The sequence below is a fragment of the Centipeda infelix ATCC 43532 genome, assembly GCF_000234095.1.
Classification (GTDB): domain Bacteria; phylum Bacillota; class Negativicutes; order Selenomonadales; family Selenomonadaceae; genus Centipeda; species Centipeda infelix.
This window is the reverse complement of the sequence record NZ_JH376798.1, coordinates 263,566-378,908: the sequence shown is the minus strand read 5'-3', so window position 1 is coordinate 378,908 and position 115,343 is coordinate 263,566. Positions and strand designations below refer to the sequence as shown.

Genomic DNA, 115,343 nt, shown 5'->3' with positions numbered 1-115,343 from the left:
AGACCTCGGGGCACGGCGCACTCAGCGAGAACTACTACCTCGACGACGGCGCATACCTCGCGGTCAAACTCATCATCGCGGCGGCAAAGGCACGCGCAGAGAGCAGGACGCTCGCCGACCTCATCGCAAAGCTCCGCTATCCCGCCGAGGCACGCGAGATCCGCATCAAGATCATCGACACGGACAGCGTCCGCACCTATGGGCAGGAGGTACTCACCGCGTTCGAAGAACGTGCGCGTGCGAAGGGGCTCATGATCGCCAGCCCCTCCTACGAGGGCGTACGCATCGTCTTTGATGGAGGCTGGGCGCTGCTGCGGATGTCACTGCATGATCCGAACATGCCGCTCAACATCGAGGCAGACGCAGAGGGCGGTGCGGACGAGATCGAGCGCACCGTAAAGGAGCTCCTCGCTGGATTTGATGCGCTGGATCTGTCGGGATTCCACGTCTGATACCGGAAACTGCTGCACGAAGCAAACAACTTCGTGCAGCAGTTTTTCTTTGCAAAATACAGGAATCGAAAATTTATATTCCCCCTTTATATTTGACAATAGGCAGTGTGTATCTTTTATGCTATAATACGGATATTGCATAAGCCAATTGTTTGAAGAAATTATACCCCCTCGGGACAACCAACCAAGGAGCAGTCAACCCATGAAAAAGATCTCGCGCGTACTGCAGGAAAACGGCATATTGCTGGTGTGCATGGCAGTGCTTGCGTATGTATCCCTACTCGCGTGGCAGTCCCTGTCCAATACAACATACATTCAGCAGCGGCCGGTGTACGCCGTCCGCGAAGGAGCCCTTGAGTACAAGGACATCATCGGCTTTCGACCCGAGAACTTTGACTGGAAAGAGTATGACTACCCTACTCCGCCGCCCATCCCGCCCGGCGCACATACGGTCTACCTCTCCTGGCAGATCGCGGAGAACACGCCCCTCTTCGTCGACCACCTCCTCTTTACCACGACAAATCAGGATGCCTATGTCTATCTCGACGACGAGCTCATCTACATCCACGGCAACTGGGGTGAGCTTCTGGACTCACGTGGGCGCGCCATGCACTTCATCCATACCGATGAGGGCCTCGCAGGAAAGCGCATCACCATCATGCTGCACTCGGGCTATGCAAACTGGCTCGGCAGCATCGACTATATCTTCATCGGCAGCGAAAACGCCCTCATCCACAAGGTCGGACTTGCGGACGCGATCTACATCGCCAGCCTCTCCATCGCGCTCTCGCTCATCGTCTTCCTCATCATGGATCTCGTCTGGCGCGGCATCCAAAAGCGGCGGCAGATCCAGATCTACCTCGTCGCCTTCCTCATAAGCTTCATCCTGTGGACGACGGGCACCTCCTCCTTCTTCTCGCGCATCTTCGGATTCCCCGCGCTCTGGTGGGAGATCCACCTCATCATGCTCTACGTCATGCCCATCACCTGCGGCAAGATCACACAGGAAATTGTTGCTCCTAAATATAAAAAAGCAGCACGCGCCGTAGTCGTTGTCTATGTACTACTCTTCATTGTTGCGACCATCACAGAGATCTGCGGATTCAACGGCTATATGAACCTGCTCTATCTCTTCTACCCGATTCTCTTCATCAGCTGGCTCGTCCTCATCTATACACTCGTACGCTCGGACTGGCAGTCGTATCCCTCCTGCCGCTACGGCACAGTTGCCGTGACGGCACTGACCTTCTTTGTCGGCGTGGATGCCCTCCACTGGGAGTACCACCTCCTCACCGCCGCACTCTCAACCACCGTCTTCTCCATCTATGCCGCGATCCCGTTCGTCTTCTTCCTCATTCGCGAGCAAATGCTGCGGGACGCACACCTCGCTCGGAAAAACGAGACCCTTGCACGCGAGCTGCAGGAATCACAGAACGAGGCCGTACGCGACTTTCTTACGGGTGCGTTCAACCGTCACCAACTTGCCGACGGCATTGCAAAGTTCTCGATGCTCGCAAATACGCGCGGCTTCACCTTCTCCTTCGCCATCTTTGACGTGGATCACTTCAAGCAAGTCAATGACACACGCGGCCATCTCGGCGGCGACCACATCCTCAAGCAGATCGCTGACACCGTGCACGCAAAGATCGACCGCCGCCACATCTTCATCCGCTACGGCGGCGACGAGTTCGTCCTGCTCGGTCTGCATCATGATCTGCGCCAGATGGTCACACTCTGTGAGGATCTCCGCAAGACACTGGAGCAGACCCTCGGCGGTGTCACCATGAGCTTTGGCGTCTCGACGTGGCACGGCACAGACGACCACATGACATCGCTGATGGAACGTGCCGACCGCGCGCTCTATATCTCGAAGGAAAAGGGGCGCAACAGCGTCTCCGGCGAGGACGAAGTGCCCGCCGACACCGACACTCCCACCGTGCCCACTACACCACCAGACCCGCCGACTGCAGAGAACTGATACACACAAAGGGACGTTGTACGAAGTTTTCACTTTGTGCAACGTCCCTTCTTTGCATTTCTTCCATCAAATACGTTCTTGTATACGCGCCTTTTATCTACAAATAATCGTATTCTTTTTCATTTTCCTATTGTTCTATATCCAATGGATATGATATAATAAACATAAAATACCGGCAGAATATCATATTCACTCCTCGCTCCAAGGGGGTGCTGACTATGCGTAAGCTTTTCACATTTCTGCGGGAGAACATACTCACCCTGCTCTGCGTATCGCTCCTCATCGGCGCATCGATGCTTGCATGGCGACTGCTCGCAACGCCGCTCGACCCCCACATTCATGCGGAGTACGCCATCATGCAGGGAAATCCCACATACAATGACATCATCGGGTTTCGTGCGGGCAATCTCGACTGGCAGGAGTATGACTACCCCGCACCGCCGCCCATACCGCACGGCACAACAACCGTCTGTCTCTCGTTCCGCATTCCGATCGCGGCACGCTTTACAAACGAACACATCCTGTTCGCCACGACAAATCAGAACGCCTACGTCTATCTGGACGACGAGCTTGTCTATGTGCACGGCGACTGGAGCGACCTGACGGGCTCACGCGGGCGCGCGTTCCACTACCTCCATCTCGATCAGAGCCTCGCGGGCAAGCGTCTCACCATCATGCTGAACACGGGCTATTCAAACTGGCTTGGCAGCATCGACTACTTCCTGATCGGCAGCTCCAAGGTCTTCCTGCAAAACCTCAGTCTCGCGGATGCGATCTACATCTCGAGCCTGTCGGTCGGCATCGCTCTGCTCGTCTTCCTCGTTATGGATCTCGCGTGGCGCGGCGCATACGCACGCCGTCGCCGTGTCCAGTTCTACCTCATCGGATACCTCGCGACCTTCATCCTGTGGACGACGGGCAGCTCGTCCTTCTTCCCGCGCATGTACGGCATGTCGAACTTCTGGTGGGAACTCCATCTCGTCATGTTCTACCTCATGCCCATCTTCTGTGCGCGGATCACACAGGAGATTGTCTCCCCGCGCTATATCGGGCGAGTCAAGAGCACTGCGATCATCTTCGCCATCCTCTTTGCCGTCGCAACCATCACCGAGGTTGCAGGCTTTGACGGCTACATGAATATGCTCTATCTCTACCACCCGATTCTCTTCGCCGGCTGCCTTATGCTCATCTACGCCCTCGCACGCTCGAGCTGGAAATATCATCCCAGCTGCCGCTATGGCACATTCGCCATGACCGCAATCGTCATCTTTGGCAGCATCGACGCCCTGCACTGGGAATACCACCAAATCTCCGTCATGCTCGCGATCACCGTATACTCCATCTACGCTGCCATCCCCTTCATCTTCCACACCATCCGTGAACAGATGCTGAAGGACGCGGCACTCGCCGAGCAGAACGAGGAGCTCGTACGCGAACTTGAGATCTCGCAGAACGAGGCGCAGCGGGACTTCCTCACCGGCTGCTACAACCGCCATCAGCTTGGCGACGGATTCGCAAAATTCACCGCCCTCTCATCTCAGCGCGGGTTCAAATTCTCGTTCGCCATCTTTGACGTAGATCACTTCAAGACCGTCAACGATACGAAGGGACACCTCGCAGGCGACCGTATCCTCAAACAGATCGCCGACACCATCCACGAGGAGATCGACCGCCGCCATCTCTTCATCCGCTACGGCGGCGACGAGTTCGTCCTGCTCGCTCTGCACTACGACCTCGAGGCGATGGTCGCATTCTGTGAGCACCTGCGCGAGATCCTTGAGCACACCCTTGACGGGGTCACCCTCAGTTTTGGTGTCTCGACCTGGCACGGCAAAAAGGATCGCCTCCGCACCCTCATGGAGCGTGCCGACCGTGCCCTCTACCTCTCCAAAGAAAAGGGCCGCAACGTTGTCTCCGCCGAGAACGAGGAGGGAGCGGCTTAGCCGTATCCCACATTGGCCGCAGATGTTTCGTCCAATCAGGGAGACCGGTCCGCGCAGAGTGAGCGGAAAAGATGCGGCTGAATTTATCAGTGCTTTCCTAGCCCCCATACCACACTTTATTTATAGACATGGACAGAGCACCGTTTCCGCAAACGGTGCTCTGTCCATTTTATAATGTCGCTTTTTTGCCAATCTCCGATTCCTGTGCTACAATAAGGGCGTTTTTATAGTAGAATCAAAGGAGAATCAAATGCACCAAATCGACAGCGGTATCAAGGAGAACTTCTTCCGATGGAACGGTCGGCTGAACCGTAAACGCTTCATCATGCGTCTGCTCGCGCTCACAGGTGTCGGCATCGTCCTCTACATCCTCATGGGCGTCCTCCTCGTCGTCTACGCAGACGGAACGATGCGGCCGAGTGAGGAGACGATTATGGGGATCTACGGTCTCTGCACCCTGCTCAGCATTCCCATCACCGTCGCAAGCTATATGCTTATGATCCGCCGCCTGCATGACGTTGGGCTCTCGGGCTACTTCATCCTACTCGCCTTCATCCCGTTCGTCAGCCTCGGACTGCTCCTCTACCTCCTCTGCAAGCATGGCACGGAGGGCGACAACGCCTATGGCGCAGACCCACTCGGTACTGTCTGCGCCGCACCGGAACCCGCGAATCCGTATGCACGCGGGGCGTACACAGACACGCCGACGGATATTCAGCCGCCCGCTGAACCCCGCGACTAAGGTGCACCGTCATGAATCATGCAATATTTACAATGCATGGCAGATTGACGCGTCGTGACTATGCGTTGACGATTGGAGCACTATGCGGTGGCACATCGCTCCTGACCTTTGCCGCCGTCTCCACCCTCCTGCCGCTGACCTATTTTACAGCGACAGCATTCTTTCGTGAGGAAAGTGCCGCGTTCTGGATTCTCCTGATCGCAGGGCTTGCCCTCATCTTCCTCCTTGCCGCCCTTCTCCTGCCGCCCCTCGCTATCCCCGCCACCGTGCGGCGGCTGCACGACATCGGCCACGGCGGCTGGCTCGCGTTCCCACTGATCCTCGTGAGCCTTGTCGCCCTCGGTCTGCCCATTCTCTTCCTTGCATTTCTTGGCGCACTGATTGAAGGGATGAAGCGCGTCCCCGATCTCACTGTGTTTGACAGCCCTGACGAGATGGGCTTCATCTTTGGCACACTCATATTTCTCTATGCCGCCCTTTGCCTCGTCTCCTTTGTGATCCTGTCCGTCTACGGCGGATGGATCTTTCTGAAAAAGGGAATGCCCATCGCGAACCGCTACGGAGAGCCGCCCGTCGAGGAGGCGATTCCCTCCGTCCGTGCGGCTTTTCTCAGCAGTACGGGGACGATTGCACGCAGACCGTTTGTCCTGCGCAGCCTGATCGTCCTCGCCGCTGCAGGGATCATCGTCCCCGCCGCCGGTCAGACCGTCCTCTACCCGCTCGTCACCATCCTCGACGCACTTCATCTCGTCCCCGCCGGCGCGGACTTCTTCACACTCTTCATCGGCGGTACAGTCTACCCGCTTGCCACCCTGCCGCTCGTCCTGCGGCGGCTGCATACCCTCGGGCTGGCGAAATGGGAGGCGGTCATCGTCTACGCCGCACTCCTGCCGAATGTCATCGCCACCGCGCATACCGCCCACATTTTCGGCAGGCTCGCCCTGCTCGGCGGAGACGAGCTCGGCGACATCATCATCGACGAGATCCTCACCATCAGTACGGCGGGCGATACTGCCTTTATCGCACTCTGGGTGCTCTGCGCCGTGCTGTCACTCGTGGGTGTGGTACGACTTCTCAGAGCGGATGCTGCTGTATGAGCCTCCCCTGCCGCAGCGGGGGAGGTGGCACGCGCAAGCGTGACGGTGGGGGCGCCTGCACCGACATACCATAGTCTTATTGGGGAATCATGCAAATCATACGTCTTTAGAAAGCGAGGTTTCTCCTATGTTCTGTCCGAAATGCAGCAAATTCGTCCCCTCCTCCGCCAATGCCTGCCCGAACTGCGGCATCCCCATCATCACGGGATTCTCTCCAAACTACGGCGCGGGCTTCGACCTCGGTGACGATGACAGCGAGAGCAGGAATGACGCACCTCCACGCAAGGTGATGGACTCCGACCTCTATGACGATGTCCCCGATGATGACAACGTCATCCCCGCAGATAAGTCCTCCGGTATCACCGGCAGGCTCAAGTCCCTATTCGGATTCGGAAAGGGATGAACACACAAAAAGGGACTTCTGCACGAATGAAAAATCCGTGCAGAAGTCCCTTTTATGATCGCGTCACATTACTCCACATCATCCATCCAAAATACCTCGGGATAGACATCACGACGCACGATCACCTCAAAGCTGCCCTCGGCATAGGAGGCAATGTCGTAAGGATTGTAGAAGACATGGAGATCATGGTTTGCATCCAGCATCCATATGATATGCTCCTGCCAGTCACTGCCATCATGATAATCCTCCAACGTCTTGTCAATGTCATGTGAAAAGAGATCCTCCTCGCGCTGTGGGTACTGCGTGCGGAAGGCCTCCGCAAGTGCAAGCATCAGGATGTCGCGCCCTGTGACAATCTCGTCAATGGAGACCTGCTCCCCCGTCTCCACGTCGATGTTCTCCGTCACAATCCTGTGGAGTGGATGCGCGCCTCCGCTGTATTCCTCATTGCGCAGGGCAAAGCTGACCATTCGCTCGTCGGTTCGCCCCCAGCGCTCGACGACCGTGTACGAATAGTAGGGACTGGATGGCATCCATTCGCGTGCTGCCGCGCCCAGATACGCAGCCTCCTCGTTGCTCTGCTGCCGCTGGGCATTGCTCCAATTCCGAAGCACACGCGCAAGGACAGGATAGTCGTCCCCCACGACGCTAATCTCAGGATGACTGACCCACGCGATCACACGTCCATCCGCACGCAGTGCGCCGGGATAATCCTCCACGCGCAGAAGGGGGAAAAGGCGCGGCACTGCATCCTCAGACACATCCTCCACAGGCGGCTCTGCACTCTTCGTATACGTCTCGGAAAGACCGCGCATCTCCACCGTCGTCATCGCCGCACCGTCCGCCGCCTGTCCCTGCGGCAATGCAGCGCAGAACACGGCTGCGGCTGCAAGCCCCGCCATCATCATCCGTCTCATCGCTCCGCTCCTTTCAAAAAAAGACTTCTCATAACGAGAAGTCCTTTCATCCGATCCATGGTGCGATTGGCGCGAGTCGAACGCGCGACCCTCTGCTTAGGAGGCAGATGCTCTATCCTACTGAGCTACAACCGCATCGCATCAAGTGTATCAAATTTGGACGGGATATGCAACCCCGCCCGCAGAGGAACAAAAAACTGCCGTACACACATTTCGTACGGCAGCCCTGCTGTGCTTACGTATTCTTCGCAATGATTGCGCCGATCACAGCACCTGCGATGATCGCGGTGTTGACGCTGCCCTGCGAGTACTTCTTGCCGCCCTTGCGGTTCTTGCGGCCACCCCATGCGAGCTGCTGTACCTCCGCACGCCCGTCCATGCCCGCGTATGCTGAGCGCTCCTGCTGCGGCACGCGCAGCGGATGTGCGGAGACCTCCGCCGCGCCGAGCCCGCCATAGCCGAGTACACCGACGAGTGCGAGGACTGCGGTTTTCTTCATCGTCTTCATTGTCATCATGTGAATCCCGTCCTTTCAGAGGGTTGTGATGGAGTCCCTGATACATGATCAGCGATTCCTTAAAATCTCTTCCCGTTGTAAAGAGATCATACCGCCGATGGATGGGAATTCCATTCGAGGGGAATGCGAGTTTTGTTAGGAGTTGGTTCTAATTTTGAGTAGTTGCATGAAAATTCATTGAGTTATGCTGAGATGGGTGCGATAGTAGTTCGCCTTGCCGCGCAGCACATCGCCGCCGCGCGTGCCATCTGTCGCCCACGGACGGAATGCAGGGCTCTCCTCTGTACCGAGGTACTCCAGATCCCAACGCTCGCAGGTGGAGCGCGGGCCGTAGGGCGCGTGGGCATGTACGCCGTCCTCGTTGTCCGCCGCCTCACCGTGGGTGAGGATGCGTTCCTTGTCGATGGTGAGCCACAGGCCGTCCGCGAGTACTGTCACCGCCTGTGCCAGAGCCTCGATCTGTGCGGCGGTCGGCGGCTCGCGCCCGAGGTCGTCCGTCGTCGCACCGATACAGCCGAGGAGGGCGATGCTGACGCTCCCGCTGTTGCGCAGGTAGGTCGCGGCAAGCACATCGTCGAGTACACCATCCCCGATGACGTAGATGCCGCCGTCCGTATCGATCTGCACATGGTAGTCCGCGAAGAACTGCCCGTAGTGCCCCGCCGTCCAGTGCAAGTAGAGCCTCGTCTCACGCGCACAGCGGGCGGCAGCATAGCAGAGCGCAGGACGGTATGCCGCTGCGAGCTCCCTGAGCTCTGCGCAGGTCACGCGCCGCATCGCGGAGGCGGGCAGTACCGAACTCATCGTACGCCCTCCTTTTCATTTCGCATCATGACCGTCCGCCCGAGAAATCCGATCAGCCCCGAGGCAATGTTGCTCGTCAGCTCTGCGCTCCCGTAGAAGACGGACAGGATCGCGACCACGACCAGCCCCGTCCCGACCATCCAGTCCACACGCGGCAGATAGTTTCGCATAAAAATTCTCCTTTCCTGTGTTTGCAAGTTTCTTTCCTAAGAAATACTTGCTGCAACAGCAGAAAAGGAGAGTTTTTTGTTTCGGCCCCTTACAGGGATGTGGTTTTGAAATTGGTATAGCACGGAACTGCCCGCCGTACAAGGCGTTCCCTGCGCATGGGGCGCAACTCTACCGCCGCATCCGTGTCCCGCGCTTCACTTTCTCAAGGTAGTGCCGCGTCTCATGTACGACGATACCCGACAGTGCGATGAGGGCGATGAGATTCGGGATCGCCATGAGTCCGTTGACGATGTCGGCAAGCACCCAGATCGCCTCGAGTTTCAGGAATGCGCCGCATGCGATGAGCGCGATGAAGACAAGGCGGTACGGCAGGATGGCACGCACGCCCGCAAGATAGAGCACGGCACGCTCGCCGTAGTAGTTCCAGCCGAGGATGGTGGTGAATGCAAAGAGGGCGAGCGAGACGGTGAGGAGCATGCCGCCGATCGAGCCATAGAGGCTGGTGAATGCCGCGCCCGTCATTGCCGCACCGGCAGCATCACCGTGCCATGCGCCCGTGAGGACGAGCACGAGCCCCGTCATGGAGCAGATAATGATGGTATCAATAAACGTGCCCGTCATAGAGATGAGACCCTGCTCGGCGGGTTCCTTTGTCTTTGCCGCCGCCGCAGCAATCGGCGCGGAGCCGAGACCCGACTCGTTCGAGAACACGCCGCGTGCGATGCCGTTCTGCATCGCCATCATGATCGTCGAGCCGGCGAATCCGCCCGCCGCCGCCGTGCCCGTGAACGCGCTGTCAAGGATGAGGGCGAGTGCCGCGGGGATCTCGCCGATGTGCATGAGGATGATCCCCACACAGATGACAATGTAGAGCACCGCCATAAAGGGGATGATACGCGCGGCAACCTCGGCGATGCTGCGCAGACCGCCGATGGTGATTGCGGCAATGAGCACGGTGAGCGCGATGTCGGTCACAACGCGCGAGACGCCGAAGGAGAGCTCCACGGAGTCAACAATGGCGTTGACCTGCGGGAACGTGCCGATGCCGAAGAAGGCGACGAGGACGGTCGCCACGGCAAAGAAGCCCGCGAGCGGGCGATACTTCTCCCCCATACCGCGCCGAATGTAGTACATCGGGCCGCCTGCGATCTCGCCGTGTTCATCGGTCGTACGGTACTTGACGGCGAGCAGCCCCTCCGCATACTTCGTCGCCATACCGAAGAACGCCGCCATCCACATCCAGAAGATCGCACCGGGGCCGCCGACCTTGACCGCTGTCGCGACACCGACGATGTTGCCCGTGCCAATGGTCGCGGCGAGCGCGACGCACAGCGCCTTGAAGCTTGAGATGTCGCCCGCGCCCCTGTTCTTCGCACGGAGGATCAGTCCGAGCGCACGCGGCAGGTGCACGACCTGGATCAGCGAGAGGCGGATGGTGAGCAGGATGCCCGTGCCGACGAGCAGAGTGATGAGCGGAACGCCCCAGAGAAATGAGTCAATGGCGTTCAGTATGGGCAGAAATGAGTCCATGGCGATACCCCCTCAATAGTGTATTTTCATTTTCTTTCATAAATGAAAATATGCGGGTATTTTACCATGATAAAGCACGAAATGTCCATGTATACATGAAAAATGACGTTGCACGAGTTTTTCGTACAGCAGCCCCCATTGATCCACGTCTCCGGCCCCTCACTCCGAGCCAACAATCCCGATGTAGGTGATTTTCCCCTGCTCGGTGCGGAACACAATCGCGATATCGTACGGGTCGCGGTAGACGAGATTCTCCCTGCCATCCTCATATTTCGTGTCGCGCCACGGCTTGCCGTACGTCTGCATGACCCTCTCTGCGGGGTCGCCGACGGTCACGCCGGCCGGCGTTGCAATCCCGTTGTGCGCATTCGTGTTGAGGTACATGACCGTGTCCTTGATGAAAATGACCTTGAATGACGTTCCATAGGTGTACTCGTCCATCATCTCATCCAGTGCCGGGCTCATCCGCGGCTCGGTCCGAGCAGTCGGTGCGCCGTAGATTGCCTCGACCTGTGCACGCGTCGTTCCGACCATGAGCCCACCGAGCGCGATGTCGCTGCGCTGCAGCACATGTCCATCCCGATTGATCTGATCCTTGTACGCCGCCGTTGCTATGCCGGACATCACAAGCATAAGGACAGCGAGCAGTACAGCGATTTTCTTGTTCATAATCCTCAACCTCCAAAAATTATAGTCGAGAAAACGGAAACATAAAAAATGGTATTTTTTATGTTTCCTATATAGTATACTGTCTGCTCCCAGCAGAATCAATTAAAAGTTGCAGGGCTTTCGCGCAGAACGGCGAATCAATACAAAGAGAAAGCGAGAGGAGGAGTTCCCATGTCCATACTTGCCGCATACGTTCTGCCCCACCCGCCGCTGATCCTCCCCGAGGTCGGGCGGGGCGAGGAGAAGAAGATCCAGCTCACGGTAAATGCCTACGAACGCGCCATGAAGGAGGCGGCGGAGCAGAAGCCCGATACGGTCATCATCGCGAGCCCGCACACGGTCATGTACGCCGACTACTTCCACATCGCGCCGGGCGAGGAGGCAGAGGGCAGCTTTGCCCAGTTCGGCGCGGAGGAGGTCACGGTTGCAGCGCGGTATGACACGGTGCTCGCAAAGGAGATCGAAATGGAGGCGGGGGAGATCGGCATCGAGGCGGGCCCTGTCGGCGGCCGGAATGCCGCGCTCGATCACGCCGTCATGATCCCGCTCCACTTCCTGCACGCGCACACGCGAGACTTCCGCGTGGTGCGGCTCGGCATCTCGGGGCTGTCCCCGCTCGCACACTACAATTTTGGCAAATGCGTCGCACGCGCCGTCGATACGCTCGGACGGCGGGCGGTCTTCATCGCGAGCGGCGACCTCTCGCACAAGCTCACCCCCGAAGGCCCGTACGGATTCGCCCCCGAGGGGCCGCGCTTTGACAAGGCGTGCATGAAGTACCTTGAGGAGGGCGACTTCCTAAAGCTCCTGCGGATGGATCGCGCCCTCTACGAGCCGGCGGCGGAGTGCGGACTGCGCACGTTCTGGATGATGGCAGGTGCACTCGATGGGCAGGCGCTCAAGATCAAGAAGCTCTCCTATCAAGGGCCGTTCGGTGTCGGCTACGGTGTTGTGTCGCTCCGCGTGACGCGTGAGGATGTGCGCCGCAGCTTTGCCGAACGCTACGAGATGCTCGAACGGCGGGCGCAGGAGGAGCGGCGCGCCGCCGAGGACGATTATGTGCGGCTCGCACGCCACGCGATTGAGACGATTGTCCATACGGGGAAAAATGCAGAACTCCCACAGGGACTTCCGTCCGAGATGTCGGAGCGTGCGGGTGTCTTCGTCTCGCTCAAAAAGGACGGCGAACTGCGCGGCTGCATCGGCACGTTTGAGCCCACGACAAAGAATATCGCGGAGGAGATTCTCCAAAACGCCGCCTCTGCCGCTCTGCGCGACCCGCGTTTTCCACCCGTCAAGAAGGAGGAACTGGACGCGCTCGTCTACTCCGTGGATGTGCTCACAGAGCCGGAGCTGGTCGCGGGTGCGGATGCGCTCGATGTGAAAAAGTACGGTGTGATTGTCGAGTACCGCGCACGCAAGGGGCTGCTGCTGCCCGATCTCGCGGGCGTGGATACGGTGGAGGAGCAGCTGCGCATCGCCCGCCAGAAGGGCGGCATCCCCGCCGATGCACCGATCCGCATCTGGCGGTTTACCGTCGAGCGGCACCACTGAGATGGATACACGGCTCATCTGCGCGGATGGAGCGGTGGACACGTCTATAGATACACAGACTATACGTGCGAGCGGATCTGTGGACGCTGCTGCGTCTCCCACGGGCGCGGACACACCGATCACCTGTACGCTCTGCCCCCATGCCTGCCGTCTGCGTGCGGGCGCGACGGGATTCTGCCGTGCACGCAGGAACGAGGACGGCACGATCCGCGCCATCAACTACGGGCGACTCACCGCGCTCGCACTCGACCCGATTGAGAAAAAGCCGCTCTACCATTTTTATCCCAACCGTCAAATTCTCTCGGTCGGCAGCTTCGGCTGCAGCCTCGCGTGTCCGTTCTGCCAGAATGTGGGAATCGCAATGGCAGACGAGCACATCGAGACGGAGAACGTCACCCCCGCGCAGCTTGCCGCATTCGCCGAGGAGCTGCATCATCAGCCGCGCGGCAACATCGGCGTCGCCTTTACCTACAACGAGCCGCTCGTCGGCTATGAGTACATCATGGACACGGCCCCGCTCCTGCACGCGGCAGGGCTGAAGGTCGTACTCGTCACGAACGGCATGATCTGCACGGAGCCGCTCACGCGTCTCCTGCCGCACGTCGATGCGATGAACATAGATCTGAAGGCATGGCACACAGACACCTATCGGCGGCTTGGCGGCGACCTAGAGGCGGTGAAGTCGACCATCGCAACCGCCGTCGCACACGGCGTGCACGTCGAGGTGACAACCCTCGTCGTCCCAGGCATCAGCGACCGTGCCGAGGATATGGACGAGGAGGCGCATTGGCTTGCCACCCTCTCTCCCGACCTCCCGCTCCACATCAGCCGCTATTTCCCGCGTCACCGCATGAGCTCACCGCCGACACCGATCGCAACCGTCGATCGACTCACAGAAGTCGCACGGCGGCATCTGCGGCACGTCCATCGCGGGAACTGCTGAGCGAAGGATAAGTATTGTATAATGATATCTTTTCAAAGGAGATGACCCCATGACAAAGCACAAGAAACTTCGTACAATGATCGCCGCAATGACGGCGACGGCCGTGCTCTACGCAATGCCGGCGGGTTTTGCGGCAGAGGCACAGATGCAGAACGTGCCCGCCACGGAGACATCGGCACAGACAAGCTCCGCCGCAGCGCAGACAGCACCTGCACACAAAGAGATCCAGACCGCCAGACCGTTTGCCGTTGTCCGCGTGGACAAGAAGTGGGGTGCAGTCGCCCCCTCGGGCAACCTCACCATCCCTGCTGAGTACGATCAGATCACATCCTACTCGGCGGACGCGGTCGCCGTCCGTCAGGGCAAGAAATGGGGCGTCGTACGCCTCGACGGCACAGTCATCGTACCCGCCATCTACAAGACCATACAGCCGCTGTCTTCGGATATCATCATTGTCGGTGACGCAAAGGACAAGGTCGGTGCATACAACATGGCGGGCAAACAGATCCTGCCCGTTGAATACCTCGCGGTCGGTCCGTTCAGCGATGGGATTTCCTGTGTGCAGCGGAATGATAAAAAATACGTATTCTATCGGCAGGACGGCAGTCTGCTGACAAACGATGTGTACGATGCGGCGTATTCCTTCTCCGAGGGGCTTGCTCCCGTCAAAACACCAAGCGGAAAGTACGGGTTCATCGATACCACGGGGACGTTAGTCATTCCTGCCGCCTATGATTGGGCAGGCGGTTTTCAGGAAGGACTGAGCCGCGTCGAAATCAAGAAAAAGATCGGCTTTATCGACAAGTCCGGCACAATGGTCATCCCGCCGCAGTACCGCCCCGGAGACGTCTGGGACTTCCAGGACGGGCTTGCAATGGTGAAGGAAAAGAAGTACCGTGCATTCATCGACAAGACGGGCGCAAAGGTGATCCAGACGCGCTACAGCGACGTGATGCCGTTTGAGAACGGGCTCGCCGAGGTGCGCCGTGAAGTCAAGGTCGGACTGCTCGGCGGCTTCCTCACCAGTGCCGTCTCCTTTGCCACGGGAGTGCCGACGTTCGGGGTCGGTACCGATCTCATCGGCGAGAAGGTCAAACGCGGCTACATCGACAAGACCGGCACGGAGATCATCTCGACGAAGAACGACTACAACTCCCCCTTCATGGACGGTGTTGCACTCGTCCGCGTCAAGAGCAAATGGGGCATCGTCGATCGGAAAGGCGCGTACGTCGTCGAGCCGAAGTACAAGGGCATCCACTTCTTCTACGACGATCTCGCGGCGGTACAGGACGGCGACAAGTGGGGCTTTGTCGGACGTGACGGCAAAATCGTGATCGAACCGAGATACGACGAAGTGCACGACTTCACCGACGGACTTGCCGCCGTGCGGCAGGGCACAAGGTCCTTCTTCATCGACAAGACCGGACGCGTGCCCTTCCTCCTCCCCAATATGATTACGGAGATCGGAATGTTCAACGAGGGATTTGCACCTGTGAAGATCGATCTCGCATGGGGCTTTATCGACCGCACGGGCACGGTCGTCATCGCCCCTGCATACGACGAAGTGCTCACGCATCAGTACACGACGGACCGTCTGTAACGGATACGGATCGTGCCTTTCAGGAAAAAATCATCTTTCTTCAATAACATTTAATGCGTCAAAATAGGACTGTATTGCGCATATCGCACTACAGTCCTATTCGTTTGCGCGAAACTCTAAGAAATGCGAAACACATTGTCAAATATGCGTCTGCAGAACGGTTTGCACAAATGATCCGATTTGATATTTAATACTGCGCCCACACTATCCGAAGAAGGCCAAGGATGTCCCGATCCACCTCCCTCTTTCGTCTCATTTACCCCCTCTATGGATTATGTTATGAAATAGATAGATAGGTTTTCGTTCATTTGTTCCAGATTAGTGTATAGGTGAGTGGGATTAGCGAAAGGAGTCAATTTTATGAGGAGCCACGGAAAACACACGCGCAGAGGCCTCGGTGCACTGATCGCAGCAGGACTGGCGCTCGGGAGTACGGCGGCATATGCGGCACCGATTACCGATGACAATCATCAACTGACGATCACAGATGACATACAGACATGGCGGATGAACGGCGGTTACCTCAATCTGACCCATGCGAACGGGGACAGCGAGGCGTCGACGAGCGGCAATACCATTGAGGTGAACAGCAGAGACTTTAACATGACCGACATTCGCGGCAGCAGTATGATCTATACGCGCGCGACGAATGCGACGACAGCGGGCATAACGACGCTCGCAGCAGACCGCAACCGCATCACGCTGACCAAGGGCACGCTCACGCATGTCTTTGGCGGACGCATCCATGTGACGAGTACGCACGGCGGTGCCGTCTCCTACACGGCGAACGAGAACGCCGTCGTGATCGGAACGCACGGCACGCAAAACGGCGATCTGAACGGCGCGTCCATTGAACAGGTCGGCGCACTAGATGCTGTGTCCTTTGCCGCTGAGGTGAACAGGAATACGGTGACCATCAACAATGGCGGCACGGCAAATAACGTGACTGCCGCACGCGCCTCGCTCACGACGAACGGGGCGGGAAATGTTCGCATCAACGCCGCGGACAATCAGATCACGGCATCGGGCGGCACGCTCATGTATGGAGCGCTTGCGGGAAGGGCCTATGCCGATGCCCTGTACGGCACGGCAGAGACCCTCGTCGAGGGCAATCAAATTACGCTGACAGGCACTCGCGTAACGGCGGGCATGGCAGCGGGCAACGGCACGGCGTATGCACGCTCGAATGCGGCGACCGCCCTCACGAAGCGCAACAGCATCACGATCGAGAATGGGTCGGGTGCAATCATCGGCAATCTCACCGGCGGTGCTGCCTACGCACAGCGTACGACGAGAGGCGCGGCCGCAACGGCACAGGAGAACACGGTCACCGTCACGGCGGGCACCTACAGCGACGGACGCGATGTCACGGGCGGAAATGCAGGTGCATCGGGTGAGCTGCGCACGGTCGCAGCGACGGCACACGCGAACCGCATCACACTCAGCCCCGTGCGTGCCCCATGGGAGGAGATCCGCGGCGGCAATGCAAATGCAAATGCGCTCGACACCGAGGCACAGGCTGTCGCGAGCGGGAATATCGTCACGCTGAACGGCGGAACCTTCGAAAAGGATATCTTCGGCGGTGACAGCTACGCACAGGCGACGCGCGGCACAGCAGTTGCCACAGCAGAGAGCAATGAGGTGTATCTGCGCGGCGGCACCTACATGGGTTCCATCTACGGCGGGCGTGCGTGGACGAATGCCGCTGCGCATACGACGGCAATCGTGCGCGGCAACATCGTTGAGATCGCGGGCGCCCCCGATCTCACGCGGGCGCAGCTGTACGGCGGCGATGCCAGAGCGGCAAGTGTAGTGCGCGCGGACAACACACTCATCGTGCGTGAGACGAAAAACATCACAGCGCAGAGCATTGGGGATTTTCAAAAACTCGCATTCTACGTGCCTGCAGGCATGACTGTAAATGATACGATGCTGCGTGTGACCTCGAATGCCAATACCAACCTCAGCGGCACAACGCTCGCGGCATATCTGCCGGGCAGTTCGACGGCAAATCGTCTGCGCCTCCTGCGCACGGAGAACGCGCAGATCGAGACCGACAGCGCGACGACCATGACTGTCTACGAAGGCGTCTCGGGGCATCGCACGGCAAAGATGGGGGTCACGAACGATAAGAAGGAGCTGGTCGTCAAGGTCGACGGCAGTGCGATCGACGGGAATACCCCCCCGAATCCCAACCCGAACCCAAACCCGAACCCGAATCCAAATCCCAACCCAAACCCAAACCCGAATCCAAATCCCAACCCAAACCCAAACCCGAATCCAAATCCCAACCCGAACCCAAATCCAAATCCAAACCCGAATCCGAACCCGAATCCAAATCCCAACCCCAACCCGAATCCGAATCCGAACCCAAATCCCAACCCGAACCCGAATCCGAACCCAAATCCCAATCCGGGCAATAACGGCTTCGTCCTGCATGAGAACACGAAGTCCCTTGCTGAGACCATGACCGGTACTGCCGCGTTCCTCGGTGCGAGCGGCGACCTCATCGCAGGCGGCGGCATGACGAGCGCCTCAGCAGAAGCAGCGGGAGCGAGTGGATTCGCCCCCTTTGCTGCCGTCGGCGGATCGAGTCTGCGCCATGAAACCGGCTCTCATGTGAATGTCCGAGGCATGAATCTTGCCGTTGGCTTCTCACGTGAGGTCATGCGCGGCGATGACCGCATCCTCTTCGGTCCCATCGTCGAGTACGGACGCGGCAGCTACGACTCCTATCTCGATGACGGCACGCACGGCGAAGGGAATACCCACTACGTCGGCGGCGGCGTCTTCCTCAAGCAGGAGAAAAAGGACGGCATATTCTACGAAGGCAGTCTGCGCCTTGGCCGCATGAGCACAGACTACGAGGCAGACCTTCCTGTCGGCGGGATCACACGCCGTGCGTCCTATGATACGGACGCGAACTATGTCGGTGCACATCTCGGTCTCGGACATACGGCAAAGGCGGCAAACGGAACGGAGCGCGAGCTCTATCTGCGCTACTTCTATACGCATCAGAACGGTGCGAGCGCAACCCTCTCGACCGGCGACCGCTATGACTTCCACGCCGTCGACAGCCACCGCCTGCGCACGGGCGCACGCTGGACGATCCCGAAGGGGAGCGGCGCACTCATCCTCGGCACTTCCCTTCAGTATGAATTCAAGGGGGACGCAGGTGCAACTTACCACACGGGCGGCTTCTCCTACGATACCCCGAGCCCCTCGCTCAAGGGTCTCTCCGCGAGCCTCGAGCTCGGCTGGAAAGCCCCGCTCAGCAAAAACGCCACTGCCGACCTCAGCGTCGAGGGCTGGGCAGGCAAGCAGCGCGGTGTTACCTTCAAGGCAGGTTTTGACTGGAGATTCTAACACATCAAATAAGGATCTACGGCATCGTGCCGAACGGTCAATCATCATATACAAAATGCCCCTTTCACGGGGGCATTTTTATTGGCGATACATCAGCGGATCCACCTCGGAGCGAATCCCGTGGAGCGCGAGCTCCTCTGCAATCTGCTCGGTCGTGCGCAGCAGCAGAGGACGAGACGTGCGCCAGACCATCTTTTTAAGGTATGAGCTTCCATCATAAACATAGCGGCGGCTCTTCTGCCCATCCTTTTTCACAATCTGCATCTCCCCCATAAATGTGAGGTTCCCTTTGGTCGAGCGGCAGAAAAAACGCACGACGCGAATCTCATCAAACGCATAGCTCTCCTCTGCCGTGCCGCACAGTCCGTGGTAAAATGCAATTAGGTGACCGTCCTCGATGCGCAGCATATCATAAAACGCATCCTCCTCTCGAGAACGCGCGAGAAACCGTACCGTCAATACACCCACAGCGATGCCGGCTGACAGGAGCACCGTGATCCAAATAATTTCTTCCATTCGCATACCTCTCCTGCCTGCACCATAAAAGAGCCTACAGCAAAGACCTCCCACACCATCCACAGTGTGAGAGGTCTTTGTGTGTGATGTCGTTACAGCATCGCCGAGACAGCCGCCGCCGTCGCGATGGAGCTTTGCGCCGCCTTCGACATGAGCAGCGGATCCGTGCTCTGCTCAAGTGCCTGATGCTTCATCTTCTCGATCGTTTCGGAGACGAGATCCTTGCCCGCCTCGGGGTGCGAGCCGCGCGTCACGATCTGGGAGACGAGCTTCGTCCCCTCGTAGATCTGCGTGATGACCGTACCGTCCGCAAGCACGCGCGTGATGACCGTATCGCCGACCTTATCCGCCCAGTCACATGCCTCCGCTGCCTTCATCTCCTTGAAATTCTGCAGCATCTTCGCGAAAGTATCGGACGTATCCTCCTTGACGGGATTTGTACGCCGCTCAGTAGATGCCGGCACAACTCCACGACTGCCATAGAGCTTCTCGAGTTCCATCGATTTCCCTCCCTTCGCGCTTCCTGCTTGGTATCGACTTCCTTACCATTTCTATCGGAGAAATTCCATCGTTCTTAACATTTTTCCTTGAATTCCCATCGGTTTTCCGATAATATAGAATCGTACGAAAAAGGAGATGACGAGAATGAGCGAACTGCTGTCCTTTGGCTCGGACTATCTGGAGGGCGCACACACGGAGATCCTGCAGCGGCTTGCTGCGACAAATCTGGAGCAGACGGCGGGCTATGGACTGGACACTTACTCCGATGCGGCACGGGAGAAGATCCGAAAGGCATGCCGCAGTCCGCGGGCAGAGATTCATTTTCTCGCGGGCGGAACGCAGACGAACCGCATTGTGATCTCATCTCTGCTGCATCCCTACGAAGGCGTGATTGCCGCAGACACAGGGCACATCACCGTACACGAGGCGGGCGCGATCGAGTGCGGCGGTCACAAGGTGCTCGCGCTCCCGCACACGGACGGCAAACTCACGGCACGCGCCATTGAAGCCTGTCTGCGTGCCTATTACGAGGACGCGAACCGCGACCACATGGTGCGTCCCGGCATGGTCTATCTCTCGCATCCGACGGAGTACGGCACGCTCTACACGATGGACGAGCTGGAGGTCATCAGCGCGATCTGCCGTGCGAACAAGATCCCGCTCTTCCTCGACGGTGCGCGGCTCGCGTACGCGCTCGGCTGCCCCGCGAATGAGCTGCCCCTGCCCGCCATCGCACGCCTGACGGATGTGTTCTACATCGGCGGGACAAAGTGCGGTGCACTCTGCGGCGAGGCGGTTGTGTTCCCGAAGCCCGCTGCCATCCCGCACTTCTTCACCATCGTCAAGCAAAGCGGCGCACTGCTCGCAAAGGGGCGCGTGCTCGGCATCCAGTTCGACACACTCTTTACCGATGGACTGTACGAGCGTGGCGGAGCGCACGCGGTAGCGGCAGCCGACCGCATCCGCGCGGCACTCACGGAAAAGGGCTACCGTATCGCCATCGACAGCCCGACAAACCAGATCTTTCTCGCGCTCGATGACGCGCAACTCATGCACCTCTCCGCGCACGTCAGCATGGGATTCTGGGAGAAACAGGGCGACGTGACCATCATGCGCATCGCGACCAGCTGGGCGACACGGGATGCGGACGTGGAGCGATTGATCGCGGTGCTGTAAGAGAAAATTTGCTTGTATCGCCGCAGGATTCCTCCTGCCCAGGATGTTTCAATCACATGATACGACAATGATAGATAAAGTTCAAACACACTTTCCAACAGAGACTGCTGCACGAAGATTCGCCCCTCACGCAGCAGTCTCTCTTTGTTTCGTCTGCAGCAATTACACCAGATCTACGCGCAGTACACCGTCGATCTGACGGAGGGTATCGACGATGAAGGTGGGCTTCAGGTGTTCGCCGTTATACACCTCGAAGTTGAGGTAGACGCGCCGCTCGCCGTCAGTCTCCGCCTCGTCCTCGTCGGTCTTGACCTTCACACCGCGCGAACGCAGGTGCAGATCCTCGATGCACGCACTGATGCGCATGATCTGTCCCGGGCGGTCGACGGTATGGATGGAGAGCGAGAGCATGTGATCGTGGTCGACCCATGCGTCAAGGCGCGAGAGGTTGCCGAGGATCAGAAAGACAATCGCCGTTGTCACGCCCGCACCGAGGTAGAAGCCCGCACCGACGGCGAGCCCCACGCCCGCAACAACCCAGAGCGTCGCTGCCGTCGTAAGCCCCGTAACGGTCAGCCCCTCCTTCATGATCGCCCCCGCACCAAGGAAACCGATACCGGAGACAACCTGTGCCGCCAGACGTGCGGGATCGGCGTTCGTCTTTCCCTCCACATTGTCGTAGAGTGCCTGTGACAGGATCATGATCAGGCACGCGCCGAGCGCGACCAGCATATTCGTCCTGAGCCCCGCCGACTTGTGCCGCATCTGCCGCTCGTAGCCGATGATCCCGCCCATCGCGCACGCAAGCACGAGGCGCAGGCAGATTTCCCATTCCTGCATGAGTTACTTCCCTTCTATAATATACCTTTGATAAATCTGTACTCGGCAGCGTAACGATGCGTTCGCAAGGAGTACATATGAGCACTGTTCCACATTATCCACAGCTGTGCAGAACTCTGTGGACAAAATTGTTCAAAATCCCGAAAACGCCTTTATCCACATAGTTTTACACAGTGTGCATAATTTTTACGAACGAATTTACAATTTCTGTGGATAATGTGGATAAAATGGTGGATAACCCCATATATGGAGTGAAAAATATCTGAAAATCTATATTTTGTACGATAAGGCACATAACTTATCCACACTCCTGTGGGATAAAACAGTGGATTTTATTTTGCTGTACGCCCACGGTTTTGTGCAATCCCGTCAGCGTTCCTCCGCCCTCCACAAACGGTAGGGATGTGCAATCAGAGCCGCGTTGTAGTAGCGTTTCAGTCCCGTTACCTCCGCCCCTGCCCACGCGGGCAGAGCGAACACCTCCGTCTCGGAGGTGAGCTCGATTTCGGCGACAATGAGCCCTTCGTTTGCCCCGTGGAACACATCCACCTCCCAGACGTGCCCGGCATAGTTTTCCACATAGCGTGTCTTTTCCACAAGAGGCTCGTCGCAGAGTGTGAACAGTTCCTGCGCCTCGGCATGGGGAATCTCGTACTCGTATTCGAGCCGCCGCGCCCCTTCTGTTTTGCCCTTGATCGTCAGGAAGCCCTGCCTCCCTGCCGTTCGGATTCGTACGGTTCGGCTCGGGTCACGCGAGAGATAGCCCTGTGCCATTTCGATACCGACGGTTGTCGGACGAAAGCTATCGTTTACCTTGAATTTTCGTTCGATTTCAACACCCATGAAGCCGCGTCCTTTCTGGATTCTATTGAAGAAGCCCTTGCATATTCCGCGCATTTGCTATATATTATGTGATACTGAACGGATGAGGTTATTCTATCAGTGCACGCGCCTGAACGCAAGGCGGCAGTACTGAATACACATCCGCCACAGGTAGGGAATCTTTCGATCATACGGTGCGCTGCCCTGCATGGACGTTCGTGCAGAGCAACACATCACGGGAATATAGGGGAGGAAAGGATCGATCCTGCTTTGACAACATTACCACCCAAGAGACGTACAACGAAGAAGAGGGTCTGGCCGTACGTTCTGCTCGGCACCATCTTCATCTTTGTCCTCGCGGCAGTTGCGGGTGCATTCTTCGCCCAGAGCAGTCTGCTCGACCGCGCAAAGACCGACCACAAGGAAGAGCTCCTCGTCGCAAAGGACAAGGCGACGATCATGATTATGGGGGTTGACGAGCGCGAGGACGATGTGGGGCGCAGCGATACGCTCATGGTCGCGACAATCGACCCCGTGCGGAACGAGACCTCGCTTCTTTCGATCCCGCGCGATACGCGCGTGGCGATTCCCCGCAACGGCTACGACAAGATCAACGCCGCATACGCATACGGCGGAGAGAAACTGACGCAGCGCACGGTCGAAGATTTCCTCGGCGTACGCATCGACCACTACATCATCATCAACACCCACGCATTCCAAAAGATCATCGATGCCATCGGCGGCATCGACATCAACGTGGAAAAGCGGATGTACTACGAAGATCCGTGGGATGACGACGGGGGGCTCATCATCGACCTGCGCCCGGGACTGCAGCACATGGACGGCAAGACCGCCGTCACCTACGTCCGCTATCGCGACGAGGAGGGCGACATCGGACGCGTCAAGCGCCAGCAGAAGTTCATGCGCGCCTGTGTCGATGCCGTCACCACGCCTGCGATCCTGCCACGCCTGCCGGGCATCATCAGCAGCGTCATCGACAGCGTCAAGACCGACCTCAGCGTCCGCCAGATGCTTGAGTTCATCGGCACCCTCAAGGAGTCGCAAGCAAAGGGGCTGCGCACCGACATGGTCCCCGGACGCCCGCTTTACATCGACGGCGTGAGCTACTGGATCCCCGACATGGCACAGCTGCGGCGCGGCATGGCGAGCGCACTCGGCGTTACACTCACGAACAACGATCGCAGCCGCATGGAGCGCGCCGTACAGGAGTACGAGGACTCCATCCCCGCAGGAGCGACCGAGATCCCTGAGGGAGATACCTCCGTCGGACGTGCCGTCAGTGCCGACGAGGCACTGGGCAACAGTCGGAAAAAATCCGACAAGGATGCCAAAGAAAGCCGCGATACGCGCAAGGACAGCTCCTCCGATCGTACGCGGACCAATGCGCGTGATTCGGCGGACGAGAGCGCGTCGCGTCCCGGACGCAGCAGCGATACCACAGCCACCTCCGATACAGGCCGCCACGCAAGCACGCGACAGAGCGCAGATGCTCCCGCGGAGCAGTCCTCCGCGCGGACAAGCCGCAGTGCGGACACCGATGCACCCACGCGCGGGAGTGCAGGTTCCGGCAAGGAGGAATAGCACGATTGTGCTGATGCAAGGTTCTGATGTCCAAAAGCAACCCCTAGGAAGTACGTGATCCCTTGCGCAACAAAGCGTTTGCATCGGACATCATATCGGTACAGATACATACAATAATATAATTTATTTCATTAGGAGAGCAGCGGGAGATTTCCCACAGAAAGGAAGATTCATCATGGCAAGCAAATTTGACGCAGAGGCACTCGAACTTCACAAGCGTTATCACGGCAAACTCGCCGTCACCCCGACCGTCCCCCTCGGCACGCGTGACGACCTCAGCCGCGCCTATACACCGGGCGTTGCCGCACCGTGCCTGGCGATCAAGGAGAACCCCGAGACCATCTACGACTACACCACCAAGGGCAACATGGTCGCCGTCGTCACGAACGGCACCGCCGTCCTCGGCCTCGGCAACATCGGCGCAGGCGCAGGACTGCCCGTCATGGAGGGCAAATCCATCCTCTTCAAGGGCTTCGCGGGCGTGGACTCCGTCCCGGTCTGCGTGAACAGCCAGAAAGTCGAGGATGTGATCAAGGTCTGCCAGCTGATCGCCCCCACCTACGGCGGCATCAACCTTGAAGACATCAAGGCCCCCCAGTGCTTTGACATCGAGAACGAGCTCAAGAAGACCCTCGACATCCCCGTATTCCATGATGACCAGCACGGCACGGCGATCGTCGTCGTCTCCGCGCTCCTCAACGCATACAAGTACCTCGACCGCGATCTGCGTGCGGCGAAGATCGTCATCAACGGCGCGGGCGCGGCAGGACAGGCGATCGCGCGCCTCCTCTTTGCCTACGGCATCCAGACCGTCGTTCTCTGCGACACCACGGGCGCGGTCTACGAGGGGCGTACCGAGAACATGAACCCGTACAAGGACGCCCTTGCAAAGGTCTCCAACCGCCAGAAGGAAAAGGGCACACTCGCGCAGATCATCAAGGACAAGGACATCTTTATCGGTGTCTCCGCGCCCGGCAGCCTCACGCCCGAGATGATCAAGAGCATGAATGCGGATCCCGTCATCATGGCGATGGCAAACCCCGTCCCCGAGATTTTGCCCAACGAGGCAAAGGCGGCGGGTGCACGCATCGTCTGCACGGGCCGCTCCGACTTCCCGAACCAGGTCAATAACCTCCTCGCATTCCCCGGCATCTTCCGTGGGGCGCTCGACGTGCGTGCGAAGGAGATCAACGATGAGATGAAGATCGCCGCAGCCAATGCGATTGCCTCCCTCATCCCCGAGTGCGAGCTCAACGAGACCAACATCATCGCAAGCCCGCTCGACCCGCGCGTCGCTCCGACCGTCGCTGCCGCCGTCGCAAAGGCGGCACTCGACACCGGTGTTGCCCGCCTGACGGACATCACCCCCGAGGCCGTCGCCGCCCATACGCGCGAACTGCTCGGACATACGGTTGCCTAAATCGCATAGAACATCACTGGGGCTGCTGCACAAAGACGTTTCTGTCTTTGTGCAGCAGCCCTTTTTTGCATAGATACACCTATAAACGAATCACAGGAATAATAGTTCGCTATATAAATAAAATATATTTTCTTAATCTCGTTTCAAATGATATGCTTCGATTTAATGTGCTTATTTGCTTGCAATCACGACAAATAAGCGAGTGCTTCAATTTTATAAGGGGGTATGGATTGGCGCGAAACGCGTCGCTGTGTCGGATCGTCCTGCCGATCAGGGCTCCAAGAAATCCTACCTTTACACAGGCAGCAAGGTCCGCAATCTCGTTGGCGGCGCAACGCGCAATACCGCCGGAACGATCTTCCAGCAGGAGTCCAAGCCAATCACCGTTGAGAACTACAGCGGCTGGCAGCGCGTCATCTACGAGCGCAATGCAAAAGGCGTCTTCGAGTCCGGGGACTTCGTCGTGAAACACGCCGCGCCAAACTCCGGCATCATCCTGCGGACGGATAACACGGGGCTGAACACGGGCTCGGCGGATCCGATGGATCGCTTGAAGGTCAACGACACACTCAACAGCCTCGCGCAAAAGCTGCACTACGTCGCCTACCAGAGCGGCGAACGCAACCTCACGGGACAGGTGGAGATCGCCGAGGGTCTAACCGCCCCGGCAGCCGTGCTCAAGGTCGGGGAGATCAGCTATACCCCCGATGGCAAAGGCGCTTACACGAGCACGGACACTCTTCCGCTGCCGACCACCGAGCGCAAGATCGAAAAGCATTCGACAGGCGCTAGCATCGGCTATCGGCTGATTGACAACAAAAAGGTTTTCTGGAATGACAACGTCACCGTCGATGTCTCCGGCTCCGGCGGCGGTAATGCGCACAAGAATGTGACAGGGCTCTACCTCCTCGACGGCGGACAGCTGACGATCAACGGCAATCTGAAGCTCCGCCTTGCCAATGCTGCGCCGGCAACGCGCGGCGATGCGCCCGGCGCGGATGTCGCCCACTACTACATGAGCGGCGTCTATGCGGGCTATGGCGGAGTCAGCGGCGATGGGGACAACAACAACACGAGGTTCACCCTCCACGGCGACCTTGATATGGATGTCGTAGGCGTCGGTCTGCAGGCGAACAAGGACGGATACATCACTGTGGGTGGCGGCACGATCAAGACGCACGCACTCACGACATCGGATACCTATGCCCTTCTCGCCGAAGAAGGCTCTGTCTTTATGAACACGGGCAAACTCGGGCAGGAGCGCGGTATGCGTCGCGTGAACATCACCGGCAATCTCGGTGTCATCCACAAGAACTACGGCATGGATCCGAATCCGGACAAGCACGGCTCCTTTATCTCCCTCTCGCTGCCCACGGCAGACTCCGTGCTCACGGGCGGCATTCTGAACGAGTACGAGGAAAGCGGTGCGAACAAATACGACTCCGGTGTCGATCTCTATCTTTCGGGCGGCGCACAGTGGAACAACCAGTGGCTCGGCGCACATCGGGCAAAGGCCGTACAGGCACGTGAGAACGCAGAGACCTACCTCTACAAGGGCAGCAAGGTACGCACCCTCTTCGGCGGTGCAACCTATCGGCAGCAGGGCAATATCTTCCAGCAGGAGGATACGCCGATCACCGTCAACAGCTACCGCGGCTATGAGCGCGTCATCTATGGGCGCAAGGCGGACGGCAGCATCGCAGGCGGCGACTTCATTGTCAAACAGGCTGCTCCCGGCTCGCTCATCACACTGCGCACAGACAACACAGGCCTCAACACCTCCTCGGAGGATGCCGCAGAGAAGGCAAAGGTCAACGAAACACTGAATGCGCTCGCGGGCAAGCTGCGCTATCAGGGCTATGCACAGGGGGAGCGCAACCTCCGGGGTCTCGTTGAGATCGCCGAGGGGCTGACCGCGGCATCGGCATCCCTCCGCTATGGAGAGATCGGCTACAAGGCGGACGGACAGGGTGAATTTACAGGTGCGTCCAAGCGTTCGCCGCAGTCGAATGACCTCATCGACACCGATATGGAGACGAAGGTCACGCGTGGTGATTCGGAGACACAGATCATGCGCGGTGCAAAGAGTGCAGCGACGGGGTCTGCCATTTTCTGGCGCGGCAACAACAACGATCTGCAGCGCCGCATGGGCGAGCTGCGTCTGAACAGTGCGGAGCGCGGCGTTTGGGCGCGGTACCTCGGCGGTAAGATGAGCCTGAATGAACAGCGCACGAACATGAGCCAGCGGTACAACATCATGCAGGTCGGCTACGATCAGAAGGTGCGTGACTGGACATTCGGCGTCGCTGGAGAGTATGGAAAATCCAGCGTTTCCTATGGGAGCGGCAGCGGCACGGGACACCTCGGCGGACTGGCCGTCTATGCGCTTCATCAGGGCAAGCGCGGTGACTATCTCGATGTCATCGGCAAGTTCAGCAACATTCAGAACGAATACAAGGTGTTCAATGATATGGGACACCGTGTCGAGGCAGACTACCGTACAAACGGCGTATCGCTCAGCATGGAATACGGCAAGCGTATCGCACAGCCGCACGGCTTCTACATCGACCCAAGCGTCGAGCTGACGATGGGGCATCTCGCGGGCAAGAACTACGATGCTGCGAGCGACATCCCCGGCAAAGTGCTGCACGTTCAGCAGGATGCCATCAACTCGACCATTGGACGCATCGGTATCGGCATCGGTCAGGAAACCGAGAAGAGCAACATCTTCTTGAAACTCGCGCTTGCGCATGAGTTTAGTGCCAAGGTCAGGAACACCTACAGCGCACCCAGTGAGCCGACGAGCAGCACCGAGGTGGATCTGAAAGACACCTGGCTGGATGTCGAGTTTGGCGGCAGCTACAAACTCAGTAACGCAGCCTATGTCTACGGAACCCTCACAAAGGATTTCGGTGCAGCGCTCAAGAATGACTGGCGTGCAGATGTGGGCGTGCGATTCAGCTTCTAAAAAATCACTGACAACAAATTAAGGGCTTTTCTGCGGAACATCCTCGCAGAGAAGCCCTTATTTTATTGCTTATGATCTCTGAGATACGCCTTTGCTGACCTTTGACATACCTCAAAATAGTGCGCCAGACGCTCCTCCAAGACCGCCGTGTCCTTCTCACCGGACGAATGCCCTGGATTCTCGTACAGCGTCGCCGTCCAGTCTCCCTCCGCGCGCAGATAGAACGTCATCACCCGAACGGCACGCGTCCGATCCTCCGTGTGCGTCGGCAAATAGTAAAACGTAATCCTGCGCCCATGTGCCTCAGCGAGCAGCGTGTCGTCGCCCTGTGGACGGTAGAGCGCATGCAGCTCCCGACACACACGTACCACATCCGCTCCGTGTGCCTCATGGAGGAAGATGATATCCCCCTTTCCAAAGAGCGTATCCCCCTGTATGGGATCTGTCAGCGAACACTCCCGCAGTGCCTCTGCCTCCTCCGGAGAAGCCGCCGTGAGATGATATCCCGACGTGATGGCACACACCTTGGGATAGAGATGAGCGAAATACGCCTCCGCATACGTCGCAGCGGCATCCGTATCGCGATAGAGGAATGGATAGGGGAAATGAGCGCGCCGAATCTCCGCCGTGCAGGTGAAGTGAATCCCGTTTCCTTCGTCATAGAGCGCATAGACATTCTTCTGAAACGGCTTCTCCCGCTCGACCTGCACCGACTCCGGCACAACATGTGTCCCATAGGCATGAAACGTGTCATTGACACGCACGGCAACCTCATCTGCCGCAGCAGGATCGCTGTTTTCCGTCACCCAAAAATCACAACCCAAAAGCATGGAACACAGCAGGACAAGCACCGAAAGACAGACCCATCGCTTCATATCAGCACATCTCACATTCTGTCCGCAGCGCGTACGAACCGCTCCCAGATCTCTGCATATGCCGCCTCCACGTCACAGACATACGTGCGTGCGTCGGTCAGCGGGGCGTGCGCGAGGATCGTGCGCAGATTCGTCCGCAGGGAGGCGAGGGTCTCGGGCGCGGATGCCAGTGTCGCCGCGATCTGCACATAGTCCGCAGGGGTATCGGCGATCAGTTCCGCGAGGTTTGCATTTGTAAGGAGGCTCTCCCCGAACCGCGCACCGTGGCTCGCCCCGCGCAGAGTCACAACGGGCACGCCCATCGCCAAAGCCTCGCAGGTGGTGATGCCGCCCGTATAGGGGAATGTGTCGAGCGCGATGTCCATATCCCCGTACTCTGCGAGATGGTCTCGGCTGAACGCACGCATCTCCACGCGTTCCGGGGGAATCCCGCAGCGCGAGAAACGCTCTGCCGCGAGCTCTCTGCCCTCCGCACTCGCAAAGAGTTTGCTCTTCAGGAGAAGACGGGAGCGCGGTACGACATCGAGCACCTCTTTCCAGAGACGCAGTACCTCGTCCGTCACCTTGCTGAAATTGTTGAACGAGCCGAACGTCACAGAACCGCTCTGCTCCATCGGCGGCGGGGCAACGGGGGGAAGCCCCTCGGGCAGCACATAGCAGAAATGGCTGTGCGGCAAACGGATCATCTCCTCCGTGAAGGAGGGATCTGCCGTCCCTATGGGATCGACGTGCACATCCGAGAGCATATAGTCAATGGCGGGCAGCCCCGTCGTATTGAAGTAGCCGATGCCCGTCACCTGCACGGGCGCGGGCTTGTGCGCGAGCACGGGAAGGCAGTTGTGCTGTGTGTGTCCCGCGAGGTCAACGAGAATGTCGATCTCGTCCGCGCGTACCAGTGCCGCGACCTCCTCTGCGGGCATCCCCTGTATGTTGCGCCACGCATCCGCCGCCGCACGCAGCCCGTGCGAGAGTGCGTCCTCCATGCAGTTCGCATAGCAGCAGACGGTAAAACGCGTGCGGTCATGGAGTGCGAGGAGTGGGCGGATCAGCGTACCCACAGGGTGCGTGCGCAGGTCAGGCGAGATGTAGCCGACGCGGATGCGGTCGTGCCCGCGCGCAGCGTCCGCACGAGACGCGAGCGGCGTGACATCCGCATAGAGCGCACCGTAGCCGCGTGCAAGATCTGTGTACGAGGAGCGCAGACCCTCGGGCAGATAGTTCGCAGCAAAGAGGGCGTTGCTGTACTCTGCCGCCCTCTGCGCGGGGCGTGTCTCGTGACGGCCGGATGCGCGGAAGGCATCGACCGCCGCCGCGCTCTCACCCGTCAGCGTCAGAGCCTCGCCGAGGAGGCTGTAGGCACTCGCGAGAAAGACCGTATGATAGGCGATGTTATCCCCTGCGGCGATGCGCCGTTCCAGTGCGGCGATCAAGGTGCGCAGATGCACGATCTCAGTGCAGAACTTCCCCTCCGCACGGTCGATGTAGACCTCCTGCCGCGCCGCCCCCACGTGATCGGGACGAATCGTGCGGATGCGTGCGATCTCCGCGCGTGCCTCCTCGTATCGCTCCAGCCCCGTCAATGCCGCCGCACGGATGTAGCGCATCTCCACATCCTCGGGCAGAGCCGCGAGCAGCTCCGCCGCCGCCTCTGCCGCGCGTGCGTACTCCTTCGCCTCGTACAGCGCATTCGCCCGCATCAGCATCTCCTGCCGTCGCGCTGCTATGTTCTTCATGCGTCCACCTCCATCCGCTTTATTCGACGATGAGATACAAAATCCCTTTTAGCGTGCTATGCGTGCAGCTAATGTATGGGGAATGGCAATGCAGCCATGCGAACTCCTCGCGTAAGCCTAAATGATGCGGACGGATGGATATGCCGCTATGCGTGCTCCGTAGCAAACCCTAGTGGAGCAAGCGGAGGAAAGGGCTCGTTCTGCCCCCTGCGGATTTTAACCGTTCAAGCGAAGCGCGTTTGGAATCCGCAGGTATTTAGGCAGATAAGAGCCCGACCACTTGCGTAACGAGGGTTCTGCGAGGAGTACGCAAGCAGAAACGCCCCCACATTCCCCGCAAACATAGACTTTTCCCCGCGAAAATGCTATAATCAACGTGGCATTTTATGGAACGAACACAAAGAGGTGACATTTTGGATCTGGATTTTGGACAGGGGCGCATCGTCCCGGTCAACCTCGAACACGAGATGAAGAACTCCTACATCGACTACGCGATGAGCGTCATCGTTGCGCGCGCCCTGCCGGATGTGCGCGACGGTCTGAAGCCCGTACACCGCCGCATCCTCTACGCGATGCAGGGCTCGGGCATGACAAGCTCCAAGCCGTACAAAAAATCGGCGCGTATCGTCGGTGAAGTGCTCGGTAAATATCACCCGCACGGCGACACCTCCGTCTACGACGCGATCGTCCGCATGGCGCAGGACTTCTCCATGCGCTACATGCTCGCGGACGGGCACGGCAACTTCGGCTCGGTCGACGGTGACTCGGCGGCAGCAATGCGCTACACCGAGGTACGCATGTCGAAAATCGCGGAGCTGATGCTGCGCGACATCGACAAGGAAACCGTCGACTTCACCGACAACTACGACGGCTCGGAGAAGGAACCGACCGTCCTCCCTGCGAAATTCCCGCAGCTCCTCGTCAACGGCACGGCGGGCATCGCCGTCGGCATGGCGACCAACATCCCGCCGCACAACATGGTCGAGGTCATCAACGGCACGCTGATGCTCATCGACAACCCCGAGACCACCATCGAGGAACTCATGGGCGTTATCAAGGGTCCCGACTTCCCGACAGCAGGGCTCATCCTCGGCACGGAGGAGATCCGCAAGGCATATACGACGGGACGCGGCGTGGTGAAAATGCGTGCACGCGCCCACATCGAGACCATGTCGAACGGCAAGCCGCGCATCATCGTCACCGAGCTCCCGTACCAGGTCAACAAGGCACGTCTCATCGAGAAGATTGCCGAGCTTGTCCGCGACAAGCAGATCGACGGTGTGACAGATCTGCGCGACGAGTCCGACCGCAGCGGTATGCGCATCGTCATTGAGCTGCGCCGCGACAGTGCCCCCAACGTCATACTGAACCAACTCTATAAGCACACGCAGCTGCAGGACAGCTTCGGCATCATCATGCTCGCCCTCGTCGACGGGCAGCCCGTCATCATGAACATCAAGCAGATGCTCGGGCACTACATCAGCCATCAGGAAACAGTCATCACGCGGCGCACGCAGTACGAGCTCGCAAAGGCGGAGGCACGCGCTCATATTCTCGAAGGACTGACCATTGCCCTCGATCATCTGGACGCTGTCATTACAACGATTCGCGAGAGCCGTACAGCGGACATCGCACGCACGGCACTCATGGATGGGTTCAACCTCACGGAGAAGCAGGCACAGGCGATCCTTGATCTCAGACTGCAGCGGCTCACGGGCCTCGAGCGCGAGAAGATCGAGGAGGAGTACCAAGAGGTACTGCGGATGATCGAGGAGCTCAAGGGCATCCTCGCCGACCGCATGAAGGTACTCGCCATCATCAAAAACGAGCTCATCGAGGTACGCGACAAATACGGTGACGAACGCCGCACGGAGATCACATTTGACGCGAGCGAAATGGACATCAAGGATCTCATCGCTGAGGAAGACGTGGTCGTCACGCTCACGCTCAACAACTACATCAAGCGCATTCCTCTGGACACCTATCGCCGTCAGCGGCGCGGGGGCGTCGGGGTCAAGGGCATGGGGACGAAGGAGACCGACATCGTCAGCGACCTCCTCATCACGACGACGCACCACGACATCCTCTTCTTTACCAACCGCGGGCGTGCGTTTGTGCTGAAGGCATACGAGATCCCCGAGAGCGGGCGGCAGGCGAAGGGCACCGCCATCGTCAACCTCCTCGCCGTTGAGAGCGACGAGCGCATCACCGCCGTCATCCAGATCAAAGAGTTCCGCGCCGACCGCTTCCTCTTCCTCGCGACGAAGCGCGGCGTGGTGAAGAAAACTCCACTCGCCGAGTTTGCAAACATCCGCAAGAGCGGGCTGCGGGCGGTCAACCTCGATGAGGACGACGAACTCATCGGTGTGAAATTCACCGACGGCGAGAACCGCATCATGCTCGGCACACGCCACGGCAAGGCAATCGCCTTCCCCGAGGACGGTGTGCGCTCCATGGGGCGCGTCACGCGCGGCGTGCGCGGCATCAACCTCAGCGACGGCGATGAGGTCGTCGCGATGGACATCCTGAAGCAGGGCTCCGAAGTGCTCACCGTCACCGAGGGCGGCTACGGCAAGCGCACCACCGCCGAGGAGTACCGCACGCAGACGCGCGGCGGCAAGGGGCTCATCAACATGAAGGTCACCGACAAGACCGGTCCCGTCGTCGGCATCCGCGTTGTCCGTGAGAACCAGGAGCTCATGCTCATCACCACCGATGGGCTTGTCATCCGCACCATGGTCGACGAGATCTCCCTCATCAGCCGCAACACACAGGGCGTGAAACTCATGACCCTCGGCGAAAGCGACCGCGTTGCCTCCATGGCAACCATGAACCGCATCGTCGACAGCACGGGGGAATAAGTCGCATACAAGATCCCCCGCCTCCATGGGAAGCGGGGGATTTTTGATCGTAAGCAGGAAATTGATCTGTATGCCGCGAATCTAAGGAATCGCTGATAAAACAGCCCCTCCGATTGGCGTAGATTTTTTGTCCGAACAAGGAGGAAAATCGGACGCATAGCCAAAGCTATGTGGAGGATTTGCTAACGAAAAGCGGGCAAAAAAGATGCGCTAAGATGGCGCGGCTGAATTGATCAGTACTTCCCTAAACCATCACACATCCACACAGCCTGAAAGAGAGGGAACGGATTTGATTCAGACCATTGATATGCTCGAGTTCTCGCCACGGGTGCGCAAGATCCCCATCAAGGATCATGCGGACATGGCGCTCCTGACGCTCGATGCGCGCAGCTATCTGGTGGGCGGGACGGCGTATCTCCCCTCAACCGATGCGCACATCCTCGTCGGCAGATACAGCTCGCTCGCGCACAATCTTTCCTTCTATCTTGGGCTGAACCACGATCATCATGCGATCACGACCTATCCGCTCGCCTCTGCATTTGACGGATGTAATGAAGATGAGTTCACCAACATCAACCGCCATCAGATCATCATCGGAAACGATGTGTGGATCGGCGGCGATGTGCTGCTGATGAGCGGCGTACACATCGGCAACGGGGCCGTCATCGGTGCAGGCGCAGTCATCACAAAGGATGTGCCGCCGTATGCCATTGTGGTCGGCAACCCCGCGCGCGTGATCAAGTACCGCTTCGATACGGAGACGATTGCGCGCCTACAGCGCATCAAGTGGTGGAACCTGCCGCAGGAGGAGATCGAGCCGCTCCTCCTCGCGCATCACGATGATATGGAGTGCTTTCTTGCCCAATTTGATCTGCCGCCGCAGGAGGCGGCGCAGGATGAGACGGCAGCCGCCATCGAGCAGCTGCGCACGCAGGGCTATACGGTCTCCTACTTCATCCCCGATTTCGAGATTCCCATCCCCTACTGTGCTTGGCCGCGCGTGATCGACAGCTTCCTCGCGGCGTATACAGAACAGGATCGGGCGGCACTCGTCCTGGCGATGCCCGAGCGGGAGGATATCCACCTCTATGAGGAGGGAATCGCCGCCCGCATCAGAGACTACGGTGACCATATGCCGCTCGTTCTCTCCCACCGATGCAGCAGCACGATGCCCTTTTCCATCGCAGCACTCCAGTCATCGAACGTCTACATCACAACGCGCGAGCCCGTCTGCTCCCGCGCCGTGGACTATGCCGCCGATGCAGGACTTACGATCCGCTATGGGCTGGACCACGGAGGACTGGTCTTTCCGCCGCTCTGATAACAAACGGCAAAACCTCCGCCTCTTATGCTGAGAGACGGAGGTTTTCTTTCGGGAGTCGCAGCTGCGCTATATCTTAGTCTGCCGCACGGCTTCGGTCGTGCGGATTTTCTTTTCCATCGCACTCGGCGGGAGGATCTTCAGCACCTCGGTATAGACGAGGTCAACGAGGAAGAACTGCGCCGTCTTGGAGGCGATGGAGCCGGTCTCGAGCGGGGTCTCCTCGGCGATGTAGGTGAGGCTCACGTCAGATGCCGCACGCAGGCGCGAGCGGTGCTCCTCTGTGAGTGAGATGATCCGCACGCCGCGTGCGCGTGCGAGCGCGACGGTCTCAAGGATCTCTGCGGTCTCACCCGAGTGGGAGACGGCGACAACGACATCGTCCGGCTCCATGATGGCGGCGAGCATCCGCATGGTGTGGTTGTCGTGCAGGGCGACGCAGTTCATGCCAATGCGCATGAATTTGAAATACGAGTCCTGCGCGATGATGCCGGAGTAGCCCAGTCCAATGAAGGCGATGCGGTGCGCACCGATGAGAAGGTGTGCACACGCGCCGATCACCTCGTCGCGGATGATGTCCTGCGTCTTTTCGAGTGCGATCATATTCGCGGAGAGGAGCTTGCGTGCCGTCTCGCGCGGTGTCTCGCTGTTTCGGATGTTCCCACGATCGAGATAGCGTCCGAGCTCCGCCCCCTCCTCAGCAAGTGCCGCCTTGAAGTCGGCGAGCCCCGCGAAGCCCATCTTGCGGACAAAGCGCGTGCAGGTCGCCTCCGCCGTTCCGCTCGCAAGCGCGATCTCGGAGATGGTCATGCGCGGGATCTCCGTGAGGTGTGCGCGAATGCAGTCAATGATCTTGCGGTCGCCCTTGGACACGCGAAACGGAGGCTGGTCCAGCCGGTTGAGTATCTTCATCGTTGCAGCATACCTCAGTGATTCGCCATGTCGTAGATTGCAATGGCATCGTCGCGTGTGAGCGGGTGGAAGTCACCGAGACGGATCGTATCATTCGCTGTCGCAGCGCCCGCAAGCTCCTCGATCATCCCCTTCGAGAGCTCCCCGATGCCAAGCCCCGCAAGGCTCGTCGGCATTCCGATCGCGACGAAGAATTCCTCCATTTTGCGGATGCCCGCGCGTGTACGCTCTTCGTCCGTGCCCGCATCGACACCAAAGATCGCCCCTGCGAACTGTGCAAAACGCGCCGCATCATACTTGTAGACGTACCGTGCCCACGAGCCCCAGAGCGCGGTGAGGGTCTGTGCATGCGTCGCATCGTAGCGTGCAGACAGCTCGTGTCCGAGCTTGTGCACGGAGAAGTCCTTCCTGCGTCCGAGCTCGGTGATGCCGCAGTGTGAGAGACTGCCCGCCCACATCAGCTCGCTCATTGCATCGTAGTCCTTGCGGCTGACGAGAAGCCGGCGCACAGACTCCATCACGGTGCGCAGGAGCTCTGTGGAAATGCGGTCAGTGAGGAGATTCGGCTCCTTGACACTTGTAAAATAGCGCTCCATCGTGTGCATCATGATGTCCGCCGCCCCCGCCGCAATCTGTTCGCGCGGCAAGGTAAACGCGAGCTCCGGGTTCATAAAGGCAACGACGGGTCGGTTCAGCTGAGTGTTCAGCCCCACCTTGCGCCCCGTATCCTCGTTCGTGAGCACTGCCGAGTCACTCGTCTCGCTGCCCGCCGCCGGGATCGTGAGCACCGCACCAAAGGGCATGGTCTTTGTGAGCTCCGCCTTGCGCGTCCAGATATCCCAGATATCAACATGTGGATTTGCAATGCCGTGCGCGACCGCCTTTGCCGAGTCGATGACACTGCCGCCGCCGACGGCAAGGATGAAGTTGACATTGGCGGCAACTCCCTCGCGGATCGCCTCACGCACGAACGAGACACGCGGATTTGGGCGCACGCCGCCCATGACGAGGAACGCCAGTCCCTCAGAGGTCAGATTTTTCTCAATCCGCGAGAGCAGCCCCGAACGCTCTGCGCTGCCGCCGCCGTAGAGGATGAGCACGCGGCTCGCCCCGAACGCGCGCAGCTTCTCGGCGACCGCATTCTCCGCGTCCCGTCCGAAGATGATCTCGGTCGGGCAGTGATAGGTAAAGCTTTGCATGAAAATCCTCCTCATATTGTTACGAATTCAGCATCTATATTATAGCAGAAATTGTGGAAAAAAAAAGTTAATATCATGACAAGAAAATAGTTGCCAAAAGGGTTGAAAATTTCGTATAATAATAACTGGGTAAGGAAATTATTACTGTAATGTATAAGGAGGCTGAAGAAATGAGTGCTGATCAAAGCAAAGAAGCCCAAAGAATCCATGAGGCAGAGCAAAAGTTTGATCGGACACGACGTCTGGTAGGACTGTTCGGAGCACCAATCCTTGCCCTGTTGGTATTCCTGACACCCATCGAAGGACTGACGGTCGCATCACACAAACTGCTTGCCATCATGGTTCTCGTCGCTCTCTGGTGGATTACCGAACCGGTTCCCATCCCCGTCACGTCTCTGATCGGTCCGACGCTCGCCGTTGTCACCGGCGTTGTCACCGCAAAGGACGCGTACGCTGCCTTTGCAAATCCGATGATCTTCCTCTTCATGGGCGGATTCATCCTCGCAAAGGCGATGATGGATCACGGGCTGGACAAGCGGTTCGCCTACTGGCTGCTCGCCCGCTCATGGGTCGGCTCGAATCCACGCCGCATCTTCCTCGCAATCGGCCTTGCCGCAGCACTCTGCTCCGGCTGGGTCAGCAACACGGCGACCGCCGCGATGATGTTCCCGATTGCCCTCGGTCTCCTCGGTGCCATCAAGGAAATGATGGCGGCGAACGGCAAGGAGATCGACCTGCATGACTACAAGTATGCAACGGGTCTCATGCTCATGACCGCGTATTCCTGCTCGATCGGCGGCGTTCTCACCCCGATCGGCACCCCGCCGAACATCATCATGCTCGGCTTCCTCGACCAGATGGCGAACATCCACATCTCCTTCTTTGAATGGATGACGTGGGGTGCAATCGCCATGGTCGTCTACTTCATCATCACATACTTCATCCTCATTCGGATGTTCCCGCCCGATGTGGCACGCATCGACGGCGCAGAGGAGTTCATCCGCGCCCGCGTCGCGGAGCTCGGCGGCTGGACGCGCGCACAGAAGAACACGCTCGTCTGCTTCCTCGTCGCTGTCTCTCTCTGGGTCTTCCCGGGCATCCTCTCGATGACGCTCGGCAGCACCTCGCCGATCCTCAAGATGTATAACCACCTCTTCCCCGAGGCGGTTGCAGCGATGTTCGGTGCGCTGCTCCTCTTCCTCATGCCGATCAACTTCAAGGAGCGCCAGTTCACGCTCGAGTGGAAGTCAGCGGTGCAGGGAGTTGAGTGGGGTACGCTCATCCTGTTCGGCGGCGGCCTTGCGATGGGCGGCATGATGTATAAGACGGGTCTCTCGCAGTGGGTCGGCGACAAGATCGTCGGCATGCTCGGCGGCGAGCCCTCCGAGTTCGCCCTCGTTGCGATCTTCTGCGTGATGGCACTGCTCCTCTCCGAGCTCACAAGCCACACGGCAGCAACCAATATGATCGGCCCTCTCGGCATCACGGCGGCGGTCGCTGCGGGCTTCAGCCCCGTACACGTCGCGGTCGGCATTGCACTCTCCTCGTCGCTCGGCTTTATGCTGCCCGTGTCGACGCCGCCGAACGCCATTGTCTACGCGTCCGGTTACATCCCGATCACGAAGATGATCAAGACTGGTGTCTACATCGACTTCATCGGTATCTTCTGCGTCACCATCCCGCTCGTCCTCTACTTTGTCACCTGGATTGTGGGATAAGGATTTTCTTAACACATCAAAAAGAGCCGCTGATGCGGCTCTTTTTCTATGATATTCTGACTTGTCAAGGTGAATGTTTCCTGCTATAATAGATACAGAAAGAAACGTCCTTGACGGCATCTTTCCTAGATCACGAATTGTTTTTGAACAACCGCTCACTTGGCAGAGTGGGCGGTTACTTTTTTGCTATTGCAAGCAGATATCCGGTGGCAACGACCAGAAAAACGATCGCGTCAACTTCTGTCATACTTACTCACCCCCTTTCGGGGGAAAGATACCGCCGCAGGATTGCTCCTGCCCAGGACGTTTCAATCACATGATAGCATAGTTAGATCTAAAATACAAACAAATTTTCGTATAACAAGCCTTCCTTAGGGCTTTTTTTATTTCCCAATGCAGAACTCGCTGAAGATGCGGTCGATGAGATCGGTGTCGACGGTCTCGCCGAGGATCTCGCCGAGGGTTTCATACGCGCCGCGCAGGTCGATCGAGATGAAGTCCGTGCCCATGTCCTCAGTGAGGCTGCGCTCCGCTTCGCTGAGGTGCTGTGCGGTACGGCGGAGGGACTCGACCTCGCGCTCCTTGTTCGGCAGTGCCCCGTCGCCGAGGTCGCCCTCAAGAGCGCGGACGCGGGCGGCGATGGTCTCGCGCAGGGCATCGAGCCCCGTGCCCGCCTGTGCGGAGATCATGAGGACGGGTGCGTTCAGTCCGTCGAAGTCGGTGACGCGCAGGACGGAGGCGCAGTCCTCCTTGTTGCAGAGGATGATGATGTCTGCATCCATTTTTTTGAGGCGCGCGAGGATTTCGCGATCCTCGTCGGTGAGTCCGCAGGAGCTGTCAAAGACGGCGAGGACGAGCTCCGCATCCCCGAGGTGCTGCTCGGTGCGTGCAACGCCGAGCCGCTCGACCTCGTCCTCTGACGCACGCAACCCTGCGGTATCGATGAGGCGGAGGGGAATTCCCTCGACGCTGATCTCCTCCTCGATGATGTCCCGCGTGGTGCCGGGTACGTCGGTGACGATGGCACGCTCCGTACCGAGGAGGGCGTTGAGGAGGCTGGATTTTCCGACGTTCGGACGGCCGACGATGACGGTCTTGACCCCCTCACGCAGGATGCGCCCCGCATATGCGCCCGTGAGGAGTTTCTGTACGGCAGCGGCGGCATCGCCGATATCCGCGCGAATTGCAGCAGCGGATGCGGCAGGGATGTCGTCCTCGGGAAAGTCGATGCCCGCCTCGATGCGTGCAATCACGCCGAGGAGGCGCGTGCGGATCGCTGTGATCTCACGCGAGAGTGCGCCCGCCAGACGCTCCCGCGCGGCGCGGGCAGCACGAGAACTCCGCGCGTTGATAAGCTCCATAACGCCCTCGGCGCGCGCGAGATCGAGCCGTCCGCTGAGAAAGGCGCGTTTTGTGAACTCCCCCGCTGCGGCAGGACGTGCCCCCGCCTCCCATGTACGCTGAAGGACGGAGCGCAGAACGATCGTGCCGCCGTGGCACTGGAGCTCGACGGTATCCTCACCCGTATAGGAGTGCGGTGCACGCATAAAGAGGAGGATACACTCATCAATGATGGTGCCGTCCGCCGCGACGATGTTCCCGTAGCGTGCCGTGTACGGCGCGATCTCCCCAAGCGTTCCGCGCATGGGACGAAATACCGCACGCGCAATGTTCAGTGCGTCTGCTCCGCTCACACGAATGATGCCGATGCCGCCCGTTCCCTGCGCGGTGGCGATCTGGCTGATGGTGTCCTCGGCCATGCTTTCCCTTTCCCATTTCTCAAAATGTCGGAAAGAGGTGTGCTGTATGAAGCATTCTGCTCCGTACAACACACCTCATTTGTATATCAAGTATCTTCTAGAGACTTTGAACGGTTTTCCCGTATCATCCAAAGCCCGCTCAAAAGGGTGCGCCCTTACCGCTCGTAGCGGTCATAGCTCGATTCATCGTAGTCACGTGCATAGCGGCGGCGGCGCGGGACGATGACGACGTAGCGCCGCGGGTTGTCGCCCGCACTGTAGGTGGTGACGCGTCGATTGTCCTGCAGTGCCATGTGGATGATCTTGCGCTCGTGGCGGCTCATCGGTTCGAGGTGGATCTCCTCGCCGATGCGGCACGCTTTGTCCGCGAGATGTCCCGCAAGGCGCGTGAGGGTCTCCTCACGGCGCGCACGGTAGTCCTCGACATCGAGGATGATGCGCGCATAGCCGGTCTCGGGGATCTTGTTCACGACAAGATTCGTAAGGTACTGGAGCGCATCGAGGGTCGCTCCGTGCTTACCAATAAGAATGCCGAGGTTCTCGCCCTGCATGTTGAAGATCGTACCGGATGGGGTATCTGTACGACGCAGCTCGACACTGAGTGCCATCGCGGCAAAGATCTCGCCGAGAAATTTCTCGGCTGCTGCGGCCATCTCGTCGGTAAGCGGGAGGAGCTGTACATCCGAACGCTCACGACGTTTCCGCATCTCATAGCCCGCACCCTCACGCTCGTAGGACGGACGCTCGCGCCGCTCGTCCTGTCCCTCATAACGGCCGCGTGCACGGCTCTCACGGTACGGGCGCGTATCATCGCCGCGTCCGCTTTCACGGTTTCCACGTTCTCCCATGCTGCGCTGTGTTCCGTTTTGCTCCGGCTTCTTGCGCGCGGAGGAACGCAGATCCGTGTGAAACCGTTTCGAACGCACGCCAAATCCATTGTCCGCCGGAGCATTCTCCTCTGCAGCCTCTTTCTCCACGACGGAAGGTGCCGGCGGCGCGGTGATGACGGTCGGAGGCGCGGGTGTCTGTACCTCGGTGCGCTGCGGCGGAATCACGGGACGCGTCGTGACGCGAATGCGTGCCTCGCGTTTGCCCCACAGTCCGAGGAAGCCGCCCGAGGGCTCCTGTACAATCTCATAGGTGACCTCAGCTCTGCCGCAGCCGAGTTTATCGAGGGCATGCGAGAGTGCGTCCTCGACGGTTTTTCCGGTGGTTTCGATGATCTCTGCCATGTCAGTTTGCCCCCTTTGCTGCCGCATTTTCACCACGGTACATCCACCACTGCTGGGCGATCTGCACGACGTTCATCGTGACCCAGTAGAGCACAAGTCCTGAGGGAAAGGTCAGGCTGATCCAACCAATGAAAAGCGGCATAATGGTCATCATGATCTTCATCTGTGGATTCATCTCGGTAGAGGTCATTTTCTGCTGCAGGTAGGTGGTCGCTGCCGAGAGCACGGGCAGGATGTAGAGCGGATCGGGCTCTGACATGTTCGGCAGCCAGAAGAATGCCGCCGCCTCCGCGCTCGGGAAAGTAAAGTTGAAGAGGGCGTAGTACATGCCCATGAGGATCGGCATCTGCACGAGGAGCGGCAGGCAGCCGGCAAGCGGGTTGACGCCCGCCTCACGGAAGAGTTCGCCTGTTTTCTGCTGGAGCATCTGCGGGTTGCTTTTGTACTTTTCCTGGATCTTTTTCATCTTCGGCTGGATTTCCTGCATCGCCTTCATGGATTTGATCTGTTTGACGGTGAGCGGGTAGGTCACAACCTTGATGAGGATGGTGAGGAGAATGATGGGGAAGCCGTAGCTGACAAGCCCTGCGGCACTCGTGATGGTGTAGAAGCCGCCGAGGATGAACTGCAAAACATGGATAATGGGCGCAAAGAGGTTGCTAAAAAATTCGATCAACGCTGTTTCCTCCTACTGTAGGGAAGTTTCGTAGAAAATTTAAGGAATCGATTTGTATAGATTCATTCGGTTTTCGTGACGCGATGCCCAACGAAAAAAATAACAATCTACGGTACGGGATCGTAGCCGCCCGCGTGAAAGGGATGACAGCGCAAAATCCTCTTGAGTGCCATCCATCCGCCGCGCCGCGCACCGTACCGCTCAATCGCCTCCATCGCATACGCGGAGCAGGTGGGGTAGTAGCGGCAGGAGGGCGGCAGGAGGGGCGAGATCCAACTGCGATAGAACTGCACGAGAAGAAGGAGCAGACGTTTCATCACTGCTCCCCCGTGCGATCCGGAATGCTCCCATCCGCAAAGATTTTCGCGCGCCGTGCAAGGCTGCGGAGTTCGACAGCAGCATCCTGCATTTTGCCCGCAGCAAGTCCCGCACGCCCAATGAGGAGTATCCCGACATCGGCGCGCAGTTCGTGCTGCATATGGCGAAACGCCTCGCGCAGGAGGCGTTTCGTACGGCTGCGCACAGCAGCGCACCCAAGTTTTTTTCCAGCGGCAAAGCCGACCTTGCCCGCAACGCGTGTATCACGCAGGACATAGAGAATCATCCGCCGCCCCGCGACAGATTTTCCCTTCTGATAGACGTTCTGAAAGTCGCTGCGCCGCTTAATCATCTTCGTGCGCGGCAATGTGTATCTTTTTCTCATATCGCTAAAAAAGAGGTCACTCGCGTGACCTCCGACAGGCTGCAGCTTTTACGCCGACAGCTTCTTTCGTCCGCGCTGACGCCTTCTCTTGAGTACGAGGCGGCCGCCTTTCGTCTTCATGCGCTCACGGAATCCATGTGTCTTTTTTCTCCAATGGTTGTTGGGCTGAAATGTTCTCTTCACCTCACGTCACCTCCTTTTCTGCCGCTCTTCGCGGCATATGCCGTGCGGCGATTCGTATGATAGATATTACTAGCCGTCATTATAGACGAAAAAAAGCAGCACTGTCAAGGCGAAAGCACCCTGTTTGCGCGTTTTTTTCAAAGAATAGGGCAAAAGCACCTGTTGATAAGTCACCTTTTTTTTGCTAAAATATCCTCACTGCACTGTGGAAAACTTGTGAAAAAAACATGTGTAATTTTGACATCGCACATTTTACCGTGCCCATTTCATTGACGAAATTGTCCACAGCTGTGAATAACCCTGTGGATAACATATTGTTTTACGCAGTAAAAATTTTTGAAGGGACGCAAATGTATGTCCGTAGACAAAACCGCCTCCATTGAAATGCAATGGCAAAAGGTACTCGAAAAGACCGACGGCATCATCCACGAGGACGCTGTAAAAAAATGGATTCAGCCCACGATCCCCATCTCACTTGAAAACAATGAGCTGTTGCTTGCCGTAGAGGAAGACTTTCAAAAGCAATACATTGAGTCACGCCTCGGCGCACTCTTTGGCGATGTAGTGCAGCAAGCGCTCGGTGCAGGCTATACGTTCCGCGTCATTGTCGACCCGATGGCAGCGACGAAAGAGCAGCCTCCGACACAGGAAAACGAACCTCCTGTGGAAAAGCATATGCCGCAGCAATCCCGAAAAAAAGACGCGCATATCGGACACATGACTGCCGAGGAGATTGCAGACTACAACATGCCCTCACAGGGCAGTCTCCCGCTCACACCAAACGGCGATGCGGGTGCGGTGGCACCGGACGATGCCTCGACCCTCAACCCGAAGTACACGTTTGATGCATTCGTCATGGGACGCTCCAACCAGTTCTCATACTCGATGGCAAAGGCGGTCGCAGATGCCCCTGGGCTGCCCTCGCACAATCCGCTCTTTATCTACGGCGGTGTGGGGCTCGGCAAGACCCATCTCATGCATGCGGTCGGCCACAAGATCCTTGCAGATCATCCCGAAAAGCGCGTCCTCTACATCGCGAGTACGGATTTTACCAACGAATTCATCCGTTCGATTCGCGAAAAGAACATGGATGCATTCCGCGAAAAATATTACCATATCGATGTGCTGCTGATCGACGATATCCAGTTCTTTGCGAGGCAGGAGCAGACGCAGACGGAGTTTTTCCAGACGTTCAACAAACTGCGCGACAACGGCAGACAGATCATCCTGACCTCGGATCGCCAGCCGCAGGATGTCAAGGATCTCGAAGATCGTCTGATCTCACGCTTCGCCGGCGGCGCAGTCGTTGATATCCAACCGCCGGAGTTCGAGACGCGCGTCGCAATCCTCCAAAAGAAGGCGCAGAGCGAAGAGGTCGATATCCCCGAAGATGTTGTGACCTACATTGCGAGCCGCGTGGACAGCAATATCCGCGAACTCGAGGGCGCTCTCACGCGCCTCATCAAGTACGCCTCGACCATGCGTATGCCGATTGACGAGACGACCTGCATTGCAGCACTTGGCAACTATCTGCGCGGCGAGAAAGGGCGACGGATCACAATGGAGATGATCGAGCGCATCGTCTGCACACACTTCAAGGTGACGAGCGACGACATCCGCTCGACGAAGCGCAGCAACGACATCGCCTATCCGCGCCAGATCGCCATGTATCTCTGCCACGAGTTGACAGAGGTATCGTGGCCGACCATCGGCGGTTTCTTTAACCGTGACCACTCGACGGTCATCCACGCGCACAAGAAGATCCAGAACCTCACGGACAGCGACCCCGCAACAAAAGCATTGATCGAATCGCTGAGCATTCAGATCAAAGGGATTTAAGGAATCGTTGATCATACGAGAATCTATACTACCCTGTGGACATCTCTGTTCATTTCACACGGCATTTCATGTGGATATTTTGTGGATAATATTTCATCCACCTCTCATCTGTGTAAACTGTGGATAATTTAGGAATAACTCAGTCCAACTTATCCACAATAACTCCCGCGCCGCTCTTGGCTTTTCTCCACTTTTCCACCAATCCACAGCTCCTACTACTACGTCTACTATATTTATTTTCTACAAGCACCCATAGAAAAAAGGGAGAACAAATCGCACAAAGCTCCCATCGGAAAGGAAATACAATGAACATCACACTCGGGAAAAGCGACCTCATCTCCGCCCTGCAGATCGTCAGCAAAGGGCTCTCCACCAAGCCGCAAACCCCCATTCTCTCAGGAATCTATATGACAGCAAAAGAAGGGCAGCTTGAACTTCAGTCTACAAACTACGAACTCGGCTTCATCGTCACAATCCCCGCCGAGATTCATATGGTCGGTACGGCAGTCCTGCCCGGCAAGTACCTCACTGAGTTCGCACGCAAACTTCCTGCCGAGGAGGTCTCCATCGACACCGAGAGCAGTGACGGACTCGCTGTGATCAAATCCGGCACAGCACGATTTACTCTGCGCACGATGGAGACGAGTGACTTTCCTGTGCTTCAACGTATGGATGGGACGCTGCAATTTACCATCAAAGACCGTACGCTTGCACGTCTTGTCAAGAAATCTGCATTCGCCTGTCTGCGCGAAGAACAGCGTGACCGTCGTCCGATCTTCACGGGCTGCCAACTCGAAGTCGAGGGCAAAGAGGTCACGTTTGCCGCGACGAACGTACACCGTCTCGCTGTCAAGAGCGAAGTGCTTGAGGAGGACGCAGGATCGATCCGCGTCATCATTCCCGCACGCTTTCTTGAGGAAGTCACGCGCACGATCACGGGTGAGGTTGCAAGCGACATCCATGTCACCTGTTCCTATAACCAGATCAGTATGTCCTCGGATAACATCTACATGACCTCGCGTCTGATCGAGGGTGCATTCCCCGATTACCGCCGCGTCATTCCAACGGAGGAGAATATTCGCACGCGCGTTACACTGGATGCTGCTGTGTTCGCCTCTGCTGTCGAGCGTGCATCGCTTATTGCGCGTACCGATCAGTACAATATCGTAAAGCTTGCGTTCGAGCCGGGGCTGATGCGCATCTCCTCGAACAGCCCAGAGATCGGCGAGGCGGAGGAGACGATTCCCGCCGAGGTGATGGGCGAGGATGTCACGATCGCGTTCAACGCTTCCTATCTCATGGATGCGGTGAAGTCGCTCGATAGTGACACCTTCATCCTCTCGCTGCAAGGAGCAAACGCGCAGGGCCTGAACCTCTCGCCCATCACAATCCGTGAGGAATGTGACCCAGATTATGTATACGTTGTAACACCGGTGAGGACACATTGACAGATATCGAGATTCACACAGATACGATCCAGCTGGATCAGTTTCTCAAACTTGCGGGGGCAGTTCCGAGCGGTGGTGTCGTGAAGGAACTGATTGCCGCGGAGGCGATCCTCCGCAATGGGGAAATCGAGACGGCACGCCGACGTAAACTTGTCGTTGGTGATGTCGTTACAATCGAGGGCGAAGATACTTACCGTGTCATTCGTTCGTAGTTATGGAGATTACATCACTTGTACTGCGTTCCTATCGTAACTATGAGGAGCTGCACCTCGCTTTCGATGCGGGCGTGCAGATTTTCCTCGGAGCGAACGCACAGGGCAAGACGAATATCATCGAGGCACTTTACTATGCTGCGTTCGGACGCTCCCATCGCACATCGAGCGATGCGGAGCTTATTCGAATGGGGGAAAGCGGGGCGTATATCGGGCTTTCCTTCCTGCGGCACGATGTCCCCTCGGAGCTTTCCTTTACGTTTGCACGCGGTGCACGGCGGCGCATTGAGCGCAGCGGAGAAAATCTCAGACAGCGCGACCTCGTCGGCATCCTGCCGATGGTGCTCTTTTCCCCCGAGGATCTCTTTCTCGTCAAGGGTGCGCCTGCGCTCCGCCGCCGCTATCTGGACGCCGAGCTCTCGCAGGCAAGCCCTGCGTACTACGGGGAGCTCCTGCGCTACACACATATCCTGCGTCAGCGGGGGGCTCTCCTCAAGGATATCCGCGAGCGTCTTGCGCCCGTTGATTCCCTGACCCCGTGGGATGCACAGCTCGCAAAGAGCGCCGCGTACATCGTCACGCGGCGGATTGCAGCGACGGAGCAGCTGTGTGCGCTCTCTGCGCGTGTGCAGGCGGTGCTCGCGGCGGGTGAGGAACTGACCGTCTCGTATGAGATTGCACACGCGCCCGAGGGGCTGACCTCTCTGAAAGATGGCATGACAGAACGCCTCGAACTATGGTATAATGAGATGTTCAAGGAAATGCGTGCGCGTGATATTGTACGTGCCGCGACGGGGATCGGTCCGCATCTGGACGATCTGGTTCTTGCCGTGGGCGGCATGAGTCTCAGGAGCTACGGCTCGCAGGGACAGCAGCGAACGGGTGCGCTCGCGCTGAAACTCGCTGAGCTCTTCTACCTGCGTGAGAATGTCGGTGAGGCACCGATTCTCCTCCTCGATGATGTCATGAGTGAGCTGGACGCAGATCGCCGCGCCGCGCTTCTTTCCTTTATCCGCAGCGAAAAGATCCAGACCTTTATCACTGCGACCGATGCGGCATATTTCCCGTCAGAGCGCATGGGAACGTATCGGTATGTGGAGGCGGGGAAAATACAGGAAGGATAGCAGAGAAAAGCCTCCCCTGCCACAGCGGAGGAGAGGGCACTTCTATCGGCTCAGTAATTCTCTCGCAGATCAGTACCCAACCGCTTACGTGACGAGGATTCTGCGTTGAACATCATAGAACATATAGAAGTAAGGAGGAGAAGCGATGCGCACAACACTCGGCATAGCAAACGCGGGCGATGATGTGCGTGCCGCTGTCCACCGCCTTGGTCCCGCATTCGAGCGTGACTACATCGCACATACTACCCTTTCCCATTGGGCGGACATCATCGGAGATATGGTCGCACGCCGTGTACGTGCCGTCGCCATCAAGGACGGCAAGCTCTTCCTCTACGCACCCGATGCCACATGGAAAAATGAGATGCGCATGACCATGCCCGACACCATCCAGCGCGTCAATAACTACGCGGGCGGACGCCTTGTCAAGGAGATCGTCTTTGCACGTTTGGCGTGTCCTGCTCCCATTCCGGCAGAGGAGGGGCAGGACAGGGAGACACGCGCCGCCTACGCACGCGCCCTCGTCCAGACAGGGCTCACAGACGAGGAAATCGCGGCGGGTGCGACACTTGCAGAGAGTGTGTCGGATGAGAAATTGGCGAAGCGCATCCAACGTGCCTATCAAGTGACGCGCAAGGCGCAGAGACTGAAAGAACAGCGCGGGCTCAGACCATGTCCCTCCTGCGGACGGCTCGTCAAGGACATCTGCTATGACTGCCGCCGCGCCGAGGAGCGCAGTGTGCGCCATGAGGTACGAACGATCCTTATGCGTGAGCCGTGGGCGAAACTCGCGGACATCGTGCGCCGCATCCCCTCCTGCGATGCCCTCCTACTCGGCAGTGAGCGCGCCGACCTCGTGCGGCAGATCGCTGGGAAAACCGAGTACACCAACCAGGACAGCGCGAATGCACGTATGCTCACCATGCTCCACCGCGGCCTGCCGCCCGACGAAGTCACACCGAAGAAGATCCGGAGCACCTTCTGGGAACTGCGTAACGAACTCATCACCACACGTGAATTCTGGGAAGAGATGAAGAAGCGTAAGGCGCAAAAACAGAAGAGAATTTAGCAGATATAGCAGTTCTTATCGTCCTGCTTCAAAATAGCGATGTAGAACCCCCAAAAGGAGGACATAATGGCAAAGACAATTGACCTAAGTGCAAACGAAGAGCAGGCAGAGGTTCGCCCGATGACCGAGGCGGAGGCAAAGGAAGCCGCCGAAATGGCGGATATGCCCGACCTCTCGGGCATTGCCATCTCCGCTGAGGAGATGGGCGACGAGGTGACCGCTGTCGATGCCGACTACGGCGCGGGACAGATTCAAGTCCTCGAAGGACTGGAGGCAGTGCGAAAACGCCCTGGTATGTACATCGGCTCGACATCAGAGCGCGGATTACATCACCTCGTCTATGAGGTCGTGGACAACTCCATCGACGAGGCACTCGCGGGCTACTGCGACAACGTTGAGGTCGTGATTCATCGGGACAATAGCATCACCGTCACGGATAACGGGCGCGGCATCCCCGTCGACATGCACGAGAGCGGCATGCCTGCCGTCGAGGTCGTGCTCACCGTGCTCCATGCGGGCGGCAAGTTTGGCGGCGACGGCTATAAGGTCTCGGGCGGTCTCCACGGTGTCGGCGTTTCCGTCGTCAATGCACTTTCGTCCGAAATGGACGTGCAGGTGCGCCGCGACGGAAAAATCCATGCCATTTCCTTTACGCGCGGCGTGACACAGGAGAAACTCCACGAGATCGGCGCGAGCGAGACCACGGGCACGCGCGTCCACTTCGTCCCCGATCCCGAGATCTTCACCGTCACCACCTACAGCTTCGAGACACTGAAGCACCGTCTGCGCGAGCTTGCCTTCCTCAACCACGGCATCACAATTACCCTTGTCGATGAGCGCGGCGAGGCGGAGCGGCGCGAGACCTTCCATTTCGACGGCGGCATCCGCTCCTTCGTCTCCCACCTCAACCGCAAGAAGGAGACCATTAATGAGGAGCCGATCTACTTCAACGGCGTGAAGGACGACACCGTTGTCGAGATTGCCATGCAGTACAACGACAGCTATCAGGAGAACATTTACAGCTTCGTCAACAACATCAACACCGAGGAGGGCGGCACGCACCTCGCAGGGTTCAAGATCGCCCTCACGCGTGCGGCGAACGACTTTGCGCGGCGGCTGAACGTCCTCAAGGACAAGGACGGCAATCTCTCGGGTGAGGACGTGCGCGAGGGGCTCACCTGCGTCATCAGTCTGAAGGTGCGCGAGCCGCAGTTCGAGGGGCAGACCAAGACGAAACTCGGCAACTCAGAGGTGCGCGGCATCGTCGACTCCATCGTCACCGAGGGTTTGACCGAGTACTTCGAGGAGAACCCTGCCATTACAAAAAAGGTACTCGACAAGGCACTCATGGCATCCCGCGCGCGAGAGGCGGCACGCAAGGCACGCGAGCTGACGCGGCGCAAGAACGCACTGGAGGTGTCGAGCCTGCCAGGCAAACTTGCAGACTGCTCCGTCAAGGATCCCGACCAGTGCGAGATCTACATCGTCGAGGGCGACTCCGCGGGCGGCTCTGCGAAGCAGGGACGCGATCGCCGTTTCCAGGCGATCCTGCCCCTGCGCGGCAAGATCCTCAACGTCGAGAAGGCACGCCTCGACAAGATCTTTGCAAACGCCGAGATCCGCACGATGATCACGGCGTTCGGCACGGGCATCGGCGAGGAATTCGACCTCGCGAAGCGCCGCTACAGCAAGATCATCATCATGACCGATGCGGACGTCGACGGCGCACACATCCGCACGCTGCTCCTCACCTTCTTCTACCGCTACATGAAGCCGCTCGTCGACCACGGGCACGTCTACATCGCACAGCCGCCGCTCTACCAGATCCGCAAGGACAAGAAGCATTTCTACACCTACTCCGACGAGGAGCAGGCGAAGAAGCTGGACGAGATCGGGCGCGACGGTGTGACCATCCAGCGGTACAAGGGCCTCGGCGAGATGAACCCCGAGCAGCTCTGGGAGACCACTATGAACCCCGAGGGACGCACCATGCTGCAAGTCGGCGCGGAGGATGCCGAGGCGGCGGACGAGCTCTTTACCATCCTCATGGGCGACAAGGTCGAGCCGCGCCGCCAGTTCATCGAGGAGAATGCACGGCTCGTACGGAATCTGGATATTTGATCATAAGGGAATCTGTTTTATATTGACAGGTTCCATTATTTTTTGGAGGAAAGCATGAAAAAAATTTTTGATCGTCTCTCGATGGATCACGCGCGTTGGCGGGATGTATTCTCTGCCTGTCTGGGCAAGATGATATGTGTGCAGAATAACTGCGCGGAGCTCGTCGTGCGAAATGAGGACTGGAATGTCGACCTCGAGCGGGGCGTGATTCTATTTGATACGCGGGAGTACCCCATCCAATTCATCGGTAGCGAGTCCAAATCGAGTGGTACATGGCTCTGGGGATGGGAGAATATCAATCAATTTCCCGATTCGCTCATTCGTCTCGCGGGCGATACAAGGAAGTGCGGAGAGGCGTGGCAGCTAGAGGCGCTGACGGTGGATGAGTTCGAACTGAATGATATATTCAACGGGCATAATCTCTCCATTGTTGCCTGCGGGCTGGCAGACGGGTACTGCTATTATCGCTGTCCGCATGAAGTCGGGGCGTTCTTTGTCGGGATTTCGGACGTGCCGGACGAGGTCTTTGCACCCGTCGATCTGCCGCGCTTTGTATCTGTGGTCACGCAGTGTATTGAGCAATTTGCGCTGGATCACCGTATCTTCGCGGAGGCATTCCTCCTTTGGAATCGAACGCCGTATGAGGCAGACGGCGATGCGCTGATTGCACATTTTGCGCAGGACTTACGCATCGAGTTTGAACGCGCGGGTGATGATCTGCGCATCGCTTCGATTGCGACGCTGTAATTGCATTCTGCATAGGAAAATCCCCTTGACGCTGTGTGCATCAAGGGGATTTTCTTGTCATACGTACGTTCTTATGCTATACTATGCGCAAGCACTGTCGAAAGGGCGGTCGAATCTTGCCCCCTGGAAAGGGGGAGGTTGGTATGGAGACCTACGAATTTCTCACATTTCTCGTAGTGTTCACCATGCTGATTATATCCGTGAAACGATAAAAGAGAAAACCCCGCCTTGCGTCTACCAAACCCTGGCGGGGAAATCTCGCTTGTAATGGGGGCGACCGCTAGGCAGTGCCCTTTTTGTATCTCTATTCTATCATGTACGTATGGCATCGTCAAGGATTGCACATCCTTTGATGATCATTTTCGATCAAAAACAGCGTTGCGAATGTCAATCGGCAATCGTAACGCTGTTTTGCTTATTTGTAGCCTGGCGGATCTGTTTGAAATCGGTGTGATTTCTTTACATACGTAAAACATACCGTCCTGTATATACGATGACAATACAAACAATTACAAACAGATACTCGCGCAGCGAACCAACCGTGAAGAGGCGGATGCCGATCTTCTGCGTGGGATAGAGAAGCGGAACCTTGCCGCAGACAGCATCCTCGGCGATGTGACAGAGCGCACCGATAAAGATCCATGTGAGGATGGAGAAGAACACTGCATCGTAGAAGAAGGCGGTGCGTGCCTCCATGAGCCCTCCGATGAGCGCGAGGTAGAGCATTGGCCAGTGTGACCAACCGCGATGGCGGCTGCGCCACGAGCGCCAGCCAACGCTCTGCGGCGTGCCCTCTGCCTTGTCCGGCAGGACTGCACCGAGCGTTGCCGCCGCCGTGAGCAGCGGATCGGCAGTGATGGCATAGGCGATGGTTGCGGTGAGGCTCGTGTGGGATACCCACTTCATAGGAAGCTCCTTCTTGTCGTGGGCATTTTGCCCTCTATCCCTCCGTGACCTGCTCCCGCGCTGCATCAATGACCTCTGCGAGTGTAGTCTTTTCCATCTCGCGCTCCATTGCAGCTTGGATGGCGGCGAGGCGGTCGTCAAGGATAGCGTGGATGCTGCGCCCTACGGGGCAGGCAGGGTTCGGCTTCTCGTGGAAACTGAAGAGCGCCCCTCTGCTGATGCTCTCGACCGCGCGAAAGATATCGGCGAGTGTGATCTCTCTGAGCGGGCGTGCGATGTGTGCGCCGCCCTCGCGTCCGCGTGCGACGGTGATGAGCCCTGCGCGGCGCAGCTGCCCGAGGATGCGGCGGATGACGACAGGATGTGCGCCAATGCTGCCGGCAAGGGTCTCGCTCGTTGCGGGAGCCTCGTCTCCGTAGAGCTCGACGCAGATGAGAATGTGGACAGCGATGGTAAAGCGGCTTGAGATCTGCATATTGTACCCTCCGTTGTTCTGTATGTGTATCATACAATGAACAACGCAAAAATGCAAGTGTGACGTGCTTCTCATTATGCCTCACGCCTATCCAACGCAAATGCTTCGTTATGCGAACTCCTCGACGCGGCGCAGCTGCCGCTGCACATCGAGGATCATCTTGTAGTGGACGGCGCATCCCTCCTGCATGAGCTTCTTGATCGTGGGAGGCTGCCAGAGCGAGTGGATGACCGTGCCGCTCTGCAGGGCGATGTCCGTTCCGCCCGTACTGCCCGTGACGAGCGGTCTGTGCGCGATGTTGATGTAGCCGAGTCTGCCTTGGCGCTTGTGAACGTGACGCACCATGAGCGGAGCAAGCACGCAGCCGTGCAGGATGGGGAGAATGATGTTGCGGCGGCGTGCGAGCTGGCGTGCCGCATTGCGGCGGATGAGACGCAGCTCCTTATCCTCACGTCCCGCGAGGCAGGAGAGTACATACTCCGTCGCCGCAGAGAGCGTCAGACTGCCGCCTGCCGTGGTGTGAATGACGGTGGCACTGCCGCCGTCTGCGCCATACACGGGTACGAGTGCGAGAATATCCGCCGCTGCGGGAAGTTTCTGCATGAGCAGGTCTCTCTTCGTCCAGTTCATATCGGAACTCCTTTCTGTGGGCGGTTTTCCGCCCCTCCTACCTGCCGCCGGCGCAGCGCACAGGCACGAGATTTTCTAAAACAATCACCTGTTCCTTTCTGATTTATATTATATAGAAAATATGTTCGTATGTAAAGATTTTTTTATAACGGACTCCTCTTTTTCTCACACGCGGCAAATACTCATGTGTAAGCCGCTTACGGAGACAAACAGAGAAAGGAGTTGATCCACCATGGCACGCAAAGACGCAACGAGCAAGGTCACGCTCAAGGTCATCACGGGGGTCGGCGCGGACGGCAAGACCGTCTACAAGAACCGTACGATCAGTGGGATCGCAGCGACGCTCACGGATGCGGACGCACTTGCGGTCGGACGGGGATTCGGCGCACTGCAGAAGCACGGGCTGAGTCTCGTGACGCGCACGGATACGGCGGTTCTCGAGGACTGAGCACCGCGATCATAGTGAGGAAAGGAGGAGAAAATCATGTCGACGAAGAAACAGCTGCGCATGACGATGAAGATGTCCAACGGTAAGGAGCTGACCCTCGGTCTGCTCGATCCGAAGGACGGACTCTCGAAGGCGGATGTCACAACCTGCCTGCAGAGCGTCATCGACAAGAAGGCGATTGTCGCAGGGGAGGCGTATCCCGTCTCCATCAAGGACATTGCGATCCAGACCGTAGACACCGAGAAGCTCGCCTAATCGCGAAGTCTGCGGACGCTAGAGCTCTTTCTCCCTTCCCGCTTGACGGGGCAGGGAAGCCGCGAAGCGGTGAAAGAGTACAAGGGAGTACGGATAAATTCAGCCACGCCATCCTGACGTATCTTTTTTTATCAGCAATTCCCAAGAAAAATGCTGCTGCATCCTATGTGCGGCAGCATTTTTGCGTGCAGAAAGAGGGCTGGCAGGCACATTCTGTTTGGTGCCAACTGACGCGAAACTATGCTATAATGAAATAACATTCATGGAGATATAGGAGGAAATATCATGCGGAAAGCAATCGTCGTAGTCGATATGCAGAACGACTTCGTGGACGGCGCACTCGGTACACAGGAAGCACAGGCGATGCTGCCTCATCTCGTGGAGAAACTCAAAGCGGAGCAGACGGCGGGCACAGCACTCGTATTCACCATGGATACCCACGGCGCGGACTACCTCGCAACGCAGGAGGGGAAGAAACTGCCTGTCGAGCACTGCATTCGCGGCACGACAGGGTGGCAGATCGCGGATGCACTCCAACCCTTTGTACGGGAGGCGGCCGTCGTCATCGAAAAGCCCACCTTCGGCTCGACCGCTCTCCCCGCCGTGCTCGCGAACTACGACGAAATCGAGTTCGTCGGGCTCTGTACCGATATCTGCGTCATCTCCAACGCCCTCCTCGCAAAGGCATTCTACCCCGAGAAACACATCAGTGTCGATGCCGCCTGCTGCGCGGGCGTCACCCCCGAGAGCCACGAGAACGCCCTCGCCGCGATGCGGATGTGTCAGGTCGAGGTGCGCTGAGTGGTATGCTCAGCATTGTTTGGGGAGCGTGTCTTTATATTTGCGATAGGGAAACATGATGGGAAGAGCATATTATTCGGGTTCAATTTCTTCTTTTTTGACGGAAGAAGAAGATCATATCCTCGGGCGGTTGATGATCGAGGATTCGTTTCGGACCGAGGATATTCAAAAGAACGCATGGCGTGCGGAGATCCAGATTTTAAAGGAGCAGCTTGCTTCCTTTCCGGATGGAGAGATCGCCTTTGAATTCACGATTCCGCGCATGGGACACCGTGTGGATGTCGTGCTCATCATCCAGGGAATTATTTTCCTACTAGAGTTCAAGGTCGGGGATGACACGTATGCAAAATCAACAAAAGATCAAGTGATGTATTATGCCCTTGACCTCAAGTATTTTCATGAGGCGAGTCGGGACCGCACAATCGTGCCGATCATTGTGCCGACGGAGGCGGCCGATCAGGCGAATACACTGGCTCTGATGGAAGATGGGATTGCACAGGTGCTCTGCTGCAATCGGCATAACATCGGGGACGTGCTTCAGTGGGTCCTGTCGCAGATGCATGCCGCTCCTCTATCCATGGATGCATGGCTGGATGCTCGTTATGCGCCGACACCGACCATCATCGAGGCGGCACAAGCCCTCTATCGTGAGCATTCGGTTCGTGATATATCGCGCAACGATGCGGGGGCAGAAAATCTGACTGTGACGACGGCAGCGATCAACCAGATCATAGATGAATGCAAGGCACTCCACAAAAAGTCGATCTGTTTTATCACAGGTGTCCCTGGGGCGGGAAAGACTCTTGCGGGTCTGAATATTGCCAATGCGCGTCATCAATTCAATGAGGATGAACATGCCGTATTTCTCTCGGGGAATGGCCCTCTCGTTGCGGTTCTGCAGGAGGCATTGGCACGTGATCGGGTAGTGACGCACAATGTGACCAAAGAGCAGGCACGACGAGAAACGAAGTCCTTTATCCAGGTGATTCATAAATTTCGCGATGAGGCATTGTCCTCGTCACAGCCACCCGTCGAGAAAGTCGCTATTTTCGATGAAGCGCAGCGAGCATGGGATGCCGATGCACTGATGAAATTCATGAAGCGGAAAAAGGGCGTGGCGGATTTTCAACAATCGGAGCCGGAGTTTCTCATCAGCATCATGGACCGGCATGCGGACTGGGCTGTGATCGTCTGTCTCATCGGCGGCGGGCAGGAGATCAATACGGGGGAGGCCGGCATAGCGGAATGGCTGCATGCGCTGCGTGAACAATATCCGGACTGGGAGATCCATCTATCGGATCGGATGACAGACAGTGAGTATGTGGGAAGCAGTGACATTCAGCGGCTGCTGGGGGATCGGGCGTATCGAGTTGTCTCGTCCCTGCATCTGGGCGTATCTCTGCGTTCCTTTCGGAGTGAGCGGCTTGCAGATTTCGTTAAGGCACTGCTCGATGAGGATGCAGCTGCAGCACGAGAGCTCTATGCTGCGCTTTATTTGAACTATCCCATCGTTTTGACGCGAGATCTTGCGCGTGCAAAGGCGTGGGTGCGCAACAAAGTGCGCGGGACGGAGCGGCCTGGGATGCTTGCGAGTTCAAAGGCGAAACGTTTGAGAAGTGTTGGCATTTGGGTGAATGTGCAGCGGGATCCTGTTGCATGGTTCTTGAATGATCCGGCGAATGCAGATGCTTCTTGTTTTCTTGAGGTTCCCGCTACGGAGTTTGAGGTACAGGGCCTCGAGATTGACTATGGGCTCCTTGCGTGGGACGCAGATCTCCGCTATTGTGATGGTGGATTCGATTATTTTGACTGCCGCGGAGCCCGCTGGATGCACGTCAATAAGGAACAAGGACAACGCTACTTGAAGAACGCCTATCGTGTCCTCCTCACCCGGGCTCGGCAAGGCCTCGTCATCTTCGTTCCTGAGGGGGACCTGGATGATGAAACGCGTAGGCCGGAATACTATGATGGTACGTATGCATACTTGAAGTCGCTGGGACTGCAAGAGATTTAAGAGGAGCCATTTCGCCGCAATGTTCTCCGGCGCCTGTTCGGTGCTGGCTGCGTGCCATAATCCTCCGCATATTGACAAGGACGCGAGATTTTAGAGACGCAGGAAATATTTTCGCCTTTATTGTTGGAAAAGCTTGATAATGAGTTTATAATAAAAACGTCTTCAAATTTTTTATGATTGCCTTTGGGAGGCGAGTCCAATGAATTCATTCTTTGAACGGCAGTTCCGGCTGCAGGAGCATCACTCCTCCGTCAGCACGGAGGTTCTGGCGGGTCTCACGACGTTCGCGACGATGGGCTATGTGCTCGCCGTTGTGCCGCATATGATGGGGGAGGCAGGAGTCCCGACGGGGGCGATGCTCACGGGCATGGTGCTCATGATCTTCGCTACGTCGATGGCGATGGGGCTCTATACGAACCGCCCGTTTGCCCTCGCGCCCGGCATGGGCAGTGTCGCGATCTTCTCGATCACGATGGTGCAGCTCCAAAATGTGCCGATCAGCGTTGCGAGCGCGATCGTCTTTCTGAGCGGTGTGCTGTTCATCCTCGTTACAGTGCTTGGCATTCGTCAATTCATTGTCATGACGATACCGCGCGGCATCAAGATCTCGATCAGTGCGGGCGTCGGCATCTTCCTCGCCGTGATCGGCATGCGCAATGCAAAGCTGCTCGCGATCAATGCGAAAAAGGTCGCGCTCTCGTTCGGTGACCTCACGCAGCCCGTCGTGATCCTCGCGGCGATCACCTTCGTCATTCTCCTCATGCTCACGGCGCGCAAGGTACGCGGCGCCGCACTCATCAGCATTCTCGCGGGGACGATCATCGGCATCCCGATGGGCATTACGAAGATCCCCGAGAGCATCTTCCGCATGCCGGACAGCATCGCGCCGATCTTCTTCAATTTCGATCTTGCGGGTGCGCTTGATTTGCAGTACCTGCCGTTCCTCTTCGCGTTCTTCCTGCCGGATTTCTTCTCGAGCTTCGGCACGGCGATCGGCATCGGCGGCAAGGCGGGTTTCCTCGACAAGAACGGCGATCTGCCGGGGCTCGACAAGGTCTTTCATGTCGACTCCATCGCCGCGACGGTGGGCTCCTTCTTTACGATTCCGGTGCTCATCACCTATCTCGAGTCCGGTGCAGGCGTTGAGGCAGGCGGGCGCACAGGACTGACGGCGTGTACGACGGCGGTCGCCTTCCTGCTCACTCTCGCGGTGACGCCGTTCGCGCTGATGATCCCCGCAGCTGCGACTGCGCCCGTTCTCATCTACGTCGGCGTCAGTATGATGGCGGGGATGCGCAACCTTGACTATACGGATATTGCCGAGTACATTCCCGCGTTCCTCTGCATCGCCTTTACCGCGTATACGTTCAACATTGCCAACGGCATCTCTGTGGCCTTCATCGCATTTGTCCTCATGAAGCTCGCCGCAGGGCGCATGAGCGAGCTGCACAAGGGGCACTATCTGCTCGCTCTCCTGCTCGCGTACTACTTCTACGCCATTGCGGGCGTGAAATAGGAGGCCGCTATGCACATCGACACACTGTTGACGGGCGGACAGGTCTACAACAGCTATCTCAAAAAATTCATCCCGGGCAATATTGCCGTCAGCGGTGACCGCTTCGCCTATGTCGGCATGGACGAACTGCCGCTCACGCCGCACTGTACGGTTGATCTCGCGGGGCAGTACGTCATCCCCGGGCTGATCGACTGCCATATGCACATTGAAAGCACGATGTGCGCGCCGCGGACGTTTATGAACGGTGCGGTACGTAGCGGTGTGACGACGCTCATCGCGGAGCCGCATGAGATCGCAAATGTATTCGGTCTCGCGGGCATCCGCGCGCTGATGCAGAGTGCACAGGACGGCCCCTGCGACGTTCGCATCGCCATCCCCTCGTCCGTTCCGTCGACGAACGACGCGCTTGAGACGGCAGGTGCCGCGATCGAGAACGATGATGTCGAGGCGCTCATGCACATGGATCAGGTGATCTGCCTCGGCGAGGTGATGAACTGCCGCGAGGTCATTGCGGATGCACACTCCAAGACGAATCGTCTGATCCGCCAGATTCAGCACGGCCGGCCGGATTTCTCCATCGAGGGGCACTGCCCGCGCTTCGTCGGATGGGAGCTGGCGCAGCTTCTCTACCGCGGCATCCGCTCCGATCATACGGATCAGTCGCTCGAGGGACTCGCCCAGCGCGCCGCAAATGGAATGTTCATCCAGCTGCAGGAAAAGACACTGAAGAAGGAGTTCCTCGACTACCTTATGGAGAACTGTCTGTCGGGGCGGTTTGCCCTCGTCACGGACGACACCATGCCGGATGACTTCATGCGGCGCGGGCAGCTGAACCACCTCGTCCGGCGGAGCATGGAGCTCGGCCTTGCGCCCGAGGAGGCGGTCTATGCGGCGACCTATGCACCCGCGCAGCATATGGGGCTGCGGGACAAGGGCGCGATTGCCCCCGGTCGCATCGCCGACTTCGTCGTGCTCTCGGATCTGCGGGAATTTGCCATTGAGCGTGTCTGGTGCGCGGGACGGCAGGTCTTTGCGCGCGGCGAGGCATGGGAGGAGCCGGAACGTGACACATCGTTCCCCGCGCATTTTTACCGCAGTGTGCATCTGACGCCGCGCAGTGCCGAGGACTTTGTCCTGCGTGCGCCGATCGCGGAGGGGACGGTGCTCTGCCGCATCCTCGAGGTGCAGGAGCATACGACCTTTGTTGCGGAGGGGCGGGCAGAGCTGCCCGTGCACGGCGGCGTGATCGACTGGGAGAGCAGCCCCTACAACCTTGCCTGTGTCTTTGAGCGGCACGGCAAAAACGGCGGCTGCGGCATGGCGCTCGTCGGCGGGACAGCGCTCACACGCGGTGCGGCGGCGACCACCTATGCGCACGACAGCCACAACCTGCTCGTCCTCGGACAGACCGCGGCGGATATGCAGGCGGCGGCGAACGCCGTCATTGAGGCGCAGGGCGGGGTTGCTGCGGTGTGGGACGGCCGCGTGCAGGCCTTTGCGCCGCTGCCGATCGCGGGCATCCTCTCTGACCGCCCGCTCCCCGTTCTTGGCGAGCAGATCGCGCATGTTCGCCGTGTCCTTGCGGACTGCGGCTATCGCCACGACAATGTCATCATGTCCCTGAGCACCATTCCGCTGCCCGTCAGCCCGTATTTCAAACTGACCGATAAGGGCATCATCGACGTGAAAAAAGGCGCCGCAGTGCCTTTGATAGTATAACGAAAAGTGCTGCTGTACGAAGCCGGAAAACTTCGTGCAGCAGCACTTTTTTGATGTGTGATTCAATCCGGAGACGACTCCGTCTTTGTACAGTACCACAAGGCTGTCCAACAGCTGCTTTACATGAGTATATCCGATTCGATGCACAAGCCGCGGTGAGTACCGCTGTGGCTTCTGCATGCATTTTCAGCCGTACCTGTCAACGGACAGCAGCGTAAAAACTCATGGAGGCGGATGGACCGACGCGGAGATAGGAGGAGTCCATCATTTGCTGCCGCGCGCTGCAGTAAACGCGGCTGACCTTGAACGTCGCCTCCGCCGGCTTCCACTGGAACAGCGCGGGCATTTCTTCATGCGTCATGCCGCTTGCAATCGAAGCAGCGGCAATTACCGCGAGCGCTTCGTTGAGACGCTGCGCATCAATTACATCGATGGTTGCCGATATGCAATGCACATAGGCTCTGTCGGGCGTCATATAGAGGTCGACCGTGACGCCGCTCGGCGTATGTGACGTATAGAGGGGCATTGTCAAATCTGATTTTGCTTTGTTGTATTCGGGCGGGGTCAGTGACGTATGAGACTTCTCCTCGCGCAGGACATCGTTGATCCTGCTTACGAATGCCGGAGCATCCGCACCCTCAATCAGCGGAAATTTCTCTCCGGCGGCGTGTACCGTTCCTCCATATAGAAGCAGTATTATGGCAAGGAAGAACGAACACAGCAGATTTTTATGCATCATTTTTTACACCCCGATGGCTTTCAAATTCAGAAAAGGCGGCATGAGCCTGCTGGCGTGTGCAGGCGTTTTCCCGGGAGGTCAGATATTGATAAAGTTGCCCTCGATCTTCTTGCGCAGCCCCGGCAGCAATGAGAAAAAGGTATGGATGGCGGTGTTGTGCTCCTCCGACACGATGCGGGCGTCGTAGTGTTCCGCGTCGATCGTGCCGCGTGCCGAGGAGATGTAGTTGTCCGCCGTAATCTGGCCATCGATCACGTCATAGGAGTAGTAGACCGTCAGATAGTGATCCTCACCCTCCCATATACCGAGCGTATCGTCCGCATCGTCGTGCGCGTCTTGGAAGAAACAGCTCTCAAAGATGGCGGGCGGCGTGGTTCCGTACGCATCCGTGAGCATGCCTGTGCGGTAGAGATCCGCGGTCATCGGCGCACCAAAGACCGTGTCGCCGACCGTGCAGATGAGCCAATTCTCCTCGGTGTCCGTGTGCTGGGCGAGGGAGAGCGCCGCTCCCGACAGATCGGCGTGCGTCTCACGCACAGCGAAGGGCAGCCCGCGCGATATCATCATCTGTTCGACCTGCTCCTCCGGCGCCATCGCATTCGCCGCGGATTCGAGCGGCAGGATGAGGAGGAACGCGCCGGCAAGGGCGCAGAAAAACGTGCGGCAGAGCATGATGATCTCCTTTCTGTGGTGCTGAATTAACGTATCTGCTTATAAGTTCGATGTAAAGACGAAATACTCCTGCATATTCGGAAATGAATCCGCGCGTGCGGAGCGAAACGAATCCATGTAAATTTCGATGTTAGAGGAGTGTTATTGTGTGCAGGGCACGCGCAGTGATGAGGATATTCCAAGTGAAGATGGTTGAGCGGCACATTTTTTAGGCTGTTTTTGAAGCGGCTCTTTTTTATTTCATAATTTATGTTATAATAGGTTGAAAATTTTGATATAGGGATTGCTGATTTGCTCAGCGATTCCTTAGGAAAAGGAGCATTTCACAATGAACACATGGAACATCCAGTGGAAGAATCCGTGGAAAAAGACGATTGCCCTCGGCAGTGCAGCATTCCTGCTCGGCGGCAGTGCGGTGTACGCGGCTTCCCCCGTGACACAGACGGGTGGCAGTGCGAACGTGGAGAGCGTGCAGGACGCGCCGATGCCCCTGCCGCTCACGGAGGAGGAGATCAGCGCACAGCAGCTCGCCGATGCCGAGTACATGGCACTCCTCTGGATGCGTACCTCGGCGGAGTACCGTGCGCTCTGCTATCAGGGCTACAATGCGGCGCTCATGGCGATCGACCGCGCACAGGCAGACCCTGCCGCCCGCAGCGGCAAGCCGCTCGCCATCGTCCTCGACTGCGACGAGACCGTCACAGACAACACACGCGCCATGGCGGCGAGTGTCGCGGACGGCAATGGACGATTTAATGCGCTCTGGTGGCGCGCGACCGTGCACGAGGGACGCTCCGAGGCACTGCCGGGCGCGGTGGAGTTCCTGAACGAAGTTGCACGGCGCGGCGTTGCCATCTTCTACGTCAGCAACCGCTGGAGTGAGGTCAACTACGAGCCGACCATCGAGAACCTCAAGGCACTCGGTTTCCCCTCCGTGGACGCAGAGCACGTCCTCCTCATGGAGGATCGGAAGATGAGCGACAAGCAGCCGCGCTTTGATCGGATCACAGAGGACTATGATGTCGTCGTCTACATGGGCGACAACGCGGGCGATCTCCCCCTCGGGACGAAGGGCATGAACCGCGCCGCACGGAATGCCGCCATCGATGCTGCGCAGGAGGAGTTCGGCACCCAGTACATCGTCTTCCCGAACCCCGCCTACGGTTCCTGGGTCAGTGCCCTCGCCAAGGACTACATGACCATGAGCCCCGAGGCACGCGAGGAGTTCTATGCAAAGACACTGACGGAGTAACAGAATATAGGGAAGCACTGATAAATTCAGCACTGCCATCTTGGCACATCTTTTCCGCCCTCTCTGTGTCGACAAATCCTCCACATAGCCTCTGCTATGCGTCCGGTTTGTCTCCTTGACAGGACGAAAAATCTGTACCAATCTGACAGACTTCATTTTATCAGCGATTCCCTAATGAAAAGAGCCCGTCTCTGCTTTCTTGTTGCACGAGGGAGCAGGGGGCTCTTTTGATTTCTTTGAAATATGTTATAATAGGGACGAAAGTTTGATCGAGCCAATCTCTATGGGAAAGATTTGGTGGAGCAGAGTGAAGATATTCGATAACATCACAAACATGGTGCGCGACGATCTTCGGGCAGAAATTGTGCGCGGCAGCAGGGTGTCCATTGCGGCAGCGTGTTTCTCCATGTACGCGTATCAGGAGCTGCGCGAGCAGCTGGCGTCCGTGGAGGAGTTCCGCTTCCTCTTCACCTCGCCCACATTCATTCGGGAAAAGGCGGCAAAGGAGAAGCGCGAGTTCTACATCCCGCGCATCTCGCGTGAGACGAGCCTTTACGGCACAGAGTTCGAGGTGCGCCTGCGCAACGAGATGACGCAGCGCGCGATCGCGAAGGAGTGCGCGGACTGGATCCGTGCCAAGGCGCGCTTCAAATCCAATACCGGCGGCGAGCAGATGCCAGGCTTCATGATGGTCTCTGCTGGCGAGAAGCAGAGTGTCTATGTCCCAATGAGCGGCTTTACGACCGTGGATCTCGGCTGCGAGCGCGGAAACAACGCCTATAACATCGTGCAGTGCATGGACGAGCCGCAGGCAGCGCAGATGTATATGCGTACCTTCGATGAGCTCTGGAACGACCCTATGCGTATGCAGGACGTGACAAATGCCGTCATTGAGAACATCAGCACCGCCTATGCAGAGCATGCGCCCGAGATGATCTACTTTACAACCCTCTATCACGTATTCAGTGAGTTCCTGGGTGATCTGTCCGAGAACGAGCTGCCGGATGAAAAAGTCGGATTCAAAAAGAGCAAAATATGGAGTATGCTCTACGACTTCCAGCGCGATGCCGTTCTCGCCATCATCAACAAGCTCGAGAAATACAACGGCTGCATCCTCGCGGACAGCGTCGGTCTCGGCAAGACATTTACCGCACTTGCCGTCATGAAATACTATGAGGAGTGCAACAAGAACATCCTCGTCCTGTGCCCGAAAAAGCTCGCGGAGAACTGGAACACCTACAAGGACAACTACGTCAACAATCCCCTTGCAGTGGATCGCCTGAACTACAATGTGCTCTTCCATACCGACCTCTCGCGCAGCCACGGACAGTCAAACGGGCTCGACCTGGATCGGCTGAACTGGGGGAACTATCACCTCGTCGTGATCGACGAGTCGCATAACTTCCGCAACGGCATCGGAACGCACAGCCATACGCAGGAGAACCGCTATCAGCGCCTGATGGAGCGCGTCATCCGCGCCGGCGTTCGGACCAAGGTCCTCATGCTCTCTGCGACGCCGGTCAACAATCGCTTTACCGATCTAAAGAACCAGCTCGCCCTCGCCTACGCGGGGCACGCGGCAAACCTCGACGAGCGCCTCGACACATCGAGGAGCATCGAGGACATCTTTCGGCAGGCACAGAGCGCATTCAACACATGGAGCAAAGAGGAGCCTGGGGAACGCACGACGGACACACTGCTGCGCAAACTCGACTTTGACTTCTTCGAGCTGCTCGACAGCGTTACCATCGCACGCTCGCGCAGACACATCGAGAAATATTATGACACGAGCGCCATTGGCAAATTCCCCGCACGCCTGAAACCCATCTCCCTCCGCCCGCAGCTCACAGATCTGGCGGGCGCGATCAACTATCATGAGATCTACGAGCAGCTCATGCAGCTCACACTCTGCATCTATACGCCGTCGGACTACATCCACCCGAGCAGACGCGACAAATACAAAGACCTCACCCACAACAAGGGAGAGAACCTGACGCAGACAGGGCGCGAGCGCGGCATGCAGCGGCTGATGAGCATCAACCTGCTCAAACGCCTCGAGAGCTCCGTCCACTCGTTCCGTCTGACCCTTGGTAAAATCAAGGCGGGCATCGATACTGCGATCACTGAGATCAACCGCTTCGAGCAGTCCGGCCGCGCGGAGCTCCCTCTGTATGAGATGGAGACATCCGACCTTGATATGGATGATGAGAATACAGAACTCTTTGCCGTCGGTAAAAAGGTACCCGTCGACCTGGCAGACATGGACTGGAAATCATGGCGGAGGGAGCTGAAAAAGGACAGCGAAATACTGGGCGTCCTCACGAAAATGGTGGCGGACATCACCCCTGCACACGATACGAAGCTGCAGGAACTCCTGCGCCTCATCGCGGACAAGATCGAGCACCCCATCAACGAAGGCAATCGCCGTGTTCTCGTCTTTTCGGCATTTTCTGATACAGCGGAGTACCTCTACGAGCACGTCAGTACGTATCTCAAGGAAACATACGGATGCGACACGGCGCTCATCACCGGCTCCATCGACGGGCGCACAACGATCGCGGGCTTTCGCGCAACGCTCAACAACGTACTGACCTGCTTCTCCCCCCTCTCGAAGGGGCGGGACGTACTCATGCCGGGCAGCACGGCGGACATCACCGTCCTGATCGCGACGGACTGCATCTCCGAGGGACAGAACCTGCAGGACTGCGACTACATTGTCAACTACGACATCCACTGGAACCCCGTGCGCATCATCCAGCGGTTTGGGCGCATCGACCGCATCGGCAGTCGGAATGCGTGTATCCAACTCGTGAACTTCTGGCCGGATCTGACCCTCGACGACTACATCAACCTCAAGCCGCGCGTCGAGTCGCGCATGCGGCTCAGCATCATGACCTCTACGGGCGACGATGATCTCATCAACCCAGAGGAAAAGGGCGACCTCGAGTATCGTAAAATGCAGCTGAAACGCCTGCAGGAGGAGGTCGTCGACATCGAGGACATGAACGACGGCATCTCCATCATGGATCTCGGGCTCAACGAATTCCGCCTCGATCTGCTCGCGTATCTGAAGGATCACGGCGATATGGACAAGAAGCCGCGCGGACTGCATGCCGTCGTTCCTGCCACGGATGAGCTCGGCACAGGCGTCATCTTCGTCCTGAAGAACATCCGCAGCAGCCTAGGCGTTGATACACGCAACCGCATTCACCCATTCTATATGGTCTACATCGGGCAGGATGGGACGATCCTCTGTGATTATCAGAATCCAAAGAAGATGCTCGACGATATCCGCCTCCTCTGCCGTGGAAAAAAAGAGCCCATCCGAGCAGTATACGAGCCATTCAACCGTGAGACCAATGATGGGCGTGATATGCACACCGTCTCTGCACTGCTGAACGATGCGATCCACTCCATCATCGACGTAAAGGAGGAGAGCGACATCGACAGCCTCTTCTCTGCGGGTGGAACAAGCGCCCTGCAGAATGACATTGCGGATCTCGACGACTTTGAGCTCATCTGCTTCCTCGTCGTGCGATAGGGAAGCACTGATAAATTCGGCACGACCATCTTGACGCATCTTTTTCGCCCGCTTTTCGTTAGCAAATCCTCCACATAGCCCTCGCTATGCGTCCGGTTTGCTGCCTCAATCGGACAAAAAATCTACGCCAATCTGGCATACCTCATTTTATCAGCGTTTCCCTAGATCGGAGGGAGAATATGCTCGGACTGCCGGCCTCTACGGAATGCAACCGACGGATTCCAAAACAGAAATTTTATGAAAAGAGTGAGCTCAGTCCTGCCCTCAAAAAGGCGTTCAGCGCGCAGATCGCATCCATCCACTGGCGCAACAAGATCGCGCCGGAGGTGTTGAACCTCGCTGCAGGGAAGGAGGTGCAGGAGCTCGAAGTATTCGAGCTGCGTCTGAACGATGGGCAAATTGATGAGGCTGTTCTGCGCCTCATTGACCGAGCGATCCCGTATCACATCCTCTTTGTCCTCGTGTGGGAGGATCGGATGCGCCTTGTTCTTGCATACAAAGAAACACCTGACGCAAAGAGTACAGGCGTGCGGGTGGAGCGGTACTATTACACAGACTGGATGCCTGTGGGGGAGGTAGTTCTGCGCATCGAGGGATTGTCGATGGATGCCGTCTATGAGAACCTCGTCCGCCGGATTGCGGGCGAGGCACTCGGGGATGCACGCACATCGACCCTCCGGGAGAGCGTCGCGGCGCAGGGGCGCAGAGAGCGGATCGAAAAGCAGATTGCTGCGCTCGAGGCGAAGATCCGGCGGGAGAAACAGCCGAAGAGGAAGTTTGAGCTTGTGCAGCAGCTGCGGGTACTACAGACACTAATGTAATCTTTTGAAAATCCTTGGGAGATGACTATATGCCTATACATGTAACTAAACATAAAATTGATCAAGAATGGCGTTCAACCATTAGTAGCCGATATAAAGCTGTAACAAAGGCGTTTAATAGGGTATTTTGGGAAAGTGATAGTGAGACTGCCCACAGCCGATATGTCGGATCGTATGGACGTGGGACGGCAATACAATCAAGTGATCTAGACATTTTGCTTGAGTTGCCTCCAGAAGAATATTTCCGATTTGATAAAACAAAATGGAATGGACAATCACGTCTATTACAGGCTGTGAAACAATCTATTGAAAAACATTATTCACTGAGTGATATTCGAGCAGATGGACAAGTTGTAAAAATTAACTTTTCGGATGGCATGAAGTTTGAGTTATTACCTGCATTTGAGGAGCAGGATTGCTTTGGGGACTTTATTCGTACATATAAATATCCGGACAGCAATATGGGAGGACGATGGAAATCGGCAAACCCCATCGCAGAACAGCAGGCGATGAGTCTCAAAAATGATGACTTGCATACAAGAGGCCTTTTGATTGATACTTGTAAGCACATTCGGTCTATCCGGGATACATTTTTTAAGAGCTATCATCTTTCAGGCATTGTCATAGATGCCTTTGTCTATGATGCAATTGGCGATTGGCATTGGATGCGTGAAGGTGAGACGAGTCAATATCCTCAAGGATCTTATGAGCAAAGATTGCTGAATCACTACAATACGATACAGAGACAGATTCCTTGTCTTTCAGCACCGGGGAGTGTTGCGATCATAGATGCTTCCAGTAGTATGGAGTGCCTTGGAAAGGTCCTGCATAAGATTGCTGATTGAGCGATCTTCAATCATGTAATGGAGATGAAGTTATTGGAGCAGTATCAAGTATTGCTTGATGTAGTCAGGCAGCAATATGCGAGTGTTGTATGGACGCATAAGATTCAGGAAAAACAGGCGGATATATATTTCAAACGATATAATTGTCTTGAGACGGTCAATATCATTTTCGCATCTGCAACATCCTGTGGGATTGTAAGCACCATTTTTTTTGGAGAGTTATGTGCGAAAATCATAACTATGTTTTTGTCCTTTGTGACGCTGGCTATTACAGCATATTATAAGAGTTTTGATCTAAAATCTATTGGATATGGGAATAAAGTGTCTGCAAATGAATTTTTGGTTATTCGAAACAGATTGCTCCGTATTATTGCGGACATACATATCCATAGAAAATCATGTGAAGAAATAGAGGAAGACTTTTCTCGTGTTATGGAAACGCTGGATAATCTATATGCTCACGCGGCACAAACAACGGATGATGCAGTGAAGATGGCGATGAAAGGGCTAAAAGAGCGTGAAGAATATACCTATTCAAATGAAGAGATTGATCGATTTTTACCTTCCCAGCTGCGTGGTCGAATTGATTCATAGCGGAGCATGTATAAGAAAGAATTCATCTCTGCAAAGGTAGGAGAGTTTTGACTTTCTTTGCACTAAGGTTATAGTAAATAGAATGCGATTTTGATGTGAACAGAGATGTGAGCAGAATAGGAGATAGCGCGATGGAGCGGATGAAGATGCACAGTAGGGACAACGTGGTGGCGCATATCGAGGCGGTGGGGCGGCTGTTCCCGAATGCGCTGACGGAGGTCATGCGGGACGGGAAGGTCGTGCAGGCGATCGACTTCGATGTGCTGCGGCAGGAGCTCGCGCGTGAGATCGTGGAGGGGCGCGAGGAGCGCTATGCGTTCACATGGCCGGACAAGCAGCAGGCGATCCTCGCGGCGAATGCGCCGATTGCGGCAACGCTGCGTCCCGTTGTGGAGGACAGTGTCGGGCGGGATGGCAAAGAGGGCGCATTCGACAGCGAAAATCTCTACATCGAGGGGGACAATCTCGATGTGCTGAAGCTGCTCCAAGAGACGTACCTCGGCAAGGTAAAGATGATCTATATCGATCCGCCGTATAATACGGGGAATGATGCCTTTGTGTACGATGATGATTTTGCGATGGCGGATGGGGATTTCTTTGCGGCGAGTAAAGTCTACGATGAAGACGGGAATCGGACGTATGATTTCCGTGCGAACAATGGGAGCAACGGGCGCTTTCACACGGACTGGCTGAATATGATCTATCCGCGTCTTAGAGTGGCGAAGTCTTTGCTCGCGGATGATGGGGTTATCTTTATATCTGTTGATTACAATGAGAATTTCAATATGCGAAAAGTGGCAGATGAAATATTGGGTGAACAATCATTTATTGGTGAAATTTATTGGGAATCGAAAACAAAATCGCAGAACACAAAGACAGCATATAACAAATTACAACCAAAGGCAGAAATGATTCTAGTCTATGCGAAAGATCGGCAGAGGCGATTCCACTTGATTGAAAAAGGTGTAAAGGAATATTCCTTTTCCGACGAGCGAGGTGTGTATCGCGAATACCCTGTCGAGGTGATGAACGCATCAGGAGTACGCGGCAGGGGGTCGATGATTTATGAAATCAGCGACACAGTTTCCACTGTTTTCCCGCCAGCGGGAAAACAGTGGAAACTTGGGCAAGCCCAAGTTGCCACTTACTAAAAAAATGGGGATCTCTTTATTCGGGATGGAAAACCCATCATAAAGATGCGTCCGAATGGAGAGCGTAATGAGACAACTGAACCGTTCTGGGGGTTCTTTGATAAGACAATGGGTACGGCGGAGAGCGCGAAGAAGGAACTTGGTGAATTGATCGAAAATCATGGATTTGAAACAGTAAAGCCCGTTGAAATTATCAAACGACTATGTTTTCATGCAACGGACAAAGATGCTCTCATCCTTGACTTCTTCTCCGGCTCTGCCACAACCGCCCATGCCGTGATGCAGCTGAACGCCGAGGATGGAGGGTCTAGGAAGTTCATTATGGTGCAGCTGCCCGAGGCGACGGACGAGAAGAGCGAGGCAAATCGTGCGGGCTATTGGAATATCTGCGAGATCGGCAAGGAGCGCATCCGCCGTGCGGGGGCGAAGATCGCGGCTGTGGCGGGCGAGGAGGCGGCAGGGCTTGATCTCGGGTTCCGCTGCCTGCGGCTCGATACGAGCAATATGACCGATGTCTACTATGCGCCCGATGCGGTGACGCAGGACGGGCTTTTCGCGCAGGTGGACAATGTCAAGGAGGATCGTACGCCGGAGGATCTGCTCGTTCAGACGATGCTCGATCTCGGGATCCTGCTCTCGGAGCCGATTGCGGTGGAGGAGATCGCGGGCAGACGCGTCTTTAACGTCGCGGACGGCTTCCTCCTCGCATGCTTCGACCGTGATGTGACGGATGAGACGGTGACGGCAATCGCAAAGCGAAAGCCCTACTATGCGGTGTTCCGTGATGCCTCGATGGCGGACGACAGTGCGCTGACGAACTTCGACCAGCTCTTTGCGGCGTACAGCCCCGCAACGGTGCAGCGGGTGCTGTAGTGTAACACCCCTCGGGAAGCGCTATGAATCATTATGAACAGGAGGAGTCATGATGCAAACGTCTGTATTTACCATGGAACAGATTGCTGCAGCGGTGAAACCGCTTGCTGATAAATACCGTGTGAAGGAAATTTATTTGTTTGGTTCGTACGCACGCGGGGAAGCGGACGAGAACAGCGATTTGGATTTTCTTGTTTTTGGTGGAGAAATGTTTCGGCGAACGATGATTTTTGCCTTGGCGGAGGAGCTGCGCGAGGTGCTCAAGAAAAACGTGGATGTTTTTGAAATCGCAGAGGTCAACCCGGACAGTAATTTCTATCAAACGATTATGAAAGAAAAGGTTTTGGTGGCATGAAGTACTCGGATCGGCAAAGGGTTCAAAAGATCTATGACTATGCTGTTCAGTTGCAGGAATATATCCGAAAAAACGACATTGAAAAAGAGGAGTTGCTGACGCAGCTGCCGCTTCAATGGCTTGTCACAACGCCGTTATACAATATGGGAGAGCACTGTTATTATTTGTCCGCAGCGTATAAGGCGAAACATGCTGAAATCTCATGGACGATGATTGCAGGGCTCAGGCATCGCCTTGTGCATGATTATGACGGGACGAACTGGAATATTATTTCAGAGGTTGTTTTTGAGGAGTTGCCCATCCTGATCCAGCAGCTGGAGCGCTGTTTGACAGAATATGAGAATACGGGTGATTGCTGATGAAGTTTCACTTTACGGTGCAGCCGTATCAGACGGATGCGGTGGAGGCGGTTGTCCGTGTGTTCGAGGGGCAGCCGTATGCCGCGCGCACGACGTATCTGCGCGATGTGGGGACGAATGCTGCGCAGGGGAATCTGCTGCCGGTGCAGGAGAGCTATATGAATGCGCCCCTTCTCACGGCGGAGGCGGACGATGGTTTTCGCAATGAGGAGTTGCATCTGACGCAGGGGGAGCTGCTCGCGCATATCCGCAGGGTGCAGAGCGCACGCAATCTCCATCTGTCTGATACGCTCTCCGCGCCGCTCGGTGCGTGTGCGCTGGATGTGGAGATGGAGACGGGCACGGGCAAGACGTATGTCTATATCAAGACGATGTTCGAGCTGAACCGCCGCTATGGCTGGAGCAAGTTCATCGTGGTGGTGCCGAGCATCGCCATCCGCGAGGGCGTAAAGAAGTCCTTCGAAATGACGGCGGAGCATTTCATGGAGCACTATGGGAAGAAGGCGCGGTTCTTCGTCTACAGCAGTGCGAATCTGAATCAGCTGGATGCGTTCTCTGCCGATGCAGGGCTCTCGGTGATGATCATCAACACGCAGGCGTTCGCTGCCTCGCTGAACGAGGAGAAGTCGATCGAGGGACGCGGCGGGAACAAGGAGGCGCGCATCATCTACTCGAAGCGCGATGCGTTCGGCTCGCGTCGTCCGATCGATGTGATCGCGGCGAACCGTCCGATCCTCATTCTCGATGAGCCGCAAAAGATGGGAAAGAAGGGCTCGGTGACGCAGAAAGCACTCGCACAGTTCGCCCCTCTCTTTACGCTGAACTATTCGGCGACGCACGCGGAGCGGCACAATCTCGTCTATGTGCTGGATGCGGTGGATGCCTACAATGCGCGTCTGGTGAAGAAGATCGAGGTGAAGGGGTTCGAGGTGAAGAATCTGCCGGGGACGGGGCGCTATCTCTATCTCGCGGAGATCGTACTCTCGCCGAAGGTGCCACCGCGTGCGCGGATCGAGTTCGAGGTGGCGCAAAAGGGCGGGGTGCGGCGCACGCTGCGCATTGTTTCTAAGGGGGACAATCTCTGCCATCTCTCGGGCGGAATGGCGCAGTACGAGGGCTATGTGGTAGAGCACATCGATGCCGCTGCGGGGACGGTGCTTTTCCTGAACGGTACAACGCTCCATACGGGAGATGTGCAGGGCGACGTATCGGAGGCGGATCTCCGGCGGGTGCAGATCCGTGAGACGATTGTCTCGCATTTTGAGAAGGAGCAGCGGCTTTTCGCACGCGGGATCAAGACGCTCTCGCTGTTCTTCATCGACGAGGTGGCGAAGTACCGTCAGTACGATGCAGACGGAAATGCCGTGCTTGGGGAGTACGGGCAGATCTTCGAGGAGGAGTACCGCGCGGTGATGAACGAAAACCGCGATATTTTTGACCCTGCGTATATGAAATATCTGGACGATGTGCCTGTGGAGAAGGTACACACAGGGTATTTCAGCATTGACAAGAAGACGGGACGTGCGGTGGACAGCAGTCTCAGGCGCGGCTCGGATCTGTCGGACGATATTTCGGCGTATGATCTGATCCTGAAGGATAAGGAGCGGCTGCTCTCGTTCGATGAGCCGACGCGCGTGATTTTCTCCCACTCGGCGCTGCGCGAGGGGTGGGACAATCCGAATGTGTTCCAGATCTGTACGCTCAAGCATGCGGCGAGTGTGACGGCAAAGCGGCAGGAGGTCGGCAGAGGTCTGCGTCTCGCGGTCGATCAGACGGGCCAGCGGATGGATCGGACGGTGCTGGGAGATGCGGTGCATGAGGTGAATGTGCTGACGGTGATCGCGAGCGAGAGCTATGCGGGATTTGTCGGCGATCTGCAAAAGCAGATGGAGGCGGAGCTGTACGATCGTCCGAAGGCGGCGACGGAGGCGTACTTCAAGGGGAAGACGGTGCAGTCGGCGGATGGTACGGCGATGGAGCTGGATGAGAAGGCGGCGCGGGTGATCTATAAATATCTCCTGCAACATGACTATATCGACGATGACGGGCATGTGACGGAGGACTATCGCACGGCACTTGCGGCGGGGACGCTCGCGCCTCTGCCTAAGGCTCTCATGCCCATGACGGAAGGGGTTCATCGCCTCGTGCAGGCAATCTATGACGAGAGTGTGCTGCGCACGATGATTTCGGATGCGGGGGCGACGAAGACACCGGAGAATAAGCTGAACGAGCGATTTTATCGGAAAGAGTTTCAGGAACTTTGGAAGAGGATCAATCACAAGTACGCCTATACGGTCTCATTTGACACGAGACAACTCGTACGGGCGGCCATCGACCATATCAACGCCGAGCTGCGTGTCAGCCGTCTCCAATACACGATCACCTATGGCAGTCAGCAGACGGATCTGGATGTGGGCATGGTGGCAGACGGCACGAGCTTTGCCTACGGCAAGAGTCGGACGAGCACGCTGAAACGCGCACAGGGGTCTGCGGTGACGTATGATCTGATCGGGCGTATTGCGGCGGGGACGACACTCACGCGGCGCACGGTCGTAGAGATTTTGCAGGGGATTAAGGCCGAGGTGTTTGCAGGCTACCGCTGCAATCCTGAGGAGTTTATCCGTACGGTGACGCGGCTCATCCTCGAGCAGAAAGCGACACGCATCGTCGATCACATCGAGTACAATACGATCGAGGGCAGCTACGATGCGAGTATCTTTGCGACGGAGAAGCGGCCCTACACCGAGGCATACGAGGCGGAGAAGGCGATTCAGAACTATGTGTTCACGGACGGCAATGTGGAGAGGAGATTTGCCCAGGATCTCGACGGCGGGAACGAGGTGCTGATCTATGCGAAACTGCCGCGCGGGTTCGCCATCCCGACGCCGGTCGGAAGTTATGCGCCGGATTGGGCGATTGTCTTTCGCGAGGGGAAGGTGCGTCACATCTACTTCGTCGCGGAGACGAAGGGAACGCTCTCCTCGCTCCAGCTTCGTCCGATTGAGGAGGCAAAAATAGCGTGTGCGAAGAAGCTGTTTGAAAAGCTGCATAGTGACTGCGTGATCTACGAGCATGTGAATGATTTCCAGACGCTGCTCAACCGCGTGATGAAGTGAGGTGCGCTGCAGCGTTGCTGCGTGCGGTGCTATCACGGAGGACATGGGACGAACGGGGATGCGAACGATACGATTTTGAACGAATAGAGAGGGGACATCATGACTGTATATAGAAAATTTTTTGGTACGATGCTTCTCGCCGCAGTCCTGCTCGTCGGACTCTTTGCCCTACAGCCCGCCCATGCCGCACAGATGGAGCAGCAGTCTGTGACGAAGGTGCTGAACTACATGGAGGGTGACTGGTACGATGCAGACGGCAACCGTGTCCTGCAGATCGGGGGCGGCTATATCAATGGATGCCGTGTGCTTGCAGCGTATGACTTTGCAGGTGCCAGCTCATATGGAGCGGGACGGTTTGACATCCTTGAGAGCACGGGAAGCCGCAGTCTCTATCTCACATGGGACATTCGCCATGCGGACACGGACAGCATCAAGCTGAACGACCATCAGATGCTGCACCGTACCGCAAGACCGCCGTTCAACGAGTCTGTCGCGGGTATTCACCTCGGCATGACCTCGGCGGAGGTGACGGCGGTGCTCGGCGCGCCCCCGCAGACGGGGGATCTGCGCCCCTATGTGGGAACGTACGGATGGTACTACCCCGACCTGCGCATCGCCGTCACATTTGACGCCGATACCATCGACCGGATCCTCCTGCTGCGGGGCAGCCGCGCGGTGCTGGAGCATTCGAGACTGAACTGCGAGAACGCGCCGTATGAGTTCGCACAGGCATATCAGATGAAGCGCGTCCCCAAAATCAACTATGATGACAGATACTCAGGCAGTGGATGCTATGGCATCGGCGGCGAGGAATACCTCTCATTCGGCAATCGCATGGAGTACGTCATGCTGAGTAAGTATTGGAACTAATAGGGTGGCAGATCAGGGGGATTGCACGATCCCCCTTGTTTTTACGATTGCGGAATATGTTATAATAGAAGAAAACAAAGAGAGTGTTTCTCATGCTGTGCGCGGCAAAGGAGGTGCATCATGCAGCGGCGATATATTTTTACGGGACTGGTGCTTGCTTTGTTGGTCGGTGTATTCTTCTACCTCCGCGCCGAGCAGCGGACACAGATCGACTTCGAGCAGGTGGAGCCGATCCCGGGGTACAAGATGGAGATGCGGGAACCGCCGCTGCGGGTGGCGATGATCTCGGTGCTGAACCACGCGCGTACGGAGGGCTATCAGAGTCAGATGGTGCGCAGCCTCGGGCGGCTGCTCGGGCGGCCGGTGCTGCTCCTGCATCGCCGCAGCTACGCCGAGATCAATCAGCTGCTGGCGAAGGGAGATGCGGATGTAGCGTTCCTGTCGAGCGGTGCCTATATGGTGTATGGAAAAAAGGAGGATGTGCGTCTCTTGGCGATGCCCGAGCGGAGCGGGGCGAACTACTATTTCTCGTATGTGATTGTCCCGCGTGCAAGCACCATAGAATCGCTTGCGGAGCTGCGCGGGCGGCGGTTCGTCTATGTGGACCCGATGAGCTACTCGGGCTATCTTGAGCTGCGCGCACATCTGCGGAAAATGGGCGAGGATCCCGAGCGGTTCTTTCGCTCCTCCTACTTCACCTACAGCCACGACGACTCGCTGCGTGCGGTGGCGGACGGTCTGGTGGATGGCGGTGTGATTGCGAGCCTGACGTATGACTACTATCAGGAATATGCGCCCGCGATGCTGGAGCAGGTGCGGATTGTACAGGTGCTTCCGGGGAGCGGGATGGGGCCTGTGGTGGCGCGGCGCGATCTGAGGGAGGCGGATGCGGTGCAGGAGATCCTGCTGCATCTGGACAGAGATCCGGAGGCAAAGGAGGCGATGGAGCAGCTGCTCATCGATCGCTTCGTACCGCCGCAGCCGGAGCTCTATCCGCGGTTCTCGCCGGAAGAGGGGATCTGATGCAGTACTTTGCAAAACTCCGCATTGCGGGCAAGCTGACGGTGATCGTGATGGGGATTGTGCTGCTCTTCGCCATTCTCTCGGGTGCGCTCATGCTCGTCACGCTGTCCGACATCATGCGTGCGTCACTGGAGCGGCGTGGGCTGAGCGTGGCGGCAGAGGTGGCGGAGCTCAGCAGCGACGCGCTGCAGACAGGAAATCTCTTTGCGCTCGAGGAGCTGATCCACACAGAGAAGCGCAACAATGACTTTGTATCGTATATCTTTTTGCTGGACACAGACGGACGTGTGATGGCACATACCTTTTCAAAGGGGATGCCGCTGCATCTGCGCGAGCTGCACGGGGCGGGCGGCGCAGAGCCGGAGGTGCTGCGCGTGGACACGAGCCTCGGGAAGATCCAGGACATCCGCTGGCCGATCGAGGGCGGTGCGCTTGGCGCGGTTCGCGTCGGTGTGAGCGAGGATGCGCTGCGGGAGCTGTTGGTCTCCAATGTGCTGAAAATGCTCGGGATAACGCTGGTCATCCTGCTCCTCGCGGCGATGCTGATCTTTCGCTTGTCGGAGATCCTGACGCGTCCGCTTCATCATCTGATGGAACGTGCGGAGCATATCTCCAAAGGGCATTTCTCGGGGCGTGCGATCACGTTCCCTGCGACGGATGAGATCGGGCGTCTGGCGAATGCGATGAACGATATGGAGCGGCATCTGCGCGAGGGTGCGCAGGAGCGCAGCCGTCTCCTGCGGCACATCATCACGGCGCAGGAGGAGGAGCGCAAGCGGATCGCAATGGAGCTGCACGACGAGAGCGGGCAGACGCTGACGGCACTGCTCTTTTCCCTGCGTGCGCTCGCGAACGAGACGGACGATGAAAATATGCAGAAGGCGCTGCTCGCGATCCGTGACGAGACGGCGGATACGCTCGCGCGGCTGCGGAATCTCGCGGTGGAGCTGCGCCCTCCAGCACTGGATGAGCTGGGGATCGAGGCGGCACTTGAGAAGCTGGTCGCGGACTATCGGCGCAAGCACGCGGTGGACATCGAGCTCGTCTGCGCGGTCGAGACGGTGCCCGGCGACGTGGAGAGTCTGGCGGTCTATCGGATTGTGCAGGAGTGCCTGACGAACATCGTGCGGCATTCCCACGCGACGCGGGCACAAATTCGCCTGAGAGCAGAGGAGCGCATCGTGCTCTATGTCAAGGACAACGGCGATGGCATCACACAGGAGCGCATCCGTGCGGCGCGGCGGGAGAACCACATGGGGATCTACGGGATCGCGGAGCGCGTGCGCCTGCTCGCGGGGCGCATGGAGCTCTCCGCAGAGCTGCCAGAGTGGACGACGGTCTATCGCATTGAGCTGCGTGGAAGGGGAGGGCTGACGGATGAATCTGATGATTGTGGATGACCATTTGCTGATCCGCGCGGGGATGAAGCTGCTGCTCAAAAACACGTCCGCCTATACGGTGACGGCGGAGGCGGAGAGCGGCGAGGAGGCACTGCGGCTGCTGGCGGCGCAGCCGATCGACCTCGTGATCATGGACATCTCGATGCCGGGGATGGGCGGGCTCGCCTGCATCCGTGAGATTCGCGCGCGCTATCCTGCAGTGAAGATTCTCGTGCTGAGCATGCACGAGGATGAGGAGTATATCTACAAGGCGATGCAGTACGGGGCGATGGGCTATCTGCCCAAGACCTCGGCGGACAACGAGCTGTTCGATGCGCTGCAGGCACTTTCGCAGGGACGGCGTTACCTCAGCCCGAATGCACAGCAGTCACTTATGGACATCATGTTCCGCCCCGCAGAGGAGGCAGCGGATGATCCGCGCAGCGTGCTCACCGCGCGGGAGCAAGAGGTCTTTGACGAGCTGATCCACGGGTATACGATCACGGAGATTGCAGAGCGGCTGCATCTCAGTGTAAAGACAGTGGACACACATAAGAAACATATCTACGAGAAACTCCACTGCAGTCGGCGCAGCGAGCTTGTCACGCTCGCCCTACGGAACGGGCTTTTGCAGTAGCGTGACCTATTCAAAAGAACCCCACATCGGATTTTTTCTGATGTGGGGTTCTGTATTTCTGATGGAAAAATGGGGAGAAATCCGAGGGAAAAACAGAACTTTGCCGATGGTCGGGCAATGCTGCATTCGCTATACTGCAGATAGCATAAATTTCACAAAGGAGATGAATTCATATGTCAATTTTTTCACCGGCACCGCACATTGAGCGGCTGCCCGCCGACCAGATTGACGAGCGGTACAAGTCACTCCGACGGCAGGTCTTTCTCGGGACGTTCATCGGGTATGCGACCTTCTACCTGATTCGCAAGAACTTCAGTCTCGCGATGCCCTATATGATTCAGGACTACGGCTACTCCAAGGCGGATCTTGGCATCGTCCTGACTATGCTTTCGGTTGCATACGGCGTGAGCAAGTTCGTCATGGGCAACATCTCGGATCGCTCGAATCCGAAGTATTTTGCCACGCTGGGCCTCCTGCTCAGTGCGCTCGTGACGCTCGCGTTCGGCGTTGTGCCGGGGGTTATGACGAGCATTCCGATCATGTGCGCCCTGAGCTTCATGAACGGATGGTTCCAGGGGATGGGCTACCCGCCGTATGCAAAGTCCATGGTGACGTGGTTCTCCCAGACCGAGCGCGGCGCGTGGTGGTCGTGGTGGAACGTCTCGCACAACCTCGGCGGTGGGCTGATCGCACCGCTGGCGACGGCAGGTATCGCCCTCTTTGGCACATGGAACAGTATCTTCTTCTTCCCTGCGCTGATCTCCATCGTCCTCGCCTTCATCACCTTCTTCCTCCTGCGTGACACGCCGCAGTCCTGCGGTCTGCCGCCGATCGAGGAGTACAAGCACGACTACCCGAAGGAGCACGGTGCTGTCATGGAAAAGCAGATGACGGCAAAGGAAGTTCTGATGAAGTACATCATCAAGAACAAGCTGCTCTGGTACCTCGCGATCGCGAACATCTTCGTCTACTTCATCCGCTACGGCGTTGTCGACTGGGCGCCGACGTATCTCGCGGCGGTCAAGGGCTTCTCCAAGGAGAGCTCGCGCTGGGCGTACTTCCTCTACGAGTGGGCGGGCATCCCGGGCATGCTCGTGAGCGGCTACCTCAGTGACCGTGTGTTCCGCGGACGGCGTGCGCCTGCGACGATGATCTTTATGACGCTCGTCATCATCGCGATCCTCGTCTACTGGTTCAATCCGCCCGGCAATGTCCTCGTGGATAACCTCGCGCTGATCGCAATCGGCTTCCTCATCTACGGGCCGGTCATGATGATCGGTCTGCAGGCGGCGGACATGGTGCCGCGTGTCGCAACGGGCGGCGCGACCGGCCTCACGGGTCTCATGGGCTACATCGTCGGCTCTGCGTTCGCGGGTGTCTACATGGGCTTCGTCGTTGATCACTTCGGCTGGACGGGCGGCTTCATCAGCCTCCTCGCCTCCTGCGTCCTCTCGATCTTCTTCCTCTTCATGACCATGGGCGGGAAGAAAGCAGCGGAATAAAGGAATCGTTACATTCCCATATAAAAATCCCGTCGCGTTCGGTATGTTCCGAATGCGGCGGGATTTTGTGTATATGAGGATTATCTCCCCTGCACGTCTCTCACGTAGACGCAGCGGCAGAGCAGGGCGGCGACACCGGCAATCGCCGCGCCGATGTAGCCGATGTGGGCGAGGTGACCGTCCCCCGCCGCGAGCCCGCCGAGGTACGTTCCGCTGCCGATGCCGAGGTTGAAGATGCCCGAGTAGATCGCCGTTGCAACGGTCGATGCGTCGCGCGGGACCGTGGCGAGAACTTCCGCCTGGAACATCGTGTTGTAGAGCGTTGCGAGTACCCCGAGCAGCATCGTGAGCACGATCATCGTGCCGACGGAGATGGATGCCGCCTGCCAGAGGAAGAGCAGAACCGCGACCCCGACAAGGCACCAGCGCAGCAGGAAAAAGCGGCGCTTTCCATACATTTTGGAGAAAACGAGGCTCGCGAGGATGCCGCTGACCCCGAGCAGCATGAGCGTGACCGTAATCAGATCGGGCGAGAACGCCGCGACATTGTGCAGGAACGGCTCGATGTAGCTGTACGTCGTGAAGTACGCCGTCGCAAAGAGTGCCGTCATGATGTAAATGCACGCGAGCGCAGGCTGACGGACGAGCGACGGCAGTTCGCCGATGGTGAAGCCCTCTCCCGGTGCCCGTTTCGGCAGGAGAATCCCGAGATAGACAAACGCAATGACGGCGACCACGGCGAGCAGCAGGAACGTCATGCGCCACCCCGCCGCGAGACCGATCACGCGCCCGAGCGGCAGCCCGACAATCGTCGCGACGGAGCTGCTCGTCACGATCATGCCGAGTGCCATCGGGCGATGCTCGCGCGTCACGAGCCGCGTCGCAAGCGGTGCGGCAATCGACCAGAAAATCGAGTGTGCGCAGGCGACGATGATGCGTGCGCCGAGCAGCACATCATAGCTCGTCGCGAGCCCCGAGACGAGCTGCCCGAGGCCAAAGAGCGCGACCATCAGCAGAAGGAGCCGTTTCAGCTCCATGCGGCAGGTCAGCAGCATGAGCGGCAGCGAGAGCAGAGCAACTACCCACGCATAGATCGTAATCATCTGCCCCGTCGCCGCCTCCGTCATGGAGAACGACTCCGAGATATCGATGAGCAGCGCAATCGGTATGAACTCGGATGTGTTAAAGATAAATGCGGCAATCGTAATGCCGAGCAGCGCCATATATTGGCGCAATGGAATCCCCATAGAAAACCTCCCCGTCTGTGTAGATCCTTTCTTTCATTATAGATACGGGGAGGGAGAAAATGCAAGAAAAAAGTTTGCTCTACGAGGTGCGCAGCTTACGCAGCCTCGTTCTCCTCGGCCAAGTCCACCTCACGCAGCATCGACGCCTCCATCAGATTTACAATGCGGTCGGGGAGCTTGTACTGGATGCCGCCGCCCAGGCGACCGAACCACGGCGCGATCTTCCCTTTCTGCACACCGTCGATGGGCCGCTCAACGCAGTAGACGTGGAAGTCGCCCTCACTCGTCGTGCTCGGCAGTGCCCGCTGCTCGAACGTCATGCCGTCCGGTGAGACATACCGTCCCGTCGGCTTCCCGTAGCGCGTCAGCACATCGCCCGAGGGGAGCGTGACCGTCACAATCAAGCCGACCGCGCCGTCGTTGCTCGGGTAGATCGGGCGACCGTCGTCGGCGTAAAACCGCGCCTCACCCTTTTTGCCCGGGGTATAGGCGACACCCTGCTCTGCCGCGAGCCCTGCAATGAATTCATCTGTCGGCGGGGCGAAGTTGTAGTACATCTGCCAGTAGCGCGGCTCGGTCTGTGCCTCCTGTGTCGCAGCGGCGGGCGTGCCGATGGCGAGCGATGCGTCCTGTGCACTCGGCGCACCGAGCAGGGCACTCAGTGCGAAGAGTGCGGCGGCAATGATGCGGATGGGGAATCGGGTCGTCATGGGACTTCTCCTTTCCGAAACGTCAAACAATTCGATATTTATATCATATTACATCAATAAAAAATTTGTCAAGCTGTCATTTACTACAGTACCTTTTGTCGTATTTTCGACTATAATAGAGGAAGGGAATTACGGATCAATTCAGCGATTCCCTGAGGGACTGTTTTATCCGTGATTCCCAAGAACAGTACACAAATTATTTTTCGATAAGGAGGAATCATCATGGCGTTCTGTGAAAACTGTGGAAATCAGCTGAATGCGGGGGAGCGGTTCTGTACGAACTGCGGCACGCAGGTCGCGGCCGCTCCGCCCCGTCCCGCCGCACCTCCCGCAGATCCTGCACCGCCGCCGCGCACAGCACAGCAGGAGACCCCGCCGCCGACGCATTCGATGGGAGCTGCTGCGGGCAGCATGGGCGCTGCAGCCGGAGGAGCCGTCGGGGGAGCGATGGGAGGAGGCACGGGCGGACAGCCGCCGCAGATGCAGAACCCGCCGATGGAGCAGATGCCGTACCAAGCGGCACAGCAGCAGACAGGCGCATACGGCGGTGTTGCGGCGGGACAGCCACCCTCGGCGGAGAGCATCAAGGATATGTTCTTCAGCTATCGTGGACGCCTCAACCGCAAACCGTTTATCCTGCGCGGCCTTCTGCTGAGTGTCCTCTCGTCGGTGATGTCGACAGTCATGACGGAAATGACGGAAGCCTCCTCTACGGTGATGCATTTGCTCGCGCTGCTGCCGCTCATCCTCATGGTGGTTTTCAGCGTTGGCACCTTTATGCTCATCATCCGCCGTTGGCATGATCTGGGCAAGAGCGGCTGGCTCTCCCTGCTCATGCTGATTCCGCTGTTGAACTTCTTGGTTCTGATCTTCCTCTGGGTGAAAAAGGGGACGGACGGCCCGAACGCATACGGCGACGACCCACTGGCATAGCTGTCCGCACTAATGACAAGGGCTGCTGCACGAAGTTTTCCAGCTTCATGCAGCAGCCTCTTTTTGTGTTTCTAGGGAATCGCTGATAAAATGAAGTCTGTCGGATTGGTACAGATTTTTTGTCCTGTCAAGGAGACAAACCGGACGCATAGCAAAGGCTATGTGGAGGATTTGTCGACACAGACAGGGCGAAAAAGATGTGCTAAGACGGCGGTGCTGAATTTATCAGTGCTTCCCTAGCGCGCATTGCGCAGACAGCTCCCGAAGTAGCGCGCGAGATTTTGCTCCAACGCGGCGACATCCTTTTCGTTCGATGAGGAGCCGGGATTATCCGCGAGCGTCGCCGCCCAGTCGTTCGGACCCTTCAGCGTAAAGAACGCGACAAAGACCGCCCGTGTCCTATCCGTTTCGTTCGGCGGCAGGTAGTAGAATGTGATCTTGCGCCCGTACAGCGCGGAGAGGACCGTGCCGTCCCCGTTTGGACGGTACAGCGCGTGGAGTGCCTTACAGACCGCCGCTAGATCCGCGCCGCGTGCGCCGTCCGTGACGAAGATAAAGTCCCCCTCGTCAAAGAGCGAGACCTCCCGATCGAGGTGTTTGCGTTTTGCTCCCGAATGAATCAGTGCCTCCGCCTCCTCGGTGGTCGCGGCGCGAAAGCCGTATTCCTCCGCCACGTGCCCAATCGCTGCATTCAGATGTGCGGCATAGCCCGTCGCATACTGAAAGAACGCGTTCGTGTCCCGCTCCGCACCGGGGCGTGGGAGCGTCGGGCGGCGGACGACCGCGTTGCAGGAAAACGTGAAATCATTCGCCGTGTCGCGCAGGACGTAGATGCGTCGCTCGAACGGCTTCTCCTTCTCGATCTCTGTCTCCTCCCAAACGAGCTGCGGCTTGCAGGCAGCAAACTCCTCCTCCACCATCGAGATCACATCGTCCGGTGTATACGGATCGCTGCCCTCTGTCGCCAGCGTTGATGAGCAGCCGGAGAGAAGGGCGGTGCAGAGGAGGGCGAGGATGCCCCACGGACGCATTTGTCTGACATATGTCTTCATCGCAATTTCCTTACAAAAAGAGCCGCCCCCTCGGACGGCTCTGCATTTTCTATGGAGCGGGCGATGGGAGTCGAACCCACCTCTAAAGCTTGGGAAGCTTTCATTCTACCGATGAACTACGCCCGCGAACGGTCCTATGATAGCAGATTTGGCAGCGTTTGTCAAATCTGTCGGATCGGTGGCTCCACGTCAAATGTTACGGACATGCGTACTCCACGCAAACACTTAGTTGCGCAAGCGTTCGTGTGCTTGTACGCTCAAATACCGCCGGACTTCTTAAACGCGCTGCGCTTGAACGAAAGAAGTCCGGCGGGGCGTACCGCACACTTTTCCCGCTTGCTCCACTAGGGTTTGCTTAGGAGCATCGCTGTCTGCATTCTTCCGTAACATTTATCATAGAACCGCATCTGTGCGCATGCATTTCGATGATGCGGCGGTTATCCCTGTTCCGTGCGTCGTTCCTTCTCAAGGTAGACGAGGAGCACGGAGATGTCGGCGGGGGAGACACCGCTGATGCGGGATGCCTGTCCGATGGAGCGCGGGCGGATGGCGGCGAGTTTCTCCGCCGCCTCAAGGCGCAGACTCGTGATGACACTGTAGTCCAGCCCATCGGGGATGCGGCGACTCTCCAGTCGTTCCATGCGTGCGATCTGTTCGCGTTGCTTCTTTATATATCCGTCATACCGCGTCATGATCTCGACCTCCTCCTTGACATCTGCCGCAAGAGGCGGGAGGTCAAAGAGCGGGGCGAGCGCGTCATAGCTTCCCTCGCGTGAGAGAAGGGCGAGGAGTGTCATCGGGACGCGCAGAGGAGCAAATCCTGCCGCTGCAAGACGTGCCTCGGTCTCGGCACTCGGATTGAGTTTTGTATGTTCCAGGCGGCGTAGGCTCTCCTCGATGGCATCCCGCTTTGCCGTAAAGCGAGCCCACCGTGCATCGCTGACAAGACCTATGGCACGTCCAATGGGGGTGAGGCGCAGGTCGGCGTTGTCCTGTCGGAGGATGAGGCGGTACTCGGCACGGCTCGTCATCATGCGGTACGGCTCGTCCGTGCCCTTTGTCACGAGGTCGTCGATGAGGACGCCGATGTAGCCGTCACTGCGCCGCAGGATCAGCGGCTCCTCTCCTGTGATTTCGCGCACGGCATTGATGCCGGCGATCAGTCCCTGTGCCGCCGCCTCCTCGTAGCCGCTCGTGCCGTTCGCCTGTCCTGCGGAGTAGAGCCCTGCGATGTGCATGACGGCGAGCGTTGGGGCGAGTTGGAGCGGGTCGAGACAGTCATACTCAATGGCGTAGCCGGGGCGCATGATGCGTGTGTGCTCAAGCCCTGCGATGGTCGTGAGAAATGCCTCTTGCACGTCCGTTGGCAGACTGGTAGACATACCCTGTACATAAATCTCGTTGGTATGTAGTCCCTCGGGTTCGAGAAAGAGCTGGTGGCGATCCTTGTCGGGGAAGCGTGCGATCTTCGTCTCAACGGACGGGCAGTAGCGCGGTCCGATGCCCTCGATCACACCGTTCGCCATCGGTGCGCGGTGGAGGTTTGCACGGATGATCTCGTGTGTTGCCTCGTTTGTATAGGTGAGGTAGCACGGTGTCTGCTCGTCCGGCATCGCATCCGTCAAAAAGGAGAATGCAGGTGCCGTGGGGTCACCCTCCTGTATGGCGGTTTTGCCGAAGTCGATGGTGCGGCGGTCGATGCGTGCAGGCGTACCAGTCTTAAAGCGCATGAGCTTCAGGCCGAGTGCTCTGAGCGAGTCCGAGAGTGCCATCGCGGGGCGCTGTCCGTTCGGGCCGCTGTCGTAGATGGTCTCGCCGAGGATGATGCGCCCGCGCAGGTACGTCCCCGTGGCGAGAATCACAGCGCGTGCGGTGAGACGTTCGCCTGTCTCGCAGCGGACACCCGTGACACGCTTCTCCTCCGCAGTTTCCTCTGTGAGAAGCTCCGTCACAAGCAGCTGACGCACATCGAGGTTCTCTGTGTTCTCAACGGTTTCCTTCATGATGCGCTGATAGAGGAACTTGTCCGCCTGCATACGGAGGGAATGGACGGCAGGACCCTTGCCCGTGTTGAGGAGACGCCGCTGAATGCTCGCACGATCCGCCGCAATGCCCATCTCCCCGCCGAGTGCGTCGATCTCACGGACGAGATGGCTCTTGCCGGGGCCGCCGACGGATGGATTGCACGGCATCATGGCGATGTTGTCGAGCGAGAGCGTGACGATGAGGGTGCGCTGTCCCAGACGCGCAGCGGCAAGTGCCGCCTCGACGCCCGCGTGCCCTGCGCCAATCACGATGATATCATAATCTGTAGTGGTATTCACATCAGGATTCCTTTGGATTATATCACATAAAATATGTTATCTTTGTATTATTCTACGACCTGCGAAAACGTCACGCAAACACCTCGTTGCGCAAGTGGTCGGGCACTTATCTGCCTAAATACCTGCGGAATTCTTAAACGCGCTTCGCTTGAACGAAAGAACTCCGCAGGGGCAGAACGTGCCCTTTGCTCCACTTGCTTCACTAGGGTTTGCTTAGGCGTTTTGCAGGTCTCTTGCGTCACTTACTTCAAACTTCACGGGCACTTCGCGCAGCTCTGTCTCCATCCGCCGCCAGCGAACGCCCGCAGAGTCAAACATCCGCTTGGAGATCTTCGTCGCCTCGCTCGCGGCGTATTTGTCCGAGAGGTAGACAACCTCGCGGATGCCGCTCTGGATGATCGCCTTGCAGCATTCGTTGCACGGGAACAGGGAAACGTAGATACGACAGCCCTTCAGTGACGTGCTTGCGTTCAGAATAGCGTTCAGCTCAGCGTGTACGACGTAGGGGTATTTCTGCTCGGCGAATTCGCCCGTCCGTCCCCACGGGTACTCGCGGTCATCACAGCCGTTCGGCATACCGTTGTAGCCAACACCGACAATGTGCTTGTCCTCGTTGACGATGCACGCGCCGACCTGTGTGTGCGGATCCTTGCTGCGGTAGGCGGAGAAGATCGCAACGCCCATAAAGTACTCGTCCCAAGAGATAATCATACTGCTTCCTCGATTCTTGCACTGCATACATTTGTTTGCTATAATGAGAAAAGGCACTGATAGGCGCAGTGGTAACTCAGCCCCCGAAAGGGGGGATCTGTATGGAGACCTACGAGTTTTTAACATTTCTCGTTGTGTTTACCGTCTTAGTCTTATCCGTTAAACGATAAATGAGAAAGCCCCGCCTTGCGCTCCAAACTGCAGGCGGGGAATCTCGCGTGTATAAGGGGGCAACCGCTGAGCGGCAGTGCCCTTTTTCTATGCTCATTTTACAATATTCCGTCCGCTTCGTCAAGCATCGTGCGGGATCGTTGCGTGACGCGCGTATTTGAGAATAATTTTCCGTTAATTCTGATTGACAAAAGATAAAAGATGCCATAGAATGTCATGTAGGTAAATGAGAACTGCATAGAAAACAGGTGCCCTACGGGGCTTAATAGGGAATCCGGTCGATGCCGGAGCGGTCCCGCCACTGTAAGGAAGAACAGAGCTGCATGGACGAGAGTCCGGTCACTGGAGAGCAATCTCCGGGAAGGCGCAGCTGCGTGAGGATTCCGAGCCAGGAGAACTGCCTGTTTTGCGCGACCTGATAATCCACGAGCGATGGGGAGGGGAGCCGATACCGTGGAGACGCGGCGGCTTTCTTTGTGTGGGAAGCCTTTTTTTATGCAGTCGGGCAGCAATGCCGGAGGGTGTTGCATGGGATGGAAGGGCATATGCCCGATCAAGGAGGAAATGACGAATATGAAGAAGAGACATCTTACGCTTGCAGTCCTCGCAGGGCTCTTGTCCACGGGGGGGGGGCAGACCTCTGTCTATGCAGGACATGATGAGAATCTGCAATCCTACACGATTGATAATATCGTGGTCGAGGCGGAGCAGACGATCAACCAGTTCGGCGATACGGTGACGGAGCAGTCCTACTACCGCACGGGCGGTGATGTCAAGGTCATCACGCGTGAGGAGATCGAGAAGCGTCACTATACGGATCTCACCGAGGCGATCAAGCGCATCCCGGGCGTGACGTTCCAGAACCCGGGCTACCGCGGCGGCGAGTACGGGTACCAGACCTATAACAACGGCGTTCTCATCAATGGAGACTCACGTGTCATTGTTCTCATCGACGGGCGACGTGTGGACAACCTCACGAGCACGCGCTTTAACAGTAGCAGCACCACGGGCAGCAAGTCCACGGGCGTCAACCTCGACCAGATGCTCGGCATCGAGAGCGTGGATAAGATCGAGGTCATCAAGGGACCCGGCGCATCCGCCTACGGCCCTGACGCGACGGGCGGCGTCATCAACATCATCACGCGCAAGGGCGCGGTCGAGCAAAAGGGGACGCTTGACCTCTCCACGGGTTCGTGGCACAAGCATAACTATTCGCTCACACTTTCGGGTGCACTGCAGGATGATCCGACGTTCCACTATTTCGGCACGGTGACGAAAACGATGAGCGGCGATACGGAGTATGTGGACGGCGAGACGGGCAGGACAGGCACGCTCGGCGGCTCGCGTTGGAAGGAAGAGGCGGTCAACATCCGTCTCGACAAGGATCTCGGCAAGGAGCAGAGCATCAAGCTCTGGTACAACTACAAGGCGGGCAAGGATGGCTACCCGATCTCGACGCCGCGTCTGAAATATTGGAATCAGGACGACTGGGAGCGTATTATCTTTGCAGCTGCCGTTGGCCAGCTGAACAGCAGTAATCAATTGGACGGCGGTCCCGTATATGGTGATGCGGGCAACCCGGGTTACGCGAACCTATATGCACTTGATGGCAAGCTGTACAATTCATTCAGTCGGTTTAAGAATAATGACTGGGAGCTGAAGTGGACATTCGACAAGGACAATGGTATGGAGAGTTTTGTTCGCCTCTATTACCAGAATCATCGCTACTCCTCTCGTGATAAATACAGATGGTCACTTAGTGATGACCCCGCCGCAGACTATCAGGCACGCTTTCCGGGCGGTGCGACGGCTGCCGAGCTGAAACAGTGGATTCGTGAAAATCTCGCACCATTCCCGGATGGTGACCCGGCAAAGGTGCAGGAATGGCTTGAGAAGACGGGCGGTACAGCCACAGAGCCGACGGAATGGCAGAAAGAGCGTAATCAGGGCATCCAAGTGCAGTATGCGCGAGCAATCGGCAAGAACGATGTTATTGCGAGCCTAACCTATGATCGTGCTAAGACTGTTGAAAAATACTATAGCCGGCGTACAAGAAAATATGTGGAATCTACAACGAGCCGTAACACGGTGATCGGCTATGTGCAGGACAAGATCCACATCACGGACAACTGGGACCTGACCCCGGCGCTCCGCTATACTTACTACTCGGATTACGATTACACGGGCAATGCCGGATTCAAGGGAAAAGGAAAATCCCATCTCATCACACCTGTGCTCAATACGGAGTATCTGATCGACGATACGCTCAGTGTATATGGCGGCTGGACACAGATCTATCGTCCCGTGCGGCAGGGAGACTATACGACACTGCACGGCATCTACAAGACGCCGCTCGAAAATGAGCGTGGTGATGTGTGGACGCTTGGCGTACGCAAGGAGTTCTCGCAGCATTCCGCCCTTGCAGTTCATTATGACTGGACGCGTATGAAGAATGCGATTGCATCGTTCCCCATCTGGGATGCGTCGATTCCCGGTTATGACAGCACGGCAGTCAATGCACGTGAGGACAAGACGTCCTTTAACATCACGTTTGACCACGCCTTTGACAAGCACGTCACAATGAGTGCTTCCTACTCGCATATGGATGATAAATGGCGGGTCAAGAGCGGCTGGAATGTCGATCCGAGCTGGGGGCTTAACGGCGAGGACGACATCAACACACAGATGAACCGCCTCCGCCCGCAGAACCACTATGCGCTCAACCTTTCCTATGAGAATCAGAAGCTCTATACGGGGCTGCTTATTAACTGGTATACGGGAAACAACCTGAGAGCCTTTACGGATCGCCGGTTCCTCGTCCTTGACTGGAACATCAACTACAGCTTTACTCCCGATCTGACGGGATATATCACCGTGAACAACCTCACGAATGAGGCATATCAGACCTCCTACAGCTCCTACAATGGACGTGGCTCCTCCACCATGCCTGCGCGCAGTGTGATGGTCGGCGCTCGCTATACGTTCTAATCGTTCGGAAATGAAAGGACGCAAGACATTCTTCTCAAAGGATGCCTTGCGTCTCTTTCTTGTAGGAGGAAGGATGAAACTTTCATATATATTGCTCATCGTCCTCGCACTCCTGTTTGCGGCGTGCAGCCCCATCGTCAAGGTGCATGAGAATGAGCACCGCCCGGCGATGGCGGAGCAGATGGATGCAGCGTATACCCCCGTCACGATTGAGAATATCAATGAGAAGGGGGAGCCTGTCTCTCAGGTCTACGAGCAGCCGCCGCAGCGCGTGGTCGCCGTTTGGCAGAACTCGATCGAGACGCTGCTCGCGCTCGGTGTGGGGGATCGGATCATTGCGGGGATGGGCGTGCCGAATGTGAAGTACATCCGTCCCGAATACCGCGCGGCATACGAGGCGATTCCCTACACGAGCCTTGAAAATCTGGACGTGGAGACCATTCTCATGATGCAGCCCGATCTCATCGTCGGCTGGTCGTCCACCTTCTCACCGAAGGTGCTACGGAGTGCGGCATTTTGGCAGGGGCGCGGCGTGCACACCTACATCGCGCCGTCCTCCGCGCGTGCGGTGAGGACCAAGACCATCGCGCAGGAGTATGCGGACATCCAAAGTCTCGGGCGTATCTTCGGGCGGGAGGAGCGTGCGAATGCTCTCGTGGGCGAGATGGAGCATGAAATCGCGTTTGTCGCCGAAAAGACGGCCTATATGGAGAAGCGTCCGCGTGCCCTCGTCATCGAGCTCATGGGCAAGGAGATTCGTTCGTACGGGAAAGACACACTCGCGGGCGATATGCTCCGCGCACTCGGTGCGGAACATCTGGCGGCGGACGGGCAGAGCCTCAGTATGGAGGAGCTGATCGAGCTGAATCCCGATGCGCTCTTTCTCATTGTCATCGAGGACGACTATGGGAATGAGGATGCAATCCTCGCACGGCTCTATGAGAACCCTGCGCTGCGCTCGCTCTCCTGTGTGCAGCAGCGCCGCATCTACACCGTGCCGCTCTATGCCGTCTACAGTGCGGGCATTCGCGCCTACGACGGCATAACGATATTCGCACATGGGCTGTATCCTGAGATCTATGGAGAATAATCTATGCAAGCATTCTTTTCGCGTGCGGGGCTCGCACTGCTCTGTATCCTGCTCACCGCACTCCTCATTGTCACTCTTTTCTGGGCGCTCTCGATCGGGACGGTCGATCTGCCGCCCGCCGTCATTGCCGCCGCCGTCCTCGACCAGATACAGAGCGGTACACCCATTGACATGGCGGGCAAAGGCCCCGTGCATGACATCGTATGGCTGCTGCGTCTGCCGCGCCTCCTGCTCGCCGCCATCATCGGCGCGGGGCTTGCCACCTGCGGCGTTGTCATGCAGGCGATTGTAAAGAACCCGCTCGCCGATCCGTACATCCTCGGCATCTCGGCAGGCGCATCCCTCGGCGCGACCTCCGCTGTCCTCCTCGGCATCGGTGCGGCGTTCGGGGAGAATGCCGTCGGCATCGCTGCATTCCTCGGTGCGTTCGCCGTCTCCGTCGGTGTCCTCTTTATCGCGAACATTGGCGGACGTGCAAACGCGATGAAGCTGCTGCTCGGCGGCATGGCACTCAGTGCCGTGTGCAGCGCATTTTCGAGTTTCATCGTCTATTTTGCCAACGATAAGGAGGGCATCCAGACCGTCACCTACTGGATGATGGGCAGTCTGGCGGGGGCGAAATGGGAGCACATGGCGCTCATCGGCGGCATTGTCGCGCTCGCCGTTCTCTTTTTCTGGTCGCAGAGCCGCATCCTCAACCTCATGCTCCTCGGCGATGCGTCCGCAATCACGCTCGGCACGGATCTCCATCCCTATCGGCAGGCGTATCTCATCGTCAGTGCGCTTGTGGTGGGGTTCGCCGTCTTTGCGGCGGGCATGATCGGCTTCGTCGGGCTGGTCGTTCCCCATGTCGTGCGGATGCTCGTCGGCACCGACCACAAGCGGCTCGTACCGGTCTCCGCTCTGGTGGGAGCGATCTTCCTCGTCGTCGCGGACGGGCTGTGCCGCGTCCTCATCCCGCACACGGAGCTGCCCATCGGCATCCTCATTTCACTCGTCGGTGCGCCCGCATTCATCTATCTCATGGTGAAGCGTACCTATGGATTCGGAGGGCAGTGATATGGAAATACTGGCTGAGGCGGTAAAACTCTTCATCGGGGACAAGGAGATTTTGAAGGGGTTGGATTTTCATCTGAAACCGAAGGAATTTCTCGGCATCATCGGCCCGAACGGCAGCGGCAAGAGTATGTTCCTCAAATGTCTTTACCGCGTGCAGAAACCGACGGCGGGCAGCATCACACTGAACGGGCGTGCGCTCGATGAGCTGAGCTATCGGGAGTCTGCGCTGCAGCTCTCCGTGGTGGCGCAGCATAATTTCTACAGCTTCGACTTCAGCGTGATGGAGGTTGTGCTCATGGGGCGCTCCCCGCACAAGCGGCTGCTCGACCGTGATAACGCAGCGGACTACGAGATCGCACGCCGTGCGCTCCGTACGGTCGGCATGGAGGAGTGTGTGGAGCGCAGCTTCGCCAGTCTCTCGGGCGGCGAGCAGCAGCGCGTCATCCTCGCGCGTGCGCTCACGCAGGAGGCGGAGTGCATGATCCTCGACGAGCCGACGAACCATCTGGACATCAAGTATCAGCTGCAGATCATGGACATTGTAAAGGGACTGGATCTCACCGTCGTCTCTGCGATCCACGACCTCAACATCGCCGCGCTCTACTGCGACCGCCTCATCGCCATCCGAAAGGGGCGCGTCGTAGGGCTCGGTACGCCGCGTGAGCTGCTCACAGAGGAGTTCATCCACGAGCTCTACGAGGTGCGTGCAAAGGTAGAGACCGCTGAGGACGGTCGTATCTATATTCGGTATTTGCCGCAGTATCTTTCGGATTAGGATACACAAAAAGCCCCCGCAGTGGGGGCTTTTTGTGTGGATCAATGTTTCTGCCATTCGCGCAGTTCGTCAAGCATTGCGCTCACTTCACGAAGAGGCCGCGATAGAGGCGCGGGCTGCGTACGCCGGGCTTGATCTCGCCGCTGATGGAGTAGAGTGCGCCCTTTGCCATGACGAGTGCCTCGCCGCAGGGTGCGGGGAACGGCAGCTGTCCGACGGTGCGCCATGCATCGGTCTTGGCGTTGTAGACGAGGATGTCGCGATTCCAATGGTAGTCCTCGGGGGACATGGTGAAGTAGTGGGCGCGGAATGCGTCCTTTTCCTCGCCTTGCAGGGTGTTTAGGTTCGATACTGCCCAGTTGTAGATCTCATGATTAAAGCCGCCGACGACCAGCATTTCATCCGCATTGAGACGTACGGAACGCGCACCGAGAAGCGAGACGGGTGTGCCGTCCACGTTCGGCCCTTTGACCTCAGTCCACGTGCGTGTCTTCGGATCGTAGGCATAGCCATCCGTGTACGCTACGCTCGCACCGCCGCTAAATACATAAAGCCGCCCACCGAGGAACTCCGCAACGGACTGCTCGCGTGCCTCGCCGGGGAAGTCGGGCAGCGATGACAGCATCCCTGTCTTGACATCGTAGGTGTAGAACTTCTTGCTGAGTGTGCCGTCCTGCTTGCCGCCGCCGAGGTACACTGTGCCTTTGTCATAGGCGGCAACACCGTTCTGGAGGGCAAAGGGCAGGGCGGGCAGCGTCTCTGTATGGAGTTTTCCGTTCGGTGCGGTGAGGCGTGTCACTGCACGCGCCCCCGTCTCGTCGGTACTGCCGCCGAAGTAGAGCACGCCGTCCGGTGTCGTCACGGATACGCCGTAGCCGACGGGGTACGGCATCTGCGCGTGATCTGTCTCGGTGAGCCCTGCTGGCGTGGCGCGCAGGACGTAGACGTCGGGATAGGTCACCTTTGCCCCGCCCGTGAGCGGCCCGCCCGCTGGAAAATTCGCGCCGCCTCCGACGATGATGTAGTCGCCGAACGTCCCCTGTACGAGACCCGCAACGCCGATGTTCTCCGCGTATCCTGCGGCGGGTGAGAGTGTGCCGACCGACTGCCACGCGAGCGCAGGTGTGCCGACCTCGGCGGGCGCGGCTGCAGCCGTGAGCGGGGCAAGGGCGATGAGTGCCGCGAGCGCGGTATGACGGAATGAGTGTGTCATATCATTTCCTCCTTTTGTATCGGGGCATAGGAAGCACGGATACACGCAGTCACATCATCTTGGTGCATATTTTCACCCGCACTGCGCTCTCGATCCTCCACATAGCCCTTGCTATGCGTCCGGTTTGTCTCCTTGTTTGGACGAAAAATCTACGCCAATCTGACGGACTTCATTTTATCAGTGATTCCTTAAAATATTTTCTATTTTCATAAGGAAATGATAGCATATTTGATGATAAAATTCAAATATTTTTCATATTAGGTTCTATGATAAATGTTACGGGAAAATGAGGACGGCGATGCTCCTAAGAAAACCCTAGTGGAGCAAGCGGGAAAATACTGACCTGTCCAAGAAGTAAGTCCGCAGGACGAAGCTGATTGGGTAACAGGTCGCATGGGAAAACGTCCCAAGAACACGAGCGTTAGCGAGGTGTGATTGGATGACGTTGACCGCTTGTGCGGTACGCCCCGTCGGACTTCTTTCGTTCAAGCGTAGCGCGTTTAAGAAGTCCGGCGGTATTTGAGCGTACAAGCACACGAACGCTTGCGCAACTAAGTGTTTGCGTGGAGCATGCATGTTCGTGACATTTGACAAAGACCCTCATAGTATTCATGCGTGCGTTCTTCGGAACTTTCGTGCCGCGCCGTGATCGCGCCGTTCGTTTCGGTAACGATGATCCTCTTTTCCTCCGATTTCAGTGTGTCGGGGTGATCCGTGCGGTAGTGTGCCCCCCTGCTTTCCCGTCGGAGCAGAGCTGCTGTCAGAACTGCCGTCGCTGTCCGCAGCTGAGCGGACAGTCGGAGGACTGCGGCGGCATCCGCTGCAGTGGTCGCGGGGGCATTACGCTCCATTTCCTCCCGTGCGTCCGTGCAGAAGCGAATCGCCCGCGTCAGCCCATCCGCGCTGCGTGCGATCATGGCGTTCTCTGTCATCACGCTGCGGAGACGGCTGCGTATGGCGTGTGCATCGGGGATGCTGTGCGCGCGCAGGAGAATCTCATCGTCCGCAACCATTGTGCCGCGCGCCTCCGTGGCGGCGGATTTGCCCGCGATCTCTCCGAACACCAGCCCGTTTGCACTGGACAGCCCGCCGATCCGATCCGCCCCGTGCATCCCGCCGGTCACTTCGCCGCAGGCATAAAGGCCGGGGACATCCGTTGCGGCATCGCTGTCGATCACGATGCCGCCGTTCGCTGCATGGGCGTACATCCCAATTCGCACGGGATCGTTCGGGGTCAGCCCCTTTTTCTCGTGCAGCCAGTCGAAATAGGTCGCGATAAACTCGGGCGGATTTTGCTTCATCTCGTCCGAATAGCTCACATACGCTCCGCCGCTTTTCTCCGCGCGCGCAATGGCGAAGTCGACCGCGCGATCCGCGCCCGCAGCGGTAAACGGCCCGTGCGTGGATCGCTGCGCCAGCAGTGCGGCGCGGTTCGGCAGATGCGCCAAGATGTCGTTTCCGTCCGCGTCGCGGAAGGTGGCAAAACGAAAGGTCTTTTCATTGAATACGGTCTTTGGCGCAGGGGAGAGGAAGCCGGGCATCATCTGCATGAACTCCATGTTGATGAGCCGCGCCCCTGCCCGCAGTGCCAAGGCGTGCCCCGTCCCTGTGACATCGGCGGTCGTGAGGCAGTTCTGAAACAGCCCGCTGTAGCCGCCCGTGGCGAGGACGACCGCCTTGCTGCGAATGGCGAGGAGGCGGTTCTTCGCCGCGAACACTGCGCCGCACACGCGTCCGCTGCGCTGAACGAGTTCCAATGCCTCATGATGGGGGCAGCGCCGCACCCCGTATTCCGACAGCTCCTTTTGGAAGACGGCACGCATACGGGCGGCTTCCAGACCATTCCAATTTCGCCGCTTGTGGTCAAAACAGGGGATAAACTCTTTTTCATCGGATTTTTCTGCGGTCCGTAGCCGGATGCCGCATGCTTTCAGCGCGTTGATCGAGGGATTGATCTTGTGTACGAAGGTTTTGACGAGCGCGGGTGTCGTCATCCCCGCTCCAACCCGCGCAATGCTTGCGGCAAGGTCGTCCTCGTCCGCCGCGTCCACAGGACCGATCAGCCCCAGTCCCCATGTCCCCGGGAAAAAGCTGGAGCCGGAAAAGATCTCCGTACTGCTCGTGAGCACGACGGCGCAGCCCTCTTTTGCCGCCGCAATCGCCGCACAGATCCCGGCGATGCCCGCGCCGATCACCAGCACGTCACAGTGGTCTTGGGATGAAACAATCATGTGGTCTTTCTCCTCATCAGGACAGGTGCTCGGTCAGAGGGACGACACGCCTCCGCGGTTCGGCGTATTTTTCCTCGCCTTGCAGGGTGCTTAGATTCGATACGGCCCAGTTGTAGATCTCGTGGTTAAAGCCGCCGACGACCAGCATCTCATCCGCATTGAGCCGCACAGAACGCGCACCGAGAAGCGAGACGGGCGTGCCGTCCACGTTCGGCCCCTTGATCTCTGTCCATGCGCGTGTCTTCGGATCGTAGGCATAGCCGTCCGTGTACGCTACGTTCGCGCCGCCGCTGAATACATAGAGCCGCCCGCCGAGGAACTCCGCAACGGACTGCTCGCGTGGCTCGCCGGGGAAGTCGGGGAGAGATGACAGCATCCCTGTCTTGACATCGTAGGTGTAGAACTTCTTGCTGAGTGTGCCGTCCTGCTTGCCGCCGCCGAGGTACACTGTGCCCTTGTCATAGGCGGCGACACCGTTCTGGAGGGAAAAGGGGAGGGCGGGCAGCGTCTCTGTATGGAGTTTCCCGTTCGGCGCGGTGAGGCGTGTCACTGCACGCGCCCCCGTCTCGTCCGTACTGCCGCCGAAGTAGAGCACGCCGTCCGGTGTCGTCACAGATACGCCGTAGCCGACGGGGTACGGCATCTGCGCGTGATCCGTCTCGGTGAGCCCTGCTGCCGTGGCACGCAGGACGTAGACGTCGGGATAGGTCACCTTTGCCCCGCCCGTGAGCGGCCCGCCCGCGGGGAAGTTCGCGCCGCCGCCGACGATGATGCAGTCGCCGAACGTCCCTTGTACGAGACCCGCAACGCCGATGTTCTCCGCGTATCCTGCGGCGGGGGAGAGTGTGCCGACCGACTGCCACGCGATCGGAGGTGTGCCGACTTCGGCGGGTGCGGCCGCAGCCGTAAGCGGTGCAAGCGCAATGAGTGCCGCGATCGCAGAGTGATGCCATGAGAGTTTCATATTGTTTTCTCCTTTGTGGACCTGTAATCTGACCCCCAAAAGCAGCTTGATTGTTTCGGCTTTTGGGGGTCATGTTATACACAATATATGGGTTCCTATGGAAGCACCGACACGCTCAGATTTCCATGCTCCTGAAAGAAGTGGTAGAGTGCGCCGAGCATACCCGCGTCGTTCTGTGTAGCGGCGAATGCAATGGTGGTTGCCTCGTAGACGAGGGGCGGAAGGCGGCCACGCAGTGCCTCCTCAAGGGGCGGGCGCAGTACCTCCTCCTGCGCCATGATGCCGCCGCCAAGGACGACGCGCTCAGGGTTCGCGACTGCGATGACGTTTGTGATCGCGTCCGCGAGTGCGTCGATGAGTGCCGTGACCTCCTCGGCGGCATCGGGATCTCCTTTCCTGAGGAGGTCAAAAACGGCGTGTCCGTCGATGCTGCCGGCAGGCAGCCCCTTTGTGCGGCAGACGGAGGCGACGAGACAGGTGGCGGAGCAGCGTTCGTGCAGCCGTCCGCCGGGGACGCGCATATAGGCGATCTCGCCCGCACTCTGCGATGCGCCGTGCACAACCTTCCCGTCCACGATAAGGCATCCGCCGATGCTCGTACCGATGGTCATGGCAAAGAGGGAGGAGCAGCCCTGCCCCGCGCCCCGCCACAGCTCGCCGAGCGCGGCGCAGTTGACATCGTTCTCGACGGAGGCGGGAAGTCCGAACGCATCGTGCATGAGGGCCTTCCAGTCTGTGCCTGTGTAGTCGGGGATCGCATCCGCAAGGGCATAGACAATACAGCCCGCCTTCGGATCGACCATGCCCGCAGTGGAGATGGCAACGCCCTTCACGGCATGGGTCTGCTGCGCCTCACGCACGATGGCAAAGACCTTTTGCACGATGCCAGTGCCGCCCTGCTCCTTTGCCTCGGTGGGCACAGAGCCGCGCGTGCGGAATGTGCCCGCCGCGTCCGCAACGCCGTATTTGATGGCGGTGCCGCCGATGTCGATGCAGATATACATGGATGTGCCTCCGTTCGATTGTTGCTTATTGTCGGCGATTCCTAAAGAAATTGGGGCAAGTCTCACGCGATATTTGAGACTTGCCCTTCCTTTACTCGACCCTAATTTTGAAAATCCCTTTCTTGAGCGGGGCTGCCTCGTCGACCTTCACTCCGGAGCGATGTACGTCCTCGGGGTAGCAGATGAGGAAGTCGCCGGGACGCATGATGGTGGTCTGGGTGACTGCGCCATCGGCGGGCACATAGTCCTTGTCCTCCTCGTATGGATGCGTCTGCATCCGCTCGATGAGGCTCACGTCGATTTTCTCTGTGCCCTCGGCGAGGACGTGGATGTCGATGTAGGCGCGGTGCGCCTCCCAGATCTTTTCGCTGCGCTCGCCCGTGGTATAGTGGGCGATATTGACGTAGACATTCTCGCCGTCGATGTCGTTGCGCCCCTTGGGGAGCGCGGCAAGGTCGTGCGTGCGGGCAAAGGCAAGTGCCTGCTGTACGCGCGGCGGGAGGAATGCGTAGGTTTTCTCGTGGTAGATGCTGCCGTAGATCATAGAACCTCCTTGGATATGTTTTTCATGCGTGACCCTCATTGAACACTTAGTTACGCAAGTGATCGTGCGCTTGTACGCTTAAATACCGACGGACTTCTTAAACGCGCTTCGCTTGAACGAAAGAAATCCGTCGGGGCGTACCGCGCTCTTTACCCACTTGCTCCACTAGGGTTCACTGAGATGTCACGCACGCTGCACAGCACGGTCATTCGCTTGCTCCACTGGGGTTCGCAAGGAGCAGTGAACAACTTGCCTGTCTATCCTATCAAACTTATGGTTTTTTTACAATTGTTCTCAGCTCCGCGTGCTCTGCACCGTTGTACCCGCGGGAGCCTCGTAGTTCGGCTCGGTGATGCGGCTGACGAGGTTGCCGACGATGAGCGAGATGACGATGGTGATGAGGGTGTACGACCAGAAGGAGACGGACGGGACGAAATACTTGAGGTAGAGGACAACCGCCGTTGCGACAATGAAGCCCATGAGTGCGCCCTTGGCGTTTGCCTTGGGGCAGAATGCGCCGAGGACGAACATGCCCGCCAGAGCCCCGAGTGCGAGTCCGATGAAGCTGTTGAACCACTGGTATGCCGAGCGGATGTCACTGCCTGCCATGACGATGGCGACGACGATGGAGAGGATACCGATGCCCAGAGAGATAAACTGCGCGATGCGCGTCTGTTTTTTCATCTCCATCGCGGGGTTGAGGACGGACTGGATGTCCAGAACCCAGCTGGTCGCAACGGAGTTGATGCCCGTGGAGAGGGTGGACTGCGCCGCCGCAAAGAGTGCGGCGAGGAGGATACCCGTGAGCCCTTCAGGCAGCTCGTAGGTGATGTACGCTGCGAGCACGAGGTCGCGGCGATCCGTCGTGAGCAGATCGGGGTTCTGCTGATAGAAGACAAAGAGTGCCGTACCGACGAGGAAGAAGACCGTGGCGGCAAAGATGGAGACAACTCCGTTGCCGAGTGTCATCTTGTTGAGCTGTTTCATGTCCGTGGTTGTAGTGAAACGCTGAACGATGTCCTGACTGGAGATGTACGATGCGAATGTGCCAAGGCCGCCGCCGATAAAGATGATGAAGACACTGGAGGAAATGATGTCGGGGCTGAACCAGACTTCATTTTCGAGCATGAACTTATGCCCTGTGGTGAGGGTATCCCAGACCGTGCCCCATCCTCCATGGATGCTGCCGATCATGGCGACGAGGGAGAGGGCAATGCCGACGATGAGAATCGTGCCCTGGATGAAGTCGGTGTAGAGAACCGCCTTGAGGCCGCCGGAGTAGGAGTAGATGATGGCGATGACACCCATGACAATGATCAGCATGTTGACATCGAGCCCCGTGACCTCGGCGAGTGCCATGGACGGGAGGTACATGATGATGGACATACGTCCGAGCTGGTAGATGATGAACATGAGTGCGCCGAGGATGCGGAGGTTGCCGCTCTGGAAACGCTTTTGGAGGTAGTGGTACGCCGTGTCGATTTCGAGCTTGCTGTAGATCGGCAGGAAGTAGCGAATCGTGAGCGGGATCGCGAACAGCATACCGAGCTGCGCCCACCAGAAGATCCACGAGCCGTGATACGAGTTGCCCGGGATCGCGAGGAACGAGATCGGGCTGAGCAGTGTGGCAAAGATGGAGACGCAGGTGACGTACCACGGTATTGTGCCGTCGCCCTTAAAGAACTCCTTGCCCTGCATTTCTTTTTTCGAGTAGTAGAGACCTGCGAGCAGAACGCCCACCAGGTAGATGACAAGGACTGCCGTGTCAATCCAGGTGAATCCCTGATGCATAGTTATCTCCTCCTGAGATGATGTCAAGGGGTATGATTTTGAACTATTGATTCGGATGGTGCCCCTTGCAAACACCTCGTTACGCAAGTGACTGCGTGCTTGTACGCTGAAATACCGACGGACTTCTTAAACGCACTTCGCTTGAACGAAAGAAATCCGTCGGGGCGTACCGCACAAGCGGTCAACGTCATCCAATCGCACTTCGCTATCGCTCGTGTTCTTGGGACGTTTTCCCATACGACCTGTTTCCCAATCAGCTTCGTCCTACGGACTTGCTTCTTGGACAGGTCAGTATTTCCTCACTTGCTTCACTAGGGTTTGCTGCGGGACACCAATCCTACCAAGCAGTTTCCGGCCCTTAGAAATACTTCTTGTAGATCTCTTTGGCGCGGGCACGCATCTCTGGCGTATATCCCTTCATCGGTTCGCGGCAGTAGCCCGCCTCAATGCCCTGCTCCGCAAGGAGGAGTTTGATCGTGCCGTAGAGGCCGTTGTCGAGGATGTCGGTGATGAGGTCGTTCGTGACGTGCTGCACTTCGAGTGCCTCGGCGATTTTGTTCGCGCGGGTGAGTTCGTAGATCTGACGGGCACGGGCGGCGTTAACGTTGTAGGTCGAGCCGATTGCGCCGTCGATGCCGAGGACGGTTGCGGGCAGGAGCATCTCGTCGAACCCTGCGAAGATGAGCTTGTCGGGGAATGCCTTGCGCATACGCTCCAGGAGGTAGAAGTCGCCCTGCGTGAACTTGACACCGACGATCTTCTTGTTCTCGAACAGCTTGGCGAACTGATCCACGCTGATGTTCACGCCCGTGAGGAAGGGGATGAAGTAGATGACCATGCGCGTATCAACGTCGGCGACGATGGTCTCGTAGTAGTGGCGTACCTCGTCGAAACCGAACTTGTAGTAGAACGGCGTGACTGCACTGATGGCATCGTAGCCGAGATCGACGACGAATTTTGCGAGCTCGACGGACTCCTTGAGGTTGATCGAGCCGACCTGCGCCATGAGGGTGATGTCGTTCTTCGCCTCGTCCTTTGCGATCTCGAAGATGCGCTTCTTCTCGTCGGTGGAGAGCATGAAGTTCTCGCCCGTGCTGCCGCCGACATAGAGTCCGTCCATCTTGTTGTGGTCGATGTTATGGCGGATGATCTGGCGCAGCCCCTTCTCGTTGATCGAGCCGTCCTCGTGGAACGCGCCGAGCAGTGCGGAGTAAAGGCCTTTGAGTTCTCTCATGATGATTTCCTCCTTAGAAATGGATGGGTGGGGAGCAAGCTCCATAATTAGTTGTGTACTTTATGCGATCGCATCGGTGAAGCGGCGCGCAATGAGCTGGGGCCGCGTGATGGCAGAGCCGACGATCGCGCCGTAGACGCCCGTCTGCATCGCTTCTTTGAGTTCCTCGGGGGTGTTGATCCGTCCCTCGGCAAAGACGGGAACGGCCGCGTCCTGTGCGAGGCGGCGCATGAGCTCGTAGTCCGGTCCCGTGAGCTGCGGGCTGTACGGGGTGTACCCCGAGAGGGTCGTGGAGATGGCATCCGCGCCCAGTTCCTGTGCCTTGATGCCCTCCTCGTAGGTCGAGATGTCGGCGAGGACGAGACGATGTGCCTCGTGGATGCGTGCGATGAGATCGCGTACGTCGGTTTTCTGCGGACGTTCACGCGCCGTCATGTCGAGGGCGATCATCTCGCAGCCCGTTCCGATCAGAGCCTCCACCTCGCGCATGGTCGGCGTGATGTAGATGGGGGAGTCGGCATAGTTCTGCTTGATGAGACCGATCACAGGCAGCTGTGCAACGGCACGGATCTCCTCGATGTCCGCGACGCTCTGTGCGCGGATCGCACACGCGCCGCCCTCCTTTGCCGCGCGTGCCATGCGGCCCATGATGAACGGGCTGTGCAGCGGCTCATCGGGCAGTGCCTGACAGGAGATGATGAGTTTTCCCTTTACGGCTGAGAAAAAATCCATAAAAGCGCCTCCAATTTATTACTATTTATCATAATTTATAACATAATATTTTATAGTTAAATATATTGTTTTGATTTCGATATATGATACCCAACGCGAACGCTTAGTTGCGCAAGTGCCCGCGTGTTTGTATGCTTTACGCACTTGTTTTACTAGGGGGTGCTTTGGAGTATCATCACTCTTTACGCTTCGACAAAACAACTTGTACCGCCGACGATTGTCCGCCGTATCCGGAAATCCTCATCGAAAATCACAATATCCGCATATTTTCCAACCGTGAGTGAGCCGAGTTTATCATATACATTCAGTTCCTCGGCGGGGGTGCGCGTCGCCATCTCCACAATGGAGGGAATGGATGCCCCCAGATTCTCACGAAGGATGCGCAGCCCCTCGTTCATGCGCAGGACGCTGCCTGCGATCGTGCCGTCGGCGAGAGTTGCGCGCGTTCCGTTGACGTAGACCTTCTGTCCGCCGAGCTCCGAGACTCCGTCCGAGAGGCCGCAGGCACGCATGGAGTCCGTGATCGGGATGATGTGCGTGCCGCGCTTCGCCGCGTAGATGATGCGCTGCATGGCGGGGTGGACGTGTACGTTGTCCACGATCAGCTCGCAGTTCGCGTCGGTGTCGAGTGCCGCGCCGAGGACACCGGGCTTTCGGTGATTCAGCCCCGTCATTGCGTTGCAGAGATGTGTGATGTGTGTTGCGCCGCGCGCAAACGCCGCGCACGCCGTCTCATAGTCCGCTGCCGTATGTCCGAGGGAGACGATGATGCCGCTCTTGCGGCAGCTCTCGATAAAATTCTCCTCGGTCAGCATCTCCGGTGCAATGGTGATGATCTTGATGACATCACGGTACAGCGCGATCTTTGCAAATGTGGGAGGGAGGATGTACTGTTCGTCCTGTGCGCCCTTCTTTGCAGGGCTGATAAAGGGACCTTCCATATGTGAACCGAGGATGCGTGCACCGTGCGGCTTCTCCGTCATTGCACGGCGGATGCGGACGAGTGCCCGCTCCACTGCGTCGTAGGCACAGGTCATCGTGGTCGGCAGGAAGGAGGTTACGCCTGTGCGCGCTTGGAATGCGGCAATTTTCCCGAGGGCATCTGCATCCTCGTCCATCGTATCCGCACCGTCACAGCCGTGGATGTGCACGTTCACGAAGCCGGGGGCGACGTATGCGCCCGCTGCGTCGATCACCTTATCCACACCCTCCGCCGTGAACTCCGCTGCGGGGACGATGCTCATGATCCGCTCATCGTAGCAGAGGACGAGGTCCGTCTGCGCGACAAAGCGTCCGTGTTCATTCGGCAGGATGAGAATGCCGTTTTGAATGGCGTTCATCAGGAATCACTCTTTTCTGCCTTGAGGAGCGTACCTGCCTCTTGGTCGACGATGAGGGTCACGCTCGGGTGCAGCTGGAGGATGGAGGCGGGAACTGTCGGCGTGATCGCGCCCATCACCGCGTCGCGCACCGCTTCTGCCTTCTCCGCGCCACTCGCGAGGAGGACGATGTGGCGTGCGCGGAAGATTGTACCGATGCCCATGCTCATTGCCTCGCGCGGAACATCATCCTGCGATGCGAAGAAGCGCGCATTTGCCGCGATCGTGCTCTCCTTGAGCGCAACCTTGTGTGTCATACGTGTGAACGCGTTCGCCGGCTCGTTGAACCCGATGTGTGCGTTGCGTCCGATCCCGAGCAGCTGCATATCGATGCCGCCCGCCGCCGTGATCGCTGCCTCGTAGCGTTCGCCCTCCGCCACGCTGTCTGCGGCGAGCCCGTTCGGGAAGAATACGTGATCCTTGCGGATATTCACATGGTCGAAGAGGTTCTCGTGCATGAAGCGATGATAGCTCTGCGGATCGTCCTCCGCGAGCCCGACGTACTCATCCAGGTTGAACGAGGTCGCTTGCGAGAAGTCGAGCCCGACCGTCTTATACAGCCAGACGAGGTTCTGGTACAGCTCGACCGGGGTGCTGCCTGTTGCAAGCCCGAGCACCGAGTTCGGCTTGATCCAGAGCTGGCCCGCAATGATCTTTGCCGCCTCCTCGCTCATCTTTTTATAGGTATCCGTAAAAATGATACGCATTGCGATACTCCTCTCCATGTATCTGTTCTGAAATCTCTTATAATATAGCACGCTTCAGAGTAGAATGCAATTATATTTCATAAAATATAATATATTTTATTTTACCTAGCAAATAAAATAAAATATATTTCGTTTTTATATGGATAAAGGAAATAAAAAAGACGCTAGGCGTCTGCATATTTCATGTTTTGAATCGTTTGATGAGATGTACTTTCTTAGGTATCCATCTGAATCCCCCTTTCGGGGGTTGAGTGACCGCCCTTTCGGCAGTGCTTCTGCGCAGAATAACACAAGAACATATGTAACACAAGAAAAGCTGCCATCAGGCAGCTTTTCTTGTGTCATGATGCAAGCATGCGCAATGTTTTTGCAATGTCTCCATCGATCACGATGCTCTGCGGAGCGATCTCGGGCGGCACATATTCTATGCCGAGATTCACCGCAGCGAATGTCACATCCGCGCGCTCTGCCGTCATGCGCCAGAACGGGTACTTGATGATGCCGGGCGTATTCATCCCCACGCCGAGCTCGAGGAGCAGCGTCCGCCGACCCTCCGTGTGTGTGAGGTAGTCCGTGTATCGCGCTGCCGCCGCGTGCCAGCCCGCATCCTCGACGAAGGAGGCGTCCGCGCGTAGATTCGTCATCATCTCCATGCCGTCGTCAGGGCAGTACGGGATGAGATCACTCGGAATCGCCATTGCGGGTGAACCGTTCTCGGGCGGCAGGAGTGTTCCGTCCTCTGCGAACGCGAAGCCCTGTGCCGTGAGCATGGCGCGCACGCTCTCCTCGTTGTCGTAGGTTTTCCCTGCTGACGCACCTGTGGGACGGCTGCTCTGAAAGAGACCGTAGTCCCCTTGCATATAGAAAATGCGTTCCTTCGCAGCGCCCGAACATTGAAAGGCATGATCCACATTCGTTGTCAGTACGAAATAGTCGCGTCCCTCCACGAGGTGCAGCAGATTTGGATAAACGTCGCTCGCGGGCATCGGCGCATAGCGGTTGATCCAGATGCTCCTGCTCCACCACGCCCAGAACATCTCACGCGACGGGAATGGATAAAATCCACCGCTGTAGATGTCCTCGATGCCGAAGCGCGTGTGAAAATCCGAAAAGTATTTCAGAAAACGTGCTCCCGCATAGTCATAGCCCGCCGCTGCCGACAGTCCCGCCCCCGCGCCGATCAGAATGCAGTCTGCGGATGCAAGGGCGTTTTTTAATTGAGTGATGATTTCCTTCATAGTAAGAGTCTCTCGTAGATGTGCAGATCTGCGTCCTTGAACACGTTGAACACGACGCGCTCGACGGAGGTGTTTTCCGCAAGAAATGCGCGTACCTCGCGCACGGCGATCTCTGCCGCAGCATCGTTTGGAAAATGAAATTCACCCGTGGAGATGCAGCAAAACGCGACGGACTTCAGCCCGTTCTTCGCCGCAAGCGTTAGGCAGGAGCGATAGCAGGAGGCGAGAAGCTGTCGGTGCTCCTCCGTCAGTGCACCGTGTACAATCGGACCAACCGTGTGGAGGACGTGTCGCGCGGGGAGGTTGTACCCTGCTGTGATCTTCGCCGCGCCCGTCGGCTCGGGATGCCCCTGCCGCTTCATGAGTTCCCCACATGCTGCGCGGAGCTGAAGCCCTGCCGCTGAGTGAATGGCGTTGTCAATACAACGGTGACACGGGATAAAGCAGCCGAGCAGTGCAGAGTTTGCCGCGTTTACAATCGCGTCGGCATTGAGCCTTGTAATATCGCCCTGCCATAGAGAGAGCCGTGCATCTAAGGGCACGACGGGAAGTGTCATCACGTCCACCACGCCGCGTGCCTTACGCTCGGCGGACAGCAGTTCATCTTGGATACGCAGAAACTCCTCCGAGAGCGGGCGCGGTGGGCGCACATTCATCAGCGCACGCAGCAGTTCCCGCTGTGCTGCCTGCGTCTCCTCCACCTGCGCCGCCTGTGCGTGGTACGCAGGTTGTTCGGAAAGGAGCATTTCGTTCAGTTTTTGAATGAGGGATAGGGACATGGGGACACCTGCTTTGCCTCAAAGGTTCATGAAAATGTTCTGTAATTATACTGATTACATATGAAGTATATCATGCAGAAAAAAGAATATCAATAGATACAATAAAAAATATAAAAATACCCCTGCCTTGGAAACGTCCAAAGCAGGGGCATGGATGCAGACAATGTGTCGAAATTCCTTACTCCTCCGGCAGGAGCATGGCGAGATCGGGCATAAGCTTTGTGATGTCACGAATGAAGACGCGCAGGACGCTCACCATGACCTCGGGATCGAATGCGTCGGGGTTGTGCGGAACGACGACATCGGCGAGGATGGCGGTGTCGGAGGTGAGGTAGAACTTGACGAGGCGGCTGTCCTGATTCTGCCGCATGAGCCAGCCCGTGAGCAGCATCGCGTTCGTATCGTCCACGGCGTTCTGCGCGAGACGGATGCGGATGGTGGCGTATGCTGTGGAGTCGATGATGACGACGATGGGCAGCCGCCGCTCCTCCACCTCGATCTCGCTCTCGAAGATCGTCGTGCTGCGGTCATCGCCCGCCTCACGGATCTGAAAGCCCGTGATGTTTTCCTTCTTAATATATTCCTCGAATGTCTTGGCCGCTTCGATCACGACCAATCACCTCCCCGCGCTTCGTATGTCATTTTCATAATAATTCATTATAACACAGAGGCGCGAAAAGGGGAAGAAAAAAGAAAACGCCGCGTGTACTGCGGCGTTCTCGGTGGATTCAGCTTCGTCGGAAATATGCGTCAAAGGAATCGCTGATAAAATGAAGTCTGTCAGATTGGTGCAGATTTTTTGTCCTGTCAAGGAGACAAACCGGACGCATAGCCGAAGCTATGTGGAGGATTTGTCGACGAAGAGAGGGCGAAAAAGATGCGCCAAGATGGCAGTGCTGAATTTATCAGTGCTTCCTAAAATTTATAGTTGCTCTTGAACCAGAGCGTGCGTCCCGGCTCGGTGATGTGACCACCGGCGGAGATGCCGAGGGCGGGGATTGCCGCCTCACTGTAGTTGACGAACTCGGCGTAGGTTTTGTTGAAGAGGTTGTCCACACCGAGGGAGAACGTCAGGTTCTCGTCGGGACGGTAGGCGAGGCTGAGTGAGAGGATGCCAAAGCCGCCCGTGGGGCCGTAGTCCGTGCCCGTGACGCTGCCGTAGCCCTTGTGATAGCGGTTCTGCTTGCTGACGAGCCGCCAGACCGCATTTGCCTCCGCCTTCTTGTGGCTGTACTTCGCCGTGAGATTCGCCTCAAGCGGCGCGATCTGCGGGAGCGGGGCATCGTTCGTGCGGTCGTCGCCGCGCGTGTAGGCGAGTGATGCGCCGAGCGTCCAGAGCGGGGAGACCGTGCGCGTGACCTCCGCCTCGAAGCCGTAGAGCCGCGCGTCCACATTGGCATAGGGGGTGCGTGCCGTGGGACCCATGCCGATCTGCGGTTTGCGCAGGATAAAGTCGTCAATGTGCGCGTAGTAGAGGGAGAGACTTGCATTCGTCTTCTCGCCCGTATAGACCCAGCCGAGGTCGAGCTGCGTATTCTTCTCCTTGGCGGGACGCGTCGTGGAGGGCGAGGCGGTCTGTCCATTTACGCGGTTGCTGTATGCTGCCCATGTGTGGTACGCCTCCCAGTAGTCGGCGGGGCGCTCTGCGTGGCCGAGGCCGACGTAGAACGTCAGCGGCTGCTTCTTTGCGGTGTTTTCCCAGCGGACGAAACCGCTGACGGCGTGATCGCTCGCACTGCCGGGAACGAGATTGCGCATGAGCATCCCCATGCCGTTGCGGAAGCGGGCGTTGTGGTAGTCCGTCTCCGTCCGATCATAGCGCAGTCCTGTGCGCAGGCGGCTGCGCTCCGTGAGGTCACGGTTGTACTCAAGGAAGATGCCGAAATTCTTGATGTCCATATCGTTGTTGAACGAACCCTTCAGACGCTTGTGTGCCTCGGCAAAGTAGTGCGCATCATGGCGCAGGTCGATGCCGACCGCGCCGCTGTCCTTCGGGGAGAACTTCAGGTCAGTGACGGCTCGGACACCGTACTGCACGCGCTTGACATCTGTGCCCATCATCCCGCCGGGGCGGAAGGTATAGTTGTCCATGATGTGATCAATCGTGTTGTGGTTGAAATTCAGCGTGAGTTTCTCCACGACGGGTGAGAGATGGGCGCGCTCGAACTTTACGGCGTAGCTGTCTCGGTCGAACTGACTGCCGTCCATCATGCCGTGCGCGTATTTCGCCCAGCCGCGGCTGCGGTCGTAGGAGACCTCAAAGAGGGTGTCGGGGTCGGGCGTGAGACCGACAATGCCCGTGAGGCTGTGGCGACCGTAGCCCGAGTGGATGCGCCGCCCATCGCCGTCCGCGTAGTCACGCGAATAGTTCCGCGTCTGGATGATGTGTGCGTAGCCCTCTTTTCCCCCTGCCGTGATATCGGTCAGCTCGTCAAAGCGGTGGTTCGATGCGCCGAGGACGGAGATATTGCCGCGTACGCCGGGCTTTTCAAAACGCTCCGTCTCGCGCTCGAAGATGACGCTGCCCGCAACGCTTGCGCCGTAGCGGACACTCTGCGGGCCCTTGTTCACGATGATGCGGCTGAACGTCTCGGGGAACGCATAGGTCGATGTGGGATCCATGCGGTTCGGGCAGCCGCCCGACATACCGCCGCCGTTCATATCCATCACCATGCGCGAGCCGCCCATGCCGCGCATCATCGGGTCGCCGCCGAGCCCGCCCTTGCGGACGACGGAGAAGCCGGGGATGGTCTTGAGGTAACCTGCACCGTCGGCGGCGGGGATGGGCTGGCGCGGACGCTGCGGGTCCGTGGAGAGGGTGAGCGGCGTTGCCGTGCGATAGCCCGTGACGATGACCTCGTCAAGGGTAAATTCGTACATCCCGTCGACGGCGGGGGTGCTCGTCATGTCGTGCATATCCGTCTGCATGGTCTCTGCCGCGTACGCGTGCGCACCAAAACACGCTGTGCTGAGCGCCATGCCGAGTAGAGCAAGGCGGGGTGATCGGGTCATTCCGTATACCTCCTGTAGCATGGAAATGAGACTTATTATACGATAGATAGCAGAATGGTAACATAATTCTGATAGATAAGTCAAACAGGAATATTTAATGATAGCACAATATATGAGAATGGCGTGCGAGAAAGATTCAGTGAAATGAAAAGGGAGCGCTGCACGAACGCCCCTATCGACTCGCTGCGCTCGCCACTTACTGACCTGTCCGAGAAGCAAGCCCGAAGGGCGTAGCTGAGCGGGTAACAGGTCGTATGGGAAAACCTCCCAAGAACACAAGCCGAAAGGCGCAGTGTGATTGGAAGAGGTTGACCGCTCCCCCGCTCTGACGGGGGAAGCTAAGATGCCATAATCCTAGCCTCCCCCGTGCGACACGGGGGAGGGGGACCGCGTAAGCGGTGGAAGGGGCGCTTGTAGCGATACCCCTGACAATGAAAAGGGGCAGCTGCACGAAGATAGAAAACTTCGTGCAACAGCCCGTGAGATCTGCGGAGAGGATGCTGTGCTCAGTGATGGAAGAGGCGGATGTGGGTCATCGCCATAGCGATACCGTACTTGTCGCACGTCTCGATGACGTTGTCGTCGCGGATCGAGCCGCCGCTCTGCGCGATGTAGGAGACACCGCTCTGGTGGGCACGCTCCACGTTGTCGCCGAACGGGAAGAATGCGTCCGAGCCGAGCGCGACTCCCTTGATGGTGCGGAGGAAGTCACGCTTTTCCGCACGCGTGAACGGTGCGGGCTTCTCCGTAAAGAGTCGCTGCCAGTCTGCCGTGAGGAGCGCGTAGTCGTCCTCGTCGCCTGCCGTATACGCATCGATCGCGTTGTCGCGGTCGGGGCGGCGCACATCGTCCTTGAACGGGAGGGCGAGTACCTGCGGGCTCTGGCGCAGCTGCCAGATGTCTGCCTTGTTGCCCGCGAGGCGCGTGCAGTGGACGCGCGACTGTTGTCCCGCGCCGACCCCGATCGCCTGTCCGTCGACGGCGTAGCAGACCGAGTTGGACTGCGTGTATTTCAGCGTGATGAGCGCGAGCAGGAGATCACGCCGTGCGGCAGTGGGAATGTCCTTGTTCGCTGTCGGGCGGTCGCTCAGACACTCCTCTGTGATCGCCACTTCGTTTCGCTGCTGTTCGAAGGTCACGCCGTACACATCCTTGCGTTCCAGTGCGGGCGGCGCGTAGTTCTCGTCCATCTGGAGGACGAGGTAGCTGCCCTTGCGTTTGCTCTTTAGGATTTCAAGTGCTTTCTCCGTATACCCCGGCGCGATGATGCCGTCGGATACCTCGCCGCGCAGGAACTCCGCGAGGCTCTCATCGCAGACATCGGAGACGGCGGCAAAGTCGCCGTAGGAACTCATGCGGTCCGCGCCGCGTGCACGCACATAGGCACACGCCACAGGCGAGAGCTCGCCTTTCGGCGCATGGGTCGCCCGCGCGAGCGTATCGGAGAGCGGGAGGCCGAGTGCTGCCCCTGCGGGGCTGACATGCTTGAACGATGCGGCGGCGGGCAGCCCAGACATCGCCTTCAGCTCGCGTACGAGCTGCCAGCTGTTCAGCGCGTCAAGCAGATTGATGTAGCCGGGGCGGCCATTCAGCACGGTGAAGGGTAACCCTCCGTCCGCATAGACGCGTGCGGGGATCTGGTTCGGATTGCAGCCGTATTTGAGTTCGATTTCGTTCATTGTAAGCGCTCCTTTTTGCAGTGTGTTGCTTTGTTTCCATTATAACGGCGCACGGCGATATTTTCAACTGAGGTGTATATGTCGCCTTTTCTTTGTCGACGGTTTGTGGTATTGTATGTGCAGGAGGTGGGGGGGATGGAGCACATAGCGGCAATTCTGTTTCTGGTTCTGGCTGCTGCCATATTTGGTGGGATTCTCTGCATGATCCTGATGACCGGCATTCATCTCCTTTTGGATGCCTTTATCACAATTCTTGAACCGCTCGATCGTTTCGTGCACCGCAACGATTTTGCTGCGCTGCCTGCATCGCCTGCGCCGCCGCAAAAGCGCGGACGTTATCTCCCATGAGACGATGCCGCATGTCCCTTTATCGCGTCTTCAGATACTATACAAGGCAGCCATCGCTGCCTTTTTTTGCTGCCGCTCACAAGTGATATTGTGAAAATACTGTATTTTTCTGCGCAGAAGGATTATAATAGGGAAAGAGAGAAAGTGAGGGGATGGCTATGGTACCGCGTCTGGGTCATATTGCATTTTTGAATGTGCTGCCGCTGACGTATGCGCTTGCGCACGGGGCTGCGGAGGGGTTGGAGGTCCTGCGTGCCTCGCCCGCGCAGCTGAACGGGCGGCTGGAGGCGCGGAATCTGGATGTCTCGGGGGTGTCCTCGATCACATACGCGCGTCACGCGGACGATCTCCTCATTCTGCCCGATGTGTGCATTGCCTCGGACGGCGATGTGCGCAGCGTGCTCCTCGTGAGCCGCATTCCTGCGGAGCAGATCGGAAACGCACGCGTCCTGCTCTCGGACAAGTCCGCGTCCTCGCACGCGCTTCTCAAGATCATTCTGCGTCGTGCGTACGATGCCGCCCCGCAGTACGAGACGCGTGCACTTGTGCCAAGCGATCCCGTGCCCGAGGGTGCGGCGGGTGCACTGTTTATCGGGGATGATGCACTCGAAATCTATCACAATCCACCCGCAGGGATCTACATCTACGATCTCGCGCAGGAGTGGAAGCGGCTGACGGGCGCACGCATGGTGTTCGGGATCTGGGCGGCGGCGCGTGCCTTTGCCGAGGCGCACCCCGATGCCCTGCGGATGGTGCACGCGCGAATTGCACGGGCGTTCCGCGACTGGGACAGCGTGAAGGCGGCGGCGATCACGGAGGTGCTCGCGGACGGGCGGTTCACGCGGGCACAGCTGACGGAGTACCTCGGCAGTGCGGTGGTTTGGCAGCTCGATGAGGAGACACGCGCGGGGCTGCGTCTGTTCTACCAATACGCGGCGGAGGATGGGCTGATCGACCGTGCACCCGAGATCGTGTGTGCGCGTGTTTGACGTGACCCCCTCTTTATAGTAAAATATTCTTATCTATATATAAGAGGTGTTATTTAGAGAGAAGAAATGAAGGGAGCGCGATGGAATGAAGATACGAAAACTCCTGTGTACAGCCCGAAATCTCATGCGGAAGGTGCGGCGGCACAGGCAGCTGCGGCACGTTCGCAGTGCACTCTCTGTGGGAACGGTGATCGCTGTGAGCGCACCGCTTGCCATCCATGCGCCCGCCGAGGCAGCGCACATTCTCGTAAAGGAAGGAATGCGCGGCGCGGTGGTGCAGCACGTACAGGAACTGCTGATCCAAGGGGGCTATCTTGAGGGGGCTGCGGACGGTGTGGCAGGTCCCAAGACGCGGGCAGCAATCGAGCGCTGTCAGGCGGCGCACGGCCTCACGGTGGATGGAATCTGCGGCGCAGCGACCTACGGTGTACTCTCAGGTGGTGCGGAGTATGATCCCGTGGCGCTCGGGATTCACGAGGAGCGTGCATATGAGGTGAGCCGCGGCGGCGGCCGTGCGCTCTATGTGTCCGCGACGGCATACAGCGCACATGATCCCGGCAACGGAAGCCACACGGCGACGGGGACCCTTGTGCGGCGTGGTGTGATCGCGGTCGACCCATCGGTCATCCCACTCGGCACGCATGTCTTTATCCCGGGCTATGGAGAGGCGGTCGCAGAGGACATCGGCGGAGCTATTCATGGACAACGTATTGACGTTGCGTTTGATACGCATGCAGAGGCTCTGATGTTTGGGCGACAGGAGCTTGAAATCTTTATCATGGAGTAGTGCAGTAAACGATGAATCTTTCGACGGAGCGGGCGAATGAGTGGATTCGCTGCGCAGCGGCGGCGGGGGCATATTTTCTGATCCTCGTCGCCTGTTATATCAATATGGGGCAGGACATGGGCGCGGAGTATTTTCTCCCTGCGCTCCTTCCCGTTCTCGGTCTCCTCATGCTCATGCAGTACGGGACCGGCGTACCCCTCTTTTCGCGCGGAATGGTGGGGGCGATGGTGCCGGGGCTGCTCTGGTGCCTGACCTTCCCGCTTCTCTATGCATGGACGTATGGGCAGGACTGGTATCGCTCGCTGATCTTCTATGACTTCCTCATCGGGACGGCGAACATACTCGTGCTTGCCGCGCTCGGCGGCGTGCTCTTTCATCTCGGGTACAAACGGGTAACGGCGGCGCTGCTCGCCGTGCTCGGCTTTCTCATGTCACTCATCCCGCTCACGCAGATCGCCTACTATATGACGGTCTGGCACGCACTCAGTCCCGCTTCACTCATGGCACTCTACCTGACGAATTGGCACGAGGCGGGTGACTACATCGAGTCGACGGTGGGGGTTCTGCCCGCCGCACTCGTTGTACTTCTCTTGCTATTGTTAATCTATCTCTCCTACCGCAGCTATCTCGCGTTCGCACAGCACATCTATCCGAGTGCGGAGGGCTCGCGCATGGGCAGTCTTGTCCTCGTCATGATCGTCGCAGCAGGTGTGCATGTCGCACTCATTCCGGAGTGCTCGATCGCAGGTCTCTATAATGATGTGACAAGTTATGTTGAAGAGACGCAGTCGTATGGACTCCATCAGGACGAAAGATATGCATCGCTCATCATCGACACGGAGAATACCCTTGCGGCGCGTGCGCCGGGTACGGTGATCTTCGTCATCGGTGAGTCGGC

Annotated in this window: 102 protein-coding genes, 2 tRNA genes, 2 pseudogenes and 1 riboswitch (2 of these 107 only partly in view); of the genes and pseudogenes, 57 read left to right on the top strand and 49 right to left on the bottom strand. The window is 57.7% G+C overall.

What is annotated here, in order from left to right:
* The 6 genes from HMPREF9334_RS04980 to HMPREF9334_RS04955 form a co-directional block, all read left to right on the top strand.
* Positions 1-452, top strand: the 3' end of a protein-coding gene (locus HMPREF9334_RS04980; protein WP_006692410.1) for a phosphohexomutase domain-containing protein. The gene continues 1,057 nt to the left of window position 1, outside the view; the window shows 452 of its 1,509 coding nt (coding positions 1,058-1,509); its start codon lies beyond the left edge, outside the window; its stop codon occupies positions 450-452.
* A gap of 202 nt (positions 453-654) precedes the next feature.
* Positions 655-2,430 (top strand): GGDEF domain-containing protein, encoded by a 1,776-nt coding sequence (locus tag HMPREF9334_RS04975; RefSeq protein ID WP_006692409.1) that lies wholly within the window; start codon positions 655-657, stop codon positions 2,428-2,430.
* A gap of 218 nt (positions 2,431-2,648) precedes the next feature.
* Positions 2,649-4,373 carry a GGDEF domain-containing protein gene (locus HMPREF9334_RS04970; RefSeq protein WP_006692408.1) on the top strand — a complete coding sequence of 575 codons (1,725 nt, stop codon included), beginning with the start codon at positions 2,649-2,651 and terminating at the stop codon, positions 4,371-4,373.
* A 250-nt stretch (positions 4,374-4,623) separates the two neighbouring features.
* Positions 4,624-5,115: a DUF805 domain-containing protein gene (locus HMPREF9334_RS04965; RefSeq protein ID WP_006692407.1), complete on the top strand. Its 492-nt coding sequence runs from the start codon at positions 4,624-4,626 to the stop codon at positions 5,113-5,115.
* 11 nt (positions 5,116-5,126) lie between these two features.
* Positions 5,127-6,212, top strand: a complete 1,086-nt coding sequence (locus tag HMPREF9334_RS04960; protein ID WP_006692406.1) for a DUF805 domain-containing protein — start codon at positions 5,127-5,129, stop codon at positions 6,210-6,212.
* A gap of 127 nt (positions 6,213-6,339) precedes the next feature.
* Positions 6,340-6,615 (top strand): zinc ribbon domain-containing protein, encoded by a 276-nt coding sequence (locus HMPREF9334_RS04955; protein ID WP_006692405.1) that lies wholly within the window; start codon positions 6,340-6,342, stop codon positions 6,613-6,615.
* Between the two features lie 68 nt (positions 6,616-6,683).
* Here the strand turns inward: HMPREF9334_RS04955 and HMPREF9334_RS04950 are convergent, their stop codons facing one another.
* The 7 genes from HMPREF9334_RS04950 to HMPREF9334_RS04920 form a co-directional block, all read right to left on the bottom strand.
* The gene (locus HMPREF9334_RS04950) at positions 6,684-7,532 is read right to left on the bottom strand and encodes an RsiV family protein (RefSeq protein ID WP_169311787.1); all 849 of its coding nucleotides are present in this window, start codon (positions 7,530-7,532) and stop codon (positions 6,684-6,686) included.
* A 58-nt stretch (positions 7,533-7,590) separates the two neighbouring features.
* A tRNA-Arg gene (locus HMPREF9334_RS04945) sits at positions 7,591-7,667 on the bottom strand.
* A gap of 100 nt (positions 7,668-7,767) precedes the next feature.
* Complete coding sequence (locus HMPREF9334_RS04940) at positions 7,768-8,049, bottom strand: hypothetical protein (RefSeq protein ID WP_006692403.1); 282 nt, start codon at positions 8,047-8,049, stop codon at positions 7,768-7,770.
* Between the two features lie 174 nt (positions 8,050-8,223).
* Positions 8,224-8,853 carry an N-acetylmuramoyl-L-alanine amidase gene (locus HMPREF9334_RS04935; RefSeq protein ID WP_006692402.1) on the bottom strand — a complete coding sequence of 210 codons (630 nt, stop codon included), beginning with the start codon at positions 8,851-8,853 and terminating at the stop codon, positions 8,224-8,226.
* The gene (locus HMPREF9334_RS12295) at positions 8,850-9,023 is read right to left on the bottom strand and encodes a hypothetical protein (RefSeq protein ID WP_006692401.1); all 174 of its coding nucleotides are present in this window, start codon (positions 9,021-9,023) and stop codon (positions 8,850-8,852) included. The genes HMPREF9334_RS04935 and HMPREF9334_RS12295 overlap by 4 nt, the downstream gene beginning before the upstream one ends.
* A 169-nt stretch (positions 9,024-9,192) precedes the next feature.
* Entirely contained in the window at positions 9,193-10,554 is a 1,362-nt protein-coding gene (locus tag HMPREF9334_RS04925; RefSeq protein WP_006692400.1) for an alanine/glycine:cation symporter family protein, read from the bottom strand.
* A 159-nt stretch (positions 10,555-10,713) separates the two neighbouring features.
* The gene (locus HMPREF9334_RS04920) at positions 10,714-11,223 is read right to left on the bottom strand and encodes a hypothetical protein (protein ID WP_006692399.1); all 510 of its coding nucleotides are present in this window, start codon (positions 11,221-11,223) and stop codon (positions 10,714-10,716) included.
* A 171-nt stretch (positions 11,224-11,394) separates the two neighbouring features.
* On the opposite strand from HMPREF9334_RS04920, the gene amrA reads away from it, so the two are divergent.
* From amrA to HMPREF9334_RS12530, 4 genes are all read left to right on the top strand, one after another.
* Entirely contained in the window at positions 11,395-12,777 is a 1,383-nt protein-coding gene (gene amrA, locus HMPREF9334_RS04915) for an AmmeMemoRadiSam system protein A (RefSeq protein WP_006692398.1), read from the top strand.
* A gap of 79 nt (positions 12,778-12,856) precedes the next feature.
* Positions 12,857-13,720: an AmmeMemoRadiSam system radical SAM enzyme gene (amrS, locus tag HMPREF9334_RS04910; protein WP_006692397.1), complete on the top strand. Its 864-nt coding sequence runs from the start codon at positions 12,857-12,859 to the stop codon at positions 13,718-13,720.
* A gap of 49 nt (positions 13,721-13,769) precedes the next feature.
* Entirely contained in the window at positions 13,770-15,320 is a 1,551-nt protein-coding gene (locus HMPREF9334_RS04905) for a WG repeat-containing protein (protein ID WP_006692396.1), read from the top strand.
* A 360-nt stretch (positions 15,321-15,680) separates the two neighbouring features.
* Entirely contained in the window at positions 15,681-18,686 is a 3,006-nt protein-coding gene (locus HMPREF9334_RS12530; RefSeq protein WP_006692395.1) for an autotransporter outer membrane beta-barrel domain-containing protein, read from the top strand.
* 78 nt (positions 18,687-18,764) lie between these two features.
* Here HMPREF9334_RS12530 and HMPREF9334_RS04895 read toward each other — a convergent pair whose 3' ends face one another.
* Together HMPREF9334_RS04895 and HMPREF9334_RS04890 are read right to left on the bottom strand one after the other, a co-directional pair.
* A complete protein-coding gene (locus tag HMPREF9334_RS04895; RefSeq protein ID WP_006692394.1) occupies positions 18,765-19,202 on the bottom strand; it encodes a hypothetical protein in 438 nt (145 codons plus the stop codon).
* 92 nt (positions 19,203-19,294) lie between these two features.
* Positions 19,295-19,702 (bottom strand): hypothetical protein, encoded by a 408-nt coding sequence (locus HMPREF9334_RS04890; protein WP_006692393.1) that lies wholly within the window; start codon positions 19,700-19,702, stop codon positions 19,295-19,297.
* 136 nt (positions 19,703-19,838) lie between these two features.
* Between HMPREF9334_RS04890 and HMPREF9334_RS04885 the strand changes: the two genes are divergently transcribed.
* Entirely contained in the window at positions 19,839-20,879 is a 1,041-nt protein-coding gene (locus HMPREF9334_RS04885) for a threonine aldolase family protein (RefSeq protein ID WP_006692392.1), read from the top strand.
* A gap of 162 nt (positions 20,880-21,041) precedes the next feature.
* Here HMPREF9334_RS04885 and HMPREF9334_RS04880 read toward each other — a convergent pair whose 3' ends face one another.
* Together HMPREF9334_RS04880 and HMPREF9334_RS04875 are read right to left on the bottom strand one after the other, a co-directional pair.
* On the bottom strand, positions 21,042-21,719 hold the full coding sequence (locus HMPREF9334_RS04880; RefSeq protein WP_006692391.1) for an MgtC/SapB family protein: 678 nt from the start codon (positions 21,717-21,719) through the stop codon (positions 21,042-21,044).
* Positions 21,720-22,088: 369 nt separating this feature from the next.
* A complete protein-coding gene (locus tag HMPREF9334_RS04875) occupies positions 22,089-22,562 on the bottom strand; it encodes a CYTH domain-containing protein (RefSeq protein ID WP_006692390.1) in 474 nt (157 codons plus the stop codon).
* 249 nt (positions 22,563-22,811) lie between these two features.
* On the opposite strand from HMPREF9334_RS04875, the gene HMPREF9334_RS04870 reads away from it, so the two are divergent.
* From HMPREF9334_RS04870 to HMPREF9334_RS04860, 3 genes are all read left to right on the top strand, one after another.
* Positions 22,812-24,143, top strand: coding sequence for an LCP family protein (locus HMPREF9334_RS04870; protein WP_006692389.1), 1,332 nt, complete (start codon positions 22,812-22,814; stop codon positions 24,141-24,143).
* A gap of 175 nt (positions 24,144-24,318) precedes the next feature.
* Complete coding sequence (locus HMPREF9334_RS04865; RefSeq protein ID WP_006692388.1) at positions 24,319-25,563, top strand: NAD(P)-dependent malic enzyme; 1,245 nt, start codon at positions 24,319-24,321, stop codon at positions 25,561-25,563.
* A 202-nt stretch (positions 25,564-25,765) separates the two neighbouring features.
* Entirely contained in the window at positions 25,766-28,531 is a 2,766-nt protein-coding gene (locus tag HMPREF9334_RS04860; protein ID WP_006692387.1) for an autotransporter outer membrane beta-barrel domain-containing protein, read from the top strand.
* A gap of 62 nt (positions 28,532-28,593) precedes the next feature.
* On the opposite strand, the gene HMPREF9334_RS04855 is transcribed toward HMPREF9334_RS04860, so the two are convergent.
* Entirely contained in the window at positions 28,594-29,406 is an 813-nt protein-coding gene (locus HMPREF9334_RS04855; RefSeq protein WP_006692386.1) for a hypothetical protein, read from the bottom strand.
* An 11-nt stretch (positions 29,407-29,417) separates the two neighbouring features.
* Positions 29,418-31,139: an O-linked N-acetylglucosamine transferase, SPINDLY family protein gene (locus HMPREF9334_RS04850; RefSeq protein WP_006692385.1), complete on the bottom strand. Its 1,722-nt coding sequence runs from the start codon at positions 31,137-31,139 to the stop codon at positions 29,418-29,420.
* A gap of 413 nt (positions 31,140-31,552) precedes the next feature.
* Between HMPREF9334_RS04850 and gyrA the strand changes: the two genes are divergently transcribed.
* From gyrA to HMPREF9334_RS04840, 3 genes are all read left to right on the top strand, one after another.
* A complete protein-coding gene (gyrA, locus tag HMPREF9334_RS04845; protein WP_006692384.1) occupies positions 31,553-34,000 on the top strand; it encodes a DNA gyrase subunit A in 2,448 nt (815 codons plus the stop codon).
* Positions 34,001-34,122: 122 nt separating this feature from the next.
* A complete protein-coding gene (locus HMPREF9334_RS12525; RefSeq protein WP_071985972.1) occupies positions 34,123-34,233 on the top strand; it encodes a secretion protein HlyD in 111 nt (36 codons plus the stop codon).
* A 56-nt stretch (positions 34,234-34,289) separates the two neighbouring features.
* The gene (locus HMPREF9334_RS04840) at positions 34,290-35,321 is read left to right on the top strand and encodes a CatB-related O-acetyltransferase (RefSeq protein WP_050803412.1); all 1,032 of its coding nucleotides are present in this window, start codon (positions 34,290-34,292) and stop codon (positions 35,319-35,321) included.
* A 69-nt stretch (positions 35,322-35,390) separates the two neighbouring features.
* Here the strand turns inward: HMPREF9334_RS04840 and HMPREF9334_RS04835 are convergent, their stop codons facing one another.
* Entirely contained in the window at positions 35,391-36,233 is an 843-nt protein-coding gene (locus tag HMPREF9334_RS04835) for a MurR/RpiR family transcriptional regulator (RefSeq protein ID WP_006692382.1), read from the bottom strand.
* A 14-nt stretch (positions 36,234-36,247) separates the two neighbouring features.
* Entirely contained in the window at positions 36,248-37,432 is a 1,185-nt protein-coding gene (locus HMPREF9334_RS04830) for an iron-containing alcohol dehydrogenase (protein ID WP_006692381.1), read from the bottom strand.
* A 170-nt stretch (positions 37,433-37,602) separates the two neighbouring features.
* Here HMPREF9334_RS04830 and HMPREF9334_RS04825 point away from each other — a divergent pair, with 170 nt between their 5' ends.
* Positions 37,603-39,150 carry an SLC13 family permease gene (locus HMPREF9334_RS04825; RefSeq protein ID WP_039957304.1) on the top strand — a complete coding sequence of 516 codons (1,548 nt, stop codon included), beginning with the start codon at positions 37,603-37,605 and terminating at the stop codon, positions 39,148-39,150.
* 383 nt (positions 39,151-39,533) lie between these two features.
* Here the strand turns inward: HMPREF9334_RS04825 and mnmE are convergent, their stop codons facing one another.
* The 6 genes from mnmE to rpmH all read right to left on the bottom strand — a co-directional run bounded on the left by mnmE (position 39,534) and on the right by rpmH (position 43,704).
* Complete coding sequence (gene mnmE / locus HMPREF9334_RS04820) at positions 39,534-40,910, bottom strand: tRNA uridine-5-carboxymethylaminomethyl(34) synthesis GTPase MnmE (protein WP_006692379.1); 1,377 nt, start codon at positions 40,908-40,910, stop codon at positions 39,534-39,536.
* 155 nt (positions 40,911-41,065) lie between these two features.
* The gene (gene jag, locus HMPREF9334_RS04815) at positions 41,066-42,142 is read right to left on the bottom strand and encodes an RNA-binding cell elongation regulator Jag/EloR (RefSeq protein ID WP_006692378.1); all 1,077 of its coding nucleotides are present in this window, start codon (positions 42,140-42,142) and stop codon (positions 41,066-41,068) included.
* 1 nt (position 42,143) lies between these two features.
* Complete coding sequence (locus HMPREF9334_RS04810) at positions 42,144-42,818, bottom strand: YidC/Oxa1 family membrane protein insertase (RefSeq protein ID WP_006692377.1); 675 nt, start codon at positions 42,816-42,818, stop codon at positions 42,144-42,146.
* A 107-nt stretch (positions 42,819-42,925) separates the two neighbouring features.
* A complete protein-coding gene (gene yidD, locus HMPREF9334_RS04805) occupies positions 42,926-43,135 on the bottom strand; it encodes a membrane protein insertion efficiency factor YidD (protein WP_006692376.1) in 210 nt (69 codons plus the stop codon).
* Positions 43,135-43,521, bottom strand: a complete 387-nt coding sequence (gene rnpA / locus HMPREF9334_RS04800; protein WP_039957303.1) for a ribonuclease P protein component — start codon at positions 43,519-43,521, stop codon at positions 43,135-43,137. The genes yidD and rnpA overlap by 1 nt, the downstream gene beginning before the upstream one ends.
* A 48-nt stretch (positions 43,522-43,569) precedes the next feature.
* Entirely contained in the window at positions 43,570-43,704 is a 135-nt protein-coding gene (rpmH, locus tag HMPREF9334_RS04795; protein WP_006305399.1) for a 50S ribosomal protein L34, read from the bottom strand.
* 354 nt (positions 43,705-44,058) lie between these two features.
* Here rpmH and dnaA point away from each other — a divergent pair, with 354 nt between their 5' ends.
* The 7 genes from dnaA to HMPREF9334_RS04760 all read left to right on the top strand — a co-directional run bounded on the left by dnaA (position 44,059) and on the right by HMPREF9334_RS04760 (position 52,261).
* On the top strand, positions 44,059-45,543 hold the full coding sequence (gene dnaA / locus HMPREF9334_RS04790; protein ID WP_006692374.1) for a chromosomal replication initiator protein DnaA: 1,485 nt from the start codon (positions 44,059-44,061) through the stop codon (positions 45,541-45,543).
* A 305-nt stretch (positions 45,544-45,848) separates the two neighbouring features.
* A complete protein-coding gene (dnaN, locus tag HMPREF9334_RS04785; RefSeq protein ID WP_006692373.1) occupies positions 45,849-46,991 on the top strand; it encodes a DNA polymerase III subunit beta in 1,143 nt (380 codons plus the stop codon).
* Entirely contained in the window at positions 46,988-47,203 is a 216-nt protein-coding gene (locus HMPREF9334_RS04780; RefSeq protein WP_006692372.1) for an RNA-binding S4 domain-containing protein, read from the top strand. The genes dnaN and HMPREF9334_RS04780 overlap by 4 nt, the downstream gene beginning before the upstream one ends.
* A gap of 2 nt (positions 47,204-47,205) precedes the next feature.
* Complete coding sequence (gene recF, locus HMPREF9334_RS04775; protein ID WP_006692371.1) at positions 47,206-48,327, top strand: DNA replication/repair protein RecF; 1,122 nt, start codon at positions 47,206-47,208, stop codon at positions 48,325-48,327.
* A gap of 145 nt (positions 48,328-48,472) precedes the next feature.
* Entirely contained in the window at positions 48,473-49,393 is a 921-nt protein-coding gene (locus tag HMPREF9334_RS04770; RefSeq protein ID WP_006692370.1) for a DciA family protein, read from the top strand.
* A gap of 66 nt (positions 49,394-49,459) precedes the next feature.
* Positions 49,460-51,514: a DNA topoisomerase (ATP-hydrolyzing) subunit B gene (gyrB, locus tag HMPREF9334_RS04765; protein ID WP_006692369.1), complete on the top strand. Its 2,055-nt coding sequence runs from the start codon at positions 49,460-49,462 to the stop codon at positions 51,512-51,514.
* 54 nt (positions 51,515-51,568) lie between these two features.
* Positions 51,569-52,261, top strand: coding sequence for a DUF6882 domain-containing protein (locus tag HMPREF9334_RS04760; RefSeq protein WP_039957301.1), 693 nt, complete (start codon positions 51,569-51,571; stop codon positions 52,259-52,261).
* Between the two features lie 459 nt (positions 52,262-52,720).
* On the opposite strand, the gene HMPREF9334_RS04755 is transcribed toward HMPREF9334_RS04760, so the two are convergent.
* The 3 genes from HMPREF9334_RS04755 to HMPREF9334_RS04745 form a co-directional block, all read right to left on the bottom strand.
* Complete coding sequence (locus tag HMPREF9334_RS04755) at positions 52,721-53,167, bottom strand: metal-dependent hydrolase (protein WP_006692367.1); 447 nt, start codon at positions 53,165-53,167, stop codon at positions 52,721-52,723.
* Positions 53,168-53,201: 34 nt separating this feature from the next.
* Positions 53,202-53,642, bottom strand: a complete 441-nt coding sequence (locus HMPREF9334_RS04750; RefSeq protein WP_006692366.1) for an Rrf2 family transcriptional regulator — start codon at positions 53,640-53,642, stop codon at positions 53,202-53,204.
* Positions 53,643-53,750: 108 nt separating this feature from the next.
* Positions 53,751-54,272, bottom strand: coding sequence for a hypothetical protein (locus HMPREF9334_RS04745; protein ID WP_006692365.1), 522 nt, complete (start codon positions 54,270-54,272; stop codon positions 53,751-53,753).
* Between the two features lie 232 nt (positions 54,273-54,504).
* On the opposite strand from HMPREF9334_RS04745, the gene HMPREF9334_RS04740 reads away from it, so the two are divergent.
* From HMPREF9334_RS04740 to HMPREF9334_RS04715, 6 genes are all read left to right on the top strand, one after another.
* Positions 54,505-54,720 carry a DUF1659 domain-containing protein gene (locus tag HMPREF9334_RS04740; protein ID WP_006692364.1) on the top strand — a complete coding sequence of 72 codons (216 nt, stop codon included), beginning with the start codon at positions 54,505-54,507 and terminating at the stop codon, positions 54,718-54,720.
* A gap of 36 nt (positions 54,721-54,756) precedes the next feature.
* Positions 54,757-54,975, top strand: a complete 219-nt coding sequence (locus tag HMPREF9334_RS04735) for a DUF2922 domain-containing protein (protein ID WP_006692363.1) — start codon at positions 54,757-54,759, stop codon at positions 54,973-54,975.
* 285 nt (positions 54,976-55,260) lie between these two features.
* Entirely contained in the window at positions 55,261-55,776 is a 516-nt protein-coding gene (locus HMPREF9334_RS04730; RefSeq protein WP_006692362.1) for a cysteine hydrolase family protein, read from the top strand.
* Positions 55,777-55,873: 97 nt separating this feature from the next.
* A complete protein-coding gene (locus HMPREF9334_RS04725; protein ID WP_245535225.1) occupies positions 55,874-57,790 on the top strand; it encodes a DUF2075 domain-containing protein in 1,917 nt (638 codons plus the stop codon).
* Positions 57,791-57,989: 199 nt separating this feature from the next.
* Positions 57,990-59,306, top strand: coding sequence for an NCS2 family permease (locus tag HMPREF9334_RS04720; RefSeq protein WP_006692360.1), 1,317 nt, complete (start codon positions 57,990-57,992; stop codon positions 59,304-59,306).
* Positions 59,307-59,315: 9 nt separating this feature from the next.
* Positions 59,316-61,025 (top strand): adenine deaminase C-terminal domain-containing protein, encoded by a 1,710-nt coding sequence (locus HMPREF9334_RS04715; protein ID WP_006692359.1) that lies wholly within the window; start codon positions 59,316-59,318, stop codon positions 61,023-61,025.
* A 199-nt stretch (positions 61,026-61,224) separates the two neighbouring features.
* Here the strand turns inward: HMPREF9334_RS04715 and HMPREF9334_RS04710 are convergent, their stop codons facing one another.
* Entirely contained in the window at positions 61,225-61,764 is a 540-nt protein-coding gene (locus HMPREF9334_RS04710; RefSeq protein ID WP_039957298.1) for a hypothetical protein, read from the bottom strand.
* Positions 61,765-61,842: 78 nt separating this feature from the next.
* A complete protein-coding gene (locus tag HMPREF9334_RS04705) occupies positions 61,843-62,436 on the bottom strand; it encodes a hypothetical protein (RefSeq protein WP_006692357.1) in 594 nt (197 codons plus the stop codon).
* A gap of 328 nt (positions 62,437-62,764) precedes the next feature.
* Between HMPREF9334_RS04705 and HMPREF9334_RS04700 the strand changes: the two genes are divergently transcribed.
* The gene (locus tag HMPREF9334_RS04700; protein WP_006692356.1) at positions 62,765-63,688 is read left to right on the top strand and encodes a 5'-nucleotidase, lipoprotein e(P4) family; all 924 of its coding nucleotides are present in this window, start codon (positions 62,765-62,767) and stop codon (positions 63,686-63,688) included.
* Positions 63,689-63,697: 9 nt separating this feature from the next.
* On the opposite strand, the pseudogene HMPREF9334_RS12520 reads toward HMPREF9334_RS04700, so the two are convergent.
* Positions 63,698-63,844 (bottom strand): annotated as a pseudogene (locus HMPREF9334_RS12520) (ABC transporter substrate-binding protein); the annotation flags it as partial.
* Positions 63,845-63,995: 151 nt separating this feature from the next.
* Here HMPREF9334_RS12520 and HMPREF9334_RS04695 point away from each other — a divergent pair.
* Positions 63,996-67,229 (top strand): helicase-related protein, encoded by a 3,234-nt coding sequence (locus HMPREF9334_RS04695; protein WP_156792910.1) that lies wholly within the window; start codon positions 63,996-63,998, stop codon positions 67,227-67,229.
* Here the strand turns inward: HMPREF9334_RS04695 and HMPREF9334_RS12515 are convergent.
* Positions 67,229-67,351 (bottom strand): annotated as a pseudogene (locus HMPREF9334_RS12515) (secretion protein HlyD); the annotation flags it as partial. The gene HMPREF9334_RS04695 and the pseudogene HMPREF9334_RS12515 overlap by 1 nt on opposite strands.
* Positions 67,352-67,408: 57 nt before the next feature.
* On the opposite strand from HMPREF9334_RS12515, the gene HMPREF9334_RS04690 reads away from it, so the two are divergent.
* The 13 genes from HMPREF9334_RS04690 (at position 67,409) to glpT (ending at position 80,754) form a co-directional block, all read left to right on the top strand.
* On the top strand, positions 67,409-68,050 hold the full coding sequence (locus HMPREF9334_RS04690) for a DUF4391 domain-containing protein (RefSeq protein ID WP_006692354.1): 642 nt from the start codon (positions 67,409-67,411) through the stop codon (positions 68,048-68,050).
* Positions 68,051-68,079: 29 nt separating this feature from the next.
* Positions 68,080-68,895: an SMODS domain-containing nucleotidyltransferase gene (locus HMPREF9334_RS04685; RefSeq protein WP_050803410.1), complete on the top strand. Its 816-nt coding sequence runs from the start codon at positions 68,080-68,082 to the stop codon at positions 68,893-68,895.
* Between the two features lie 18 nt (positions 68,896-68,913).
* A complete protein-coding gene (locus HMPREF9334_RS04680) occupies positions 68,914-69,489 on the top strand; it encodes an SLATT domain-containing protein (protein WP_039957296.1) in 576 nt (191 codons plus the stop codon).
* A 131-nt stretch (positions 69,490-69,620) separates the two neighbouring features.
* The gene (locus HMPREF9334_RS12375) at positions 69,621-70,640 is read left to right on the top strand and encodes a site-specific DNA-methyltransferase (RefSeq protein ID WP_006692351.1); all 1,020 of its coding nucleotides are present in this window, start codon (positions 69,621-69,623) and stop codon (positions 70,638-70,640) included.
* A gap of 45 nt (positions 70,641-70,685) precedes the next feature.
* Positions 70,686-71,513, top strand: coding sequence for a DNA methyltransferase (locus tag HMPREF9334_RS12370; RefSeq protein ID WP_006692350.1), 828 nt, complete (start codon positions 70,686-70,688; stop codon positions 71,511-71,513).
* Positions 71,514-71,562: 49 nt separating this feature from the next.
* Entirely contained in the window at positions 71,563-71,868 is a 306-nt protein-coding gene (locus HMPREF9334_RS04670; RefSeq protein WP_039957294.1) for a nucleotidyltransferase family protein, read from the top strand.
* Entirely contained in the window at positions 71,865-72,227 is a 363-nt protein-coding gene (locus HMPREF9334_RS04665) for a HepT-like ribonuclease domain-containing protein (protein ID WP_006692348.1), read from the top strand. The genes HMPREF9334_RS04670 and HMPREF9334_RS04665 overlap by 4 nt, the downstream gene beginning before the upstream one ends.
* Entirely contained in the window at positions 72,227-75,343 is a 3,117-nt protein-coding gene (locus HMPREF9334_RS04660) for a type III restriction-modification system endonuclease (RefSeq protein ID WP_006692347.1), read from the top strand. The genes HMPREF9334_RS04665 and HMPREF9334_RS04660 overlap by 1 nt, the downstream gene beginning before the upstream one ends.
* 99 nt (positions 75,344-75,442) lie before the next feature.
* Positions 75,443-76,213 carry a hypothetical protein gene (locus HMPREF9334_RS04655; RefSeq protein WP_006692346.1) on the top strand — a complete coding sequence of 257 codons (771 nt, stop codon included), beginning with the start codon at positions 75,443-75,445 and terminating at the stop codon, positions 76,211-76,213.
* Between the two features lie 120 nt (positions 76,214-76,333).
* Positions 76,334-77,236: a substrate-binding domain-containing protein gene (locus HMPREF9334_RS04650; protein ID WP_006692345.1), complete on the top strand. Its 903-nt coding sequence runs from the start codon at positions 76,334-76,336 to the stop codon at positions 77,234-77,236.
* Positions 77,236-78,636 carry a sensor histidine kinase gene (locus HMPREF9334_RS04645; RefSeq protein ID WP_006692344.1) on the top strand — a complete coding sequence of 467 codons (1,401 nt, stop codon included), beginning with the start codon at positions 77,236-77,238 and terminating at the stop codon, positions 78,634-78,636. The genes HMPREF9334_RS04650 and HMPREF9334_RS04645 overlap by 1 nt, the downstream gene beginning before the upstream one ends.
* Positions 78,614-79,252 carry a response regulator gene (locus tag HMPREF9334_RS04640; protein WP_006692343.1) on the top strand — a complete coding sequence of 213 codons (639 nt, stop codon included), beginning with the start codon at positions 78,614-78,616 and terminating at the stop codon, positions 79,250-79,252. The genes HMPREF9334_RS04645 and HMPREF9334_RS04640 overlap by 23 nt, the downstream gene beginning before the upstream one ends.
* 173 nt (positions 79,253-79,425) lie before the next feature.
* The gene (glpT, locus tag HMPREF9334_RS04635; protein WP_006692342.1) at positions 79,426-80,754 is read left to right on the top strand and encodes a glycerol-3-phosphate transporter; all 1,329 of its coding nucleotides are present in this window, start codon (positions 79,426-79,428) and stop codon (positions 80,752-80,754) included.
* A gap of 80 nt (positions 80,755-80,834) precedes the next feature.
* On the opposite strand, the gene HMPREF9334_RS04630 is transcribed toward glpT, so the two are convergent.
* Both HMPREF9334_RS04630 and HMPREF9334_RS04625 read right to left on the bottom strand, forming a co-directional pair.
* Positions 80,835-82,001 (bottom strand): MFS transporter, encoded by a 1,167-nt coding sequence (locus tag HMPREF9334_RS04630; protein WP_006692341.1) that lies wholly within the window; start codon positions 81,999-82,001, stop codon positions 80,835-80,837.
* Between the two features lie 95 nt (positions 82,002-82,096).
* Complete coding sequence (locus HMPREF9334_RS04625; RefSeq protein WP_006692340.1) at positions 82,097-82,711, bottom strand: TNT domain-containing protein; 615 nt, start codon at positions 82,709-82,711, stop codon at positions 82,097-82,099.
* A 222-nt stretch (positions 82,712-82,933) separates the two neighbouring features.
* Between HMPREF9334_RS04625 and HMPREF9334_RS11990 the strand changes: the two genes are divergently transcribed.
* Both HMPREF9334_RS11990 and HMPREF9334_RS12510 read left to right on the top strand, forming a co-directional pair.
* Positions 82,934-83,644 carry a DUF805 domain-containing protein gene (locus tag HMPREF9334_RS11990; RefSeq protein WP_050803408.1) on the top strand — a complete coding sequence of 237 codons (711 nt, stop codon included), beginning with the start codon at positions 82,934-82,936 and terminating at the stop codon, positions 83,642-83,644.
* A gap of 90 nt (positions 83,645-83,734) precedes the next feature.
* Complete coding sequence (locus HMPREF9334_RS12510; RefSeq protein ID WP_006692338.1) at positions 83,735-83,884, top strand: hypothetical protein; 150 nt, start codon at positions 83,735-83,737, stop codon at positions 83,882-83,884.
* Here HMPREF9334_RS12510 and HMPREF9334_RS04615 read toward each other — a convergent pair.
* The 4 genes from HMPREF9334_RS04615 to HMPREF9334_RS04600 form a co-directional block, all read right to left on the bottom strand.
* Positions 83,881-84,696, bottom strand: coding sequence for a hypothetical protein (locus HMPREF9334_RS04615; RefSeq protein ID WP_006692337.1), 816 nt, complete (start codon positions 84,694-84,696; stop codon positions 83,881-83,883). The two genes, HMPREF9334_RS12510 and HMPREF9334_RS04615, sit on opposite strands and share 4 nt — an antisense overlap.
* A gap of 52 nt (positions 84,697-84,748) precedes the next feature.
* A tRNA-Gly gene (locus tag HMPREF9334_RS04610) sits at positions 84,749-84,822 on the bottom strand.
* Positions 84,823-85,133: 311 nt separating this feature from the next.
* Positions 85,134-87,020 (bottom strand): tRNA uridine-5-carboxymethylaminomethyl(34) synthesis enzyme MnmG, encoded by a 1,887-nt coding sequence (gene mnmG, locus HMPREF9334_RS04605; RefSeq protein WP_006692336.1) that lies wholly within the window; start codon positions 87,018-87,020, stop codon positions 85,134-85,136.
* Between the two features lie 213 nt (positions 87,021-87,233).
* Complete coding sequence (locus HMPREF9334_RS04600) at positions 87,234-87,731, bottom strand: deoxycytidylate deaminase (protein ID WP_006692335.1); 498 nt, start codon at positions 87,729-87,731, stop codon at positions 87,234-87,236.
* A 400-nt stretch (positions 87,732-88,131) separates the two neighbouring features.
* Positions 88,132-88,321: riboswitch (cobalamin riboswitch) on the top strand.
* Between the two features lie 154 nt (positions 88,322-88,475).
* Here HMPREF9334_RS04600 and HMPREF9334_RS04595 point away from each other — a divergent pair.
* From HMPREF9334_RS04595 to HMPREF9334_RS04580, 4 genes are all read left to right on the top strand, one after another.
* A complete protein-coding gene (locus HMPREF9334_RS04595; RefSeq protein ID WP_039957367.1) occupies positions 88,476-90,890 on the top strand; it encodes a TonB-dependent receptor domain-containing protein in 2,415 nt (804 codons plus the stop codon).
* A 73-nt stretch (positions 90,891-90,963) separates the two neighbouring features.
* The gene (locus HMPREF9334_RS04590; protein ID WP_006692333.1) at positions 90,964-91,980 is read left to right on the top strand and encodes an ABC transporter substrate-binding protein; all 1,017 of its coding nucleotides are present in this window, start codon (positions 90,964-90,966) and stop codon (positions 91,978-91,980) included.
* Between the two features lie 3 nt (positions 91,981-91,983).
* Entirely contained in the window at positions 91,984-93,039 is a 1,056-nt protein-coding gene (locus tag HMPREF9334_RS04585) for a FecCD family ABC transporter permease (protein WP_006692332.1), read from the top strand.
* 1 nt (position 93,040) lies between these two features.
* Positions 93,041-93,814: an ABC transporter ATP-binding protein gene (locus tag HMPREF9334_RS04580; protein ID WP_006692331.1), complete on the top strand. Its 774-nt coding sequence runs from the start codon at positions 93,041-93,043 to the stop codon at positions 93,812-93,814.
* A gap of 82 nt (positions 93,815-93,896) precedes the next feature.
* Here the strand turns inward: HMPREF9334_RS04580 and HMPREF9334_RS04575 are convergent, their stop codons facing one another.
* The 13 genes from HMPREF9334_RS04575 to HMPREF9334_RS04515 form a co-directional block, all read right to left on the bottom strand.
* The gene (locus HMPREF9334_RS04575; protein ID WP_006692330.1) at positions 93,897-95,027 is read right to left on the bottom strand and encodes a cyclically-permuted mutarotase family protein; all 1,131 of its coding nucleotides are present in this window, start codon (positions 95,025-95,027) and stop codon (positions 93,897-93,899) included.
* 551 nt (positions 95,028-95,578) lie between these two features.
* Positions 95,579-97,258 carry an FAD-binding protein gene (locus HMPREF9334_RS04570; protein WP_006692329.1) on the bottom strand — a complete coding sequence of 560 codons (1,680 nt, stop codon included), beginning with the start codon at positions 97,256-97,258 and terminating at the stop codon, positions 95,579-95,581.
* A gap of 16 nt (positions 97,259-97,274) precedes the next feature.
* Positions 97,275-98,222, bottom strand: a complete 948-nt coding sequence (locus HMPREF9334_RS04565; RefSeq protein WP_006692328.1) for a cyclically-permuted mutarotase family protein — start codon at positions 98,220-98,222, stop codon at positions 97,275-97,277.
* 95 nt (positions 98,223-98,317) lie between these two features.
* Positions 98,318-99,226: an ROK family protein gene (locus HMPREF9334_RS04560; protein ID WP_006692327.1), complete on the bottom strand. Its 909-nt coding sequence runs from the start codon at positions 99,224-99,226 to the stop codon at positions 98,318-98,320.
* Positions 99,227-99,317: 91 nt separating this feature from the next.
* Positions 99,318-99,770, bottom strand: coding sequence for a NanQ anomerase/TabA/YiaL family protein (locus tag HMPREF9334_RS04555; RefSeq protein ID WP_006692326.1), 453 nt, complete (start codon positions 99,768-99,770; stop codon positions 99,318-99,320).
* A 294-nt stretch (positions 99,771-100,064) separates the two neighbouring features.
* The gene (locus HMPREF9334_RS04550; protein ID WP_006692325.1) at positions 100,065-101,561 is read right to left on the bottom strand and encodes a sodium:solute symporter family protein; all 1,497 of its coding nucleotides are present in this window, start codon (positions 101,559-101,561) and stop codon (positions 100,065-100,067) included.
* 358 nt (positions 101,562-101,919) lie between these two features.
* Entirely contained in the window at positions 101,920-102,795 is an 876-nt protein-coding gene (locus tag HMPREF9334_RS04545) for an N-acetylneuraminate lyase (RefSeq protein WP_006692324.1), read from the bottom strand.
* A gap of 60 nt (positions 102,796-102,855) precedes the next feature.
* The gene (locus tag HMPREF9334_RS04540; RefSeq protein WP_006692323.1) at positions 102,856-103,527 is read right to left on the bottom strand and encodes an N-acetylmannosamine-6-phosphate 2-epimerase; all 672 of its coding nucleotides are present in this window, start codon (positions 103,525-103,527) and stop codon (positions 102,856-102,858) included.
* A 182-nt stretch (positions 103,528-103,709) separates the two neighbouring features.
* Positions 103,710-104,867: an N-acetylglucosamine-6-phosphate deacetylase gene (gene nagA, locus HMPREF9334_RS04535; protein ID WP_006692322.1), complete on the bottom strand. Its 1,158-nt coding sequence runs from the start codon at positions 104,865-104,867 to the stop codon at positions 103,710-103,712.
* On the bottom strand, positions 104,867-105,613 hold the full coding sequence (gene nagB, locus HMPREF9334_RS04530) for a glucosamine-6-phosphate deaminase (protein ID WP_006692321.1): 747 nt from the start codon (positions 105,611-105,613) through the stop codon (positions 104,867-104,869). Before nagB ends, nagA begins: the two co-directional genes overlap by 1 nt.
* Positions 105,614-105,954: 341 nt before the next feature.
* Complete coding sequence (locus HMPREF9334_RS04525; protein WP_006692320.1) at positions 105,955-106,851, bottom strand: SIR2 family NAD-dependent protein deacylase; 897 nt, start codon at positions 106,849-106,851, stop codon at positions 105,955-105,957.
* Positions 106,848-107,630: a protein-ADP-ribose hydrolase gene (locus tag HMPREF9334_RS04520; protein WP_006692319.1), complete on the bottom strand. Its 783-nt coding sequence runs from the start codon at positions 107,628-107,630 to the stop codon at positions 106,848-106,850. The genes HMPREF9334_RS04525 and HMPREF9334_RS04520 overlap by 4 nt, the downstream gene beginning before the upstream one ends.
* A gap of 178 nt (positions 107,631-107,808) precedes the next feature.
* On the bottom strand, positions 107,809-108,240 hold the full coding sequence (locus HMPREF9334_RS04515; protein WP_006692318.1) for a hypothetical protein: 432 nt from the start codon (positions 108,238-108,240) through the stop codon (positions 107,809-107,811).
* A gap of 160 nt (positions 108,241-108,400) precedes the next feature.
* On the opposite strand from HMPREF9334_RS04515, the gene HMPREF9334_RS12505 reads away from it, so the two are divergent.
* Positions 108,401-108,568, top strand: a complete 168-nt coding sequence (locus HMPREF9334_RS12505) for a secretion protein HlyD (RefSeq protein ID WP_071985969.1) — start codon at positions 108,401-108,403, stop codon at positions 108,566-108,568.
* Here the strand turns inward: HMPREF9334_RS12505 and HMPREF9334_RS04510 are convergent.
* Positions 108,546-110,642, bottom strand: a complete 2,097-nt coding sequence (locus tag HMPREF9334_RS04510; RefSeq protein WP_039957288.1) for a TonB-dependent copper receptor — start codon at positions 110,640-110,642, stop codon at positions 108,546-108,548. The two genes, HMPREF9334_RS12505 and HMPREF9334_RS04510, sit on opposite strands and share 23 nt — an antisense overlap.
* Positions 110,643-111,148: 506 nt before the next feature.
* Entirely contained in the window at positions 111,149-112,321 is a 1,173-nt protein-coding gene (locus tag HMPREF9334_RS04505) for a phosphoribosylaminoimidazolecarboxamide formyltransferase (RefSeq protein ID WP_006692316.1), read from the bottom strand.
* A gap of 135 nt (positions 112,322-112,456) precedes the next feature.
* On the opposite strand from HMPREF9334_RS04505, the gene HMPREF9334_RS04500 reads away from it, so the two are divergent.
* The 4 genes from HMPREF9334_RS04500 to HMPREF9334_RS04485 all read left to right on the top strand — a co-directional run.
* Positions 112,457-112,669 carry a hypothetical protein gene (locus HMPREF9334_RS04500; protein WP_006692315.1) on the top strand — a complete coding sequence of 71 codons (213 nt, stop codon included), beginning with the start codon at positions 112,457-112,459 and terminating at the stop codon, positions 112,667-112,669.
* A 158-nt stretch (positions 112,670-112,827) separates the two neighbouring features.
* Positions 112,828-113,658: a menaquinone biosynthesis protein gene (locus HMPREF9334_RS04495; RefSeq protein ID WP_039957286.1), complete on the top strand. Its 831-nt coding sequence runs from the start codon at positions 112,828-112,830 to the stop codon at positions 113,656-113,658.
* A gap of 85 nt (positions 113,659-113,743) precedes the next feature.
* Positions 113,744-114,445 (top strand): 3D domain-containing protein, encoded by a 702-nt coding sequence (locus HMPREF9334_RS04490; RefSeq protein WP_039957284.1) that lies wholly within the window; start codon positions 113,744-113,746, stop codon positions 114,443-114,445.
* Between the two features lie 11 nt (positions 114,446-114,456).
* Positions 114,457-115,343 carry the beginning of a phosphoethanolamine transferase gene (locus tag HMPREF9334_RS04485; protein WP_006692312.1) on the top strand. 967 nt of this gene lie beyond the right edge of the window, so 887 of the gene's 1,854 nt are visible here — the first part of the coding sequence; the start codon lies at positions 114,457-114,459; its stop codon lies off the right edge, out of view.

Excerpts from the sequence above, each read along its gene's own strand:
- HMPREF9334_RS04710 (WP_039957298.1), bottom strand. The coding sequence starts at position 61,764 with ATGATGCATAAAAATCTGCTGTGTTCGTTCTTCCTTGCCATAATACTG.
- nagA (WP_006692322.1), bottom strand. The coding sequence starts at position 104,867 with ATGAACGCCATTCAAAACGGCATTCTCATCCTGCCGAATGAACACGGA.
- HMPREF9334_RS04730 (WP_006692362.1), top strand. The coding sequence starts at position 55,261 with ATGCGGAAAGCAATCGTCGTAGTCGATATGCAGAACGACTTCGTGGAC.
- HMPREF9334_RS04680 (WP_039957296.1), top strand. The coding sequence starts at position 68,914 with ATGGAGATGAAGTTATTGGAGCAGTATCAAGTATTGCTTGATGTAGTC.
- HMPREF9334_RS04825 (WP_039957304.1), top strand. The coding sequence starts at position 37,603 with ATGAGTGCTGATCAAAGCAAAGAAGCCCAAAGAATCCATGAGGCAGAG.
- HMPREF9334_RS04970 (WP_006692408.1), top strand. The coding sequence starts at position 2,649 with ATGCGTAAGCTTTTCACATTTCTGCGGGAGAACATACTCACCCTGCTC.
- HMPREF9334_RS04595 (WP_039957367.1), top strand. The coding sequence starts at position 88,476 with ATGAAGAAGAGACATCTTACGCTTGCAGTCCTCGCAGGGCTCTTGTCC.
- HMPREF9334_RS12530 (WP_006692395.1), top strand. The coding sequence starts at position 15,681 with ATGAGGAGCCACGGAAAACACACGCGCAGAGGCCTCGGTGCACTGATC.
- glpT (WP_006692342.1), top strand. The coding sequence starts at position 79,426 with ATGTCAATTTTTTCACCGGCACCGCACATTGAGCGGCTGCCCGCCGAC.
- HMPREF9334_RS04690 (WP_006692354.1), top strand. The coding sequence starts at position 67,409 with ATGCTCGGACTGCCGGCCTCTACGGAATGCAACCGACGGATTCCAAAA.
- HMPREF9334_RS04570 (WP_006692329.1), bottom strand. The coding sequence starts at position 97,258 with ATGATTGTTTCATCCCAAGACCACTGTGACGTGCTGGTGATCGGCGCG.
- HMPREF9334_RS04540 (WP_006692323.1), bottom strand. The coding sequence starts at position 103,527 with ATGGATTTTTTCTCAGCCGTAAAGGGAAAACTCATCATCTCCTGTCAG.
- HMPREF9334_RS04740 (WP_006692364.1), top strand. The coding sequence starts at position 54,505 with ATGGCACGCAAAGACGCAACGAGCAAGGTCACGCTCAAGGTCATCACG.
- HMPREF9334_RS04735 (WP_006692363.1), top strand. The coding sequence starts at position 54,757 with ATGTCGACGAAGAAACAGCTGCGCATGACGATGAAGATGTCCAACGGT.
- HMPREF9334_RS04965 (WP_006692407.1), top strand. The coding sequence starts at position 4,624 with ATGCACCAAATCGACAGCGGTATCAAGGAGAACTTCTTCCGATGGAAC.
- HMPREF9334_RS12295 (WP_006692401.1), bottom strand. The coding sequence starts at position 9,023 with ATGCGAAACTATCTGCCGCGTGTGGACTGGATGGTCGGGACGGGGCTG.
- dnaA (WP_006692374.1), top strand. The coding sequence starts at position 44,059 with ATGTCCGTAGACAAAACCGCCTCCATTGAAATGCAATGGCAAAAGGTA.
- HMPREF9334_RS04650 (WP_006692345.1), top strand. The coding sequence starts at position 76,334 with ATGCAGCGGCGATATATTTTTACGGGACTGGTGCTTGCTTTGTTGGTC.
- HMPREF9334_RS04555 (WP_006692326.1), bottom strand. The coding sequence starts at position 99,770 with ATGATCTACGGCAGCATCTACCACGAGAAAACCTACGCATTCCTCCCG.
- HMPREF9334_RS04550 (WP_006692325.1), bottom strand. The coding sequence starts at position 101,561 with ATGCATCAGGGATTCACCTGGATTGACACGGCAGTCCTTGTCATCTAC.
- HMPREF9334_RS04495 (WP_039957286.1), top strand. The coding sequence starts at position 112,828 with ATGGTACCGCGTCTGGGTCATATTGCATTTTTGAATGTGCTGCCGCTG.
- HMPREF9334_RS04975 (WP_006692409.1), top strand. The coding sequence starts at position 655 with ATGAAAAAGATCTCGCGCGTACTGCAGGAAAACGGCATATTGCTGGTG.
- HMPREF9334_RS04645 (WP_006692344.1), top strand. The coding sequence starts at position 77,236 with ATGCAGTACTTTGCAAAACTCCGCATTGCGGGCAAGCTGACGGTGATC.
- HMPREF9334_RS04885 (WP_006692392.1), top strand. The coding sequence starts at position 19,839 with ATGACGAGAATGAGCGAACTGCTGTCCTTTGGCTCGGACTATCTGGAG.
- HMPREF9334_RS04630 (WP_006692341.1), bottom strand. The coding sequence starts at position 82,001 with ATGGGGATTCCATTGCGCCAATATATGGCGCTGCTCGGCATTACGATT.
- HMPREF9334_RS04705 (WP_006692357.1), bottom strand. The coding sequence starts at position 62,436 with ATGCTCTGCCGCACGTTTTTCTGCGCCCTTGCCGGCGCGTTCCTCCTC.
- HMPREF9334_RS04700 (WP_006692356.1), top strand. The coding sequence starts at position 62,765 with ATGAACACATGGAACATCCAGTGGAAGAATCCGTGGAAAAAGACGATT.
- HMPREF9334_RS04510 (WP_039957288.1), bottom strand. The coding sequence starts at position 110,642 with ATGACCCGATCACCCCGCCTTGCTCTACTCGGCATGGCGCTCAGCACA.
- HMPREF9334_RS04755 (WP_006692367.1), bottom strand. The coding sequence starts at position 53,167 with ATGAAGTGGGTATCCCACACGAGCCTCACCGCAACCATCGCCTATGCC.
- HMPREF9334_RS04640 (WP_006692343.1), top strand. The coding sequence starts at position 78,614 with ATGAATCTGATGATTGTGGATGACCATTTGCTGATCCGCGCGGGGATG.
- recF (WP_006692371.1), top strand. The coding sequence starts at position 47,206 with ATGGAGATTACATCACTTGTACTGCGTTCCTATCGTAACTATGAGGAG.
- HMPREF9334_RS12375 (WP_006692351.1), top strand. The coding sequence starts at position 69,621 with ATGGAGCGGATGAAGATGCACAGTAGGGACAACGTGGTGGCGCATATC.
- HMPREF9334_RS04660 (WP_006692347.1), top strand. The coding sequence starts at position 72,227 with ATGAAGTTTCACTTTACGGTGCAGCCGTATCAGACGGATGCGGTGGAG.
- HMPREF9334_RS04760 (WP_039957301.1), top strand. The coding sequence starts at position 51,569 with ATGAAAAAAATTTTTGATCGTCTCTCGATGGATCACGCGCGTTGGCGG.
- HMPREF9334_RS12370 (WP_006692350.1), top strand. The coding sequence starts at position 70,686 with ATGCGTCCGAATGGAGAGCGTAATGAGACAACTGAACCGTTCTGGGGG.
- HMPREF9334_RS04625 (WP_006692340.1), bottom strand. The coding sequence starts at position 82,711 with ATGACGACCCGATTCCCCATCCGCATCATTGCCGCCGCACTCTTCGCA.
- gyrB (WP_006692369.1), top strand. The coding sequence starts at position 49,460 with ATGGCAAAGACAATTGACCTAAGTGCAAACGAAGAGCAGGCAGAGGTT.
- nagB (WP_006692321.1), bottom strand. The coding sequence starts at position 105,613 with ATGCGTATCATTTTTACGGATACCTATAAAAAGATGAGCGAGGAGGCG.
- HMPREF9334_RS11990 (WP_050803408.1), top strand. The coding sequence starts at position 82,934 with ATGGCGTTCTGTGAAAACTGTGGAAATCAGCTGAATGCGGGGGAGCGG.
- amrA (WP_006692398.1), top strand. The coding sequence starts at position 11,395 with ATGTCCATACTTGCCGCATACGTTCTGCCCCACCCGCCGCTGATCCTC.
- HMPREF9334_RS04520 (WP_006692319.1), bottom strand. The coding sequence starts at position 107,630 with ATGTCCCTATCCCTCATTCAAAAACTGAACGAAATGCTCCTTTCCGAA.
- HMPREF9334_RS04950 (WP_169311787.1), bottom strand. The coding sequence starts at position 7,532 with ATGAGACGGATGATGATGGCGGGGCTTGCAGCCGCAGCCGTGTTCTGC.
- HMPREF9334_RS04830 (WP_006692381.1), bottom strand. The coding sequence starts at position 37,432 with ATGCAAAGCTTTACCTATCACTGCCCGACCGAGATCATCTTCGGACGG.
- HMPREF9334_RS04490 (WP_039957284.1), top strand. The coding sequence starts at position 113,744 with ATGAAGATACGAAAACTCCTGTGTACAGCCCGAAATCTCATGCGGAAG.
- HMPREF9334_RS04665 (WP_006692348.1), top strand. The coding sequence starts at position 71,865 with ATGAAGTACTCGGATCGGCAAAGGGTTCAAAAGATCTATGACTATGCT.
- HMPREF9334_RS04525 (WP_006692320.1), bottom strand. The coding sequence starts at position 106,851 with ATGAAGGAAATCATCACTCAATTAAAAAACGCCCTTGCATCCGCAGAC.
- mnmE (WP_006692379.1), bottom strand. The coding sequence starts at position 40,910 with ATGGCCGAGGACACCATCAGCCAGATCGCCACCGCGCAGGGAACGGGC.
- rnpA (WP_039957303.1), bottom strand. The coding sequence starts at position 43,521 with ATGAGAAAAAGATACACATTGCCGCGCACGAAGATGATTAAGCGGCGC.
- HMPREF9334_RS12505 (WP_071985969.1), top strand. The coding sequence starts at position 108,401 with ATGAAGTCTGTCAGATTGGTGCAGATTTTTTGTCCTGTCAAGGAGACA.
- HMPREF9334_RS04935 (WP_006692402.1), bottom strand. The coding sequence starts at position 8,853 with ATGAGTTCGGTACTGCCCGCCTCCGCGATGCGGCGCGTGACCTGCGCA.
- HMPREF9334_RS04920 (WP_006692399.1), bottom strand. The coding sequence starts at position 11,223 with ATGAACAAGAAAATCGCTGTACTGCTCGCTGTCCTTATGCTTGTGATG.
- HMPREF9334_RS04585 (WP_006692332.1), top strand. The coding sequence starts at position 91,984 with ATGCAAGCATTCTTTTCGCGTGCGGGGCTCGCACTGCTCTGTATCCTG.
- HMPREF9334_RS04905 (WP_006692396.1), top strand. The coding sequence starts at position 13,770 with ATGACAAAGCACAAGAAACTTCGTACAATGATCGCCGCAATGACGGCG.
- HMPREF9334_RS04880 (WP_006692391.1), bottom strand. The coding sequence starts at position 21,719 with ATGCAGGAATGGGAAATCTGCCTGCGCCTCGTGCTTGCGTGCGCGATG.
- HMPREF9334_RS04575 (WP_006692330.1), bottom strand. The coding sequence starts at position 95,027 with ATGACACACTCATTCCGTCATACCGCGCTCGCGGCACTCATCGCCCTT.
- HMPREF9334_RS04715 (WP_006692359.1), top strand. The coding sequence starts at position 59,316 with ATGCACATCGACACACTGTTGACGGGCGGACAGGTCTACAACAGCTAT.
- HMPREF9334_RS04545 (WP_006692324.1), bottom strand. The coding sequence starts at position 102,795 with ATGAGAGAACTCAAAGGCCTTTACTCCGCACTGCTCGGCGCGTTCCAC.
- HMPREF9334_RS12510 (WP_006692338.1), top strand. The coding sequence starts at position 83,735 with ATGAAGTCTGTCGGATTGGTACAGATTTTTTGTCCTGTCAAGGAGACA.
- HMPREF9334_RS04890 (WP_006692393.1), bottom strand. The coding sequence starts at position 19,702 with ATGGAACTCGAGAAGCTCTATGGCAGTCGTGGAGTTGTGCCGGCATCT.
- HMPREF9334_RS04955 (WP_006692405.1), top strand. The coding sequence starts at position 6,340 with ATGTTCTGTCCGAAATGCAGCAAATTCGTCCCCTCCTCCGCCAATGCC.
- HMPREF9334_RS04615 (WP_006692337.1), bottom strand. The coding sequence starts at position 84,696 with ATGAAGACATATGTCAGACAAATGCGTCCGTGGGGCATCCTCGCCCTC.
- HMPREF9334_RS04960 (WP_006692406.1), top strand. The coding sequence starts at position 5,127 with ATGAATCATGCAATATTTACAATGCATGGCAGATTGACGCGTCGTGAC.
- HMPREF9334_RS04855 (WP_006692386.1), bottom strand. The coding sequence starts at position 29,406 with ATGAAGCGATGGGTCTGTCTTTCGGTGCTTGTCCTGCTGTGTTCCATG.
- HMPREF9334_RS04500 (WP_006692315.1), top strand. The coding sequence starts at position 112,457 with ATGGAGCACATAGCGGCAATTCTGTTTCTGGTTCTGGCTGCTGCCATA.
- yidD (WP_006692376.1), bottom strand. The coding sequence starts at position 43,135 with ATGAAACGTCTGCTCCTTCTTCTCGTGCAGTTCTATCGCAGTTGGATC.
- HMPREF9334_RS04560 (WP_006692327.1), bottom strand. The coding sequence starts at position 99,226 with ATGTATATCTGCATCGACATCGGCGGCACCGCCATCAAATACGGCGTT.
- HMPREF9334_RS04875 (WP_006692390.1), bottom strand. The coding sequence starts at position 22,562 with ATGGGTGTTGAAATCGAACGAAAATTCAAGGTAAACGATAGCTTTCGT.
- HMPREF9334_RS04925 (WP_006692400.1), bottom strand. The coding sequence starts at position 10,554 with ATGGACTCATTTCTGCCCATACTGAACGCCATTGACTCATTTCTCTGG.
- dnaN (WP_006692373.1), top strand. The coding sequence starts at position 45,849 with ATGAACATCACACTCGGGAAAAGCGACCTCATCTCCGCCCTGCAGATC.
- jag (WP_006692378.1), bottom strand. The coding sequence starts at position 42,142 with ATGGCAGAGATCATCGAAACCACCGGAAAAACCGTCGAGGACGCACTC.
- HMPREF9334_RS04745 (WP_006692365.1), bottom strand. The coding sequence starts at position 54,272 with ATGAACTGGACGAAGAGAGACCTGCTCATGCAGAAACTTCCCGCAGCG.
- HMPREF9334_RS04770 (WP_006692370.1), top strand. The coding sequence starts at position 48,473 with ATGCGCACAACACTCGGCATAGCAAACGCGGGCGATGATGTGCGTGCC.
- HMPREF9334_RS04940 (WP_006692403.1), bottom strand. The coding sequence starts at position 8,049 with ATGATGACAATGAAGACGATGAAGAAAACCGCAGTCCTCGCACTCGTC.
- HMPREF9334_RS04835 (WP_006692382.1), bottom strand. The coding sequence starts at position 36,233 with ATGAAGATACTCAACCGGCTGGACCAGCCTCCGTTTCGCGTGTCCAAG.
- HMPREF9334_RS04720 (WP_006692360.1), top strand. The coding sequence starts at position 57,990 with ATGAATTCATTCTTTGAACGGCAGTTCCGGCTGCAGGAGCATCACTCC.
- HMPREF9334_RS04590 (WP_006692333.1), top strand. The coding sequence starts at position 90,964 with ATGAAACTTTCATATATATTGCTCATCGTCCTCGCACTCCTGTTTGCG.
- HMPREF9334_RS04600 (WP_006692335.1), bottom strand. The coding sequence starts at position 87,731 with ATGATTATCTCTTGGGACGAGTACTTTATGGGCGTTGCGATCTTCTCC.
- HMPREF9334_RS04655 (WP_006692346.1), top strand. The coding sequence starts at position 75,443 with ATGACTGTATATAGAAAATTTTTTGGTACGATGCTTCTCGCCGCAGTC.
- HMPREF9334_RS04670 (WP_039957294.1), top strand. The coding sequence starts at position 71,563 with ATGATGCAAACGTCTGTATTTACCATGGAACAGATTGCTGCAGCGGTG.
- HMPREF9334_RS04865 (WP_006692388.1), top strand. The coding sequence starts at position 24,319 with ATGGCAAGCAAATTTGACGCAGAGGCACTCGAACTTCACAAGCGTTAT.
- HMPREF9334_RS04685 (WP_050803410.1), top strand. The coding sequence starts at position 68,080 with ATGCCTATACATGTAACTAAACATAAAATTGATCAAGAATGGCGTTCA.
- HMPREF9334_RS04750 (WP_006692366.1), bottom strand. The coding sequence starts at position 53,642 with ATGCAGATCTCAAGCCGCTTTACCATCGCTGTCCACATTCTCATCTGC.
- HMPREF9334_RS04895 (WP_006692394.1), bottom strand. The coding sequence starts at position 19,202 with ATGGAAGAAATTATTTGGATCACGGTGCTCCTGTCAGCCGGCATCGCT.
- HMPREF9334_RS04580 (WP_006692331.1), top strand. The coding sequence starts at position 93,041 with ATGGAAATACTGGCTGAGGCGGTAAAACTCTTCATCGGGGACAAGGAG.
- HMPREF9334_RS04850 (WP_006692385.1), bottom strand. The coding sequence starts at position 31,139 with ATGAAGAACATAGCAGCGCGACGGCAGGAGATGCTGATGCGGGCGAAT.
- HMPREF9334_RS04565 (WP_006692328.1), bottom strand. The coding sequence starts at position 98,222 with ATGAAACTCTCATGGCATCACTCTGCGATCGCGGCACTCATTGCGCTT.
- HMPREF9334_RS04505 (WP_006692316.1), bottom strand. The coding sequence starts at position 112,321 with ATGAACGAAATCGAACTCAAATACGGCTGCAATCCGAACCAGATCCCC.